The organism is Planomonospora sp. ID82291 (assembly GCF_015711645.1).
GTDB lineage: Bacteria > Actinomycetota > Actinomycetes > Streptosporangiales > Streptosporangiaceae > Planomonospora.
In genome coordinates this window covers 1-110,681 of the sequence record NZ_JABTEX010000008.1, presented here as the reverse complement: position 1 = coordinate 110,681, position 110,681 = coordinate 1, and the positions used below count along the sequence as shown (strand labels likewise).

Annotated in this window: 132 protein-coding genes and 2 pseudogenes (1 of these 134 running past the window's edge); 56 read left to right on the top strand and 78 right to left on the bottom strand. The window is 70.0% G+C overall.

All coding sequences use genetic code 11. The annotated features are described in order from the left end of the window. The 9 genes from HS045_RS32020 to HS045_RS31980 form a co-directional block, all read left to right on the top strand. Window positions 1-766: the 3' end of a hypothetical protein gene (locus HS045_RS32020; RefSeq protein WP_196455361.1), read on the top strand. 2,681 nt of this gene lie to the left of the window's left edge; only the last 766 of its 3,447 coding nucleotides appear in the window; the start codon falls outside the window, past its left edge; it ends in the stop codon at window positions 764-766. Window positions 767-838: 72 nt separating this feature from the next. After that, entirely contained in the window at window positions 839-1,006 is a 168-nt protein-coding gene (locus HS045_RS32015) for a hypothetical protein (RefSeq protein WP_196455360.1), read from the top strand. Further along, complete coding sequence (locus HS045_RS32010; protein ID WP_196455359.1) at window positions 1,003-1,470, top strand: IPT/TIG domain-containing protein; 468 nt, start codon at window positions 1,003-1,005, stop codon at window positions 1,468-1,470. Before HS045_RS32015 ends, HS045_RS32010 begins: the two co-directional genes overlap by 4 nt. A gap of 10 nt (window positions 1,471-1,480) precedes the next feature. After that, window positions 1,481-2,665 (top strand): hypothetical protein, encoded by a 1,185-nt coding sequence (locus HS045_RS32005; RefSeq protein ID WP_196455358.1) that lies wholly within the window; start codon window positions 1,481-1,483, stop codon window positions 2,663-2,665. Continuing rightward, on the top strand, window positions 2,662-2,826 hold the full coding sequence (locus HS045_RS32000) for a hypothetical protein (protein ID WP_196455357.1): 165 nt from the start codon (window positions 2,662-2,664) through the stop codon (window positions 2,824-2,826). The genes HS045_RS32005 and HS045_RS32000 overlap by 4 nt, the downstream gene beginning before the upstream one ends. A gap of 180 nt (window positions 2,827-3,006) precedes the next feature. Beyond that, entirely contained in the window at window positions 3,007-5,097 is a 2,091-nt protein-coding gene (locus HS045_RS36340; RefSeq protein ID WP_196455356.1) for a 2'-5' RNA ligase family protein, read from the top strand. Further along, window positions 5,094-5,546, top strand: coding sequence for an XF1762 family protein (locus HS045_RS31990; protein WP_196455355.1), 453 nt, complete (start codon window positions 5,094-5,096; stop codon window positions 5,544-5,546). Before HS045_RS36340 ends, HS045_RS31990 begins: the two co-directional genes overlap by 4 nt. Next, window positions 5,543-7,177 (top strand): DNA (cytosine-5-)-methyltransferase, encoded by a 1,635-nt coding sequence (gene dcm, locus HS045_RS31985; protein WP_196455354.1) that lies wholly within the window; start codon window positions 5,543-5,545, stop codon window positions 7,175-7,177. Before HS045_RS31990 ends, dcm begins: the two co-directional genes overlap by 4 nt. A 117-nt stretch (window positions 7,178-7,294) precedes the next feature. Further along, a complete protein-coding gene (locus HS045_RS31980) occupies window positions 7,295-8,407 on the top strand; it encodes an alpha/beta hydrolase (protein ID WP_196455353.1) in 1,113 nt (370 codons plus the stop codon). 55 nt (window positions 8,408-8,462) lie between these two features. Here the strand turns inward: HS045_RS31980 and HS045_RS31975 are convergent, their stop codons facing one another. Continuing rightward, window positions 8,463-9,008, bottom strand: coding sequence for a DUF6624 domain-containing protein (locus HS045_RS31975; protein WP_196455352.1), 546 nt, complete (start codon window positions 9,006-9,008; stop codon window positions 8,463-8,465). Window positions 9,009-9,324: 316 nt separating this feature from the next. Here HS045_RS31975 and HS045_RS31970 point away from each other — a divergent pair, with 316 nt between their 5' ends. The 7 genes from HS045_RS31970 (at window position 9,325) to HS045_RS36335 (ending at window position 15,494) form a co-directional block, all read left to right on the top strand. After that, window positions 9,325-10,650, top strand: a complete 1,326-nt coding sequence (locus HS045_RS31970; RefSeq protein WP_196455351.1) for a phage major capsid protein — start codon at window positions 9,325-9,327, stop codon at window positions 10,648-10,650. 114 nt (window positions 10,651-10,764) lie between these two features. Beyond that, window positions 10,765-11,448, top strand: coding sequence for a hypothetical protein (locus HS045_RS31965; RefSeq protein WP_196455350.1), 684 nt, complete (start codon window positions 10,765-10,767; stop codon window positions 11,446-11,448). Between the two features lie 197 nt (window positions 11,449-11,645). Continuing rightward, window positions 11,646-11,963: a thermonuclease family protein gene (locus HS045_RS31960; protein WP_196455349.1), complete on the top strand. Its 318-nt coding sequence runs from the start codon at window positions 11,646-11,648 to the stop codon at window positions 11,961-11,963. Further along, window positions 11,960-12,880: an alpha/beta hydrolase gene (locus tag HS045_RS31955; protein ID WP_196455348.1), complete on the top strand. Its 921-nt coding sequence runs from the start codon at window positions 11,960-11,962 to the stop codon at window positions 12,878-12,880. Before HS045_RS31960 ends, HS045_RS31955 begins: the two co-directional genes overlap by 4 nt. Window positions 12,881-13,166: 286 nt before the next feature. Beyond that, a complete protein-coding gene (locus HS045_RS31950) occupies window positions 13,167-13,871 on the top strand; it encodes a hypothetical protein (protein WP_196455347.1) in 705 nt (234 codons plus the stop codon). Between the two features lie 46 nt (window positions 13,872-13,917). Next, a complete protein-coding gene (locus HS045_RS31945) occupies window positions 13,918-14,130 on the top strand; it encodes a hypothetical protein (protein WP_196455346.1) in 213 nt (70 codons plus the stop codon). 83 nt (window positions 14,131-14,213) lie between these two features. Next, window positions 14,214-15,494: a helix-turn-helix domain-containing protein gene (locus HS045_RS36335; RefSeq protein ID WP_196455345.1), complete on the top strand. Its 1,281-nt coding sequence runs from the start codon at window positions 14,214-14,216 to the stop codon at window positions 15,492-15,494. Between the two features lie 42 nt (window positions 15,495-15,536). Here HS045_RS36335 and HS045_RS31935 read toward each other — a convergent pair whose 3' ends face one another. The 8 genes from HS045_RS31935 to HS045_RS31900 all read right to left on the bottom strand — a co-directional run bounded on the left by HS045_RS31935 (window position 15,537) and on the right by HS045_RS31900 (window position 21,411). Beyond that, complete coding sequence (locus HS045_RS31935; protein ID WP_196455344.1) at window positions 15,537-15,956, bottom strand: hypothetical protein; 420 nt, start codon at window positions 15,954-15,956, stop codon at window positions 15,537-15,539. Between the two features lie 69 nt (window positions 15,957-16,025). Next, window positions 16,026-16,370 carry a hypothetical protein gene (locus HS045_RS31930; protein WP_196455343.1) on the bottom strand — a complete coding sequence of 115 codons (345 nt, stop codon included), beginning with the start codon at window positions 16,368-16,370 and terminating at the stop codon, window positions 16,026-16,028. Window positions 16,371-16,599: 229 nt separating this feature from the next. Beyond that, on the bottom strand, window positions 16,600-16,956 hold the full coding sequence (locus tag HS045_RS31925; protein ID WP_196455342.1) for a hypothetical protein: 357 nt from the start codon (window positions 16,954-16,956) through the stop codon (window positions 16,600-16,602). Then, window positions 16,953-17,288 (bottom strand): hypothetical protein, encoded by a 336-nt coding sequence (locus HS045_RS31920; protein WP_196455341.1) that lies wholly within the window; start codon window positions 17,286-17,288, stop codon window positions 16,953-16,955. Before HS045_RS31920 ends, HS045_RS31925 begins: the two co-directional genes overlap by 4 nt. Window positions 17,289-17,533: 245 nt before the next feature. Continuing rightward, window positions 17,534-18,439, bottom strand: coding sequence for an AAA family ATPase (locus tag HS045_RS31915; protein WP_196455340.1), 906 nt, complete (start codon window positions 18,437-18,439; stop codon window positions 17,534-17,536). Between the two features lie 3 nt (window positions 18,440-18,442). Continuing rightward, on the bottom strand, window positions 18,443-19,135 hold the full coding sequence (locus HS045_RS31910; protein ID WP_196455339.1) for a DNA polymerase beta superfamily protein: 693 nt from the start codon (window positions 19,133-19,135) through the stop codon (window positions 18,443-18,445). Continuing rightward, entirely contained in the window at window positions 19,135-20,322 is a 1,188-nt protein-coding gene (locus HS045_RS31905) for an RNA ligase (protein ID WP_196455338.1), read from the bottom strand. The genes HS045_RS31910 and HS045_RS31905 overlap by 1 nt, the downstream gene beginning before the upstream one ends. A gap of 237 nt (window positions 20,323-20,559) precedes the next feature. Next, a complete protein-coding gene (locus HS045_RS31900) occupies window positions 20,560-21,411 on the bottom strand; it encodes a DNA adenine methylase (RefSeq protein WP_307827819.1) in 852 nt (283 codons plus the stop codon). Window positions 21,412-21,762: 351 nt separating this feature from the next. Between HS045_RS31900 and HS045_RS31895 the strand changes: the two genes are divergently transcribed. From HS045_RS31895 to HS045_RS31885, 3 genes are all read left to right on the top strand, one after another. Next, window positions 21,763-22,053, top strand: coding sequence for a hypothetical protein (locus HS045_RS31895; RefSeq protein ID WP_196455337.1), 291 nt, complete (start codon window positions 21,763-21,765; stop codon window positions 22,051-22,053). A gap of 239 nt (window positions 22,054-22,292) precedes the next feature. Further along, window positions 22,293-22,910: a hypothetical protein gene (locus HS045_RS31890; RefSeq protein ID WP_196455336.1), complete on the top strand. Its 618-nt coding sequence runs from the start codon at window positions 22,293-22,295 to the stop codon at window positions 22,908-22,910. After that, window positions 22,898-23,245, top strand: coding sequence for a hypothetical protein (locus HS045_RS31885; protein ID WP_196455335.1), 348 nt, complete (start codon window positions 22,898-22,900; stop codon window positions 23,243-23,245). Before HS045_RS31890 ends, HS045_RS31885 begins: the two co-directional genes overlap by 13 nt. A 172-nt stretch (window positions 23,246-23,417) precedes the next feature. On the opposite strand, the gene HS045_RS31880 is transcribed toward HS045_RS31885, so the two are convergent. The 3 genes from HS045_RS31880 to HS045_RS31870 all read right to left on the bottom strand — a co-directional run bounded on the left by HS045_RS31880 (window position 23,418) and on the right by HS045_RS31870 (window position 26,861). After that, the gene (locus HS045_RS31880) at window positions 23,418-24,338 is read right to left on the bottom strand and encodes a ParA family protein (protein WP_196455334.1); all 921 of its coding nucleotides are present in this window, start codon (window positions 24,336-24,338) and stop codon (window positions 23,418-23,420) included. Continuing rightward, window positions 24,335-25,843 carry a hypothetical protein gene (locus tag HS045_RS31875; protein WP_196455333.1) on the bottom strand — a complete coding sequence of 503 codons (1,509 nt, stop codon included), beginning with the start codon at window positions 25,841-25,843 and terminating at the stop codon, window positions 24,335-24,337. Before HS045_RS31875 ends, HS045_RS31880 begins: the two co-directional genes overlap by 4 nt. A gap of 229 nt (window positions 25,844-26,072) precedes the next feature. Further along, complete coding sequence (locus tag HS045_RS31870; RefSeq protein ID WP_196455332.1) at window positions 26,073-26,861, bottom strand: hypothetical protein; 789 nt, start codon at window positions 26,859-26,861, stop codon at window positions 26,073-26,075. 538 nt (window positions 26,862-27,399) lie between these two features. On the opposite strand from HS045_RS31870, the gene HS045_RS31865 reads away from it, so the two are divergent. Then, window positions 27,400-28,116: a hypothetical protein gene (locus HS045_RS31865; RefSeq protein ID WP_196455331.1), complete on the top strand. Its 717-nt coding sequence runs from the start codon at window positions 27,400-27,402 to the stop codon at window positions 28,114-28,116. A 75-nt stretch (window positions 28,117-28,191) separates the two neighbouring features. Here HS045_RS31865 and HS045_RS31860 read toward each other — a convergent pair whose 3' ends face one another. From HS045_RS31860 to HS045_RS31850, 3 genes are read right to left on the bottom strand one after another with little or no spacing between them, the layout of a single operon-like run. Continuing rightward, window positions 28,192-28,614, bottom strand: a complete 423-nt coding sequence (locus HS045_RS31860; RefSeq protein WP_196455330.1) for a hypothetical protein — start codon at window positions 28,612-28,614, stop codon at window positions 28,192-28,194. Between the two features lie 16 nt (window positions 28,615-28,630). Continuing rightward, on the bottom strand, window positions 28,631-28,897 hold the full coding sequence (locus HS045_RS31855) for a hypothetical protein (RefSeq protein ID WP_196455329.1): 267 nt from the start codon (window positions 28,895-28,897) through the stop codon (window positions 28,631-28,633). Between the two features lie 58 nt (window positions 28,898-28,955). Then, on the bottom strand, window positions 28,956-29,519 hold the full coding sequence (locus tag HS045_RS31850; RefSeq protein ID WP_196455328.1) for a hypothetical protein: 564 nt from the start codon (window positions 29,517-29,519) through the stop codon (window positions 28,956-28,958). 129 nt (window positions 29,520-29,648) lie between these two features. On the opposite strand from HS045_RS31850, the gene HS045_RS31845 reads away from it, so the two are divergent. After that, window positions 29,649-30,269, top strand: coding sequence for a helix-turn-helix domain-containing protein (locus tag HS045_RS31845; RefSeq protein WP_196455327.1), 621 nt, complete (start codon window positions 29,649-29,651; stop codon window positions 30,267-30,269). Between the two features lie 171 nt (window positions 30,270-30,440). Continuing rightward, window positions 30,441-31,154, top strand: a complete 714-nt coding sequence (locus tag HS045_RS31840; RefSeq protein WP_196455326.1) for a DUF4352 domain-containing protein — start codon at window positions 30,441-30,443, stop codon at window positions 31,152-31,154. 119 nt (window positions 31,155-31,273) lie between these two features. Here HS045_RS31840 and HS045_RS31835 read toward each other — a convergent pair whose 3' ends face one another. The 7 genes from HS045_RS31835 to HS045_RS31805 form a co-directional block, all read right to left on the bottom strand. Beyond that, window positions 31,274-31,675, bottom strand: a complete 402-nt coding sequence (locus HS045_RS31835) for a DUF3307 domain-containing protein (RefSeq protein WP_196455325.1) — start codon at window positions 31,673-31,675, stop codon at window positions 31,274-31,276. 198 nt (window positions 31,676-31,873) lie between these two features. Next, window positions 31,874-33,667: a hypothetical protein gene (locus HS045_RS31830; RefSeq protein ID WP_196455324.1), complete on the bottom strand. Its 1,794-nt coding sequence runs from the start codon at window positions 33,665-33,667 to the stop codon at window positions 31,874-31,876. A 250-nt stretch (window positions 33,668-33,917) separates the two neighbouring features. Continuing rightward, complete coding sequence (locus tag HS045_RS31825) at window positions 33,918-35,966, bottom strand: hypothetical protein (protein WP_196455323.1); 2,049 nt, start codon at window positions 35,964-35,966, stop codon at window positions 33,918-33,920. Between the two features lie 43 nt (window positions 35,967-36,009). Next, complete coding sequence (locus tag HS045_RS31820; protein WP_196455322.1) at window positions 36,010-36,264, bottom strand: hypothetical protein; 255 nt, start codon at window positions 36,262-36,264, stop codon at window positions 36,010-36,012. Next, entirely contained in the window at window positions 36,261-36,527 is a 267-nt protein-coding gene (locus HS045_RS31815) for a hypothetical protein (protein WP_196455321.1), read from the bottom strand. The genes HS045_RS31820 and HS045_RS31815 overlap by 4 nt, the downstream gene beginning before the upstream one ends. Beyond that, a complete protein-coding gene (locus tag HS045_RS31810; RefSeq protein WP_196455320.1) occupies window positions 36,524-36,808 on the bottom strand; it encodes a hypothetical protein in 285 nt (94 codons plus the stop codon). The genes HS045_RS31815 and HS045_RS31810 overlap by 4 nt, the downstream gene beginning before the upstream one ends. 19 nt (window positions 36,809-36,827) lie before the next feature. Beyond that, complete coding sequence (locus tag HS045_RS31805; protein WP_196455319.1) at window positions 36,828-37,247, bottom strand: hypothetical protein; 420 nt, start codon at window positions 37,245-37,247, stop codon at window positions 36,828-36,830. 94 nt (window positions 37,248-37,341) lie between these two features. Here HS045_RS31805 and HS045_RS31800 point away from each other — a divergent pair, with 94 nt between their 5' ends. From HS045_RS31800 to HS045_RS31790, 3 genes are all read left to right on the top strand, one after another. Continuing rightward, on the top strand, window positions 37,342-38,097 hold the full coding sequence (locus HS045_RS31800; RefSeq protein ID WP_196455318.1) for a GntR family transcriptional regulator: 756 nt from the start codon (window positions 37,342-37,344) through the stop codon (window positions 38,095-38,097). 191 nt (window positions 38,098-38,288) lie between these two features. Next, on the top strand, window positions 38,289-38,465 hold the full coding sequence (locus HS045_RS31795) for a hypothetical protein (RefSeq protein ID WP_196455317.1): 177 nt from the start codon (window positions 38,289-38,291) through the stop codon (window positions 38,463-38,465). Then, a complete protein-coding gene (locus HS045_RS31790; RefSeq protein WP_196455316.1) occupies window positions 38,462-38,881 on the top strand; it encodes a hypothetical protein in 420 nt (139 codons plus the stop codon). The genes HS045_RS31795 and HS045_RS31790 overlap by 4 nt, the downstream gene beginning before the upstream one ends. 4 nt (window positions 38,882-38,885) lie before the next feature. Here HS045_RS31790 and HS045_RS31785 read toward each other — a convergent pair whose 3' ends face one another. From HS045_RS31785 to HS045_RS31700, 18 genes are all read right to left on the bottom strand, one after another. Continuing rightward, window positions 38,886-40,253: a DNA cytosine methyltransferase gene (locus HS045_RS31785; RefSeq protein ID WP_196455315.1), complete on the bottom strand. Its 1,368-nt coding sequence runs from the start codon at window positions 40,251-40,253 to the stop codon at window positions 38,886-38,888. 294 nt (window positions 40,254-40,547) lie between these two features. Then, window positions 40,548-41,267 (bottom strand): hypothetical protein, encoded by a 720-nt coding sequence (locus tag HS045_RS31780; protein WP_196455314.1) that lies wholly within the window; start codon window positions 41,265-41,267, stop codon window positions 40,548-40,550. 271 nt (window positions 41,268-41,538) lie between these two features. Then, entirely contained in the window at window positions 41,539-41,919 is a 381-nt protein-coding gene (locus HS045_RS31775; protein WP_196455313.1) for a hypothetical protein, read from the bottom strand. Beyond that, window positions 41,912-42,268, bottom strand: coding sequence for a hypothetical protein (locus tag HS045_RS31770; protein WP_196455312.1), 357 nt, complete (start codon window positions 42,266-42,268; stop codon window positions 41,912-41,914). The genes HS045_RS31775 and HS045_RS31770 overlap by 8 nt, the downstream gene beginning before the upstream one ends. Further along, on the bottom strand, window positions 42,255-42,692 hold the full coding sequence (locus HS045_RS31765) for a DUF2493 domain-containing protein (RefSeq protein WP_196455311.1): 438 nt from the start codon (window positions 42,690-42,692) through the stop codon (window positions 42,255-42,257). The genes HS045_RS31770 and HS045_RS31765 overlap by 14 nt, the downstream gene beginning before the upstream one ends. Beyond that, window positions 42,689-43,411 carry a helix-turn-helix domain-containing protein gene (locus HS045_RS31760; protein ID WP_196455310.1) on the bottom strand — a complete coding sequence of 241 codons (723 nt, stop codon included), beginning with the start codon at window positions 43,409-43,411 and terminating at the stop codon, window positions 42,689-42,691. Before HS045_RS31760 ends, HS045_RS31765 begins: the two co-directional genes overlap by 4 nt. A 112-nt stretch (window positions 43,412-43,523) precedes the next feature. Next, complete coding sequence (locus HS045_RS31755) at window positions 43,524-45,023, bottom strand: hypothetical protein (RefSeq protein ID WP_196455309.1); 1,500 nt, start codon at window positions 45,021-45,023, stop codon at window positions 43,524-43,526. Then, a complete protein-coding gene (locus HS045_RS31750) occupies window positions 45,020-45,487 on the bottom strand; it encodes a hypothetical protein (protein ID WP_196455308.1) in 468 nt (155 codons plus the stop codon). The genes HS045_RS31755 and HS045_RS31750 overlap by 4 nt, the downstream gene beginning before the upstream one ends. Window positions 45,488-45,812: 325 nt before the next feature. Next, entirely contained in the window at window positions 45,813-46,169 is a 357-nt protein-coding gene (locus HS045_RS31745) for a hypothetical protein (RefSeq protein WP_196455307.1), read from the bottom strand. Continuing rightward, the gene (locus HS045_RS31740) at window positions 46,166-46,552 is read right to left on the bottom strand and encodes a hypothetical protein (protein ID WP_196455306.1); all 387 of its coding nucleotides are present in this window, start codon (window positions 46,550-46,552) and stop codon (window positions 46,166-46,168) included. The genes HS045_RS31745 and HS045_RS31740 overlap by 4 nt, the downstream gene beginning before the upstream one ends. Then, window positions 46,549-46,746 carry a hypothetical protein gene (locus HS045_RS31735; RefSeq protein ID WP_196455305.1) on the bottom strand — a complete coding sequence of 66 codons (198 nt, stop codon included), beginning with the start codon at window positions 46,744-46,746 and terminating at the stop codon, window positions 46,549-46,551. The genes HS045_RS31740 and HS045_RS31735 overlap by 4 nt, the downstream gene beginning before the upstream one ends. Before the next feature lie 229 nt (window positions 46,747-46,975). After that, window positions 46,976-47,797: a phosphoadenosine phosphosulfate reductase gene (locus HS045_RS31730; RefSeq protein WP_196455304.1), complete on the bottom strand. Its 822-nt coding sequence runs from the start codon at window positions 47,795-47,797 to the stop codon at window positions 46,976-46,978. An 11-nt stretch (window positions 47,798-47,808) separates the two neighbouring features. Next, a complete protein-coding gene (locus HS045_RS31725; RefSeq protein WP_196455303.1) occupies window positions 47,809-48,435 on the bottom strand; it encodes a hypothetical protein in 627 nt (208 codons plus the stop codon). Between the two features lie 24 nt (window positions 48,436-48,459). Further along, window positions 48,460-49,047: a VUT family protein gene (locus tag HS045_RS31720; RefSeq protein WP_196455302.1), complete on the bottom strand. Its 588-nt coding sequence runs from the start codon at window positions 49,045-49,047 to the stop codon at window positions 48,460-48,462. Window positions 49,048-49,243: 196 nt separating this feature from the next. Next, on the bottom strand, window positions 49,244-49,624 hold the full coding sequence (locus HS045_RS31715; RefSeq protein WP_196455301.1) for a hypothetical protein: 381 nt from the start codon (window positions 49,622-49,624) through the stop codon (window positions 49,244-49,246). Beyond that, window positions 49,621-50,205 carry a hypothetical protein gene (locus HS045_RS31710; RefSeq protein ID WP_196455300.1) on the bottom strand — a complete coding sequence of 195 codons (585 nt, stop codon included), beginning with the start codon at window positions 50,203-50,205 and terminating at the stop codon, window positions 49,621-49,623. Before HS045_RS31710 ends, HS045_RS31715 begins: the two co-directional genes overlap by 4 nt. A gap of 41 nt (window positions 50,206-50,246) precedes the next feature. Next, window positions 50,247-50,726, bottom strand: a complete 480-nt coding sequence (locus HS045_RS31705; protein ID WP_196455299.1) for a hypothetical protein — start codon at window positions 50,724-50,726, stop codon at window positions 50,247-50,249. A 202-nt stretch (window positions 50,727-50,928) separates the two neighbouring features. Further along, window positions 50,929-52,083 (bottom strand): hypothetical protein, encoded by a 1,155-nt coding sequence (locus HS045_RS31700; protein WP_196455298.1) that lies wholly within the window; start codon window positions 52,081-52,083, stop codon window positions 50,929-50,931. A 531-nt stretch (window positions 52,084-52,614) separates the two neighbouring features. Between HS045_RS31700 and HS045_RS31695 the strand changes: the two genes are divergently transcribed. Further along, entirely contained in the window at window positions 52,615-53,127 is a 513-nt protein-coding gene (locus tag HS045_RS31695) for a hypothetical protein (protein ID WP_196455297.1), read from the top strand. Between the two features lie 86 nt (window positions 53,128-53,213). Then, window positions 53,214-53,471: a hypothetical protein gene (locus HS045_RS31690; protein ID WP_196455296.1), complete on the top strand. Its 258-nt coding sequence runs from the start codon at window positions 53,214-53,216 to the stop codon at window positions 53,469-53,471. Between the two features lie 228 nt (window positions 53,472-53,699). Here the strand turns inward: HS045_RS31690 and HS045_RS31685 are convergent, their stop codons facing one another. The 3 genes from HS045_RS31685 to HS045_RS31675 form a co-directional block, all read right to left on the bottom strand. After that, a complete protein-coding gene (locus HS045_RS31685; RefSeq protein WP_196455295.1) occupies window positions 53,700-54,149 on the bottom strand; it encodes a hypothetical protein in 450 nt (149 codons plus the stop codon). Window positions 54,150-54,237: 88 nt separating this feature from the next. Beyond that, window positions 54,238-54,579 (bottom strand): hypothetical protein, encoded by a 342-nt coding sequence (locus tag HS045_RS31680; RefSeq protein WP_196455294.1) that lies wholly within the window; start codon window positions 54,577-54,579, stop codon window positions 54,238-54,240. 157 nt (window positions 54,580-54,736) lie between these two features. Continuing rightward, on the bottom strand, window positions 54,737-55,201 hold the full coding sequence (locus tag HS045_RS31675; protein ID WP_307827818.1) for a kinase: 465 nt from the start codon (window positions 55,199-55,201) through the stop codon (window positions 54,737-54,739). A 177-nt stretch (window positions 55,202-55,378) separates the two neighbouring features. On the opposite strand from HS045_RS31675, the gene HS045_RS31670 reads away from it, so the two are divergent. Further along, complete coding sequence (locus HS045_RS31670; protein ID WP_196455293.1) at window positions 55,379-57,112, top strand: IS1634 family transposase; 1,734 nt, start codon at window positions 55,379-55,381, stop codon at window positions 57,110-57,112. A 240-nt stretch (window positions 57,113-57,352) separates the two neighbouring features. Here the strand turns inward: HS045_RS31670 and HS045_RS31665 are convergent, their stop codons facing one another. The 3 genes from HS045_RS31665 to HS045_RS31655 all read right to left on the bottom strand — a co-directional run bounded on the left by HS045_RS31665 (window position 57,353) and on the right by HS045_RS31655 (window position 60,201). Next, the gene (locus HS045_RS31665) at window positions 57,353-58,441 is read right to left on the bottom strand and encodes an SIS domain-containing protein (protein WP_196455292.1); all 1,089 of its coding nucleotides are present in this window, start codon (window positions 58,439-58,441) and stop codon (window positions 57,353-57,355) included. 67 nt (window positions 58,442-58,508) lie between these two features. Further along, complete coding sequence (locus HS045_RS31660; protein WP_196455291.1) at window positions 58,509-59,315, bottom strand: BtpA/SgcQ family protein; 807 nt, start codon at window positions 59,313-59,315, stop codon at window positions 58,509-58,511. A 154-nt stretch (window positions 59,316-59,469) separates the two neighbouring features. Further along, on the bottom strand, window positions 59,470-60,201 hold the full coding sequence (locus HS045_RS31655; RefSeq protein ID WP_196455290.1) for a phosphotransferase family protein: 732 nt from the start codon (window positions 60,199-60,201) through the stop codon (window positions 59,470-59,472). A 59-nt stretch (window positions 60,202-60,260) separates the two neighbouring features. On the opposite strand from HS045_RS31655, the gene HS045_RS31650 reads away from it, so the two are divergent. After that, the gene (locus HS045_RS31650; RefSeq protein ID WP_196455378.1) at window positions 60,261-60,554 is read left to right on the top strand and encodes a hypothetical protein; all 294 of its coding nucleotides are present in this window, start codon (window positions 60,261-60,263) and stop codon (window positions 60,552-60,554) included. Between the two features lie 230 nt (window positions 60,555-60,784). Further along, on the top strand, window positions 60,785-61,669 hold the full coding sequence (locus HS045_RS31645) for a glycosyltransferase family 2 protein (protein ID WP_196455289.1): 885 nt from the start codon (window positions 60,785-60,787) through the stop codon (window positions 61,667-61,669). A 43-nt stretch (window positions 61,670-61,712) separates the two neighbouring features. On the opposite strand, the gene HS045_RS31640 is transcribed toward HS045_RS31645, so the two are convergent. Next, window positions 61,713-62,213 carry an NUDIX hydrolase gene (locus HS045_RS31640; RefSeq protein ID WP_196455288.1) on the bottom strand — a complete coding sequence of 167 codons (501 nt, stop codon included), beginning with the start codon at window positions 62,211-62,213 and terminating at the stop codon, window positions 61,713-61,715. A 312-nt stretch (window positions 62,214-62,525) separates the two neighbouring features. Here HS045_RS31640 and HS045_RS31635 point away from each other — a divergent pair, with 312 nt between their 5' ends. Then, entirely contained in the window at window positions 62,526-63,329 is an 804-nt protein-coding gene (locus HS045_RS31635) for a C39 family peptidase (protein ID WP_196455287.1), read from the top strand. 348 nt (window positions 63,330-63,677) lie between these two features. After that, on the top strand, window positions 63,678-64,088 hold the full coding sequence (locus HS045_RS31630) for an NUDIX hydrolase (protein ID WP_196455286.1): 411 nt from the start codon (window positions 63,678-63,680) through the stop codon (window positions 64,086-64,088). Window positions 64,089-64,176: 88 nt separating this feature from the next. Here HS045_RS31630 and HS045_RS35675 read toward each other — a convergent pair whose 3' ends face one another. Continuing rightward, a complete protein-coding gene (locus HS045_RS35675) occupies window positions 64,177-64,953 on the bottom strand; it encodes an NUDIX domain-containing protein (protein WP_196455285.1) in 777 nt (258 codons plus the stop codon). 4 nt (window positions 64,954-64,957) lie between these two features. Then, window positions 64,958-65,746, bottom strand: a complete 789-nt coding sequence (locus tag HS045_RS31620; protein ID WP_196455284.1) for a methyltransferase — start codon at window positions 65,744-65,746, stop codon at window positions 64,958-64,960. Window positions 65,747-65,877: 131 nt separating this feature from the next. Between HS045_RS31620 and HS045_RS31615 the strand changes: the two genes are divergently transcribed. Then, window positions 65,878-66,849 (top strand): phosphotransferase family protein, encoded by a 972-nt coding sequence (locus tag HS045_RS31615; RefSeq protein ID WP_196455283.1) that lies wholly within the window; start codon window positions 65,878-65,880, stop codon window positions 66,847-66,849. Between the two features lie 35 nt (window positions 66,850-66,884). On the opposite strand, the gene HS045_RS31610 is transcribed toward HS045_RS31615, so the two are convergent. The 4 genes from HS045_RS31610 to HS045_RS31595 all read right to left on the bottom strand — a co-directional run bounded on the left by HS045_RS31610 (window position 66,885) and on the right by HS045_RS31595 (window position 68,857). Continuing rightward, window positions 66,885-67,334, bottom strand: a complete 450-nt coding sequence (locus HS045_RS31610; RefSeq protein ID WP_196455282.1) for an NUDIX domain-containing protein — start codon at window positions 67,332-67,334, stop codon at window positions 66,885-66,887. Between the two features lie 46 nt (window positions 67,335-67,380). Beyond that, window positions 67,381-67,869 carry a 2-C-methyl-D-erythritol 2,4-cyclodiphosphate synthase gene (ispF, locus tag HS045_RS31605; protein ID WP_196455377.1) on the bottom strand — a complete coding sequence of 163 codons (489 nt, stop codon included), beginning with the start codon at window positions 67,867-67,869 and terminating at the stop codon, window positions 67,381-67,383. A 364-nt stretch (window positions 67,870-68,233) separates the two neighbouring features. Beyond that, a complete protein-coding gene (locus HS045_RS31600) occupies window positions 68,234-68,578 on the bottom strand; it encodes a hypothetical protein (protein ID WP_196455281.1) in 345 nt (114 codons plus the stop codon). Window positions 68,579-68,593: 15 nt separating this feature from the next. Beyond that, on the bottom strand, window positions 68,594-68,857 hold the full coding sequence (locus HS045_RS31595) for a hypothetical protein (RefSeq protein WP_196455280.1): 264 nt from the start codon (window positions 68,855-68,857) through the stop codon (window positions 68,594-68,596). 187 nt (window positions 68,858-69,044) lie between these two features. On the opposite strand from HS045_RS31595, the gene gltX reads away from it, so the two are divergent. Further along, window positions 69,045-70,466, top strand: coding sequence for a glutamate--tRNA ligase (gltX, locus tag HS045_RS31590; protein WP_196455279.1), 1,422 nt, complete (start codon window positions 69,045-69,047; stop codon window positions 70,464-70,466). A 121-nt stretch (window positions 70,467-70,587) separates the two neighbouring features. Here gltX and HS045_RS31585 read toward each other — a convergent pair whose 3' ends face one another. The 9 genes from HS045_RS31585 to HS045_RS31545 form a co-directional block, all read right to left on the bottom strand. Continuing rightward, the gene (locus HS045_RS31585; protein ID WP_196455278.1) at window positions 70,588-71,196 is read right to left on the bottom strand and encodes an HD domain-containing protein; all 609 of its coding nucleotides are present in this window, start codon (window positions 71,194-71,196) and stop codon (window positions 70,588-70,590) included. Further along, window positions 71,183-72,922, bottom strand: a complete 1,740-nt coding sequence (locus HS045_RS31580; RefSeq protein ID WP_196455277.1) for a carbamoyltransferase C-terminal domain-containing protein — start codon at window positions 72,920-72,922, stop codon at window positions 71,183-71,185. Before HS045_RS31580 ends, HS045_RS31585 begins: the two co-directional genes overlap by 14 nt. Window positions 72,923-72,944: 22 nt before the next feature. Continuing rightward, window positions 72,945-73,754: a radical SAM protein gene (locus HS045_RS31575; RefSeq protein WP_196455276.1), complete on the bottom strand. Its 810-nt coding sequence runs from the start codon at window positions 73,752-73,754 to the stop codon at window positions 72,945-72,947. A 34-nt stretch (window positions 73,755-73,788) separates the two neighbouring features. Further along, window positions 73,789-74,916: a hypothetical protein gene (locus HS045_RS31570; protein ID WP_196455275.1), complete on the bottom strand. Its 1,128-nt coding sequence runs from the start codon at window positions 74,914-74,916 to the stop codon at window positions 73,789-73,791. Then, window positions 74,913-76,028, bottom strand: a complete 1,116-nt coding sequence (locus HS045_RS31565; protein ID WP_196455274.1) for a radical SAM protein — start codon at window positions 76,026-76,028, stop codon at window positions 74,913-74,915. Before HS045_RS31565 ends, HS045_RS31570 begins: the two co-directional genes overlap by 4 nt. A 4-nt stretch (window positions 76,029-76,032) precedes the next feature. Further along, window positions 76,033-77,031, bottom strand: coding sequence for a D-2-hydroxyacid dehydrogenase (locus HS045_RS31560; RefSeq protein ID WP_196455273.1), 999 nt, complete (start codon window positions 77,029-77,031; stop codon window positions 76,033-76,035). 765 nt (window positions 77,032-77,796) lie between these two features. Continuing rightward, window positions 77,797-78,450 (bottom strand): ATP-binding protein, encoded by a 654-nt coding sequence (locus HS045_RS31555; RefSeq protein WP_374191430.1) that lies wholly within the window; start codon window positions 78,448-78,450, stop codon window positions 77,797-77,799. 227 nt (window positions 78,451-78,677) lie between these two features. After that, window positions 78,678-78,893, bottom strand: coding sequence for a DUF397 domain-containing protein (locus tag HS045_RS31550; protein ID WP_196455271.1), 216 nt, complete (start codon window positions 78,891-78,893; stop codon window positions 78,678-78,680). Window positions 78,894-78,906: 13 nt separating this feature from the next. Then, window positions 78,907-79,773 carry a helix-turn-helix transcriptional regulator gene (locus HS045_RS31545; protein ID WP_196455270.1) on the bottom strand — a complete coding sequence of 289 codons (867 nt, stop codon included), beginning with the start codon at window positions 79,771-79,773 and terminating at the stop codon, window positions 78,907-78,909. Window positions 79,774-80,412: 639 nt separating this feature from the next. Between HS045_RS31545 and HS045_RS31540 the strand changes: the two genes are divergently transcribed. From HS045_RS31540 to HS045_RS31530, 3 genes are all read left to right on the top strand, one after another. Continuing rightward, window positions 80,413-80,973 (top strand): ATP-binding protein, encoded by a 561-nt coding sequence (locus tag HS045_RS31540; protein ID WP_196455269.1) that lies wholly within the window; start codon window positions 80,413-80,415, stop codon window positions 80,971-80,973. 116 nt (window positions 80,974-81,089) lie between these two features. After that, entirely contained in the window at window positions 81,090-81,287 is a 198-nt protein-coding gene (locus tag HS045_RS31535) for a hypothetical protein (protein WP_196455268.1), read from the top strand. Then, window positions 81,284-82,488 (top strand): IS3 family transposase gene (locus HS045_RS31530; protein WP_374191429.1). Its coding sequence is split into 2 segments (ribosomal slippage): window positions 81,284-81,571 and window positions 81,574-82,488, totalling 1,203 coding nucleotides; the frame shifts between segments, so codons are not numbered across the junction. Before HS045_RS31535 ends, HS045_RS31530 begins: the two co-directional genes overlap by 4 nt. Before the next feature lie 182 nt (window positions 82,489-82,670). Here the strand turns inward: HS045_RS31530 and HS045_RS31525 are convergent. Continuing rightward, window positions 82,671-83,717: a hypothetical protein gene (locus tag HS045_RS31525; RefSeq protein WP_196455267.1), complete on the bottom strand. Its 1,047-nt coding sequence runs from the start codon at window positions 83,715-83,717 to the stop codon at window positions 82,671-82,673. 112 nt (window positions 83,718-83,829) lie between these two features. Between HS045_RS31525 and HS045_RS31520 the strand changes: the two genes are divergently transcribed. Beyond that, a complete protein-coding gene (locus tag HS045_RS31520; RefSeq protein ID WP_307827816.1) occupies window positions 83,830-84,483 on the top strand; it encodes an HAD family hydrolase in 654 nt (217 codons plus the stop codon). Here the strand turns inward: HS045_RS31520 and HS045_RS31515 are convergent. After that, a complete protein-coding gene (locus tag HS045_RS31515; RefSeq protein ID WP_196455265.1) occupies window positions 84,480-85,835 on the bottom strand; it encodes a helix-turn-helix transcriptional regulator in 1,356 nt (451 codons plus the stop codon). The genes HS045_RS31520 and HS045_RS31515 overlap by 4 nt on opposite strands. A 202-nt stretch (window positions 85,836-86,037) precedes the next feature. On the opposite strand from HS045_RS31515, the gene HS045_RS31510 reads away from it, so the two are divergent. The 11 genes and pseudogenes from HS045_RS31510 (at window position 86,038) to HS045_RS36480 (ending at window position 95,727) form a co-directional block, all read left to right on the top strand. After that, window positions 86,038-86,649, top strand: coding sequence for a hypothetical protein (locus tag HS045_RS31510; RefSeq protein WP_196455264.1), 612 nt, complete (start codon window positions 86,038-86,040; stop codon window positions 86,647-86,649). Window positions 86,650-86,728: 79 nt separating this feature from the next. Then, window positions 86,729-87,049 carry a hypothetical protein gene (locus HS045_RS31505; protein ID WP_196455263.1) on the top strand — a complete coding sequence of 107 codons (321 nt, stop codon included), beginning with the start codon at window positions 86,729-86,731 and terminating at the stop codon, window positions 87,047-87,049. Between the two features lie 173 nt (window positions 87,050-87,222). Next, a complete protein-coding gene (locus HS045_RS31500; protein ID WP_196455262.1) occupies window positions 87,223-88,200 on the top strand; it encodes a thymidylate synthase in 978 nt (325 codons plus the stop codon). After that, window positions 88,197-89,924, top strand: coding sequence for a carbamoyltransferase C-terminal domain-containing protein (locus HS045_RS31495; protein ID WP_230885175.1), 1,728 nt, complete (start codon window positions 88,197-88,199; stop codon window positions 89,922-89,924). The genes HS045_RS31500 and HS045_RS31495 overlap by 4 nt, the downstream gene beginning before the upstream one ends. Next, the gene (locus tag HS045_RS31490) at window positions 89,921-90,979 is read left to right on the top strand and encodes a hypothetical protein (protein ID WP_196455261.1); all 1,059 of its coding nucleotides are present in this window, start codon (window positions 89,921-89,923) and stop codon (window positions 90,977-90,979) included. Before HS045_RS31495 ends, HS045_RS31490 begins: the two co-directional genes overlap by 4 nt. Before the next feature lie 108 nt (window positions 90,980-91,087). Next, on the top strand, window positions 91,088-91,594 hold the full coding sequence (locus tag HS045_RS31485; RefSeq protein WP_196455375.1) for a topology modulation protein: 507 nt from the start codon (window positions 91,088-91,090) through the stop codon (window positions 91,592-91,594). A gap of 43 nt (window positions 91,595-91,637) precedes the next feature. Then, window positions 91,638-92,471, top strand: a complete 834-nt coding sequence (locus tag HS045_RS31480; RefSeq protein WP_196455260.1) for a class I SAM-dependent methyltransferase — start codon at window positions 91,638-91,640, stop codon at window positions 92,469-92,471. After that, window positions 92,468-93,223, top strand: a complete 756-nt coding sequence (locus HS045_RS31475) for a phosphotransferase (RefSeq protein WP_196455259.1) — start codon at window positions 92,468-92,470, stop codon at window positions 93,221-93,223. The genes HS045_RS31480 and HS045_RS31475 overlap by 4 nt, the downstream gene beginning before the upstream one ends. Beyond that, a complete protein-coding gene (locus HS045_RS31470; RefSeq protein ID WP_196455258.1) occupies window positions 93,220-93,867 on the top strand; it encodes a histidine phosphatase family protein in 648 nt (215 codons plus the stop codon). The genes HS045_RS31475 and HS045_RS31470 overlap by 4 nt, the downstream gene beginning before the upstream one ends. Then, on the top strand, window positions 93,864-94,703 hold the full coding sequence (locus HS045_RS31465) for an aminoglycoside phosphotransferase family protein (protein ID WP_196455257.1): 840 nt from the start codon (window positions 93,864-93,866) through the stop codon (window positions 94,701-94,703). The genes HS045_RS31470 and HS045_RS31465 overlap by 4 nt, the downstream gene beginning before the upstream one ends. Window positions 94,704-94,723: 20 nt before the next feature. Further along, window positions 94,724-95,727 (top strand): annotated as a pseudogene (locus HS045_RS36480) (NAD-dependent epimerase/dehydratase family protein). Between the two features lie 164 nt (window positions 95,728-95,891). Here HS045_RS36480 and HS045_RS31450 read toward each other — a convergent pair. The 6 genes and pseudogenes from HS045_RS31450 to HS045_RS31425 all read right to left on the bottom strand — a co-directional run bounded on the left by HS045_RS31450 (window position 95,892) and on the right by HS045_RS31425 (window position 100,670). Beyond that, the gene (locus HS045_RS31450; protein WP_307827814.1) at window positions 95,892-96,392 is read right to left on the bottom strand and encodes an NUDIX hydrolase; all 501 of its coding nucleotides are present in this window, start codon (window positions 96,390-96,392) and stop codon (window positions 95,892-95,894) included. A gap of 76 nt (window positions 96,393-96,468) precedes the next feature. Beyond that, window positions 96,469-97,074: an NUDIX domain-containing protein gene (locus HS045_RS31445; protein WP_196455255.1), complete on the bottom strand. Its 606-nt coding sequence runs from the start codon at window positions 97,072-97,074 to the stop codon at window positions 96,469-96,471. Between the two features lie 28 nt (window positions 97,075-97,102). Beyond that, window positions 97,103-98,044, bottom strand: coding sequence for a phosphotransferase (locus HS045_RS31440; RefSeq protein WP_196455254.1), 942 nt, complete (start codon window positions 98,042-98,044; stop codon window positions 97,103-97,105). 190 nt (window positions 98,045-98,234) lie between these two features. Then, window positions 98,235-99,038: pseudogene (locus HS045_RS31435) on the bottom strand (sugar nucleotide-binding protein); the annotation flags it as partial. Window positions 99,039-99,176: 138 nt separating this feature from the next. Further along, window positions 99,177-100,214 carry a phosphotransferase gene (locus HS045_RS31430; protein WP_196455252.1) on the bottom strand — a complete coding sequence of 346 codons (1,038 nt, stop codon included), beginning with the start codon at window positions 100,212-100,214 and terminating at the stop codon, window positions 99,177-99,179. A 3-nt stretch (window positions 100,215-100,217) separates the two neighbouring features. After that, window positions 100,218-100,670 carry an NUDIX hydrolase gene (locus tag HS045_RS31425; protein WP_196455251.1) on the bottom strand — a complete coding sequence of 151 codons (453 nt, stop codon included), beginning with the start codon at window positions 100,668-100,670 and terminating at the stop codon, window positions 100,218-100,220. A gap of 203 nt (window positions 100,671-100,873) precedes the next feature. Between HS045_RS31425 and HS045_RS31420 the strand changes: the two genes are divergently transcribed. Beyond that, window positions 100,874-101,935, top strand: coding sequence for a phosphotransferase (locus tag HS045_RS31420; protein WP_196455250.1), 1,062 nt, complete (start codon window positions 100,874-100,876; stop codon window positions 101,933-101,935). Window positions 101,936-101,969: 34 nt separating this feature from the next. On the opposite strand, the gene HS045_RS31415 is transcribed toward HS045_RS31420, so the two are convergent. The 5 genes from HS045_RS31415 to fxlM (HS045_RS31400) form a co-directional block, all read right to left on the bottom strand. Next, window positions 101,970-102,353 (bottom strand): hypothetical protein, encoded by a 384-nt coding sequence (locus HS045_RS31415; protein WP_196455249.1) that lies wholly within the window; start codon window positions 102,351-102,353, stop codon window positions 101,970-101,972. Window positions 102,354-102,429: 76 nt separating this feature from the next. Next, window positions 102,430-102,612, bottom strand: coding sequence for a hypothetical protein (locus HS045_RS31410; protein ID WP_196455248.1), 183 nt, complete (start codon window positions 102,610-102,612; stop codon window positions 102,430-102,432). A gap of 285 nt (window positions 102,613-102,897) precedes the next feature. After that, window positions 102,898-103,086, bottom strand: coding sequence for an FxLD family lanthipeptide (locus tag HS045_RS35160; protein WP_230885174.1), 189 nt, complete (start codon window positions 103,084-103,086; stop codon window positions 102,898-102,900). An 11-nt stretch (window positions 103,087-103,097) separates the two neighbouring features. Then, window positions 103,098-103,280, bottom strand: a complete 183-nt coding sequence (locus tag HS045_RS35155) for a hypothetical protein (RefSeq protein ID WP_230885173.1) — start codon at window positions 103,278-103,280, stop codon at window positions 103,098-103,100. Between the two features lie 24 nt (window positions 103,281-103,304). Next, complete coding sequence (fxlM, locus tag HS045_RS31400) at window positions 103,305-104,474, bottom strand: methyltransferase, FxLD system (protein WP_196455246.1); 1,170 nt, start codon at window positions 104,472-104,474, stop codon at window positions 103,305-103,307. A 331-nt stretch (window positions 104,475-104,805) separates the two neighbouring features. On the opposite strand from fxlM (HS045_RS31400), the gene HS045_RS31395 reads away from it, so the two are divergent. From HS045_RS31395 to HS045_RS31380, 4 genes are all read left to right on the top strand, one after another. Next, the gene (locus HS045_RS31395) at window positions 104,806-105,147 is read left to right on the top strand and encodes a hypothetical protein (RefSeq protein ID WP_196455245.1); all 342 of its coding nucleotides are present in this window, start codon (window positions 104,806-104,808) and stop codon (window positions 105,145-105,147) included. Beyond that, the gene (locus HS045_RS31390; protein WP_196455244.1) at window positions 105,147-105,683 is read left to right on the top strand and encodes a hypothetical protein; all 537 of its coding nucleotides are present in this window, start codon (window positions 105,147-105,149) and stop codon (window positions 105,681-105,683) included. Before HS045_RS31395 ends, HS045_RS31390 begins: the two co-directional genes overlap by 1 nt. A 12-nt stretch (window positions 105,684-105,695) precedes the next feature. Beyond that, complete coding sequence (locus HS045_RS31385) at window positions 105,696-106,175, top strand: hypothetical protein (RefSeq protein WP_196455243.1); 480 nt, start codon at window positions 105,696-105,698, stop codon at window positions 106,173-106,175. 357 nt (window positions 106,176-106,532) lie between these two features. Beyond that, window positions 106,533-106,748 carry a hypothetical protein gene (locus tag HS045_RS31380; protein ID WP_196455242.1) on the top strand — a complete coding sequence of 72 codons (216 nt, stop codon included), beginning with the start codon at window positions 106,533-106,535 and terminating at the stop codon, window positions 106,746-106,748. 124 nt (window positions 106,749-106,872) lie between these two features. Here HS045_RS31380 and fxlM (HS045_RS31375) read toward each other — a convergent pair whose 3' ends face one another. Further along, window positions 106,873-108,126 (bottom strand): methyltransferase, FxLD system, encoded by a 1,254-nt coding sequence (gene fxlM, locus HS045_RS31375; RefSeq protein ID WP_196455241.1) that lies wholly within the window; start codon window positions 108,124-108,126, stop codon window positions 106,873-106,875. A 330-nt stretch (window positions 108,127-108,456) separates the two neighbouring features. Between fxlM (HS045_RS31375) and HS045_RS31370 the strand changes: the two genes are divergently transcribed. Next, window positions 108,457-108,951: a hypothetical protein gene (locus HS045_RS31370; protein ID WP_196455240.1), complete on the top strand. Its 495-nt coding sequence runs from the start codon at window positions 108,457-108,459 to the stop codon at window positions 108,949-108,951. Continuing rightward, window positions 108,952-109,506 carry a uridine kinase gene (locus HS045_RS31365; RefSeq protein WP_196455239.1) on the top strand — a complete coding sequence of 185 codons (555 nt, stop codon included), beginning with the start codon at window positions 108,952-108,954 and terminating at the stop codon, window positions 109,504-109,506. A 28-nt stretch (window positions 109,507-109,534) separates the two neighbouring features. Here HS045_RS31365 and HS045_RS31360 read toward each other — a convergent pair whose 3' ends face one another. Together HS045_RS31360 and HS045_RS31355 are read right to left on the bottom strand one after the other, a co-directional pair. Beyond that, window positions 109,535-110,053: a hypothetical protein gene (locus HS045_RS31360; RefSeq protein ID WP_196455238.1), complete on the bottom strand. Its 519-nt coding sequence runs from the start codon at window positions 110,051-110,053 to the stop codon at window positions 109,535-109,537. A gap of 15 nt (window positions 110,054-110,068) precedes the next feature. Continuing rightward, window positions 110,069-110,617 (bottom strand): hypothetical protein, encoded by a 549-nt coding sequence (locus tag HS045_RS31355; protein WP_196455237.1) that lies wholly within the window; start codon window positions 110,615-110,617, stop codon window positions 110,069-110,071. Window positions 110,618-110,681 lie beyond the last annotated feature (64 nt).

The window sequence follows — 110,681 nt, the reverse complement described above, 5'->3', positions numbered from 1 at the left end:
CGTACCCGCCCCGAACACCGCCTCCGCGCCCCGCCAGCCCGCCCACATCCCCGACCTGCCGTACGGGCTGCACGCCGGCGACCTCATCCCCTACGACGACGACTACGACGAAGACGACATCAGCGCCCGACTCGAAGATCTCGTCGACGGACGCTCCTTCAACGGCTTCACCGTCCGCATCGACAACGTCGACGCCGGACATTGGGACGGCTACGGCGAAGTCAGGTTCACCGCCCGCATCTACGACGCCGACGGCGCGTACGCCGGCGAAACCGAACGCACCTGGACCCGGGAACGCGACGGCACCCTGCACGCCTACAACAACCTGCTGGAGCTCCACGAAGAAGCCCGCGGCGGCGGCTTCGCCCCCGTGTGGGGCATGTACCTGGAGCAGCTCTACTGGGACTCCGGGTTCGACCACATCAAGGTGCACGCCGCCCTCGCCGACGGCGGCTACGTGTGGGCGTCCGCCGGATTCGACTTCGCCTACCCGCAGTACGCCACCCACGCGCTGGAGCGGCTGCAGGAACTCCTCGACCGCAACACCCCGCCGCTGTCAGCCGCCGACCGGGCCGCCGCGCAAGCACTGCTGCAGCGCGCCCGAACCCACGCCTTCGGCGAACCCGGGTACCCGTCCGCGCGGGAAATCTCCCAGCTGGGCCGCCGCCCCGGCCAGAACCTCCGCGAACACTCCTGGATTGGCTCGCGCGTCATGCGCGGCACCAGCTGGAGAGGCATCAAACGCCGCCCCGCCCGCAGCGAATAACCCCCGCCGCCTCCGGCCTGGCTGATCATGGGGCCGCGACGTTAGCCGCCGAATCGGCCACCATGCGCCGCTGTGGAAGACAGCAGAGTGTGGTGGCCGATCGGTCTGGTGATCGGCGTCCTGATCGCGTTGATGGCGCTGGCTGCGATATGGCCCGACTTCACGATCGAGGACCCCGGCCCGGACGTCGGAGTGGACGCCCCTCTGCTGCAAGCAGCAGCACGTTCGGGGGACTCATGACGCTGTACGCCGCAAACGGCACCCGCCTCACCAAGACGACCGCCCAGGCCAAGAAGACGGCCGTACCCGTCCTCGACCCGATCGTGGAGGTGACGGAGAACCTGTATGAGGGCGTACGGCTGGACGGCACGAACTTCCCCGAAAGCGGCCGAAGGCTGAAGTTCCCCGCCGGGGCCCACATCCGCCAGTCCCAACTGGACGCCTGCTTTCCCGCAGGGACCGTCGCCGCCCTCAGCCCGGCCGCAGGGGCCGCGGCCGGCGGCGACACCGTCACGATCACCGGCACGAACTTCACCCCCGGCACCACCGTCACCTTCGGCGGCACCGCCGCCACCGCGATCATCGTCATCAACGACAAGACGTTGACGTGCAAGACACCAGCGAAGACCGAAGGCGCAGTCGACGTCGTCGTCACCACCGACGCGGGCGCCGTCACCAAGACCGGCGCCTTCACCTACGCATAAGCCGCCCCAGATGACGACGCAGTGGTCCCGGTGGGGGATGCGGTTCGCCGCCTTCCCCACCGGAACGGACACCAAGATCTTCGGGCGTCTGCGCACCCGCGGAAGCCGGGCACCCGGCGGCGCATGGCAGGCCCGCGACTGGCAGGGCCGCTGGATCACCATGGGCGAACGCGTCCAACTGGTCGGCTACGCCCGCACCGGCGTCGTCCAAGGCGGTGACGCGCGCGGGCGCGTCACCGTCCGCTGGGACGACGGCGCCACCACGATCGTGCCCGGCCGATCGCTACGCCCTCAGCACGCCCCCGCACGCCACCAGCCGACGCCCAGCAGGCAGACGCCGCCGGCCGCTCCCGTATGGCGGCCCACCGGCGTCACCCCACCACCACCACCACGACCGGCGGCTCCTGCGGTTGCCCCACCGGTACGCCCACCCCAGCCCCACCAGCCACCATCACGCCTGGACGACCTCATTCCCCGCCACGGCGAACCCAACCCAGACGAAGCCACCCTCAAAGCCGCGCTCGCTCACCTGCTCGAAGGCCGCACCTACGGCAACGGATACACGGTGCGTGTCTACGAAGCCCTCGCCGGCACGCACACCCCGCATAGCGGCGGCGGCCGCTACGTGCGCTTCACCGTCGCGGTCAAAGCACCCGACGGCGGCCCCGCTGGAATCTCCACCCGCAAACTCGTCCGCGAACCCGACGGCACCCTCGTCGCCGACCACGAACTACAGCGGCTCCTGCCTGAGCACCGCGGCAACGGGTTCGGTTCCGCGTGGGGCCACCACATGGAAACCCTGTACCGCGACTCCGGGTTCGACCGCGTCGAACTGTTCGCCGCCGACGACGACGGCGGCTACATGTGGGCGTCCGCCGGTTACGACTTCAACAGCGAATGGAGCGCCACCGCCATCCTCGACGAGCTCGCGGACGAACTCACCCGCCTGGAGCACGCCCGCGACACCTGGCCCGGCCCGCCGGACGATCCGATGCTGCAGCAGATCATCGACGACATCGCCGCCGCCCGCGCCCTCCTGGCCGATGCCGCCGCCGGGTACGGCCAGCCCGGTTTCCCGAGCGCCTACCGCATCAGCCAGGCAGGCCGACGGCCAGGGATGAAGTATCGTCGCGACGAGTGGCTCGGCTCCCGCGTCATGGCCGGATCCGAATGGGAAGGAGTGCTGAAGCTGTGAGCACCGACGAGCAGCGGCGCGCCCTGTCGCGGCTGGTGTTCCAATGGCGAACCGCCCACCCCGACGGGCCCGACGACCCAGGCGACGACCCCGAGTTCCTCCGCCAGGCACGCATCCTGCAAGGCCTCGACCCCGAAACCGGTGCCCGCCTGACCCCGTAGCGGCTATCAGGCAACAACGATGCCTTCCCCGGCGAGGGTTCCCCCGCCCGGCGGAAGCACCGCCTTCGCTGCCCCACCTCCCCCGCCAGCAGGGGCAACAACACCCGATGTCGCCTATGCGACGTAAGCCCGTTTTCTTGCCACTCTTCCGCGCGGTTGACGACGCGGGAGGGGGCCCCGGTGGCGACAGGCTGGATGCAGCAGCTGGAACACAAGGCGGTGACGGCCGCGCCCAGGACGGCAGAGATCGCTGTCGACGGCAGCGGAGACGGCACCGTCGAAGCGCTCGTCGCGGTCACCGGCGTCCTGGACGGCGTCGGAGACATCATCGTCCCGGGCGCGTTCGCTCGCACGCTGGCCGAACGCAAACCGAAAGGGATCTTCTCCCACGACACGAAGATCTGGACGGCTCGCACCGAGGTCGTGGAGGAGTGGCTGCCGGGCGATGCGCGGCTGCCGTCCCACACCAAGGACGGCAAGCCGTGGCCGCGTGAAGCCGGCGCTTTGTACGTGCGCTGCCGTTTCAACCTCAAGTCCGACGATGGCCGCAACGCCTACGAAAACGTCCGGTTCTTCTCCGAGACCGACGAGTGCGAGTGGAGCATCGGCTACCAGGTGCCCGCCGGCAAGGCCCGCCAGGACACCAAGACCGGGATCCGCCGCATCTACGACCTCGACCTGTACGAATACTCGCCGGTGCTGTTCGGCGCGGCGTCGCAGTCAGCGACCCTGTCGGTCAAAACGATCATCTCTGAGCCTGCGCCGGGCGTGGACGTGGCGGCGCTGACGGCCAGCGCCGCCCGCAAGCTCGGCATGACCAGCCGCCGTACCGCTGGCGGCGACACCAAGGACAACAGCCACGGCAACGCCCGGAACCTGGCCGCCTGGTACGTGCGCGGCGAAGGCGCGGCCCGCATCGGCTGGAACACCGAAGGCGCGTTCGGCCGGTGCGTCGCACTCGCCAGCGAGCACATGACGCTCGAGCAGGCCAAGGGGTACTGCGCCGAACGCCACCACGAAGCGACCGGCCGCTGGCCCGGCGCCCGCCACGAGAAGAAAGCCGCCGGAGTCGGCGCCGAATGGGCTGACGTCATCCCCAGCCCGGTGCCGGCGGATGAGGACGGGCCGCGCGCCATGGTGGCGCTGATCGTGCCCTCCCCCGTCGCCGCGCACCTCGCCCAGCCCGACGGCTTGGACGCCACCAGCCTGCACGTGACGCTCGCCTACCTCGGCCAGGGCGTCGATGCCGAGACCATCGCCGCCGCTGAACAAGCCGTCGCTGAGGCGGCCGCGACGATGCCGCCGCTGACCGGCAGCATCGGCGGCCTCGGCATGTTCCCCGACCGCGGCGACGGCATCCCCGTGTGGGCGCCCGTGGACGTGCCCGGCCTGGAGGTCGCCCGGCAGCGCATCATCGACGCCCTGGACGCCACCGGCGTGCCGTACTCCACCGAGCACGGCTACACCCCGCACGTCACCCTCACCTACCTTCAGCCCGGCCAGGAACCGCCCGCGCCGCTTCCCGCAGTCGACGTCACCTTCAGCGCGGTGACCATCGCCATCGAGGACGACCACCGCGACTTCCCCCTCGCCGCCACCGGCGTGGAAGTGAAAGACGCCCGCCTGGATGTGCTGCGCGCCGCCGGGCTGCCGATCCCGCTGGCGTTCGAGGAGGTCCGCGACAAGGTGCGCCTGGCCGTCACCGACTGGATGGCCGCCCGTGGCCAGCGCGGCTGGGTGTGCGTCGACGCCACGTTCGCCGACATGGCGATCATCACCGTCCGCGGCGACGACGCCAGCACCGGACGGGAAGTCGCCTACCAGGTGCCGTACACGGTCACGGCCACCGCCGACGTGGTCATCGACACCCCGATCCCGGTGCAGGTGTCGGCGTACGGGTCCGCGGACCCGATGCTCGCCCTGGCCGCAGTGGAGGACGCCGCCTACACCGTCAAGCACGCCACCCGCGCGTGGGCCGACCGGTACGGCACCGGGTGGGAAACGAAAGCCGGGCGGGTGCTGTCGGACAACAACGCCCGCCGGCTGCGGCAAGCGATGGCGATCCTCGCTGAAGTCCTCACCTCCGCCGGCATCGACCACGAACCGATCCGCGACCCGGAACCGCACAAGCAGCAGGAGATGCCGCCCGAACCGGCTGTCTACCCGGACTCCACCGCGCCGTCCGCGCTGCCGGACGAGCTCAAGCACCTGTCGGCTGAGCAGTGGCGCGCCGGGGAGAAACTGCTCGACTTCGCCGCCGCCCTCACGTGAGCGGCGCTCTGAAAGTCGTGCCGGTCTCCTTCGCCCAGGCCCGCCAGTTCATCGCCGACCACCACCGCCACCACCAGCCGCCGCAAGGCCACAAGTACTCCGTGGGCGTCGCCGACGCTCACGGCCTGGCGGGGGTGGCGACCGTGGGGCGGCCCGTCAACCGGCACCTGGACAACGGCACCACGTTGGAAGTGACACGCGTCGCCACCACCGGTACCGCCAACGCCTGCTCGATGTTGTACGGCGCCGCCTGGCGGGCCGCTCGCGCTCTCGGCTGGCAGCGGCTCATCACCTACACCCAAGCCGGTGAACCCGGCACGTCGCTGCGCGCAGCCGGGTGGCGCAAAGTCGCCGACCGGCCGCCGCGGGCGAGCTGGTCGTGCCCGTCCCGGCCTCGTACCACCAGCGCCCCCCACATGGTGGCGCGCACTCTCTGGGAGGTTCCGTGACATCCACGCCCGTGCTCGCCCCGCCCGCCACCGGGCAGCCGATGACAGCGGTGTCGCTGTTCGCCGGCATCGGAGGGTTCGAGCTGGCTTTGCATGACGCCGGGGTGCGCACCGTCGCCTCCGTGGAGATCGATGCCGCCGCCCGCGGTGTCATCGCCCACCGCTTCCCTGATTCCGCCCTGTTCGACGACGTAAGGACCGTCACTGGTGAACAGCTACTCGCAGCAGGTTTTGATCCCTCCAACGGCATCCTCACCGGAGGATTCCCCTGCCAGGACCTGTCCGTCGCCGGGCTCCGCGCCGGCCTCGACGGCGGACGCTCCGGCCTGTTCTTCGAGATCGTCCGCCTCGCCCGCGAGCTCCAACCCCGCTGGCTTCTGCTCGAAAACGTGCCCGGACTCCTGTCATCGAACCGCGGTCGCGACATGGGGATCGTGGTCCAAGAGCTGGCCGAGCTCGGGTACGGCGTGTCGTGGCGGGTTCTCGATGCGCAGCACTTCGGAGTTCCCCAGCGGCGCCGTCGCGTCTTCATTGTCGGATGTCTTGGAGACCTCGCCAGTGCCGAGCAAGTACTTCTTGAGCCAGACAGCCGCGGTGGGCATCCTGCGCCGCGCCGCGCGACGCGGCAAGAAGCTACCGCCCGCGCTCGAGGTGGCGCTCCGACAGGTAGCCGGGGTTGGGGAACCGCCGCAGCCACACCTGACATTGCCGGACCTCTAGCGGCAAACCAGGGCGGCCACCGCACCGACCTGGACGGATCCGGCGCGTACGTGACGACGATCGGCACGGTGACGCACACGCTGCGGTGCAGCTACCTCATGTCAGCCGAAGACGGCACCGGGCGCGGCACTCCGATCGTCGCCTACGACCCCGACGGGCGCAGCACCCGGCCCGCGACACCCAATGGTGAGACGGTCACCGCCGGGAGGGAAATGCCCGCCGTGGCGTCAGCCACCGCTGCCGCTGAGCACGCGCCGACGCCGGTGGTGACGACGCTCGGCCGCGTCACCCACACCCTCACGTGCGAAGGGCATGACGCCATGGAGGACGGCACCGGGCGCGGCACCCCGATCATCGCCTACGACCTGGCGCAGATCACCAGCCCCGACAACCGGTCCAACCCGGCGCCGGGTGACCCGTGCCCGCCGCTGTGCGCCACCGGCCGGCCGTCGGTCACCGCGATCCCGGTGGCGTTGCGGGGCCGCGCGGGAGAGAACACGCTCGAGCACGGCCAGCCGGGCGACCCGGCGTACGCGCTGCGTGCCGCTGGCGGCGGCTCATCCATGCCGATGGTCGCCACCACCCCCGCGGAAGGCGTGTCGGCGACGGTGACCGCGAAATGGGCCAAGGGCACCGGCGGGCCCGCCGGAGATGAGACGCAGAACCTGCTGCCGGTGGCCGCAGAATCCGACGGCGACGTCGGTGACCTGACCGCCGGTGGGGTGCGGCGGCTCACTCCGCGCGAATGCGAACGCCTCCAGGGCTACCCCGACGACTGGACGATCACGTCCAGGGAGAAGCTGCAGGCCGACTCGCCTCGGTACCGGCAGCTCGGCAACAGCGTCGCCGTCCCCGTCGTGAGGTGGATCAGCTACCGCCTGGCCGCCGCCCACGCCCGCCTGCGGCACTGAGAGCCGCAGGCGCGCCAACCGTACAGGCCGCCTCTGCGCAACGCGCCTGATCGAGTTTCACCGCCTGAGCCCGGCGGGGTCGTCCACCCCATGCGTCAACTCTGGAAGGAACCCGACATGTTCACAGCAGCATCGGCACCCGGCGCCCGCCGTGCCACCCCAGCAAGGACCGTGCGCTGGCGGCTGCCGCGCGCCGTCACCGCCATCGCCGCGGCCGTCACTGTGACGCTTCTGAGCGGCCTGGCCGCCGCCCCGTCCTCAGCGGCGACCGCGTCAGCGGCGGGCCGCGACGTCACCGTCCACAAGGACATCGCGTACGCGCCCGCGCAGCTCGCCGGCAGCCGCGGCCACCTGCTGGACCTGTACGTGCCGGAGCAGCGCGGCAGGGCGCGCCGCCCTGTGCTCATCGTGACCGGCGGCAGCGCCTGGCGCCGTGACAACGGCAAGGACTTCGCCGCTCAGATCGCCCCGCATTTCACCGCGGCGGGCTACGTGGTGGCGGGAGTGTCCGTCCGCTCCACCTCCCAGGCCCAGTTCCCCGCTCAGCTGCATGACGCCAAGGCGGCCGTCAGGTGGCTGCGCGCGCACGCGGCCCGGTACCGCATCGACCCCCACCGCTTCGCCATGATGGGCGACTCCTCTGGCGGGTGGGCCACGACGATGGTCGCCGTCACCGGTGACGTGCCCGCTCTGGAAGGCGCCGTGGGCGTCACCGGCGTGTCCAGCAAGGTGCAGGCGGCCGTCAATCTGTACGGGCCGACGAACTTCCTGAGGATGGACCGCCACATGCTGCCCGGCGCGTGCGCGGCGTTCAACAAGATGATGGGCACCACCGACTGCCACAACGACGAGGGCTCACCCGAGTCGCAGCTCGTCGGTTGCGCCATCAAGACGTGCCCGGAGAAGGTTCGCGAAGCCAACCCGATCACGTACGTCTCCCGTAACGACCCGCCGTTCCTCATCGCGCACGGCCAGGACGACCAGCTCGTCCCGCACAACCAGAGCCAGGCGCTGTACTGGGCGCTGAAGCGGGCGTGTGCGACGGCCACGTTCTACTCGGTTCCCGGCGTCGGCCACTCCACCGGCATCCTGTCGCCGGACGTCACCAGGCCGCAGGTGACCTCGACGTCCCGATGCCGGAACACGCCGGTCCCGTATCGGGCGAGCCGGCCGACGCTGCGCACCATCCAGTCGTTCCTGGAGGCCAGCTGGAGCCGCGCCCGGCACTGACCGCGCACGCCCCGCCCGGCGGGCGGTTCTCCCCCGCCGGGCGTGAGGTGCTGCCTCACTCGTACAGTTCGCGCATCGTGCGGTCGTAGTCAGCGTGCGGTTCCAGACCGACGCTGGCGCGTCGTTCGTCGAGATGCTCAGGGTCTTCAACCGGTTGCGGCCCAAGCACGCCCTCGCGAACCCCGTACTGGGTGCCGTACAACTGCGGGCGTCCTTCGGCGACGTGGACACGGTCGATCAGATACGCCAGGTGAGACGGCTGAGCGTGCCCGGCCTCAACCGCAGCGTGCAGCAAGGGAAGGCAGCTGCGTTGAAAGTCTGGATCCAGGTCGGCGTGCTGGACCAGCAGCCACGCGGCCTGGGCGGCGCGCTCACCGACCATGTCGGCGCCCGGCCAGCCGCGTTCGGCGATCACGCTCTTGAGGAACGCGGTGTTGTCGATATCAACGGTGCGCCACTCCTCCAAGAGCTCCGCCGGCCATGCGCTGCCCGGCGGGGCCGCGGTCCGCACGGCCTGGTCGCGGTCCATGCGGCGCAGCAACTCGTCGCGAAGCCCGGCGTCCGCCGCAGGAGGTCCGTCTGGTACGGGCTCAGCTTCCATGAACGCATCACATCACCAGCAGGTGGGCGTAGCCACTCATCCCGCGGCCCGCCCAGCTGGCGGGGAGATCGCCAGCAGTGCGCAGCACCAGAGCGTGCGAAGCACCCGCCGCTCCTCGCCGCGAACCGTGCGCGCGGCCTCCGCTGGCGCCAACACCCGCTCGTGAACTGCGGAAACCGTCAACGGGCTGACCAGCGCGACGCGACCTAAGCGCCACCAACGCCTACATGCCACCCCAGATCTGGAGGCTGTCCCGGTGCTGACCGGGCGGACGGATCGCCATCCGCAACGCACGTCAGCACGGGGGGTACGGCAGATGACTGCCACCGCATCCAAGGCGCACCTGAAGGACCTGGAGGCTCGACTCCAGACCAAGGCGGCCGACATCGAGCGCATCCGCGACAGCATCACCGACGAGACCGGCCGCGGCCACCTGGTCATGACCAAGGAGCAGCACGCCGACTACCTCAAGGCCGTCGACTCCGCCACCGAGATCCAGGCGCTCATCATCGCGGAGAAGAAGGCCCTCGGCATCGCCGAGTACCTGGAGGCGCCGTCCACCAGCCCGGTCGCCGGCCACCTGGCCGCCGCGAGCGGCCGCGGCAACGCGAGCCGGTCTTTCGCTCAGGCGTGGCTGGAGTCGCCGGAGTTCCTGCAGATGAAGTCCAGCGGCTTCCGTGAGATCCGCGGCATCACGACCTTCGAGCAGGGCCTGTACTCCTTCGAGACGAAGGACATCTTCTCCCTGTCGGCCGGCACCGTCACCCACCCGGGTTTCGGTATGCCTGAGCACGTCGGCCTCACCGAGCGGGTCCGCCGCCCCAGCCGGGTGCGTGACCTGTTCCCGGCCGAAAGCACGCAGGCCAACGTGCTGTACGGCGTCCGCCAGGTCGGGTTCGTGAACAACGCGGGCTTCATTCCGGAGAGGACCGCGGCCGGCGGCGGCGCCGCCACCGGCGGCCCTACCGACATCTGGGGCAAGTCGCCGCGATCCGGCTTCACTTACGAGTCCTACACCGCGCCCATCGCGGAGATCGGCCACCACGAGGTCGTCCACAAGAACACCCTCGCCGATGAGAGCAGGCTGCGCGGCATCCTCGAGCGTGACCTGATCGACGGGGTCAAGCTGAAGGAAGACGAAGCGATTCTCTTCGGCAACGGCGCCGGGGAGAGCATCCTCGGCATCACCCAGACGCCGGGTGTGCAGATGTACACCGGTCTGGCCAGCGACAAGCGGACGGCGCAGATCCGCCGGGCGATGACGCTGGCGATCCTGTCGTACTACGACCCCAACGGCATCATCCTGCACCCGCTGGACTTCGAGGGCGTCGAGCTGGAGGAGGACAAGCAGGGCGCGTTCCGTGTCGCGGTGTCCGTGGCGATCGGCGCCGAGAAGCGTGTGTGGCGCCTGAACGTCATCGACACCCCGGCGATGCAGTCGGGCAAGTTCCTGCTCGGCAGCTTCGGGCAGGGCGCCAAGCTCTACGACCGGGAGACCGTGGTCGTGCAGGCCTCCACGGAAACGGGCAACAGCTTCCTCGAGGGAACCGTGGTGATCAAGGCGAGCGAGCGGGTCGGCCTCGCAGTGGACCGCCCCGAGTCATTCGTGTATGGCTCTTTCACTCCTTACACCGGTGCCTGATCGGCGGTGATGCGGCCGCGCGTGAACCGGAGGAAGGGCGTCTCCTTTCCTGGTTCACGCGCGGTCGCGTGATGCGACCGCGCGTCTCGGTCGCGCACACGTGGGGAGCCGGTGATGGCTAAACGCAGCAACTCCTTCAACGGCGGCACCAGCGGCGCCGCCATCACGCTGGACAACTCCGGTGGGGCGTCCGGTGACGCGCTCGACACCTACAGCGAAGGAACCGCGCCGGTCTTCTCCGCGGTGCGTTCCTACTCGGGGAGCCTGTCGGCCTACTGCGCTGACGAGTACACCTCCATGAAGTGGTCATTCACCGGCGGCACCACCATCTACACCCGCCAGCACCTGTACCTGACGGCCTACCCGGGCGACTCGGAGCTCTTCTCCATCGGCACCGCCTCCAACACGGTACGCGGCCTGCGGTTGAGCAGCAGCGGCCAGCTGTCGCTGTGGAACTACCTCACCTCCTTCACACCCGTCGTCACCCTGACGTCCGCCGTGGTGCCGCTCAACCGGTGGGTGCGAGTCGAGACCCGCACTGGCATCAACGTCGCCAGCCCCGCTCATGAGATTCGGCTCGCGCTCAATCCGGCGCTTGCCGATTACCAGTCGGCCAGCGCCACCGGCACGCAGACCACGCAAACACCCACCAGTTACTCCTTCATGCCACCCGCCTTGTCCTGGTGCGACGACCTGTCCGTCTCCGACGAAGGCTGGATCGGCATGCTGGCGGTCGCGAACGAGCCCCGGCCCGCCGTGCTGACTGCCGCCGCCGTCCAGCGCTCCACCTGCTGGTAGGGGCCTGTCCTACCGGATTGCGGCCCGATGCGACGTTAGCCCCCGACACGGCCATCCTCCGCGGCATGACTTCCGCACCTGACACACCCGCGGCGCCGCCGGCCGATGTTCCCGACCGGGAGCAGACGCCGGCCCACACGCATTCGGCGCGCTGCCGCTGCAAGAAGACCACAGCCCCGGCGCCACCCGATCGGTACGTGTACACCGCCACCGTGGCCAAGGTCGTCGACGCCGACACCGTGGACCTGGTCGTCGACGTCGGCTTCGGCATCTCCCACACGATCCGTGCACGCCTGGCCGGCGTGTACGCTCCCGAGCTCGGCACCGCCGGGGGGGAGGCGGCCCGCGAGTTCACCGCGGCGTGGCTCGACCAGCACGGCCCGCAGTTCTGGGTGCGGACGTTCCGCGACCGCAAGGAACGGTACGGCCGGTACCTGGTGACGATCACCACGGCGACTGACCCGGACGGGCTCGGTGCCGCGCTGGTCGCCGCCGGACACGCGAGCACCGCATGAGGGCCGCCAGCAGACAGCGGCGGGCGGACACGTGGTCGTCGGTACGGCTGGCCGTGGCGGTCACGGTTGCGCTGATGGTCGGGCTCGCCGCTCTCCCCCCGCACCCGTCCGCCCGGTCCGCCACCCGCAGTGCGGCAGCGCCCGTCGAGGTGGCCTACGGCCGTGACCCGGCTCAACGCATGGATGTCACCGCCGGCCGCGGCGTCAAGCCGGGTGTCTTCATCGTGCACGGCGGCTGGTGGTCCGGCGGAGACAAGAGCGACCTGCGGTCGGGCGCCGCGACGTTCGCCGCCGCTGGATACGCCGTCTTCAACGTCAACTACCGCCTGACCGGGGTGGCGCACTGGCCCGCGCAACGCGACGACGTCGCCGCGGCGATCACCTACGCCCGCGCTCACGCGGCCAGCTACGGGTTCGACCCCTCCCGCTGGCTGCTGGTCGGTTTCTCCGCCGGCGGGCACCTGGCGGCCTCCATCGGCTCCTGGCCGGAGCGCCCGCCGGGGCTGCGGGGCGTCGTGGGGATGTCGCCGCCGGTCTCCCCCACCGCCGCCTACACCGCCGGTGCCCAGGCGGGCGCCTCCGACCTGGTGCGCAAACTGCGGACCTCAGCGGTGGCGCTGGCCGGATGCCAGCCGACGACGGCGACGTGCAAGGCCCAGTGGCGCAGCATGGAAGCCGCCGCAGGGGTGGGGCCGCGTTCGGCGGCGCTGCTGGCGTTCCACTCCCGCGACGAGTTCGTTCCTCCCGCTCCCACGCAGGAGCTGGCCGCGCGGCTGCGCGAGGCGGGCGTGACCGCGGTGGTGCGGGTGCTGGCCGGGTCGGGGCACAGCACGGCCCTGTGGAAGATGCCCGCTGTGTCGCAGGAAGTGCTGAAGTGGGCGGACACGCGGCTGGTGGCCAAGTGCCCTCCGCCGTGACGGATTCCGGCCGCGTCGCCCTGCCGGAGCTGGCAGCTTCGGCAGGGCGACGCGGCGTCCCAGTGCCGCGGCCCGCATGCCCGAGCCGGGGGACGGTGCCGGATGTCGGCGCCGTGGTGTAGCGTGCCGGTACGGCTAGCGCAAAGCCTGCTCTGAGCCCTCCCGCCCACGCTGGGAGCATGCGCCGACGAGCGAAGGCCCCCTGGATCGCGACGTCAGCTCACTGCGGTTCCCCACCTGCGGGCTGCTTTGTGCGTGGGACGACAGCCCCGGAAGAGACGTCACGGTGACTCAAGACGCCGCGAAGAAGAAGCACGTCCGCGCCTACGCCGCTGAGCACGGCCTCAGCTACCAGCAGGCACTGCAGCGGCTCAGCTCCGACGGAAGCCTCCGAGGGGTGAACGCCACCGAGTCGGCGGCGGGATGCATGGGCGATCACGACATGCTCGTCTGCCCGTGCGAGGGCTGCGAGCCGGAGAAGTTCACCCAGTGGCTCCACGAGCGCGCGCCGCTGCTGGCCGCGGCCCGCGAGGCCGGCGACACGACCGTGTTCGACATGTCACGGGAACAGGTAGACGACCTGGTGGAGCAGATGCCCGAGTTCGGACAGCTGGGGGCGGCGCTGTCGGGTCCGGCCCAGAAGCGTCTCCGCTACGAGTGGGAACTGGCGCGAGACGGTGAGTGGCCTGATGCGTGGGAGTTCGCCATGCGGGTGCGTGAGCGCTGGCAGGACCTGGTGCTGCCGCTGGAGCGCGACACGGTGCGCGCCGTCATCGCCGACATGGTCCACGGGAGCGAATACCCGCTGGCCGCGCAGATGGAAAGCGGCTACGAGGTCGACCTCGACTTCAACGAGCCCGCCGACCCCGACGTCCTCCTGGACGAGGCCGATGAGCTGGCCGCCCTGGCCGCGAACCTGAAGGCGTTGGAACAGATGATCCGCGGCCACCTTCAGGGCGGCACCCAGAGCGCCGCTGATGCCTTGACGTGAGGCCACCGGTGATCTTCCTGGACGGCGCGGCTGGTAGCGTCCTGGCATGACCAGCGCCACCACCGAAGAACACACGTGGGTTGTCCCCGCGGAACTGCCGCTCGCGTCCAGTGAGGAGGCCAGGAAGATGCTGGCCGGCGGTGTGGAGATCCCCGCGGGAACCGAGGTCGCCGTGGCCGGGGACCCCTACTGCCTCAAGTGCCGGCGGCCGTTCCCCGAAGCGTACGGAAGTGTCTGCCCCGGCGAGCCCGCCCCCTGACGAATGCCCCGCCACGGCGGGGCATTTTCGCAGGTGAGAGCGTCGTAAGACGTTAACGTCGAAGTCGTGTACGGTCCACCGCCGTGACGACCCCCAAGGCACAGAACACCAAGTCCAAGACCGGCAAGCCGTCCCCGGCGTGGAGCCCTGCCAAGGCGATCAAGCTGCGGGCGAAGGGGTGGACGTATGCGGCGATCAGCCGCCACTTCAACGTCTCGGTGACCGTGGTTCGCAACGCGGTCGACCCGATGCCACCCCGGCCGGCCGACCGCGGCCCGTTCGACGTCGAGGCCGCGGCCGAGTCGTACAGGTCCGGGAAGACGCTTCGGCAGATCAGCATCGACACCGGGTACTCGCGGCAGTACGTGCACACGCATCTGAAGGCGGCCGGTGTGCAGATGCGGCCCATGACGGCGCCGCGCGCTTCCCGGGTCAGCGACGCCAAACGGGAGGCGATTCTGGCCGGGTGGGAGGCCGGCCAGACGCAGGAGCGGATCGCGACCGAGGTGGGCGCCAGCACCGAAACCATTCGCAAGGTGCTGGTCGCGGCAGGCATCGACCCGGCGTCGCGGCGCCACCGCATCGACCGGGAGCGGGCCCGTGAGCTTCGCCTGCAGGGGTGGACGCTGCCGCAGATCGCCGCCGAGGTGGGCACCTCGCCGCAGTACGTGTGGCATCTGACGAACGACCTGGAGGGCATCCCCGACTGGCGGGACCGCAGCCGCATCTCCGAACGGGAGGTCGTGGCGATGTACGAGGGCGGGGCGACGATCGCGCAGATCGCTGACCACTTCAAGGTGGGGCGGTACGCGGTGCGTGCCGCGCTGGAGAACACCAGCGTCCGGTTGCGGGTGGGTGGACCGCGGCGCGTGCGGCTGGATATGGACAGAGTGCGGCGCCTGCGCGCCGAAGGCCTCAGCGTCCAGAAGATCGCCGAGCAGATGGGGTGCAGTCACGCGACGGTGTCCAAGCGGCTGCGCGGTATGGTGCCGAACCCGGAGCGGCCGCATCAGGTGCAGTTCGTGAGCCTGGCGACGGAACGAGCTGTCACCCGGGCGTGGAACTCCGGTAAGACGATCTCCTGGATCCGGCGGGAGCTGCACGTGTCGTACTGGACGGTGATGCGGGTGGTGCGGAAGCTAGGCGATGACCCGACGCGGGCGTTGCGCCGCCCGCGGGGGCCGCGGCCGCAGGCGCGGCAACTGGATCGTCAGCGGATGGTACGGCTGCGGGCGGCGGGCTGGACATTGGGAGCGATCGCGCGTGATCAAGGCACGACGGCGGCGTATGCGTCGCAGGTGCTGCGGCAGGAGCAGTGGCGTGCCCAGGTGGCCGGGGTGGCGGAGGCTGCGGTGGCGAGCTGAGGCGCACGGCCGGCGGGGCTTTGCGGTCCCCGCCGGCGGCGTCTACTCCCCCAGGTCGTCCTCTTCCTCCTCCTCGTCTTCGCCCTCCTCTTCTTCCTCCTCGTCTTCTTCGATGACTTCCCTGCCGAGCACGCTCACGGTCGTCACCGCCCCGGCTTCGTCGCCGCACATGGTGATGCTGCCGCTGATTGGGTGCTCGGCCCCGTAGGCGTCGAGTAGGGCGCGGACCTCTGTGGCGATGTTGGGGAACTTGACGGGTTCGCGGTGGCCGGGTACCAGGGCGATGGCGGTCACCTCGCCGGTGTCGGGGTCGGTCTCCAGGTCGAACAGCAGGTCGACGGGGAACAGGAGGGTGTCGTCGGGGTAGAGGGTGGGCAGGTGGGGGCTGTCGGAGGGGATCTTCGACAGGGGCAGCGGAATGTCGAAGGTGAAGTAGCCCTCGAAGGTGTAGTACACGCCCATGGGGTTCCTGTTCGGCTCGTGGGTGAGCCGCCCCCGCGCGGTGAGGTGCGGAGGCGGGGCGGAGGTAGGTCAGAGGACCCAGTCGCCGACGGCTCGCCCGTTGTCGGTGATGGTCACGCGGTAGATGTCGTCGCCGTGCATGTCGCCCTCCTGGGTGAGGTCGAGCGTCCCGACGAAGGTGTGGCGGTGGCCGTAGGCCAAGATCAGGGCGTTGATTTCGCTTTCGGGGTCGCCCACGTTGCCGAGGACGGGGCTGGATGGAACGAGTCCGGTCGCGGCCTGGTGGCCGTCTACGGGTTCAACGTGGAAGAACAGGTCGACGGTGACGAGACAGCCGGGTGCGTGGCTGGTGCTGAGGTTGGGGTGGGCGCCGGGCAGGTCCCGGATGGGCAGCGGTGGCGTGATGGTGATCATCGCGGGCCTTTCATGTGGGGGTGCGTCACCCCGAACCGGGGATCTCTCCGGCCAACACATAAAATAATACAAGACAGTTAATAAGGTGGACAAGTGGACGGCCCTCGGACACGACGAAGCCCCGTCGCCTTCCCTGCGGGGAAGGGGCGGGGCTTCGTCGTGTCCGAGACGGACCCATCCGAGGTCCGCACTGGTCATCCTAGGACAAGTGCAGACCAGCGTAGATCGCCTATGAACCCTCGCCTGTCTCGGCCGCCGCGTCTCGGCCGCCGGGATCGAGCAGGAAACGCGCCACCGCGAAAGCGTCGTCGAAGCACTCGCAACTGCCCGCCGGCCCGTCCAGCCGGTCGCCGCAACCGTCATCGTGGACCAGGCGCCCGCCGTGCTCACCGCGCGCGGACGCATCGACGATGACCTCGTTGTCGAACCGGTGGGCGGCCTTGGCCAGCATGGCCGTGAGGATCTCGCCCAGGCGCGGGTCGGGGAAGGCGGTCGGGCCGCTGGTGCGCGCTCGGGTGGCGGCCGCCCGCAGCACACCGGCCGGTCCCGTTTCCGGCGAGGCGGGCACCTCCTGGGTGAGCGTCACCGGTCGCCCTCTTCGGCCGGCGCGGCGGACTCCCAGCCGGACGCGACCGCCTCGCGGCGGCGCTTGCCACTGATCGGGAAGCCCAGCGCCTTGTCGAGCTGGTAGCGGGCCGCGAGCGCTGCCTGCGCTAGCTGGGCGCGGTCGGCATTCCCGTTCGCGTCGGCCTGGCGGGATCGCTCGGCGGCGTGCTCCCACACCTGGAAGGCGGCGCGCGCCCCCGCCAGGAGGGCCTCACGGGTCTCGGTGGTGGGCGGGGCGGGGTGCCGCTTCGAGCGCGCGGACGGGTTCATCCTGAAGACGGGCGGGTCGACGATCTCGGCGATGGCCGGCATGGAGGTGTTTCCTTCGCGTTGGTGACAGGACGGGAGACGGCCCGTGATGCGGGCCGTCTCCCATGGGCGGGGAAGGGGTTGGGGCTACACCGGAGGGGAGGAGGGATCCCCGACGGAGGGCCGGTGGTCTGGGCTGGGCTGCATGGCGGTCCTCTCCGGTGAACCGAACAAGAAGATCATTGATCCTTATTAACATTATTATAGTGCAACACAGTTAATACTGTGAGTAGATGGGACGCCAACCGTCAGAAGTCACCTGGGGCGACCTGGAAAACCGTCAACCCCATGCGCCGCCACGCCGCCACAACGCGATCCCGGTCATCAAGGACGTACAGCACGTCGAACACATCACGCACGTGCTCGTCGAACATCTCCGCCTTCACCGTGGCGTCGGGGCGGCGGTCACCTTCACGCCGCATGAACGGCCCCTGAAACGGCACCCCCAGGTGCTCCTCCAGCCAGGCGACCGTCGCCTGGCGGCAGACGTCGCTGCGCGCCGACATGACCACGATCTCCGCGCCGGCCGCATACGCGGCCCGCACGGCCGCGACGACCGGCACGTTCGGCACGTCCTCGTGCACCCGCGAGGCGTCGTACGGCGAGCGCCCCGTCATCAGCGCGAGCGTGCCGTCCATGTCGGCCAGTACCGCCCGCCGCCCGCCCGGAGGCGGCGTGTAGGGCCGCACCAGCGTCGCGTCCTGCGTCTCGTCCGGCCACGGAAGCGGCAGCGTCTTCCCGGCGAGGAACCGCCGGTGCTGGTCGCGGATCACCTGCTCGCCGACCGGGTTCGAGCGCAGCGCGTCGCGGCGCAGGCACTCCTGCAGCGGTACGTGGGTCAGGTCGTGCACGTCGAAGCCGGCACCCGCGCGAGCCGCCAGGCGGGCCAGGTCGCGGGCGGTGCGCTGCGACAGGTTGGTGTCGTCGCACACCACGTCGGCGCCCTGCTTCAGCAGCACGGTGATGGTGGCGTCGCGGGCGGCGATGATCTGCTGTTCGGTCACACCCTTGATGAAGGTCCCGTCGTGGATCATCAGGCGCAGGGTGTCGCGGTTGACGCGGGCCCGCAGCCCGGGGTCCTGAGCGACCCACTCCTTGGCCCAGGTCGTCTTCCCCGACGCCGACAAGCCGCGGGTGATGGTGAGCGTGGACATGATCTATGCCTCCCAGTGGGCGATGCGCACCGACCGCAGCCACGCCTCAGCGGCGGCCCGGTCAGGCTGGTCAGGTAGAGGGGAACGGGCGGCGTCGAACGCCGCCTCGGTGCGCGCCAGCAGCTCACGCGCTGCATCCACGTCGCCGTCGGCGACCTGGTCGCCGAAGTCGTGCAGCGCCTGCGGGTCGGCCACCCGCACCTGCAGGTGACCGCTTCGGTACAGCTCCAAGCCCTGGTGCAGCAGACGCGCCAGGTGGCGGGCGTGCTTGGCGGTGCGCCGACAGGTGTCGGATGAGAAGGACCCGTCGCCGCGGTCGCTGAGGCGCTGGAACTGCTGGACGGCGTAACCGAGGTAGGCCGATCGCACGCGCGGCGCGCACAGGAACGCCGAGCGGATCGCAATCAGGTCCTCGCCCAGCCGGGTCCGCACCTCATACAGGTCATCGGGCAGCCACAGGATCTCCGTCGCCGTCGGGTTGCCCGACAGCAGCAGCCGTACCGCCTTGGCCGCCTCGTGCAGCGTCCGGTCGGGTGCGGTCGTCACCACCGACTCGGTAGGCCGCTCCAGGCCGACCAGGTCGATCGTGGGCGCAGCGAACACGCCGAGCCGGTCGATGTCGGAGCCGGGCCGGGTGAGGCCGTAGGCGGTCGAGCCGACGACGCCCAGCAGCAGCGTGTGAGGCGCGGCCGCCATCAGGCGTCCTCGCTGCCGGAAACCCACGGCGCGCCCGGCTCGGGGTAGACGTGCCGCCAGAAGTAGGTGGTGAGGTCCTTGCCGTCGAGCAGATGGAAGATCGCTCCGCAGTGCTCGTGGGTGAGCAGCTCGGCAGCCATCGCTTTGCGGTCACTGCCGTAGACGAAGCGGGCGAGCTCGGCGAGTTCGGTCAGCTCTGCGAGCAGCTCCTGCACGCGGGCGTGCAGCCCGTCGATGGTGGAGCGCAGCCAGGCGTGGAACTCGTCGGGAACGCCGTCGACGAGGGTGGCCAGCCAGTCGGGGCCGAGGTCGAGGATCTGCTCGGCGCGCGCCGGGTCCATTCCCAGCAGCGACCCCCACCACTTGGGCCGGTCGATCAGGTGCTTGCAAGCGGAGACGGCGCAGAACTCCCACACGGTGCGCGCCGTCACCTGCGTGAGGATCCGGTGCAGGGCGATGTAGTCGGCCTGCTTGATCTTCACGGTGACATGGTCGGCGTCGGGCAGCCGCACCACGAACCCCTCAGCGCCAGGCCTGGGGGGCGCGCTCAGCGCCTCGCGCAGCGTCGCATACGCGAACGTCGTGACCTTCGGGCCGGGCCAGTCGATGGTCTCGGCGTCGATCGGGGTGCCGGTAGCGATCTCGACGCCGCCGAGCAGCACCAGGTCGTCGAGACCGTTGTAGTCGACGACGATGCGGTTGCCCGGGTAGATGATCTCGAACAGGTAGGTGATGCCGGGCGCGGGAGCGAACCGGTGGGCGTAGCGCTCACGCCACACGCGGGTGGCGTGCCGAGCCTGCTCGCTAGCGAAAGAGCCGCGCGTGGCGATCGCGTAGCCGTCGCCGTCGGGGTAGAGGATGCCGAGACTGCCGTCGAGCTTGTCGGTGACGAGCGCGGGCGCGTCCAGGTGGATCACCAGACCCCGGGCTTCGCCGTAGTTGAAGAACTTGGCGTAAGGGCGGGCCACGACGCGGCCGGAGGCGTCGGTGATCAGACCGCGGCAGGTGAGCGTCACGTCCGTCCAGTGGCGCTGGTACTGCGTGACGTCGGTGTAGTTCCAGATCGTCAGCCCCAGCGCGGGGTCGGGGTGGTGCTGGCGGCGGACGAAGCCGTCGTCGACGGCGCGCGTGAGATCGCCCATGTCGAACAGGTCGGTCAGGTGCAGATCAGTGAGGGTGGAACTCATGGGAGGCGCCTTCAGAGGGAGGGGAGCCGCGTGGCTCCCGTGCGTGGACGGGGAGTGCTCAGGCATCGCGGCCGGTGCCGCGCACGCCTCGGGGAGGACGAGGCGGGCGGAAAGCAGAACCAACCACCGAATTCCCGATAGCTTGATTAATAAAGTACAAGATAGTTATCAGAGTGTCGAATCTTCATCCCGAGCGGCCTGGCGGATGCGCTCTTCCCGTGCGGGCACGGCAGCCCTTCACGCGCTCATCGCCTCGAACAGCGTCGGCGTGCTCACAGGAAAAGGCCGGTTAGACCACAAGACCTCGGTGCGCGCGTGATAGCCGGTGCTTTGCCCCGTCGCCGACGCAATCTCCGCGCGGTGCCAGCCGCCGTACAGCTCGCGGTACAACGGCGAGTCATACCCCGACAGCACCACCATCGCCTTGCACCCCTGCAGGCGCTCGGCGAGCTGCCGGTGCTCCTCCTCGCCGGCCATCTCGACCTTGTAGTTCCGCGCCCGGGTGCTGCCCAGATACGGCGGATCCAGATACAGCAGCACGCCCTTGTGCCCGCCGTAGGCGTCGATCACCTCCAGCGCCGGACGGCATTCCAGACTCACCCGGGCCAGCCGCTCGGCTACCGGCCGCATGCGGCCGACGTAGCCAGCCAAGTAGTCCGGCATGGAAGAACTCGACCCCGCCGGGTCGCAGTAGTGCCGCCACCCCGTCTTCCGCAGCGTCCCCGCCCGGCCCTGCGACAGCAGCACCCACACGCGGCGGGCCCGTTCCAGCTCGGTGAGTCCTTCGGCCTCCCCCAGCCGGTAGGCCTGGGCGTGCTCGGCGCGCCCGTGCGGGGTCAGCGCGCACACTTCGGCCAGTTCCGCAGGCTGGTCCCGAAGCACTCGCCAGAACGTCATCAGGTCGCCGTCGAGGTCGTTGACCGTCTCCATCCGGCTCGGCTGCTTGGCCAGCAACACCGCCAATGACCCGGCGAACGGCTCCACGTAGTGATCATGCGCTGCGAGCCGCTGCACGATCTCGCGTGCGATCGTGACCTTGGCGCCGTAGTAGGAGAAGGGCGGCCTCATCGCATCACCGGCCTGCGCCACGAAGGAACGAGCGGGCACGCAGCCTGCGCCGCGGAGTGTCTGGGAGGGGTCAAGAGCACGCCGCGACGTAAGCACAAAGGTGTGCTTAGGTCTGGTCGGCAACAGGGGGACCGACCCGGGGACGGTGCAGCAGTGGCTCCACGCACACGTAAGACCAGCGAACAGCCGGCCGACGCGCCGGGTAGCGCCGCGCCCGGCGCACCCGAAGCCGAAACGCCGGCCGCGCCGCTGACACCGCCCGCCGCAGATCCGGTACCGGTTGCGACGGTGGACACCCCGGCCGCGCCGCTGACGCCCTCCGCTCCCCCGGCTGCGCCCGCCGCGCCGCCGGTGCGGGCCGATAGCCCGCACGTGCGCCAGCTCGCCACCCCGGGCACTGAGTTCGTCGACCTGGTGTGGGGCGATAACGAGCCGGGCCAGGAGATGGAGCCCGCCGACCCCGCCGAGCTGTTCGCCGACCCGGGCGAGCACTTCTCCTACGTCGTCGTCGCCCGGCCGCTCGTGGCCTGCATCTACCTGCCCGGCACCGTCCGCACCAGCCACCGGCTGTTCGCCACCGCGGGCCGGCGGATCGGCCGGCACGCCGCGCAGAAGATCACCGACGACCTGACGAAGGCCCGCGCCGTGCAGGCGGCGACCTAAGACTTCGCGGCCTGCCGAGCTCCTGGGCTCGGCCGCCGCCGGGTGCTCTACGTGGGGGGCGAGCATCCGACGGCGGTCACGGAGACGGCAGGCCGCGAACACCCGGCTGTGGGCGGGCCGGTGCGTCCCACGGGATGTGTGCCGCGCGCTTGGTGGGGACCCTGCGTGCACGCGCCCCGTGAGGCGCACCCGCCCGCCCACAGCCGTTCTGTTCCGTTCGACAGAAGGGAGCCGCCCAGATGCCCGACAGCGACACCGCGCTCGTCACCCCTGAGCAGGTCGCCGCCCGCGCTGGGCTGCCGCTCCCTCTGGATGCCGCCGCCCGCGCCACTATCGAAGAGGCCCTCGAGGACGCCTACGCCGAAGCGGCCGTCCACCTGGGGCGGCCTGCGACCCCCGAAACCTTCACGCAGCGCGGCGTCCTGGCCGACGGCTACGGCGGCTGGCTCCTCGACAACAGCCCCGTCCTGGAGATCATCTCCGTGCAGGTGGAGAACGGCGCGACCGCCCCAGTGTGGGGGCCGACCGCGGCCGGAACCCACACCGTCACCTACCGGGCGGGCCTGGACCCGGCCGCCGACCGCCGCTACGGCCGGGCGCTGGCCCGCTTCCTGAAGTGGTCGGCGGCCGGCAACCCGATGGTACGCCGCCTGGCGCAGAACGTTCCCGGTGCCCGTCTGCAGGCGTCGGTCAACGTGGAAGGCCAGGGTGTCGTCTGGGAGGCCACCGCCGCAGCGGACGCCGCTGGCGCACCGGCCACGCTGTCGTCACTGGATGAGTGGGTGAAGCCTGTCGTCTACCAGGCACCCGGCATCGCCCCTCACCCGATCGAGACCGGTGCCGCATGGCTGTCCTAGCCGCCGACCGGAATCTGGGGGTCCGGCGCCGCACACGAGGCGTCGACGGGTACGGCACGCCGACCGCCGGCACGCTGGGACCGCTGACGGCGCCCAAGCCGGGCCGGATCGTCTCCCACCCCGACATCGACGGCGACCTGGAAACCGGCCCGGGCACATGGGTTCTGGCGCTCGACCCTGGCCTGTGGCCCATCGGTTACGGCGACCAGGTCGTCGAAGGCGGCCAGCAGCGCACCTGGACAGTGACGAGAGCATCGCTGCGGGCCTCGCAGTTCGATTCGGCCATCGACTACGTGCGAGTAGAAGCGTCCGAAGACGGCCCGGCGGATGGATGACGAAACACCGTAGGGCTTGGCCCTCGTGGTTTCGCTGGCGAAACCACGGAGGGCTTACGTGAGTAGGTCAGCGTGGTTTCGCCAGCGAAACCACGAGGGCCTCACGCGAGTGGGTCGGCGTGGTTTCGCTGGCGAAACCACGCCGACCCACTTTCCTTTGCCCGCGTGCGGATCAGGCCGCCCAGACCTCCTTGATGGCGCGGGCCGCCGCGTCGAACTCCTTCGTCGGCTTCTCGTTAGGGCCGAGCCAGAAGTACACCGGCTCCTGCGCCTTGTAGGACTCCCCGATGGACACCGCTTCGGCGATCGGCGGCAGCATCATGCTGCCGTAGAACTCGGTGATCTCCCTGGCCTGCTCGATGTAGTAGTTGCCCCGGTTACCGGACACGCCGTTGAGGAGCACGTACCGCAGGTCGGCGGCGCCGTCGCTGAACTCATACGCCTCCTGGGCGTGCGCGAGGTTGCTGCGCAACGTCGTGAGAGTGTCGTCGTCCTTGGCTTCCGGCTTGAGCGCGCCGATCACGAAGTCCGCTCCGCCGAGCAGCGTAGTCTCCCACGTGTCGTAGGAGCCGCGGAAGTCGAGGATCAGCACATCCAGCATGCCTTCGGGCAGGCTGGCAATCGCGCGACGCACCCACGTGTCATTGGCCTTCGGGTAACGCGAGTCGCGGATGTCGTGGGAGGCGAAGGCGATCTCCCGTGAGCCGAGCACCAGCCACAGGTTTTCGATCACCTTGAAGGAGTCGTCGCCGTCTCCCTCAGAGGCGATCCGCGTGCGCGCCGGAACCATCGCCTCGGCCAGGGTGGCGGTCCCGTGCAGCACGTGGTGAATGCTCGTCATCTGCGCCAGGCGGGCGTGCACCGCCTCGGCCCGCTCGGGATGCTTCTTCTTGTCGGTGACGCCGTATCCCAGGTAGCAGGAGGCGTTCATGGTGGAGTCGCAGTCCATGACGGCGACCTTCTTGCCGGCGACCGCCATCGCGACCGCCAGGTTGACCGACGCGGTGGTCTTGCGGGTGCCGCCGCCCTCGTTGGCGACGGCGATGACCAGCGGTCCCTTGGGGTAACGGCGGCCTCGGTGTGGTGTAGTCATGATGTGCTCTCCGTGGGGGTCGGAAGTGCCGACGATGATTCGGTGAGGAACTCCGTCTCATCGGCGGACGGGCCGTACCCGGCTTCGGTGAGCTGCCGGAGGTAGACGGCCTCGTGGTGGCCCCACGCCTGCCGGGGGCGGCTGCGGAGGCGAAGTTCGGCGCCCGCCAACCCTGCGGCGTCACCCAGGCGAACCAGCGTGACGGCGTCAGCGTCAGCGAGCCGGGCAGGGGCTGCTGTGGCGGGGTCGATTCCTGCGGCGGTTGCCGCGATCTGAAGCTGCTGGGCGGAAGCTGCCGTGATGACCGCGGTCGCCAGGCCGACGGTGATCGGGTGAGGCGTGGTGTAGTCCCGCGTCTCCAGCAGTTTCCTGAGCGTGGTCAGGCGCGCTGCGGCCTGCGCGGTGGACTGGCGTGGTTTCGCTGGCGAAACCTGCCCGTCCGCGGAGGCGCCGTTGCCGTTGCCGGTCGCGTCCGCTGCGGGGGAGGTGGGCAGTGCCGCGACGGCGTCGCCAAGTTCCCCGGCCGAAGTCGCATCGGACGGTCCACCCTCGTGATCGCTGCTCACCTCCCCGGGCTGAGACGCTTCCGCCGTGGCGCTGCCGTTGCCGGTGTGCCTGGCAGGCTCCGCAGCGATCGGAGCGGGCGGCGGCTCCTCCACGGCTCCCGTCAGCCGCCGGACCGCCTTCTGCGCGGTCAGGCTTTCGCTGACCATCAGCGCATACCCCTGCTCGATCAGCACCGGGTCGGCCAGCTTGGTCAACAGATGGTAGGCCGCCTCCGCAGGCAGGAGGCCCTTGCGGATCGCCTCACGTGCGTCCCCGTGGGGGAAGTCATCGAACAGGCGGATGAGCTTGGACACGCGGGCCTTACCGCCAGGCAGGCCGCCCTTCCTGGCGATCTGCTCGAACGTGAGCCCTTCCTCACGGTGGATGCGTGCGCACAGTTCCCCTTCCTGCAGCGGGTTCAGGGCGCGACGGCGGCCGTTCTCGGACATGAACGCGAAGTCGCCCTGCGCCAGCAGCTGGTTGCGCAGCACGACCGTCATGTCCGACCGCTGAAGCTTCACGTGCGCCCGGTAGCGGCGCTCGCCAGCGAGCAGCACCCACTCCACCTCGGGACCGTGCTCGGCCAGCTTGTCGGCGTACTGCGGGTACTTCTCCAGGAAGGCGCCCTTGCTGACGACGACAGCGTCCTGGATGACGCCCACCTCGTCGAGGTTGCCGACGAAGTCGGCGAACTCCTCCTCGTCCCACTCGTCGTCGTCTCGGACGTTGCGCGGGTTCGGCGCGATCGTCGCCAGCGGCGCACGGAAGCGGGAGCCTTCCGTGCGCAGCCCTCGGGCGGGGATGCCGATCGCTCCCCCGCCGGCGGCGGGCCGCTCCGAGGCAAAAGTCGGCGACGGTACGGCCGGGGCAGCGGAGCTCTGACCGTCGGCCGAAGCCTCCGCAGGCTGCTGCGTCGGCGTCGAAGGCTTCTTGCTCTTCCTGTAGTCAGCGCGAGGCATGGGTGTTCCTCCCCTCAGATGCACGGCGGTCCATGGTTTCGCTAGCGAAACCATGGAGGAGGAGGTTGGTGGTGCCCGCGCGGTGTGGCGGGTATGGCATTCGCATGGGCCTTTCGTGAAAGGTTGGTCATCTGAGACACGATGATGGCAGGAGATCCCCTCAGTGATGGGACCGCCGGGGCCACTATTTGCCGATCGCGGAGGGGCACGGGCACGGCCCGCGAGACGTCTACCCGTCATCCAGGACCGTGCCGTGAGCCGTGGCCAGAGACGAAAGCCGAGGTAGTAGCGCTCCCAGTTCCTGTCGTAGGGCGCTGTACTGAGGCTGCTGGAGCTCAGGCAGCAGCAGCCGGACGCGGGCACCGATACTGCGCATCGTTGAGAAATTCGCCGCGTCGAGCGGCCAGTTGACCGCCGCTACGTCCTGCTGCAGGTGGGCGAGGTCTTCGGCCAGCTCCTCATCGATCAGATGCGAATGCGTCCTGCGGTAGCGGGTGAGCCGCTCGGCGCTGTCCCATAGCGACACGGCATGCCGGTCGTACCACGCGGCCTCTGGGCTTTTCCGCTTCTGGCGGGGCCGCAGCCGTGCGTCGCGTTCGGCGCTGGCCAGCCGCGGCAGACCCAGGCGGGCCGCCCGCTCCCGCTTGTGCCGCTCATCGACAGCCTGAGCTGTCCGCAAGCCCAGGGGGGAGGCCATGGCGAGATTGGTGACCTTCAGGCGGTAGCCCATGGCGACGAGGTCGTACTCCAAATCGTCGAGTACGGAAGGGATGGCGGGCACGTGGAGGCGGACGTAGCCCAGAACCCACAAACCATCGACGACATCCTCGACGAGAGCCCAGGCGGGGACCCGCTGGTGGTTCAGGACGTAGCGCAGCAGCTCGACGGGCTGCTCGTCACCGATGACCTCCAGGCGCTCAAGGTCGGGGTCATCGCATTTCTGGCGGCGCTCAATGATCCGCTCAACAGCCCTCTGACCTGCGGCTACATCAACCTTCGGTAGTTTCTTCGGTGGCACGATCAATAGGATATTGAAAGATCATCTTGTGTGGTGAAGGAACCCGTGGTTTCGCTAGCGAAACCACGGATGTCGCCAGGAAAAAGAACCCTGGTGGATGCGCTGGCCACTCGTGCAGCGGACGAGCCCGCCCCCAGACACGTCGGGGAATACCGGAGCCCGGTGGAGTCAAGGCTGCTTCGCCCGGAGTGAGCGAACCGAAGCTGCTCGGGGCGGGCGGCCGGACCAGACGCCAGGCATTCACGATAACGCCGCACCGGCAACAGGAGACAGGGAAACCGGCCTCAAAAGGTGCAGCCGGTCCTGGTCGCGCACTGAGGTTTCGCCAGCGAAACCAGAAGTCCTTCGATCCGCGGAAGCGTTTCCTGGAACGTCGAAGAGCGCTGCATCCAAGGAGGACGGTTTCGCTAGCGAAACCTCAGCGGCCCTGTGGAGCCGACCTGTTCACCTGGCGATGTCCGTGTCACCATCACCGGAAAGGGGCCAGTGAGTGAGCCACTCCAGCCGCTGGCCTTCCCCTCGGTGAAGGTGGGCCAGCGTGACCGATGAGCGCAAGAAGATCCACCCCGCCACTCAGGCAGCGCTGTGGGTGTTGAGCAACGGAAGGTGTTACTTCCCGGGCTGCCCCACCCCTGTGGTGATCGAAGTCCGGCCAGGGGTCTACCGGAAGAACGCACAGATCTCTCACATCTACGGGGTCAGGCGTGGCGCAGCACGCCATCGGGAGGGCATGGACGGCAAGATCCGTGATTCCTTCGCCAATCTCCTGCTGTTCTGCCTTGCGCACCACGCTGAAGTCGACGACGAGGAGGCCGGTGAGGAACTCTACCCACCGGACCTGCTACGCAAGTGGAAACGCAGACACGAAGGTTCCAGTGGCGCACAGTTGGCCGGCCTCGGCCCGATCACCGAGGAGAAACTCACCGAACTGCTCACCAGCGTCTTCACCCCGCCGATCGAAAGACTTCAGGAGATCGCCGACCAGCTCGCCGACACGGGGACGCTGACCGCGGCGACCGTCGCCGAACTACAGCAGATCGTCGCCATCATGGCGGAGGCTCCCGCAGTTCCTGATAGCGCCTCCATGCGCTCGCTCGCCTGGGCGGCCGAGGTCTACAGCCGGGCGTCATTTCGCGACAGCGCCAAGCACCTGAGCTTCGCGGCCGAGAGTCTGCCCGCAGTGGAGCGGATGCTGGAGGAGAAGATCAACAAACTGTACGGCGCGATCGATGAGCTGAGACGCCTCCGAAGGTAGTGTGGACGCGTCGTCGACTGTCTGGTCGGCCGCAGCCTGCAAGAGGCATGGTTTCGCTAGCGAAACCATGCGGGCTCAGCCCGGATGGGCGGCGATCTGCACAGTGCTCACCCACCGGCTGCGACCATCAGCTTCAGGAACGGGGCCGCCTCCCCCGTTGGAGCTGACGTCGGTGATGATCGGTTCGCCAGGTGCCGTCGGCATTTCGGGAAGTGCCGTCAGGCGCGCCAGCGCGAGGTAGAGGATGCGGCGCAGTCGCTCCTCCCCCACGGGTGTCTTGACGCTGTCGAGGGCCTCCAGGCGCAACGCCACCCCCACGCGGTGGGTGCGCAGATCGTCGAAGCCACCCGCTGCCGGCCGTACCCGCAACCGCGGGTACGGCGGTACATGGTCGGCACCGACCCGCCCCGGCCCGCCGAGTGCCGCTGTGAGCGCCGGGTCGGCGGACAGGCGGGCGATGGCGGCCGGGATCGGGTCGGCGTCGGCAATACTGGTCACGGTGATAGTTCCGGCCTTACTTGCCAGCGGAAGAGGCTCGAGCGGGCTTGGCCTCACCAGCCGGGGCGGACGCCTCGATGCGAGTCAGCGCGGCGGTGACGGTTTCAGGCTTTTGCGGGTTGGCGCCCTGGACGAACCCGGCGGCCACCAGCCGCATGGCCTGGCCGTGGGGGAGGATGACCTCCTCTCTGACGGCGTAGCTGCGAATGGGCAGGCCAAGGTTCTCGGCGTCCAGGGAACGCAGCGGGTTCGCCAGGATGAGCTTCACGAGATGGTCGGACATGCGGCTGCCTCCTGCGCGGTTGGTCGGTGTACGCCGGTCATGGTGGCCCGGAGACGGGTTAACGTCGCGCCGCCCGGGACCGGGTGGCGGCCCGGAGAGCGGCCTCGGTCAGCCAGCCGCCTCCCTGCTCGGCGTACTCGGACTCGGCGATGCGGGCGAAGCGCGCGGTCACGGTCGCTGACACGCGGGTCGCTGACACGCGAACGGGCCCGGCAGCGATTCCTCCGGCAATCGCGCCAGGCAGATCCACCGACGTGCACTCGCAGCCGGCGACCTGGTCGGCGGGCAAGCCCGGGTCGCGGGGCTCCATCGCCAGCTCCCAGCCGTCTGCGGTTTTCCATCCGCCGGCCGAGTTGATCGCCTTACCGTCGAGGCCGCGCCCCTTGCGGACGTAGACCTGCCGCTGCAGGCGGAACGGCAGGTTCGCCGGAACAGTCTGCCCGTGCGCAGCGGCGTGCGCGGGACGGTGGTTATCGCCGGGGGCGATCTGCCAGGTTTTCGCGGGCGGTGCGGTGTCGCGGGCGGCGGCAGCCACGTCTTCGGCGACGCGCTCCACCGCCCGGCGAGCGGGGCCGGCGGCGATGCGGGCGGCCAGGTCGACGCGGATGCGGGTACGGGTCATGGCGATGCACGGTAGCCCGAGGCGGTGCTTACCTCTCGTGCGCGGCCACACTTGCACACGGACAAGCCACGCACCTGCCGGGGAAGATCGGCGCGACGCAAGCTCGGAAATCATGCAGAGTCCGTGCCCGTGAGCAGCACCTCTTCCTCGCGAAGCATCGACGCGGCCTTGGTGGCCCGCCTCTACGCCGTTGAGCAGCTAACGGTGCGGCAGATCGCCGCCCGGGTCGGCCGGTCGCATACCGCGGTCCACCGCGCGCTCATCCGCTCGGGCATCCCGCGGCGCGGCCGCGGGTCTACCGATCGGCGTATCCCAGCTGATGTGCGGGAGCGCGTGCTGAACGCCTACCTCGACGGTGCGGCGATGGCCGACATCTGCACCGACCACGGCATCTCCTCGCAGTCGGTACGCAACATCGTCGCTGACGCCGGCTACGACCTACGCCCGGCCGGCGGCCGCCAGCATCTGGACCTGTCGGCGATCGACAAGCTCGGCAGCCAGGGCTGGCCGCCCGCTGCGGTCGCGATGCTCACAGGCTTCTCCGAGGGGCACGTGCGCCGGCAGATGCGCAAGCTCGGGTACATCCGCCAGCCTCTGCCGGAGACGCAAGTGCTGGCCGAGATGCTGAAGCGGCATGGGTCGTTGAGGGCCGTGGCACGCCAGTTGGGATGCAGCGCCAAGCGGGTCAAGACCGCATTGGAGAAGGAAGGCGTTCAGGTCCCGACCCGGCCGCACCGCCGGGCCGCATGAAGGACGGCCGCGTCCCTGGGCCGGGTGGTTTCGCCAGCGAAACCACCCGGCCCAGGTTTTGAGCGTTCTGGACCTACCGGGACAGTTGCGTGCGGATTGCAGACCTACTCTGTGAAGGGCCGTGTGGCTGTCAGGGCGAGCCGGATACGTCCTCGTTCGTAGGGTCTTGGTATGAGCATCCGTGGAAGCGGGTTCCTGGCCGCGGTTGCGACCAGCGCGCTGGTGGCGCTGACGGCCTGCGGTAGCGAACCGAGCGGTGAACCCGGTGCCGCTCCCGCCGATCCAAGCAGAGCCTCCCCGACCGCAGTCAGCCCAAGCCCCAGCCCTACCCCCAGCCTCATCGCGGGCGTTCCGCCGGGGGCGGAAGTGCTCGGCAAGCCGAGCAAGGGTGAGCCGTTCACGCTCACCATCACCTACACAGACAACCCCGAACCGGCGAAGCTTCAGCTCACCGTCAACAGCGTCACCTGCGGCAAACCTCTGGACCAGCGCATCATCGCCGCGGCCGCCGAATCCATTGGCGAACCCACGCCCACGCCGACCCCCGAAGGCGGCAAGCAGTACTGCGTGGTCGTCATCGAGGTAATGAACACCGGCAACAGCGAGACCATCTGGGACACCAATGACACCGTGACCCTCAACGTCGATGCCGTCCGCTACTCCCAGACCCAAGAAGACACCCATCACGTGAACGACTATCAGCAGTACTGGGCCAGCAAGGGCGAACGCGGGCCGGCGTTCGGCCTCAACCCGGGCAGCAAGGGCCCTGCAGCTGGCATCTTCCAGATTCCCGTTGGGGCCACTCCAACCAGCATGTGGGTCACCTCGGGTACCGCGATCGAGAACCTCAACGGCGTCCAGCCCGGGTACCTCGTCCAGTTGTAATCGGGCCGGGGCGGCGGATGGTTTCGCTAGCGAAACCATCCGCAGAGCGAGAAAACGCCCTGACGGAAGCCCGAAACGTTTCTGCTGGGACCGGGGTGGTTGCCCAGCGAAGAAGAAGATCAGACCAGCCAGGTCAGCGCGGCGGTGTTGATGAGGAGGTGAATGGTGTTGTCCACAACGATCAGCATCGCGAACGCCAGGCCGCCGGGCACCGAGGCGGGAAACCCGTGGTTGCTGGCCGCCTCCTTCCACGTGGGGCGCGAGGCAGCGGGGCCGAGCTGGTTCTTCAACCAGATCACGTACTTGGCGGCCCGGTAGTGATCCAGCACGATGTGTGTGCCTCCGATCACGAGCAAAGCCTCAGGGGAGCGGGTGAGGACGAGGAAAGGGACCATGTAGGTCGCGCCGTGGGCGATGGCGGGCCACCACCGTTCGGTCTTGTGGGAGGCCATCCAGTCGGACTGGAAGATGTAGTCGCCGATCATGTGCGCGAGGAAACCGTAGAAGACGAGGTCGGTCACAGAGAACTCCAGAGTGTGGGGTTGAGGTGGCGCTCGGAGACGGGGTGGTAAGGGAAGGCAAGCGGCAGAGGGATCGGCTCCGTGCCCTGGGTCGGCGGGTGGTGGACGGGTCGGCGGGTCAGTCTCGACGGGTCGGCGGGTACAGACGACGGATGAGGAGCACGTGTCGGGGCCGCTCACCGGCGGCCTCGACACGGGTCACACGAGCGCTGGTTCGCGATCGCTGTCATCGGATGCGGCGCTGACAGCGCTCATCGCGTCAGCGCTGGAAGGAGCGCTGGGGGCGCCGTTGGCAGCGCCCGTTTCCGCATCACCAGCGTTGAGAGTGCGCGCTGCGAACTCTTCCGGTGTCTCCTCCGGCACGTCGGCGGCGCCGACATCCAGCGCTGCGGCCTCCGGCTCCTTGATCCAGGCGGCACGCCAGTTCCGCGCTGTGGACGGCGCGGCACCCGACACCTCCATGAGATCAGCGGTGGTCAGCAGCGGCCCGCCAGCGGTGATCGCCGCCTCCCACGCAGCACGCGCTGCCTTCTGCTTGGCGAGCCTTCCACGAGGCAATTCGTCGCTCCCAGCGCTCTTGCCAGCGCCTGCTGACGAACCGCTGCCAGCGGTGCTCGCGCTGGAACCGCCGCCGCTCGCAGCGCCGCTGGGAACCGGCGCCGGCGCCGAAGCGGAGCCAGCGGGCGGTACCTGACCGCCGCTGCCAGCGCCTGCTCCCAGCGGGGCATGCGGCGCTGGAAGCGTGCTTCCAGCGGGCGTACCGGGCGCTGCGAGCGGTACCTCACCCGCGCTCCCAGCGCCCGTCGCTTCCGCTCGCAGCGCTGGGTCGGCGGCGGGAACCAGCGTCGGTAGCGGCCGGCGCAGCGCTGCCAGCGCCTCCTCCGACGGCGCCACCATCAGGTTGGCGACGAACAGCGCGGCTTCGCTCGGGTTGGTGTAGTCGAGCGTCGCGAGCCGACGCGCCTGTGTCAGCACCTGCATCTCGCGGACCACGGCCACCATGACGTCGGGGTCGGTGACGCCGGCGTGGATGAGCGCCGCCTGCGCTTTGCGCTCAGCGGCGATGGCCGCTTTGCGCCGGTTCCTTTCCGCCCACCGGCCGGTGGCCTGCTCCAGCCGCACCAGCGCCTGGTGCAGGGCGTACAGGTGACGGGCGGCAGCCAGGACACGCACACGCAGGGTCGCCGCCGCTGCGGTGAGCTGCTCGTCGGTGGCGAGTATCAGCTCGACGCGGATGCGCTCGACGGGGTGCAGCCACCGCGACCAGTCCAGCTTGCGGTCGGGGCGGGCGTGCTTGCCGCGCCGAGTCTCGGCCAGCACGAACTCGAACAGCACCGCGCCGACGATCGGCAGCAGCGCGTACGCCGCGGCCGCGCCCGGCTTGTCTGGGGCGTGGGTGGCGTTGAAGTACGCCGACGCCAGGATCAGGCCCCACACCGCCAGGCGCGGCCCGCCGGCGGCCTCGTTACGGGCCACCCGCCGCGTCTGCAACACCGCGCACAGGGCGGCTGCGCCGTCCAGGGCGAAGAACAGCAGGTACGGCCACGGCCCGGTGAGCCCCATGTTGTCGGCGCCGAACCCGGTCAGGCCGGTCGCGGACAGGCCCGCGATGACTGCGAGGAAGTACACCAGCAGGAGACCGGGGGCGGTCTTGATCGCGGCGGTCTTCGCTGCCGCCCACCGGCTGGGCGTGGAGTCACCGCTGGTCGCGGGTGCGGCATCGGAGGCGGGGTGCAGCGGGCCCGGATCGGCGTTCACCTCTGAGGGGATGAACCGGCGCCGCCACGGCGACCACGTCATGGTGCCGCGGGGGCCGCGTCCGGCGTCCCACTCGGCGACCAGGCGGGCGTGGGCGCGCCGGTAGGCGCGCCGCTCCCCTACCCGCCACAGCAGTACGAGCACGGCAAGGAGCGCGCTGGTGGCGGCGATGCCGAGCAGCCACGGAAACGGCACCTGATCAGCAGCAGGCAGGAACGGCAGATCGTCAGTCACAGCAGGTCACTTTCAGTACGGCACGCGGTCGTGGGCGGCGGGTAGGCGGGTCGCAGGGGAGGGCCGCGTAAAGGGGTTCAATGGGCGTTTACGGCAAGGCGGCACCGATCCGCCGATCCGTCGGATCCGGTTGTTTACGCAGGTCAAATGGTCTTTGGATGTGTCGGGGGGATCTGCCGGGGTGGCAGATCGGATGCGTCGCCCCGACGGGTCGGCGGCACGTCGGGCGACGCATCCGGAGGCGGGCGCATCAGGCGGCACGGCGCACCTTGACCTCGACGTCTCCGCCGGCGGTGATCCGGCGGACGGCGGCCCGCAGATCGTCGGCTTCCGGGCCTCGCACCTCACGCCCGGCGATCTGCTGCTTGCCGACGGGGCAGCCCCACGAGGCCAGCAGCCCGCCGAGCGCCTTGGGTGTCATCTCCAGGGCCAGCTTGTCGATGATCGCCGTGGTGGACAGCCGCGGCGCGCCTTCGGCATCGGCCAGAGCGACGATGTCGGCGAGCAGAGCCGGGACCCGCTGCGCCGGATCGGCCGGCGCCCCAGCGGAGGCGGAAGCCGGTGCGGGCCGCTGCCCGGGCAGCGTGCCGGCTTCCTCCCGCAGGGCGGTCGCCCGCTCGACGACCCGGCGGGCGTCGCGGATGTCCACGTAGTCGGTGTGCACGACGAGGACGTCGCCGCCGAGTTCGACGTCCTCGGCGCCGCGCAGCAGACCCCACCCCTTGTGGTGGCGCTCGAAGTCGGCGGCGTTGTAGCCCGCCTTGTAGGTGTTGCTGCCCAGGCCCGCCTCGGATGCCTGCCACGTCATGACGCGCAGCACGAACCGGGTGCCGAGCTGATCGCGCAGCGACGACGGGATGGCCTCGGCGTCGGACTTCTGCGTGGCGATGACGACGACGAACCCGAGCGCGGGCCCGACCTTGGCCAGGTCGACCAGCTTCTCGAGGATGAGCGGCCCCCAAGCGGGATCTTCCAGGTAGCGCTGCGCCTCGTCGATAACGATCAGCTTGAGGTCGATGCCGGACGCGGGGTCTGCGAGGATCTCCGGCGTGATCTTCCCGTCGGGGCAGATGTTGTCATCGAGTTCGTCGAGCCGCTCGTAGACGTCGTTCATCTCGGCGACCAGGTCGCACAGGGCGCGGTAGAGCCTCTCGACGGTGTCGCCGCGGACGCCGCGCCCGAACCCGTGCGCGATGCCCTGGAATGGGGAGAAATCCTTGCCGCCCTTGCCGTCCCACAGGTACAGCCGGGTGCGCGCGTCCAGAGCGGCGGCCATGGCGAGCATGCGCAGCACGACGGTCTTGCCCATGCGTGGCATGGACGACACCAGCACGCTGGTGAAGATCAGCGGCAGGCTGACGCGGCGGCCCCGCTTGTCGGTGCCGAACGGGATGGCCTGCCACAGGTCCCAGGAGGAGGCGCTCGTCAGCGGTGAGGAATGCGCCGGCCGGTCGTAGGGGTCGCTGTCGGCCAGCCACAGCGACACCTGGCGGCCGCTGCCGGGCACCCGCTCGATGTCGAGCCAGCGCTCGTCGATGTCGAGCGCGGAGGCCAGGGCGGCCTTGGCCGCCATGACGTGCTTGTAGGTGCGGCCAGGCGGAAGGTGAACGGTGAGAGTCAGCGCGATGCCGTCGTGGTGCGGCATGCGGACGCCGTCCAGGCAGACTTCCTGGTCCGCCTTGATGATGCCGGCGGAGGCGAATGCCTCGGTCAACTGCTCGCTGGAGACGCTGGCGTCGATGATCTGGCTTTCCAGCGCGTACTGCGTGGAGGCGTTCAGCGCCTGCAGGTCGGCGGTGGTGCGGCGGCCGGCGATGGCGGCGGTGAGCAGTCCGGTGGCGCCTAGCCCGATGAGCAGCGGCCAGGTCTGGGTGAGAGCGAGCAGTCCGCCGGCGGTGACGACGGCCAGTGCGGCCTTGGCGGAGATGAGGCGCCGCTGCTCCTTGATCAGCTCCAGTCCTGCCGCGTCGGCGGTGCTGAATTTGCCCTTGTCGAGGAGCTGGGCGGTGGCGTGGGTGGCGTTGACCCAGTTCCACCAGTTCACGCCGAGGACACCGGTGCCGCGGACGGCGGCGGCCAGGAGGCGGCCGGGCGTGCGGACGGCAACGCGGACGCCGTAACGGCCCACGAGCTTGGGGTCGCGGACGATGAGTGGAGCCCGCAGCGGGGTGGTCCACATGGCGGAGGAGGACTTGTGCCCGTTCAGGAGCGTGCCGCGCTTGATCACCTGGCCGTTGAGAACGAACTCGTCGTTGGCGGCGTCGCCGGAGCGGGGCTGCGTTGCGGGCGGGTGAACCACGGAGGCTCCTTACGGGCTGTGCGGGTAGGGCAGGTGGGGCTGGTCAAGGGGTGGGGCGGTGGCGTTCGCCGTTGAGGAGGCGGGCCAGCTGCTCGGGGGTGAGATTGGTGCGGGTAATGCGGTCGCGGCGTCGGCAGGTGATGACGGTGGCGGCCAGCACGCCGAGAATGACGACGCCGATGTACAGGCCGCAGGCGAGCCGGGCATGAGCTGTGGAGGCGGGGTGGATGATCACGGCGACAGCCAGCGGCAGCGTCGCGGCGAAGGGTGCGGTGCGAAGCGACACGGTCGGCTTCATCGGATGGTCCTCCGGTTCCTGCGGATGGGCCGGTAGGGGCCCAGGAAGGTGCGCTTGGGCTGCTTGGCGGCGAAGTGGGAGTGGGCGGCGCGGTCGGAGGTGATGATCCGGACAGCGCAGAGGATCAGGGCCGTGATGACGGTGACGGCCATGACCGCGGCGGCGATCAGTGCGACGGCGGCGGCCGTCGGGGTGAAGAGCAGAGCGAGCACGATGCAGACGGCGATGACCGCCACGGCGGGTGCCTCACGCGGGGGGTTCATCGCACCGCCCAAGACAGGGACAGGAGGTTGTTCAGGTCGGCCAGGACGGGCAGGCCGGCGGCCACGGCGGCGAGAAGGGCGAGGAGGATCACCATGACCAGGGCGGCGGCGAAGTTGAGCACGGCGGTGGTGCGGGCGCTCCAGTCGCGGTAGCTGCCGTGCCCCTTGCAGGTCCAGCAGGTGAGGGTGAAGGAGTCGTCGTCGGGGAGGACGGCGTAGGCGTGCTGGCCGGCGCCGTCGCAGCTGGAGCAACGCTGAGGTGGGGCGATCAGGGTGGGCATGGGGCGGGTCTCCGGAGGTTCAGACGAAGGCGGGCGCGGAAGCGGGAGCGGGTGAGGGGCGGTCGGTGGCCGCAGGCCGGAAGGCCGGGCCGAACTGCCGGGCGAGGTCGATGAGCGGGCCGCTGATCTGAGCGGGGCTGGGCAAGATGAGGCCGAGCAGAGCCAGGACCCGCCAGGCGGTGACGATGAGCAGGGCCGCCGCGGCTGCGCACGCCATGCCGACCAGGAACAAGGTCAGGCGGCCGAGGCGCTCGGCCAGGGCCAGGAGCATGCCGCCGAGCCCGTACAGAACGCCGCCGATGACCGCGATGCGCCCGGCCCAGGGAAGCCGCTTGAAGGTCTGCACCATCTCGCCGACGGAGATGTCGTCGTCGCTCGCAGGTCGGCTGGTGAGGACAGTGATGACGACTGCCAACCAGATGATCATGCTCCAGAACATCAGGACCTCCTCAGAACGCCCTCTTGGCTAACTTCATTAATGAAGTTAACTTCATTGAGTATGTTGCGCAAGATGAGGAAGAAAGTTGACGTTGATGGCTCTGACCGATACCGCTGTCCTGAACAGAGCTGTCACCCTGGGTGTCGCACATGAGCAACACGGGCTGAGAATGGCGGAACGAATGACGACAGCGGGCGAGCCACCGTACGCGGGGATCGCCAGGGCTCTCCTGGTCGAGATCGAAAAGGGCGTGTACGACAGTGAGGATCTGCCGTCAGAGAAAGAGCTCGCCGCCCGCTTCAACGTCGCTCACAACACGGCCCGCAGCGCGCTGAAGGCTCTGGTCAACCAGGGCATCTTGGTTTCCGAGCGCGGCAAGGGGTATTCCCTTCGCGTCTACCGTCGCGCCGACATCGACGTCGCCTTCCACGGCGTGGGGGAGCAAGCCGGTGACGCCATCGAGGTCGCCAAGCTGGCACCCCCGAAAGCCGTCGCCGACCTACTGCCCGGCGCCACCGCCGTGGTGCGCCGGCGAACCCTCGGCGCGGAACCGAAAGCGGCCTACTACCTGGCCGACCTGATCGCGCTGGTGCCCGAGCTGGATGACCCGGCGCCGATCGCAGACCCACCGCTGCTGGACCTGCTCGCCGAGCGGGGCGTGGCCGTCACCCGGCTGGAGACCCGCGTGATCAGCCGGATGGCCACCTCATGGGAGAACCTGCCGCCGGCCACCACGGTCCTGGAGAGCGTCACCGCGCTGATCGACGACAGCGACACGGTAAGGGCTGTGTGCGTGACAGCCCTGCCCGGCGACAGCTACATCCTGAAATTCACCCAGGCGCGCAGGTGAGGCTTCACACCTGTCGGCGGCGGATACTACGGCCGGCGGCGACTTCCGAATCCGGCCACCGGGTTCGGCTCCACCGCGGTACCGCGGTTCGGTAACCGAGCAGTCTCCCGCTCCTGGTTGCCCACCGGGAGCGGCTCCATCCGGACCTGACCTCTGGTGACTAACGATGTCCGGCGGGTACTCTGAACGGCATGGACGCCGAGCAGGGGATCACCGAGCAGGAACGCATGCCCTACTCCGATGAGCAGCGCGAGAGAACCCTCGCCCAGCTCCGGGAGCTCATGGGCGGCGAGCCGCCCGCCGACATGCTCGCGCTCGCCCGTCAGCGCGACGAGGAGTTCGCCCGGCGTCGTTCCCACGCCGCGTGATCGGTCGCGTTCTGGACAGCAGCTCCCTGGTTCATTGGGCGCGCCGTTCATCCCCCTACGTTTCCGCGGTCATCTTCTCCCGGGCTGAGCACGAGGGCTACATCGTTCCCGTCGTCACCACCGCGCCCGCGGTCACTGCGGCGCTCGCGCAGATCCCCGATGCGGCCGTTGCCGTCCTCGACGCCCTCGTACGCATGGAGATCTGCGTCGTCGACGACCTCACACCAGGCAGCGCGCCCGGCGTGGCGGAGGTCCTGCGCGCCGCCGGCCCCTACGCTGCCGAGCAGCTCACCGCCGCCAGCGTCGTTCACGCCGCCCGGCGCCGGGACATCCCCGTGGTGACCTCGAACCCGCATCCGCTCGTCACACTGGCCGACCGGATGGGGATCGAGTTGGAGATCGACCTGATCCCCTGACCGCTCACTCTGCCTGGGCGGCGCCGTACAGGGCGGCCAGGTGGGCGTGGACGGCCGGACGCCAGTCGAGTCCCAGGACGTAGCCGAGCAGCGCGGCGGCGACCATCGGCGAGACGATGTCGGCGATCTGCAGGAACTGTTTGCTGCGGGAACCCTGCCACGGGTAGAAGCGGGGGAAGCCGTTGAGCAGGCCCGCCTCGGCCGCCTCCAGGCGCCGCCCGTCGGCCTCGCGCGTCCAGCCGCGCGCCTTCTCCGTCAGGCACCACGACGGCGTCCGGTCGGCGGAGAACAGGTTGCCGCCGGAGGTGCGCCGGTTGCCGCGGGTGCGCATCTGGTGGCCGGGCTCCCAGCCGAGCGCCGCGGCCATGCTGAGGGCGGGGAACTCGCCGGGTTCGGGCAGCAGGTCGCGCTGGCGCAGGAAGCGGGTGCGGTGGGCGACGAGGAAGACGCGACGGCGACTGGAGGGGGAGCCGTAGTCGGCGGCGTCCAGCTCGATGACCTCCTGGTAGGCCCAGCCCATGTCCACGAGCGGGCCGCCGTCGTAGAGCTCCTCGGCGAAGGCCTCCCACAGGGGGCGGGTGGCCGGGGTGAGTTCGGCGATCAGCCACTCCAGGTTCGGCAGCTCGGCCGCCCATCGGATGGGTTCGATGGCCAGCGCGGTGCGCGGGTCGCTGACCTGCTCGCGCAGGGTCTGCCAGACGCAGCCGCACCGGTAGGAGTGCAGGCACATGGCGGCCTCGAACAGCAGCTCCAGGTCGGTGGCGGCGGTGCGCTTGCCGGAGGCGCTCCAGGAGGGGCACGGCGGGGTCAGCAGCGCGCCGGTCGTGTGCGTGAACTTCGGCGGGTGCAGGGTGCGCACGTCGGCCTGCACGCGGTGGAAACCGGCGGCGCGGCCGGTGGCGACCGCGTCGCGGTCGAGGTCGTATCCGGCGATCAGCTCCTCGACGCCGAGCAGGGCGGCGCCGACGTCGAAGCCGCCGGGGCCGGCGAATGGCGCCACGATCGGCCGGGTGCGGTCCGGTTCGGAGGTGGTGTCGAACAGGCCCGCTTGCTGGGCGTCGTCCAGGGTGGGGACGCGCATGGGGTGGCGGCGGCAGTCCCAGTGGTGGCCGGTGCCTTCGGGGTAGGCGCATTGATCGCAGTGCGGGTGCTGGCGCTCGCGCAGCACCATGATGATCTCTGTCTGGTGCAGGTCGGCGTCTTCGATCGCGCGCTCGAGGTCCAGATGGCCGGTGCCGGGGGCACGCCACAGGAGTTCGTGGGCGGCGTGTTCGGCCCGGGCATGGTCGGCGAATAGGGCTAGCAGGTCGGGAACGGACAGGTTGCGGTAGGGAGAGGAGGACAGGGCGGCAAGAGCGCTGGAGGCGTGCACGAGAGGGCTCCATGACAAACAGAGCGTTCGCCGCAGGCGGCGTACGCGGATGGGGGAGGGCGGCGGCGTTCCCCGGGGTGCGGCGTTGTCGGCCCGCTACGGATGCGATGCGCTGGCGGGCGACGACCGGCGGGGCGGAGCCGGTGCGCTGGGCGCCGCGGCAGAGGGCGGCGCGAAAGGGCACGGGGGAGCGTGCGATGCGGAAGGCAGGCGTCAGTCTGCGGGTGGTGCATGCCCTCCCGGCTGGTCGCAGCCGGGAGGGCTGGAGGTGGTCAGGGGTTTACGTGGGGCGGGTCAGTACTCTTCGTCGCGGTTGTACCGTGACAGTTCGTATCGCAGCTGCCATACGGCGCGGGCGGCGTCGGGTTCCAGGACGCGCACACCGTTGGTGATCTCGCCGGGGCGGATTCTGTGGCGGGCGATCTTGCCCCAGTGGATGGCGCCGCTGCTCAGTACCGGGGCGCCGTACAGGATCGAGCCGTCGGCGCCATCGAGGGTGCCGGGGTCGTCCCAGCACCAGGCGGCGAGCCGGTGCTGGGGCAGTAGCGCCAGTTTGTCGCCCTGCCACGGGGCGTCTGGCGGGGGGAGGAGGTGGCGGGCGCGGGGGCGCTTCGTGAGGTCGGCGATGTAGGGCGGGAAGAGCACTTCCTGGATGACGTCGGGGTGGTTGAGCATCGCGAACGCCCATGCCGCTTCGGGGTCGAAGCACTCGGGGGAGTAGTAGTCCTTTACCTTCTCGAAGGTGACCAGGTGGTTGGTCGCGGGGGCCTTCAGCAGGTGGCGGCCGGGGCCTTCCAGGGCGACGGTGTAGCTGGTGGGTGTCTGGTGCAGGCGGGCGTGCCGGTCGCCCAGCCAGTAGACGGCGTCGAAGCGGGGGGAGACGACGACCATGCGGCCGTACGCTGGCCACTCTTCGACTTCAAGGGCTCGCATGTACATCAGGTGGTTGTGCTCCAGGGTGGGGGCTGGCGGGTGGGACAGAGCCGACGGGTGCATCTGATCAGCCGCACCCATCGGCCCCGCTTACTCATCACTAAAAGTACAAGATAGTTAATAGAGGAGTCCATTCGTGGGTGAAGGGCTCCTGCCGGGCGCTGCGATAGGGTCATGATCGTCTCGCTCCTTTGCCTGTACGCGCAGAGGGGAAAGCGAGGCTGTGCCTGTCGCGAGGCGGCACTCCAGGCGGCCGGGCCCGGGTAAAGTCGGCCGCCCAGGACATGGGGCCGGGGGCGCCCCCGCGGGGGCGCGCCCGGCCTTCCCGGTTTCGCGCATCGTGCGGCCTTGATCAGGTGACCGGCGCGTTCAAGACGATGACCTTGGCCACGCGCAGGCGCATGCGTTCGCTGGCCGCGCCGGCGGCCTGCTGCCAGAAAGCCAGGTCCTGGCCGGCCTGGTCGGCGTCGGCGCGCAGCCGCGGCGTCATCGCTGAGCCGATGCCGTCCCCGGCCGTGGCGGCGGCGTCGACCACCACGTACCCGGCCACGGTCTCCCGACTGGCGGGCTCGCCCACCGGCCACCGTTTTCCGCACCGCTCGCACAGCAGCGCAACCGGATCATGAGGCTGCAGGGTGTTTGCGGTCACCGTCGTGAGGTCGTGCCCGGTTCGGCACTCGCGGCGCACGAGCTCGGCGCGCGCCTCCTCCAGTGTCCACAGCCGCTCAGTCACCGGCCACCGCCGACGGGTGGGCGGTGAGCGCCGGGTCGGCCGCTGCGGCGGCCTTGCGCTCGGCCACCATCAGGAGGGCGCGGTCGCGGGGGAAGCCGGGCGGCAGCACCTGCCAAAAACCGGGCCTGCGGTCGGCGGCTACCAGCTCGCCTGCTTCATGGTCGGCGGCCACGACGCGCGTACGGGGCGCGGCGGCGTCCGGCTCGATGGCCTCCTGCAGCAGCCAGCCGGGCAGGGGCGCGATGCGGTAGCCGTCGTCGCGGGAGTCGTCCATGTACAGCAGCCACCAGTCGGCCGACGCTGGGTGAAAGGCCGTCGTACGCCACAGGGGGTGTTCAGGTGCGGGCAAGGACTCTCCTCGGAGTTCGCGGGCGAGCGGGGCGGAAGGGGCGGGTCGGGATGCCCGCATTGTGGGCCTGGAGCGCGCAGCCGAGCGACCCGCGGGAGCCGGCGTGCAGGAAAGCGACGCATTCGTCGGCGCCGAGCTTGACCATGTGCCGGTTACGGATGGGGCCGGCGGCCCGCCCGTGGGTATCCCAGTCGGCCGGGTGCGGCTCTTCGGGGACGCCGCGTTCCTGGCACCACAGGTGCGCCAGCCAGTCGGCGGAGCGTTCGGGCCGCTGCCCGCGCTTGCCGGGCGACGGGTAGCAGGCGCCGTGCACCACGACCATGTCGGGGTGGACGGCCAGGATGGCGTCGAGCACCCGCCACAGGAGCTGCTTGTCGGTCCACCAGCGTGAACCGGTCAGCAGCACCCGCCAGCAGCCGATCATTCGGCCACCGTCAGGCGGCCGCGATATGTCGCCGGGTGGCGGCGGGCCGCATCGGCGCGCTCACCGCCCGGGCCCGTTGGGGGAGCGTCCACCGGCTGGCCGCCCTGCCCGCCGGCATAACCGACCTCGAGGAGCGCCACCGGCGCGAAGGCGGGGCCGAGCCGGCGGGGCGGCAGCGGCACCTCGTCGTAGGCGACCGGTATGGCGCACAGCACCGGCTCCCAGGTCTCCAGCCACTGCTTCCACGCTTTTCGCTGCTTGGCGTAGCGGGCCACCCACCAGCAGCACACCAGGAGGGCGGCGCGGTCCATCTCGTGCCGGCCGTACAGGTCCTCGAGGCGTTCACCGGCCAGGTAGCCGCTGATGACGGCCGCGACCGGCACGTTGGCGGCGGTGATCGTCGGTTTGCCGGAGTTGACCGCCGGGTCGACGACGATACGCGGCCGCGTCACCTGCTCGGGCGCGGCCACCTGGCCGTCGCCGGGCAGGTCCGGCTGTTGCGGGCCGATGGCCAGACCGGCCAGGTGGTCGATGGAGATCCCCAGCACCGGCGCCAGCCGTACCAGCGTCGGCAGCGTCGGATAGGCGCGGCCTTCCTCCAGCCGCCACAGCCGGGCCGTATCCATGCCCGCCCGCGCCGCGGCCTCCTGCTCCGTGAGGCCTGCGGCCTGGCGGGCTCGGCGCAGCCGCGCCCCGACCTGGAACGTCGTCAACGGCATCACAGGTGCACCTCCTGGGCGACGCGGCCAGCGGTGATCGGTACGGACATGGTCTTGACCGGTCGCCTCGCGCCCGCCGTGGCCGGGCCGGTCGGGTGCGTTCGCGTGGTGGTCATGCGCTGCCCTCCGGCTGCGGGGCGTCGCCGGCGGCGGTGCCCGTCGCGGCCACCTCGTCGTCGAGGGTGCCGGCCAGGCGCCGCTGCCGGGCTTCGATCACGCGGGCGCCGTGCGTGTGACGCAGCAGCAGTTCCACGCCGTCGCGGCTGACGCACAGCGCACCCTCGTCGGCGCCGCACAGCGCTAGCGGGCACATGATCTTCATCGCGTCCTGCAGCTCTCGGTCCCGTGCGGTGAGCGGCCGGTGTCCCACGGCCTGCCGAGCCGCCTGCAGCGCCTGCGCCTTGGCGGGCCGCTCCGGGGCTGGCGGCGTCAGGTGGAACACCTCCTGCGGCTCCGGTTCCGGCTTCGGGCGAAAGGCCAGCACCTCGGCCACCGGAGGAAACGTCGGCGCCTGCGTGACCACGCGCTGCCCGGCCCCGTTCGCGCCGCGGAGCGGCACCACTGGTGCGGGACCCGCCTCGCCGCCAGGTGCGGTACGGCGCGGCCCGCGGCCGGAGCAGGCCGTACACCTGGTGCCGCTGTCGAGGTCCAGGCCGTCCTCGCAGCGGGCGTTCGCGCAGTGGCGGCGCTCGACGAGCGTCAACGCCACCGCGAGCGGGTTGGAGATCCGGCTGTGCGGGTTCATCCGCTGCCAGCCCTCCCACCGGCGCCCGACGCGCTCGACCATCTCCGCCATCGTCCGGCCGTGCACGCCGATCTCGCGGGCGATCGCGCTCAGCACCTTGCCCTTGGCGTCGGCGCCGATGCGCCGGCGCAGTGCCTGCGGCAGGGCGGCGAACACCGTCAACGTCGGCGGCGGCGGCGGCACGGCGGGGGCCGCCGCGGCCGCCAGCTGCCCGCTGGCCGTCATGCCCGTCGTCGATGCCTGGTTGTCCTTCCCGGCCGGAACGGCCGCGGCGCGCGCCTTACGGCGCGTCAGATCGCCTACGGCGGGAAGGGGGTTTTCTTTCTCTTGATCTTCCTTTCCCTTAGGTTCCTTTCTCTTTTGGTGCGCACTTTTCTGCGCGGGGCCCGTGCAATCCGTTGCGCCACCCCCCGTGCAGTTTTCTGCGCCCCCTGCCTCGGGCACCTCCGTGTCGGACCCCCGTGCAATTTTTTGCGCCGGGGGTCCGACCTGCGGGTCCACCGCGGCACTGGAGGCGCGGCGAACCTGCCGCTGCTCGGGAGGAAGCGAGTGGAAGTGCAGCCGGTACAGGTTGCGGTCCTGGCCGCCGTCGTCGTTGTAGCGGGCGTGGATGGTCAGGTAACCCTCCGCCTGGAGCCGCTCGAAGGCGGCGTCGATGGTGCGCACGCTCTTCTTGTCGAGCTCCTGAGCCAAGACCTTGCGGCCCGGGAAGATGCCGTGGCCACCACGCCCATGCCACAACAGCACCCCGTACAGCCGTACGTCGAGGTCGTTGATGCGGATGTTGAACAGCATGGTGTCCGGGATCATCCGGAAGCCGTCGGGACCGTCCACCTCGATGCGGCCGCCGTCGGAGTAGGTGCTCACCACTCACCCCGCTCACCGGGGGTCGCGCTGAGGTGGGAGCGGGAACGAAACGCGCCGTTCGGGCTGCGGCCGGTCTCGACCGCGTAGTAGCCGCAATCCTTCAGTTCGGCCAGGGCCTTGCGGACGGCCTGCTGGCCTTCGGTTCCGCAGTCGGCGAGCTCGGCCAGTAGCGGCAGCCGCGCCCGCGGGTCGGGCAGCAGCGCCAGCAGGAAGACGAGCACGCCGCGGGCGCGGAAGGACACGGCGGTGTCGCATGCGGCCTCCCTGGCGACCGCGATGGTGCCGTCGTCACCGGGCAGGGCTACGCCCGGACGGGCGTGCACCTCGGCGAGCGCCACGGCGATCTCGGCCCGCCGCTCGGTGCCGTGGTCGACCAGGTCGTCGGCCGTCCAGGCGCGATCGGGACGGGCCAGCAGGAACGCGAGCACGCCGCGGGCGCGGAAGGACATCGTTGCGTCACGCACCTCCGCAAGCGGCAGCGCGACCACGCCAGGGCGCGCGGTACTGTTCAGACTTCGGGCAGCGTTCGATACGCTCACCGCAGCCTCCTCATGATCTCTAGCGGGAGATGAGTCGAGGCACAGCCGGGCAGAGGTGTTCCCGCACCTTCCCGGCCGCGACGGCGGTCCCTGATGGGACCGCCGTTGTCGCTTCTATGTTCGAGATCGAAATCTAGCGTGGGATGCCCTGTCCCAGCGAGCGTTCTTTCCCGGCGCGGGGGCACGCCGGGGCGGTCGTGCCCGAGATGGCGGGTGGCACCGCCGCCGGTCTGGTGGCCGGCGGGCAGGATCACTGCGCGCCCCTGGCGGCCGCCGCGGTCATCTGCCGGAAGCCGCACGCCGAATCCAAGCTGTTCAGGGCCTGCGGCCAGGCCGGGTGCGCCGCGGTGCGCGGATCGTCACCGGGACTCCACCAGACGACGAACAGCCCGTCGTCGGCCGCCGAGGTGATCGTCGCGGGGGTCACCTCGGCGCGGGCCAGCTCGACGGCCCGGTCCAGCAGCGGAAGGTCCTGGCGCTGGTGGCGGTAGCCGAACCGGTCGCCGCCGCGCAGCGTGCGGATGATCGCGGCGGCGAGCAGCACCTCGAGCGGCAGGTGCAGCACGGCCCGGATCCCGGCGGCGGGGACGTCGTGGGTGGTGGTCATGGTCGGGCTCCGCAGGGGTCGTGGGTCGCAAGGTGAATCGTTCGGGATGCGCCGCCGCGGCGGCGCTGGCTGCGTGCGCGCGCCGACAGTTCGGCGAAGGTGATGTTGGCGCGGTGGGCCGCCTGGCGGCCGCTCGTGCCGTTGTCGTCGAGCCAGACGGCCAGGACGCCGCCGCCCGAGCGCACATGCATCGGCGTGGCGATGTCGCGGCGCACGAAACCGGCCGCGCGCTGAAGGGCGCGCCGCTCGCCGGCGGTGGTGTACGTCGTGACGTAGACGCCGCGCCGGCGCAGGCGGCCGGCGATGGTGGCGGCCAGAGCGTCGAGGCTGTCGGCCGCCGCGGGAAGATGCTCGGGCGGCCGCCGGGGGGCGTGGGCGCTCATCGGCGGCTCCAGACGACGACGTCGGCGGCCGGGTACGGCTGGCGGTGGCCGGGGACCTCGGGGTCAGGGGCCGATAGGAAGGCGACCCACTGCTCGAGTTCCTCCTCCGAATGCGGGGCGAGGTCGTGCGTCCCGGCTGTCGCGGGGGAGTGGGCGCCGCGGCGGCGGGTGGGGGAGGGGAACGCGAAACTCAACGCAGGAGATCCTTCTGTTCGGCGGGGACCGGGTTGGAGGATGAGAGCACAGATGCGAGTTAACGTCCAATCGCCAAGATCTTTTAGAGATTGCGCAGGTAGAAGCGCCTGTTATGTGATCGTCTTGAACTGTGGTTAACTGTGTCCATGAACGGAAAGCCGTGCCCGTTTATCAATTTGTTGCCGAACCGATTCGGGTCCGCTTCCGGCTGCCCAGGGAGCGAATCGCTCAGGTAAAGCAATGACCCGAGTCACACGAGCCGTCCCCCGGATCGTCGCCGAACGGCAGCGTCTCCACCCCCTCGGGCACGACGTCACGCAGCGGCTTGCCGAACCGGGTGAAGAACACGTGATCCTTGCCGAGCTCCTCGCGCCGCTCGTTCAGCAGGTCCTCGATGCGGGCCGCCCGCTCGAACAGCTCCGGCTCCTCCCGGCGCATGTCCAGCCAGGTGCCCGGCCGGTGCATGGGACAGAAGAAACACGCCGAACGCGGAGGCCTCGGCAGGCCGGCGTCAGCGATGATGCGCAGGCAATCGGTGCGGCGCAGCTTCAGATCCAGCAGCGGGTAGACGATCCGCTCGTACGGCTCCACCCGGCGGGCGTTGGCCCGGTGGATCTCATCCAGGCTGATGCCGATGCCGACGGTCGCCGGGTCGTCCGCGCTCGCCCCGTGCTCCTTCAGCCACTTGCCGATCACCCTGATCTTGAAATCGGCCGTACACGACCTCGTCCCCGGCGCCCCCGTGTCCCCCATCCGCACCGGGATCGGCAGCGACCTCGACCCAGGCTTCGTCAGCCGGCCGTACAACGTCTCGGTGCTGCCGTCGCGCCGCCGCCGAAACACCGTGCGCAAGTCGATGCCGTGCGCCTTGGCGAACGGCTGGGCCACCTCCCGCACGTACCGCAGCGTCTCCGGATGCTCGGAATCGTCACCGACGTTGGAAAACAGGAAGTGGTCGAACCCGCCGTCGGGCAGCTTGCCTTGCGCCTGAAGGACCAGAACGGCGTTCGACTGGACGCCGCCACCGTACGAGAACGTGCGAAGACCCACGAGCGTGGCTCCTAAAAATCGAGGGGAAACAGGGCGTCCTGGCTGGTCACGTCACGCACCCAGCCGAGAAGAACGGGAAGGTTCCGGTCAGGGCCGAAGGTCAGGAAGGTGCCGTCGGCTGAGGCGCAGCCGATCGCCGTCGCGTATCGCAGCCGCATCAGGGAGTTCACCCGGCCCATGTGGACCGGCACACCGCGCCGCACGGCCTCGGCAGTGATCGCCCGCGCGGCCGCGCCGAGCTTCCAGGCGGTGGTCCCGCCCAGGAACAGCGCATCGAAGGCCGGCCACGGGATCGCCAGCTCCTCCAGGCCGTCCTGGGCGACCAGCGCGGCCCGATACCCGGCGGCGCGGATGGCCGGCAGCAGCGGCGCCGAACGCGCCAGCGTCTGCGCCGCATCCCCGACCACGTCCGGCGCGGTGGCGAACAGGCACTCGCGCGCCCACCGGTGCCGCGAGGCCAGCCACGCCAGGTAGGCGCCGTCGCCCGGGTACCCGGCGCCGAAGCAGCCGTTGTCGGCCGCCCACACCGCGCCGTCGACGTGATGGTTGCCTTGTGCCGGGGTGGCGATGAGCCCGATCCGCCGCTGGCGCATCGCCGCCCGGGCCGCCTCCGTGGACGGGTTCGCCAGGTACCACACGGCAGCGCCGCACCCGCCCGACGCTCATACGTCGCCGTCGATCACCCGGGCCGCGCGCCGCCACCTCGCGACGATCGACACCACCAGCGGCGGCACCACCGTCAGCCACGCCTTGCCGGCCAGCTGGCCCGCCAGCGCCGACTCCACATCGAACCCGGCCAGCTGCAAGAACAGCACCGAGTCGATGACGGCGCCGACCAGACCGGAGACGGTGACGGCCAGCGCCCAGCCGCGCCGGCGCAGCGGCGTGTACACCGCCATGTCGGCCAGCTCCGACACCGTGAACGCCACCACCGAAGCCAGCGCCAGCGCCCACGACGCACACAGGCCCGACAGCAGCGCGCCGGCGGCCACCGCGGCCAGCGCCCCGCCCCGGCCGAGCAGATCGTGAATGACATCGCGCAGCAGCAGCACCAGGCCCGCCAGGTAGGTGCCGGCGGTCGCGGCCAGGCCGAAGCCCACCGCCACCATGCCGAAGTTGGCGGTCGCGACGTTGGCGCCCAGGATCGTCAGAACGTAGGCGATGAACGCGGCCACCCCCTCCCAGCCGACGTGGAGGTTGTGGTACGGCGCGGCAGGACCCGTGGGCGGAAGCGGATGCGAAACGTGCACGAAGTGCCCCTTCTCGGCGAGGTGGGAGAAGCGGGCGAAGCGAATCGAAGCGGCGAGTTAAGGTCCAACCGGGCGCAACGGCCCGCACGACCCCGCCCTCGGACACGAAAAGGGAGGGGCGGAACCGTACGGCTCCGCCCCTCCCTTTTCGTGTCCGCCGCCTCCCGGGCGAAGAACACCCGCCCGCGCGCAGGGATCACCCGCCCGCGCGCACCTCCTCCCGCGGCTGCGCCGCAGGCCACGTCACCGGGTCGGAGACCACCAGCTCCGCGTCCGCGCCGAACGACTCAAACAACGCCACCCGCCGCTCGGCCGCCCGCTTGGACAGGAAGTGACGCTCCTTCGGCCAGCGGAAACGCCCATCCTCGTCAACGCGGTCATAGTCCGAGCCGAAGTTGCCCGCCGTCTCCTTGACCTCGGCGTTGCACCGCTGGGCTTGCCCATCCCACACGCATCCAGAGAAGTCGATCCACAACGTGTGCCGGTCATGCCAGCCCGGCGGCCGCCAGCCCGGCCGGTCACTGCCCTCGGGGTAGGTCACGGCCACGCCGTAGATGCGCATCCTGCGGCCGCTCACCGCTCACCGTCCTCGCTGTCGTCATCGTCACCCGCCGGCACGGCGGGCATGGCCACCACGCGGCCGAACAGAGCCGCCAGCGCCCCGCGCTGATGCGCCTCCGCCAGCACCTGCTCGGCATCGGCAGCCGGGGTGAACGTCGGCGTGGACGCCGCGACACTCACCTGCACCCCCGGCACCTCGATCAGGGCACCCGTACGCGGATGGACCAGCTTCAAGTCGGCCCGCGCCGCCCCCGACGTCTCCGCGACCTTCTTCAACGCGTTGAAGAACCCCGGCCGCACCCGCTGCACCGTCTCCACCTCGGTGGCGAACCCCTCCGCCAGCGCCCACGCGGCGAACCGGTCCGGGTCGATGATCGTGATCGACAGCCGCGGTGAAGGGATCGACACATCACCGAACTTCCGTCCCCCGGCATAGGCGCCCATCCGGTCACCCACCCCCATGACCGGCCGCCCGTCCGGACGGGTCGCCACCAGCGCCGCCTTGGTCATCTGGTCGCGGCGGGTGACAGGACCCTGCTTGCTGGTGAGCCAGCGGACGAAACCGAACTCGTCGACCGCCTGGGCCGGATCGGTCACAGCGCCCTGACCGGTCCCGCGCTCCGGTCCCGCGCCACCGGTCACCGCACACCCCCGCCCAAACGGATCACGTTCACCGGATAGCGCTGCTCACCCAGCAGCACCAGGCGGCCCTCACGCTCGTCCCAGCGGATCTCCCGAGTAACCTCGACCGGTTCGGCATGGCTGGGATGCCACGAACGCGTGACGCGCGCGTAGGTGACCCGCCGCAGCAGCCGCAGCAGGTCCGCGAGCGCAGCCTGCTCGCTGGCGCCGTGGCCGGCGAGCTGATCCGCTCCGCTGTCGGGGTCATCGTCCGGCAGGTCGTCAGGGCGGCTGTGGTCGAACTCGGCGACGTCCACATCGACCAGATGGGCCCGCCACCGCGACGCCGCGCCCTTCCGCAGCGGCACCGTCTCCCAGACGGTCAACGTGGTGAGCTCCTCCAGCACTTGCCCGACGGCGGCCAGCACGGCGGCACGCGCCCGCTGGGTCGTGCCGTCCAAGATGTCCGGTGTGCTTGGCGCGAGTGCTCGGGTCATCGCTGTCGAACCTTTCTGCGGCGGGCGGTCGTGATCGGTGAAGCAGGCACACGCATCGCGCATGCCGGACGGGACTGCTCAACGAGCCGGAGGCCGGGAAACCGAAACGGCCGCCCCCGGCGGGCCCTGCCCTCGGGCGGCCCGCGCCGCCGCGCGCAGTTCACCCGCCGCCGGCGGGTGAACTGCCCGGGTGGCCAGGACGTCAAGAACCGACCTCTTCGGCCTCACGCTGCCGCGCCACCTCGTCCTCGAGGACCTGCAGCTCCCGCATGCGGTCGCCGTAACTCACCTGCAGGCGGCGGCGGTCGGCCACCGACACCTGGCCGAGGCGGATGGCCGCCATGATCTGATCGGGCAGCTGCTTCAACGCGGGCACCGAGGAGGCCACGCCGATGCTGGTGTGCAGGTCGGCGACGACGCGCGGGTCGCTGACCGCCCGCTCCTCAGCCAGTCGCGCCAGCAGCGGGCCGAGTTGCTCCTCACGTCGCTCGTGGGTGACCACCAGCGCGTGGACGGGCTGCGCCTCCCGGTACAGCTCCGCCATCCTCGCCCAGGTGGTGGTCTTGTCCACCGCCTCGGCGAGGATCGCCTCCGGGCTGCGGTCAGGGCGCGGCGCCACCACCTCGGGAACGGCCGCCGCCGCCGGGTCCAGGCCGAGCACATCGAACGCCAGCGCCTCCAGCGACCAGTCCTCCGTCAGCGGAGGCAACGCACTGGGGTGCGGCGCCCGCCAGGAATTGACGGCGACGATCTGCGGCACGGTGCCTCCTGCCAGCCGCAGCCACATCGTGGCGATCGACCCCAGCCCCCAATGGGTGTCCAGGACGTACTCAGGCGGGCCGCCGGTGGGCTGGCCCGACTTGTCCGTGGGGTGGACCCAGTGGCCGCGCCCGGTCATCACCACGATGCCCGGGATGCGGCGCAACGCCGCCACCAGGGAAGTGTGCACGTCGTAGGAGTCGTTGCGGTGGTGGCGGGTCACCTCGATGTCGGCGTCAGGGTCCTCGTGCCGCTTGAGCCTGGCCGCCTTGTTGTGGACGGAGCGGGCACGCGCCCAGTCCGACAGCAGCCGCCACACGCCGACCATGGTGATGATGAGCACCACGGGCGGCTCACCGTCGGCGTTAGCCTGCTCGGCGACCTGCTGGACGCCCTCCAGCGCCGCCATGATCGAGCGCACCGACCCGTCGTGGACGACCACCTCGTAGTCGGCGCCCTCGATGACGGCCGCCTCGTCCTGGCGGCCCTCGCCGACGTCGAGCCAGAACGCCCTGCCGGTCCGAGGACTGGCCGTCAGCCGGGCGCAGGCGTGAATGATCGCACCGCCGTCCTCCATGCCGCCCTCCACGAAGAACACCGGCCATGACGGTCTGCCGCTGGGGAGGCGCGTGGCCAGACCGTGCGGGCGCCAAGGCCCGTCTGTGGTCTCCGGGCTGGGTGCGGTCATCATCGGGGGCTCCGTTCCGAAAAGGGGGCACCGGGGATTGCGCGCCACCGCGAAGCCCCACCACCGGCGTCGGCGGCGGGGCGCGGCAAACCCTAGAAAATCCCCGAGCTTGCAACTGTTTAGGTGCAAGATGGTTAGCAGTGGAACCGTAGCTCGGTGTCGTTCGCGAGGTCAACTGCCGTACCCGCCGCCGCCTCGCCCCCGGCCGCACCGGGGCCGGAAGGGGTTTCAGCGCCTGAATGCGAGTGCAACTCACCATTCGGTAAGCAGGAGTTTCCGACTCATCGGGTCTTACGAATGGCTTCGAACGTCTCTACCCTGGTGATCAGCTACCAACAAGTACCAGTACAAACACCACTACCACCTAACCGCACCGCCGAGAGAACACCCGGCTCTGCTGGCGCCACTTCCCCGCCGACGCCACAAGGAGACCAGCCCTTCATGCATACGCCAGACGACCACGACTGGTTCGAGCTTTCCGCCACCGACGCCGGCCTCGCCGCTGATGACCTCACCGGAGCCCAGGTGGCACGGATCGGCTACTCCGCCGCCCTTGCCAACACGATCGACGAGGGCCTGCTGAACGTCTCCACCACTGGTGACGCCCGCCGCCAGCCGGGAGACTTCACCCGGCAGGCCATGGCGCTCCAGCGCCTGGTCAACCGGACCATCCAGGCGGCGATGGTCGCCGATCTCATGCGCGGCGACGACTGGGAGACCATCGCTGAGGCGCTCGGCAACGGCTGGGACGCCGAAAGCGCCGCCTACGAGTTCGGCGAGTTCGACCTCAAACACCTGGCGAGCGACCCGAAGGCGCTCTGGCGCCGCGTCCGCCCCTCCTGGTCGGCAGCCGACCCGGCAGTCGCAGCGACGGAACTGGACCAGTGGGCCAGCCGGCACGCCGACCCCCGTGAAGCCGTCCGCACCGACCGGCCCGTCACCGCCGGCCTATGAGGCACGACTTGCCCAAAATAATTACCCTGGACTAAATTCTCAGTGAAGCCGGGGGGAGCGGTCCCCCGTTCACCAGAGGAGTCCCCATGAACGCCACCCAGGTCAGAAAGCACCGGCTCGACACCATCGCCCGCGCGATCCACCACCTGGACACCGCGCCCCGCACCGCCGTGCTCATCCAGCTGACCCACACAAGCTTCGCGAACCTACGCCCCCACCTGCGCGGCAACCCCGACGCAATGGCGCAGCTCCTGCGCACCATCACCGCCGACACCGCGCCCCTGTTCAGCGCCTGGAAACTCGCTCAGAAGATCCTTCTGTCCGCCGGCCTACCCCACAACTGAAACCGGCCGACCCCCACACGTCATGAGGGCCTCCCCCACAACGTGGGGGAGGCCCTCATGACGTCTCCTGCGGTGTGCGCGGGCCGCTGTCAGATCATCGGGGGGAACAACCTCGAGAGGTTGAACTGCGATCCCCTACCTTCAGAGCCCGCGCACTGCCCATGCCAGTCCAGGAAGGACCCGCGACTCAAGTTCGCGATGGATGTGCACGCCCAGTATAGGTACCGTTCACGCCGCAGCGGAATTGCTACCCTCCCCGCCGGCGGGCTTGAGCGGCCGCACCACGTTGTACAGACCGGAGAACACCGCCGCCAGCGCCGCCTGCGCCGCCAGCGTCCCCAGCACCTTCAGGTCAACCGACCCCGCAGACGCCACCGCCGCGCCTCCGGCCACGACGGCCGCCGACACCAGGTTCTGCCCCAGCGACCGGTCGGCCCGCAGCCGAACCTGCCCCACCTCACCCGCACCAGCCGGCCGGACCAGGTTGTGGACGTAGGCCAGCACCGCCGCCAGCGCGGCACTGCCGCCCGACAGACTCAGCGTCTTGAAATCCGCGCCGTCACCCGCAGCCGCCAGCGCGGGCCCACCGGCGACGACAGCGACGGACACGACGTTCTGCAGCAGCGACCGGCCAGCCCGCAGCCACGCCTCCGGAATCACCGGACTACGGTGAACCATGACGATTCCCCCTTGAAGATCGGATGTCGCGACCGGGGAAGAGTGGCGTGAAACGGCCCTAACGTCGCATCCGCCGTCTGGTGCCCCGTCAGGTACGGCCGAGGTACTGCAACACCCACCCGACGACCGCCACCGCGACACCGATCCCCATGGAGATCCACACCGCCTTGCGCTTGGACCACTCCACCAGCGCCGCGGCGGCGGCCCGCTCCCTCTCCCCGTCGGCGATCCGCAGGTCGTGCTTCTCCAACTCGGCCCGGACCTCCCGGAACTGCTCGGCCGTCGAGGCGGCCAGCTCGGCGTGACGCTGCTCCCCGGTCTCCGTCCTCAACAGCAGCAACGCCAACTGGCCCTTGGTCTCGGTGAAACCGACTTCCAGCAGGCGCCGCACTTCGGCGATCTGCTCCGCCAGGTTGCTACCATCGCTCACGAACGCCCCCAGCGTCGCACCCTTCTCGGACAGCGCCGCATCGTGGCTGGGGGCGGCGCTAAGGTCCAGGGCACTCCGGCCAGGATGCGCCGCAGCACGCTCGCGGTGGCCGCGATATCCGGCATCGCCCGCCGGGCAGCTGACCGCGCCGCAGCGGTCATCGCTGCGCTGGTGCCGACATCAGCCCGCTGTCGTCGAGCACCCGCTGCACGGTCGCCTCCAGGGAGCTGTCTTGGCCGATGATCGTCTCCCACCCGCCCGGCAGCAGGTCGCGCTCCCGGTACCACTCGCGCAGCTCGCTCTCGCCGTAGTCGGCGGCCTGCGGTTTGGTGGCGTGCCGTCGCAGCGTCTCGGCGAACGCGACATCGAAGTAGTAGCCGTAGGTGGCGCCGCGGTGGTCGTCGCGCAGGGACTGCAGCATGTCCCCGTAGCGGTCGGCGTACAAGATCCCCTCAAGCAGGACGTGGTAGCCGTGATCGAGTGAGTACCGGACGATCGTGTCAATCAATCCGATGTTCACCCCGCCCGGCCGATCACGCTCGCGCAGCACCTCCCGCCGGATCACGTCCTGGCCGACCAGGGCCAGACCGCGGCCGTAGGCCTGGCGCACCGCGCGGGCCACGCTGCTCTTTCCCCCGGGTTCCGCAGTTCGTAGACACACAAGCGTGATCGCTGGAGCGTAACGGCTGGTCAGAGCTCCACGAGGACTACTTCCTGGACTTCCGGGCCCGAAAGTGTAGTAACACGACTGGTTCGCATTCTCCTGCGAGAACAGGGCTGCATGTGGTTCGGTGTGGTCATGTACTTGCGGTTCACGCAGCGGACCAACGCCGACGGCACGACCGTCCGCTACGCCGCTCTGGCACACAACCGCCGGGTGAACGGCAAGGTCAAGCCGGACGTGCTGATGAACCTGGGCCGCATCGACCGGCTGGACGTCGACGGACTGCGCCGCCTGGCCGCCTCGATCACCAAGCACTTCGGCCAGGACGCAACCGCCCTCAGCGACGACACCGAGGCCGCTCTGACGGCGGGAGCGGCCCCGATGGAAGTGATCGACTCCCGGCCGATCGGGACATCATGGCTGCTGGACGCGCTATGGAAGCGCCTGGACATCGCCGCGGCGATCACCAAGGCCACCGACGGGCGGCGCTTCACCACGAACATGGAACGCGTACTGTTCGCGCTGGTCGCCAACCGGGCGATCGAGCCGATGAGCAAGCTGTCGGCGGCCGAGTGGGCCAGCGAGGACGCGATCATCTGCGGCCTGACCACGATGGACGAGGACCAGGCGTATCGGGCGATGGACCTGCTGGCCGAGGCCGACACCACCGGCCAGGTCCAGCAAGCGGTGTTCTTCGCCGTCGCGAACCTGCTCAACCTCGAGGTCGACCTGCTGTTCTTCGACACCACCAGCACCTACTTCGAACGCGACGAGGAAGAAGACAACACGCCCGAGCAGCGCGCCTTCCGCCGCTACGGCAAGTCCAAGGACCACCGCGACGACCTGCCGCAGATCGTGATCGGCCTGGCCGTCACCAAGGAGGGCATCCCGGTGCGGGTGTGGTGCTGGCCCGGCAACACCAGCGACCAGCAGGTCCTGGCCGAGGTCAAAGACGACATGCGGGACTGGAAGCTCGGCCGCGTCATCACCGTGGTCGACCGCGGCTTCTCCAGCACCGACAACCTCGCCTACCTGCGCCGGGCGGGCGGGCACTTCATCGCCGGGATGCGCATGCGCGACGGAGGCACCCTGGCCGATCAGGCGCTGTCGCGGCAGGGCCGCTACCAGAACGTCCGCGACAACCTGCGGGTCAAGGAAGTGCGCCTCGACGGTGCCGGCGACGTCCGGTTCATCATCTGCCACAACCCCGACCAGGCCGAACGGGACCGGCACCAGCGCGAGCAGGCCATCGCCCGGATCGAAGCCGAACTGGAGCGGATCGCCGCCCAGCGGGAACGCGACCGGGCCCGGACCCGGAAGGGGAGCCTGTCGGCTGCGGCCGCCCGCGCCGAAGCTGCGCACGTTCGGGCCGAGTGCGCGCTGCGCGACCACCCCACCCTCAAGCGGTGGATCCGCCAGCACAAGAACGGCCGGCTCGTCATCGACCGCGCCAAGGTCAAGGCCGAGGCCAACCTCGACGGCAAGTACCTGCTGGCCACCTCCGACCCCGACATCACCGCCGAAGAGACCGCCCTGGGCTACAAGAGCCTCCTGGAAGCCGAACGCGGGTTTCGCGACCTGAAGTCCGAGCTGCTGCTGCGGCCGGTCTTCCACCGGCTCGAACACCGCATCCGCGCCCACGTGCTGATCTGCTGGCTCGCCCTGCTCCTCACCCGTGTCGCGGAGCGTTCCGTCGGGCAAAGCTGGCGCCATATCCGCCGGGAGACCGCCCGGCTCAAGCAGGTCACCCTTGCCGGGGAGGCCGGGACGATCACTCAGACCACTCCGCTGCGGCCCGGTCACAAGGCCATCTACCAGGCGCTTTCCATCGCTCCGCCGCCCCGGGTGACAGCCTTCGATCCCGCTTGAGCAAGATCCGGGCAGGCCGGGAGAGCGTGGGCACACGCCTTCTCCCGGCCTTGTCGGCGTTTCCGCAGCTCACACACCAGATTCGGCATCATGTGTGACCACCAACTGCGGAACCCGGGTTTCCCTCCGCAGAGTTCCCGCGAAAAATGATCAAGGAAGTTGAGGTCGACCCGATGCGCACCGCGCCAGCCTACTGACGCACATCACCGACCAGCCCAGCTTTCACGGCACCGCCGCCTGTCACCGGCGGTTGGTCGCAAACGGCAGCCGCCCCAGCCGCCCGGCCACGAAACAGGCCAGGTACCCGGCGAACACATGAAACAGCAGCGGGCTCCACTCCTCGCGCACCCTGCCGCACACCGGCAGCACGACCTCGGCCGCCTCGGCGAGCTCCTGGTCGCCGGCCTCGGCCACGGCGATGACCCTCCGGCCGAAGGAACGCGCCGCAGTGGCCACCGCGTGCGCCCGGTCGTGGCAGCGGCCCGGGGGAGCGATCACGACGGTGGGCATGTCCCGGGGATAGGCCAGAGCCTCGACCTGCTCCCACTCCTCCAGGTCCTGGCCGACGGCCAGCACGCCGGCGGCTTCGACGAGTTTGGCGGCGGCGAAGCAGGCGGTGCCGAAGCCGGGCCCGCTCCCCAGCATGATCATGACAGGGGTGTGGGCGATGCGGGCGGCGAGCTCGGCGCACGGGTCTTTGACCGCCGCGGCGGTGGCCTCGATGGCGTCGGCGAGGGCCCGGATCTCCGCGTGCAGCAGGTCAGCGTGCGCCGCCGGATACCGGCCGCGCCGCCGGCCCAGGCCGATGGCCAGCAGCGCCAGGCCCAGCAGGCTCGCCTGGTAGGTGCGGATGCCGGGTGATCGTCCGGCGCCCGCCGGCGTCAGCACGAGCGCCTGACCGGCGGCGCGGGTGAGCGCGCTGTGCGGGGTGGCGGTCAGCGCCACGGTCAGCGCCCCGTGCTCGCGGGCCCGCTCCAGCGCCTGCACGACCCGCTCGGTCCGGCCGGAGGCGGAGATGCCGATGACCACGCTGCCCGGGGCCAGGGCGGGCGGCCGCTCCCAGGAGGCGCCGTAGCGCAGGAACCGCAGCGCGCTCAACGGCTCGCACGTGACACCGGCCAGGGACTCAAACGCCAGCTCGGCGGCGAGCGCGGCGTGGAAGGAGTCGCCGTCGCCGGTGAGGTAGACCTGCGAGGCCTGCGCCCAGCCGGGAGCGCCCAGCAGCGCCTCGACCTGCTCGGCGGCCGGGCCCGCCAGCGCGCGCACGTCGGCGGCCAGCGCACCGACCTGGGCGAGCATCTCCTGCAGGGTGTAGGGGGAGTTCTCCACCGGCCTGTTCCTCCCATCTCGTCTCTCCCGCCGCTGCCCGGGTCCGGGTCCGGTCGTGGGGGGGCGGTCATGACTCCAGGCCGCGCACGATCTCCATGTACGCCGTGACCTTGCCCGCGTCGATCTGCCCGCCCCAGCCGCCGCGCTCCAGGCAGGTGCCGACGAACGCGCCGTCGGCGGCCGCCAGCAACCGGGCGGCGTTGCCGTGGTGGGTGTGGCCGGCCAGGATGATCGGCAAGCCCGGGGCGGCGGCGCGCACCGCAGCGATCATCTCCAGCATCCTGGTCTCGTCCTCATGGCACAGCGACACCGCGTCCGCGCCCACCTGCCGGGCCGCCTGAGCGACCTGGGCGACGGTCTTGCCGCCGCCGAACCACGTGAAGTGCATCGACTCCACCTCAGCGATGATCTTGACGTCCCAGGCGTCGATCTTCTTGCGGTAGTCCATCACCGCCAGCGGATCGGCCTCGACCATGCCATGCGAGGTCAGCGTCGCCCCGACGATCGCGCCCGCCCGCACGAAGGTGCCGCCGGCGACCTTGGCCACCGCCAGCGACGCCTGTACCGCGTTACGCATCAGCTGCACCCCGACCTGAAACGCCGGGCCCGTGGCCTCGGTCACGGCGCGGGTGATCAGGCTGATCGCGGCGATACGCGCCGGGTCGCACTCCTCACCCGTGCCGTACACCCGGTCCACGGTCTGGATCAGGCAGCCGTCCGCGCCGCCGTCCTCCAGCGCGCGGGCCGAGGCGACGGCGGTGTGGAGGATCTGCTCGAAACTGCCCTCCCGGTGAAAGGGGGTGCCCGGCAACGGCTGCAGATGGATCATCCCCAGAACGGCCTTGCGCCGCCCCAGCGTCTCGAAGGACCGCACGCCCACCTCCCACCGCGATGCCTCGCCGCCGATCTGCGGTGACCGCCGCGCGCACCGGCGTCAAGATCAGTACAGGGACCTCTCCACCATGTCACCTCCGGCGCGGCCGGTACAGATCCTGATCGGCCCGCGTGCGATCACAGGAAGGAGCGGCTCAGGCCAGCGCGCGGTCGACGACCTCGCGATGCGCGTGGGTGAAGGCATGCTCGCGCCGGCTCCAGGCGATGCGCTCGGCGACGACCTCAGGGACGGCCGGCGCGGTACCGGCGGCCAGCAGTTCGGCCCAGAAACGCACGTTGCGCACCTGGCGTTCGAGCATCGCATCGACCAGGGCGCCGCGCTGTGGTCCGTGCAGGCCGTAGGCGTCGGCCAGGATGCGCACCTGCTCGGCCTGCCGTTTCACGGGCACCACCTGCTTGGCCGAGACGCACCAGGTCCAGGCGGCATACCCGAGATCCTCCAGCGGACTGCCGGGCGCGGCCAGGTCGAAGTCGATGAACGCGCTCGGCACACCGTCGAGGAAAACCACGTTGTTCGGCCCCGGGTCATGGTGGCAGATCACCGGCCAGCGGCCCGCCAGTTCGCTGCCGCGGGTGGCCTCATGCAGGGCGCGCAGCAACGCCCCAGCATCCGCCACCTGCTCATCGGACCAGACCTGGAGGCGCGCCGGGACCTCACCGGGCAGATAGGTGAAGACGTCCATGCCGTCGGATTGCCCGAGATAGCGCGGCGCGCCGTCGAAGCCCCGCCGCTCCACGAGCCGGAGCAGATCGGCGACGAACGCCGACGATGCGCTCACCGGCCGGTGCACGCGGGTGCCCACTCGCACGACGCCCGGGGTCATGCGTCCCCCGGTAAGTGCCTTTTCGTTCGGTTCCTTGCTCACCGTAGCCTCTCTGTCCTGGTCCGGATTGTCCTCCGTGTACCGCGGAGGGCGGCACGGGGCTGGGCGAGGTCGACCGCGCCCTGACCCAGCTGACCCGCCCCGACGCCCTTGACGGGATGGGCGGGATCGCACTGGGCCAGTTCATCGACTTCGAACGTGACGCAGACGACGCGACACTGGGCGGATGGGGAATCGTCGACGTGCTGCACGACCGGCTGACCCGACTCGGCATACCGATCCTCGGCGGGCTCCCCGCCGGGCACGGCGACAACCCTCCGACCATCCCCTTGGGCACGCAGGCGACGATCGACACCGCCGCGGGATCCCTCGTCATCCAGCCCACCGTCACATGATCACGGTGTGACGGGCTGAGCAATCCCGCCCGGCCTGTCCGCAGACTGGAGTCCTCCCAGTTCGCAGACGTGCACTGTCCCAGCGCTGGTTTACCCGGTGACCGGCTGATGCGGCGCTAAGGTGAGCCACAACACGACGACGACCACGTGACGGTACGGCAACCAGCGCATGACCAGACCGCCTCGCCCGTCCCTGCACACCGAGCGCTTCACCCTGCCCAGGAGACGTGATGACCAGCCCGAAGGCCACCATCGACGTGGTGGTCCTCACCATGAACGACCGGCCTGCCGCGTTCCCCCAGGCGATGGCCTCCGTTCTCGCCCAGCAGGACGTCGAACTGCGGGTGGTCATCGTGGGCAACGGAGTCGAGCCCGACCACGTGCCCGCCGGCGTGCGCACCGTCACCCTGCCCGTCAACGAAGGCATCCCCCAGGGCCGCAACGCCGGCGCCGACGCGCTGGCCGGACCGGACTGCGGCGAGTTCGTGTTCTTCTTCGACAACGACGCCGTCCTGCCCACCTCCGACGTGCTCGCCCGGCTCGTCGCCGAAGCCCGCCGCCACCCCGAAGCCGCCTACATCCAGCCCCGCATCGCCGACCCCGACACCGGCATCACCCTGCGCCGCTGGGTACCGCGCTTGCGCGCCGGCGACGCCACCCGGCCCGGCACCGTCACCGTCATGGCCGAGGGCGTGGTCCTCGTGCGCCGAACCGACTACGAGCAGGTCGGCGGCTGGCCCGGCCGATTCTTCCTCTTCCACGAGGGCATCGACTTGGCGTGGAAATTGTGGGATCTCGGGCGTACCGGATGGTATGCACCCGACATCGTCATTCACCACCCCGCGACCGACCCCTCCCGGCACGCCGCCTTCTACCGTCTCGTCGCCCGCAACCGCGTCTGGCTCGCCTACCGCCGCCTGCCCGTCCCCTTGATCCCCGTCTACCTGGCGGCCTGGACGGTGCTCAGCGTCGCCCGGATCCGCTCCCGCGCCAACCTCGCCGTCTGGTTCGCCGGCCTGCGCGAAGGCATCAAGGGCGGACACGGACACCGCCGGCCGATGTCCTGGACCACCGTGCTGCGGCTGACCCGCGCCGGCCGCCCTCCGATCGTGTGAGCGTCTGATCAGCGAAGACGTACGAGCTTCCCGACGCGCCCGATCACCGAGCCGGATGGCCGTGCTCCAACGACGCCACCGTCCCGGCTTCCAGAGCGCTCAGGCACGCGGTGACCCGCCGGACCATATGCTCGGGCAAGAGCGCCGACAGCTGATCCGGTGCCGCGAACACCCACCCGGCCAGCTCCTCCGGCGGCAACCGGATCGCGGTGATCTCAGCGTCGGTGAGCACCCCGCCGTCGTACAGCAGGATCATCCCGTCCGGCCAGCCGGGCTTCGGCGGCACCCAGTCCATCCCCAGCAGCCGCCCCACCGGCCGGTCGAACCCGAGCTCTTCCCGGACCTCTCTGCGAGCGGCGGCCCGCGGCGGCTCGTTCTCGTCGATGGCTCCGCCGGGCAGCTCGAACAGCGGCTTGTACGTCGGGTCGACCAGCAGCACCTCCCCGGCCGCGTTGCGCAGCAGGACGGTCGCGGCCATCCATTTGCGGGCCAGCGTCGCCGCGTACGGGTCGAGGGGAACAGCTGAGGACTCGTCCATCGTCATGTCTGTGACCGTAACCGGACGGCGCCGCCCGCGGCCGATGAAACGCACGTCCCGGTCGAGAGGTGGGTAGGCGAGCCGGGGGGTTTCCTTCCCGTCACGCGTTTCCCCTCCGGCCGCGTGGCCGTCCGTCATGCCGGGCGGAGGAAACCCCCGGCGTATCACTCCCGGCGCAGGCACGATGGGTGTCGCCGCTTCCGACGGGGAACATCGCCGGGGCGGTGCTTCGGTCGCTGAGCAGTGATGCGGGGGGTAATGGTGGGATGCCGGGCGTGCACGCGGCCAGACGGCTGCAGGCCGACGTGTCATGACCAGGTGGCGATCTACACCCAGTACATGAGCCCGGAGCGGATCGCGGCCATCACCTACCACGGTGCCGAGGCGGCCGACGATCCGCTCTGGCGAGCCTCCGGCGCCCGCTCGCGGGAAGAGTACGGGCACTGGTGCCGGCACTGCTGCGGCATGGCCTGCCTGCAGATGGTCCTGCAGCCCGACGAAACCTCCAAGGCAGCGCAACACGCCGGCCTGTTCACCGATCTGACCACCGGGAGTGAGATGTTCCGCGTCCGAGTCCATGATGTGCCCATGTGCCGCCAGCTCGTCGATCCCGCCGAATGGGACCTGCACGGAGGGTGGGTGCTGGGCGACCGGATGGAGTGGTCCGACCGAGCGTGCGGCATGGCAGCCCTGCGGATGATCCTGCTCTCCTACGGCCGCGAGGCCCCCTCGGTCACCGAGCTGCTGAAGCTCGGCGTCAAGCAGAACGCTCTCACCGAGCGGGGCTGGCTGCACGCCGGCATCGCCGAGATGGCCACCGGCTTCGGAGTCCCAGGCCGCGCCGAACCCGTCGCGGCCGATGCCCTGACCGGCGTACTCGACGACGCCCCGCTGATCATCTCCATCACCGAGCGGTTCCCCGACGACGGCCGCAGAGGCGGCCACCTCGTCATCGCCCGCGGCTACACCGACGACGGCCCTGACCCGGACATCCTCATCCGCGACCCATCCGCCTGGGGACAGACCCATAACCGGGTGCCGCTGCGCCGCCTCGCCGCCTCCTACACCGGGCGAGCCATCACCTTCGCCCCCCTGCCGGCGGCAAGGACGAGCACATGTTAGCCGCGTCTTTCGCTGAGGATCACCGAAGCAACCAGCGGACGCTGATCCGGTACCGATATGCCACCTGATCCGGCGGCCACCGCAGCCCCTCTTCTGCCGTGATCCGGCTTCTCCTTCGCGCCGGCTGCGGAACTCTTCCCGCACAGCACGCCGGATTGCCTCTGGCCGGTGGTTCGGCCCGTCACGTCTGTAGGGTGGCGTGTGCCTTCTTCCCATGATCATGTCCAGCGGTGGACACTGCTGGGTCAACGCAGCGAACCGGCCGGGTACCTGAAGGTCCGGCGCCACCGATACCGATACCCGGACGGCCGGGAAGACGACTGGGACATCTTGTACGGCGGACCGACAGTGGCGATCGTCGCCCTCACCGCTGACGATCAGGCGGTGCTGGTACGCCAGTACCGTCCCGGACCGGACAAGGTCCTGCTGGAGCTGCCCGGAGGCCTCGTCGAGGCGAACGAACCGGTGACGGTCGCGGCCGCGAGAGAACTGCTGGAAGAGACCGGTTATCAGGCCGGCTCGCTTGAGGTCGTCATGCAGACCTACCTGGCCGCCTACGCCACGCACGTGCGCCACGCGGTGCTGGCCCGCGGCTGCCGCAAGGTAGCCGAGCCGGGTCCGGACGAAGCAGAGTTCATCGAGCCGGTCACGCTGCCGGTGGGTCACTACATTCAGCATGTGCTCGGCGGTCAGCTGACGGACGCGGACATGGCCCTGGCCGGGCTCGTGGCCGCGGGACTGCTCACATCAGCGTGCTGAGCCGATCTTCGGGACCGTGATAGAGCGGGCGGTGCGCGGGCTGCCCTCAACGGGTGGAGGCCCGCGCTGACCGGAGCTTTGATCGCGGTCAGCGCATGGCCGGCGGATCTCCTGCGCCGCACCCCGGCAACTGCTCGGTGTAGCAGCGCACGACCGGCTCCAGATAGTCCGCGTGCGGACCGCTCAAGTTCGCGAGCTCAGCGGCCGAGCCCACCACCGCGATCCGGTCCAGCTCGGATTCACGCCCTGCGGCCTGCCCGGCGGTCACCAGCGCCGCGAAGCGCTCTCCCAGCACCGATACCCGCCGGGGCGGGGCCAGGAAGACCAGGCCGACGCTGCGATGCTCGCCGCGCGTAACGGCCCACAAGGTCAACTCCTCAGGCGCCGTATCGAGACCGGTCTCTTCGGTCAGCTCACGCGCGGCATGCCGACGCAGCGCCGCCTCATCCAGCACCTCATGGTCTTGGGGTGGCTCCACCGATCCGCCCGGCAACTGCCAGCGGCCCGGAGCGGCCGTTGACGATGACATCCGCGCCACCAGCACCCGCCCGTCATCCGTCGGCTGCACGGCGTTCACGAACAGCGACGGCAGCCAGCCGGTGGCTCCCGGGACTTGGCGCAGGGCGTAGTGCCGGTAGGTCACCCGCGCCCAGGTCAGGACGAGACTGCGTGGGCCCTCCCGCTCCAGCCCGGCGCACGCCACGACCGGCCCGTCGAAGAGATTCGGGTTGGCCTGAACCGCCGCATCCCACACCCGGTCTCTGGCCAGCTCGTCTTCGGGTGACAACCGCGGGGCGGCGACCTCCGTCAGCCGGAGCCGGTGAACGCCGAAGAGCTCAACACCTACCGGCGGCGTCTCGGTCACCGGTTCATACCACGACGGCACGGTGGGCGATCAGGTGGATCATCCGCGCGATGCGCCGGTACGGATCGCGGCACCCGGCCTGCCACTCGGCCTCCAGGATCCGATCGAACTCCTCCTGCTCGGGTACGGGGGCGTCGCCGAGGTGGTCGGTGAAGATGCGCACGCCGTACCAGGCGGACACCGCGGCCCCGAGACCGTCGAGCACCTCAGACAGCTCGTCCACGCTGCGGGCGTAGGTGGCCGCGCGGAGGTTGCCGACCTCGGCGGTGGCGTCCAGGAGCTCCAGCGCGCGCTCCCACTGACCGCTCAGGCCCGGCCGCATGGCCAGTGCGGGCTGCTTGGTCGCCACCGAGAGCATGCCGCCGGGCCGGACCGCGTCGACGAGCGCCGCCAGCAGCGGCAGTGGATCGGCCGTATACATGAGCACGCCGTGACAGGACGCCGCGTCGAAGCCGCCGCCGACCAGGTCAGCGGCCCGCTCGCCGGTGCCCGCCACGAGCACGACCCGGTTGCGGACGTGCTCGGGTTCGGCGGCCAGGCGGGCCTCGGCCTGCTGGAGCATCCGCGGGTCCGGATCCAGCACGGTGACGTGGTGGCCGGCTCGCGCCAGCGCGAGAGCCTGCTGGGCGCCGCCACCCCCGACGTCCAGCACCCTCTGCGGAGCCAGCGGCAGATGGGCGCGCACCACGCGGGCGATCAGCGCATGTCGCAGTGCGCCGCGCAGCGTGCCGCCGTGGCGGTCGTAGGAGTCGGCCAGCTCCCCACCCGAAGCCGTCCACGTGTTACCGGTCACGGCCGGAGCCTCCTTTCGTTGACGGGCAGAGCAGCCGATCACAGCGGAAGATCCCCGCGCGGTGCAGGCCGCAGCGGATCGCTGGCGCGTTCCGCTGCGGCCACGGACGTTCATCGGGGAGTCTGGCAGCCATGAATAATCCCGTTGACGGTTTTCTCGAACCCGGTACCCGGGAGGTGCTGAGCCGACAGGTGCTCTCCGGCGCGCGGGTGGTCGGCGCGCGCTGGCTGACCGGCGGGTTCAGCGGCGACACGGTGCTGTTGCACACCGACCGCGGACAGGAGTTCGTCCTGCGGCGCTATCCGCGCCGCAACACGTGCGCGGTGGAAGCGGCGGTGCTGGGCCTGCTCGCCGATCGGGTGCCGGTGCCGGACGTCGTGCACGCCAACGCCGACGGGACGCTCCTTGGCGAGCCGTTCCTGCTGACGCGGTTCGTTTCCGGCATCCCGCTGAACGAGACCTTCGCCAACGCCGACGAACAGGCCGGAGCCCAGCTGGGGCAGAGCGTGGGCCAGGCCCTGGCCGCGGTCAGCTCGATACGGTTCGACCGCCCCGGGTTCTTCTCCGGCGACGACCTCCAGCCTGATGCTCGGCCCCCGGACCACCACGATGACCTACCGGCCTTCATCGAGGCGTGCCTGGCCCGCGCAGGCGCCGGCGTGGCGCTGTCCGGGAGCGAACGCAAGGCCCTGGTGCGGCTCGCCGCCGACAATGCCCCGCTGACGGCGGCGGTGGCCGGTGTCGCTCGCCTGGTGCATGCCGACTTCAACGCCAAGAACATCATGGTTCGCCCGGACTCCGACGGCTGGCAAGTGGCGGCGATCCTGGACTGGGAGTACGCCTTCTCCGGGTCCCCGCTGTTCGACGTCGGCAACATGCTGCGCTACCCGGGCGAACTCCCGCCCGGGTTCCAGCACGGCTTCCTCGCCGCCTACCACGACAGCGGCGGAGCCCTGCCGCAGCACTGGGAAGAGATCAGCTGCGCACTGGACCTGTTCGCCCTATCCGAGCTGCTGACGCGTCCTGCTGGCCACCCGATGGCCGCCAAGGCCCTCGCCGTCCTGCGGGAGCGGATCAAGGACCGGCCGTCCCGGGGGTCGTGACCGGCAGGACGGGAAGCCGCCGACGTGCGGCCGGGTCAGGCCGGCCGAACGAGTTCCCGGTGGGCTTCAGGCATCGCCTCGGGCAGCGCGTCCGGCGCGAACAGCCGGGCCTCGATCACTTCCTTGCCGTCCAGGGCGAGGGTGTCGAGGCCTCCGACGAGGACGGCCTCGTAGAAGATCTCGATGCGGAGCTTGTAGCCGCTGTTCACTTTGAGCAGGCGGCCGGCCTTCACGGTCAGGCCGGTCTCCTCGCGGACTTCCCGGGCGATGGTGTCCTCGTGCGTCTCGCCTTTGTTGGCGTATCCGGTGGGAAACCCCCATTGCCGGTCAGCGGGCCACAGGCGGTGCCGCAGCAGCAGGACCTGGCCGTCGTCGGTGCGGACGACGGCGGTGATGCCGCACATGAACTTGGCGTGGATCAGCCACAGCAGTCGCCACTGCAGGGGCTTGATCATCCGCCACAGCCTGGTCAGCAGCTTGTTCACGTCGTGCCTCCACCGGTGCGGATGTCATCGAAGGGTCAGGCGCCGCTCAGCGCCAGCGCGAGCCGGTCGGCTCTACAAGCAGCGCATTAGCGATCGCCATCAGACCATCGCCTCGGCCCAGGGAGCCAAGTCCCTCAGGTGTAGCGGCGCCGAGAAATACCGGGGCGCCGAGCGCGGCGGCCAGGACCTTCTGCGCCTCTTGCCTGCGGGGCCCCAGTTTGGGCCACTCGCCAATCAACTGAACAGAGACGTTGCCGACCTCGAAACCGGTTGAGCGGACCAGATGGGCGGTTTCGGCCAGCAACAGGGTCGGGGGAACGCCTTCCCACTCCGGCGTGGACGTGTCGAAGTGAGCTCCGAGATCACCGAGGTCCGCCGCAGTCAGGAGCGCGTTGCACGCGGCATGGACCACGACGTCACCGTCCGGCTCACCGGCCAGTCCTACGGGTTCGTCTGGCCAATCGAGTCCGGCCAGCTTCATCGGCCGGTCTTTCGTGAATGGATGGATGTCCACTCCCGTCCCAATTCGCGGCATCCGAAATGAGTTGTTCGGGAAATCGGCAGGTGATGACACCTAAAAGCCCTTCTCGCACGGAGGCGGTTGGCTGGAGCGCAGAGATTACACCACCTACATGATCATGGTTATATGAATGGGAAGTAGCGGCAGGGAACGGACTCGGCTCGGCGGGCCTCCTGCGTCATGAGGGAGCGTCTTGTCCACATTCCCGGTTCGGCGGCTACCGCGCCAGGGCGCACCGCTGGTCCGCCTGCGCTCGGTCGTGCGCCCGTCAGCGTGATCGGTGCCCGAGAGGCTGCGTTCTGTGCGGGCTCGTGTCTGCCGGGTCCGGCCCGGCGATGGCGGATGGTCGGCATCGGTTCCTCATCAGTGGTGCGAGTTTTCACAAAGAGTCGTGGTAGATGCCGGCAATGAGGTCGGTGGTGACCTCCGGGTGAGGATCGTTGTCGACGTTTCCTGTGATGTGCGCGATGAAGCCGGAGATGTCGTGCGGCTGGTACCCGACGCGGCCCAGGGTGGAGTGCAGGCCGATCGTGGTGAGGAGATGCGTTATCTCCTGACAGGTGTCGGTTCCTCCGAGGAGGACGGCCACCTGCTCGAGCGCCTGGCGTTGGACGATGGCCGAGGGGGTGATGACGACGTCAGCGCGCTCCAGCGCCGGCTGCAGGTCTTCGTCGTGGCCCAGGACGTGCGCGGCCAGCACCTTGCGCGCCCGGTGGTCGGCCATCGCCCGTCCGAGCCCCTACAGGGCGTCGGTGTAGACGACCGCCTCGGCGCGGTAGTGCTCCAGCAGTTCGGTGATCTCCTCGCGGACCGATGAGGCGTCGATGGCGGCGCGCAGTGTCCGGTCATCGGTGGGGAAGTCGACTTCCAGCGAGCGCAGCCGGACGATGCCCGGGCCGTCGTGGCCGGTGGCGGTGAACACCACCGTCTCGTGGCCGCGCTTGCGCAACCCCACCGCCAGCGCGGCGGTGGCGCGTTCGATCCCGGCGGGGGTGTTGGGCACATACGAATCCCGATGATGGCCGCTTGGCGGTGACGAAGGATAGCTCCGACGCCGACCATGCTGGGAGAGAAGCGGTACGCAGGAAGCCAAGAGGTATGGACGGCAGGCGGATCGGATTACTGAAGATCAGGTACAGATTAGCGTTGATCGCGGCAAACGCGCCTGTGCCCTCGATAAGCTGTGCGACATGTCTGCCGCCCCGGTTCGTGTTCGTTTCGCTCCCTCCCCGACTGGTATGTTCCACGTCGGTGGTGCCCGGACTGCCCTCTACAACTGGGCGGTGGCACGCAATTCCGGCGGCACGTTCGTCCTGAGGATTGAGGACACCGACGCGGCCCGCAACAAGCCGGAGTGGATCGAGGGCATCGTCAACGCCCTAGCCGCGATCGGTATCAACGACAGCGATCCGACCTTCGAGGGCCCGTACTTTCAGTCCCATAACGCCGACCGGCACCGCAAGGCCGCGCAGCAGCTGTACTCCGCCGGTCGGGCGTACTACTGCGACTGCACCCGTGAGCAGGTCAAGGAACGCACCGGGTCGGAGCATCTCGGTTACGACGGGTTCTGCCGGGATCGTGGCCTAGCGTCCAAGGAGGGGCGGGCGTTGCGGTTCCGCACGCCGGACCAAGGCGAAACCGTGGTCGTGGACTTGATCCGCGGAACACCGGCTTTCCCTAACGACGCGATCGAGGACTTCGTGATCGCCCGCGGGGACGGCTCGCCGGTCTTCCTGATCGCCAACGTCGTCGATGACCTGGACGAGGGCATCACGCAGGTCATCCGTGGCGAGGAGCATCTGTCGAACACACCGAAGCAGCAGTTGCTGTGGGAGGCGCTCGGGGCCGAACCTCCGGTGTGGGCGCACCTGCCGGTGATCGTGAACGACAAGCGGCAGAAGCTGTCCAAGCGCCGGGACAAGGTGGCCTTAGAGGACTACCTCTCCGAGGGTTTCCTGCCCGAGGCGATGGTGAACTACCTGATGCTCCTGGGATGGGGACCAGGAGGAGACCAGGAGATCCTGCCGCGTGCGGAACTGGAGCGCCTGTTCCGCATTGAGGACGTCAACGCCTCTCCGGCGTTCTTCGACGTGAAGAAACTGACGGCGTTCAACGGCGAGTACATCCGGGCGCTGACCCCCGAACGGTTTATCACGGCGTGCGCGCCGTGGCTGACCACCCCATATGCGCCGTGGAGACCAGAGGCGTTCAACCAGGCGGTCTTCGAGTCGGTGGCGTCGCTGGCCCAGACGCGCCTGGCGGTCCTGTCAGAGATCACAAGCTATGTCGACTTCCTGTTCCTGGATGAGCCCGTCAACGACGAGGATTCCTGGAACAAGGCGATGAAAGCGGGTGCCGCCGATGTCCTGCGCGATGCCCGTGCCGAGTACGCCACCGCAGAGTGGGAGGTTGAGAACCTCAAGGCCGTGCTCGTCCGGGCCGGTGAGAAGCACGGCTTGAAGCTGGGCAAGGCGCAAGCTCCTATCCGGGTCGCCGTCACAGGGCGTACGGTCGGGCTGCCGCTGTTCGAGTCCATGGAGGTGCTCGGCCGCGACCGGGTACTGACCCGTCTGGACACCGCCCTCGAGCGGTTGATCACCCAGCAGCGATAAAGCAGGGCCATTCGGCCGACGGCTCGCTCCAAGCGCCGATGAAGCGAGCCGGACCAAGCCCCGGACTCGTGGCTCCAGGCGTCGCTTCACCGGTGCCTGGAGCGCAGGACCTGTCTCACGATCAGGTCTTCGGTCGGTGACGCTCGTACTCTGCGTGGAGCAACCGGTAGGCCGCGTCCACCTCCAGGCTGGATGCGCGGGCGCTTTCGGCTAGCGGCAGGTAGAACCCTGCCAGTGCGGAGAGGAACTTCTCGCGACGCCCAATGCTTGGAGAACGGACCAAGTCGCGTAGGTTGTGGATGCGGTCGGCGAGCCGGACCACGAGCTCTTCCGCACCCAGACGGGCGGTCTTGGCTCTCCAGGCAGCCTCGTCACCCGGTTCTTTGGAGCGCTGCTCCAAGCGGTGATCAGGAGTCATCGTGCGGAGCCGCTCGGTGAACTCCTCTCCTAGCCGTGCGGTGATCAGCGGGCCCGACGAGGGAGAGACTTCCAAGGCGTCGTGCAGCAGACCGAGCAGGAGCGTGCCTGTGACGGTGACGGTGAGCTCGTCCCGCAGTATCGCAACGACGGCGAGAGGATGCTCAAGGTAGGGCGTTCCCTGGTCACGGGTGTGGCCCGCGTAGATGGTGAGGGCCAAGAAGGCGGCGCTGCGCCCGCGGAGACGATCTGCTGGAGCCCATGCGGCGACGCCGAGAGCGGTGAGAATCGCGTCGAAGTCACCTGATGCCATAGTGGTCACCTCCGCCTGCGCCGGTCAGGAGATGCTCGTTTGGATCGGGAATGTGGTCGGCGAGCAGGAGCGTGTCGCCGACGGCGACGGCGTCTAGACCGAGATCAGCCGCCGCGAGTACGGCCTGCTCGGCGGTCCGCAGGATCGGAGTGCCTTTGCGGTTGAAGGAGGTGTTCAGCACAAGCGGCAGACCGGTGCGGCGGTGGAAGGCCTCCAGCAGGGGGCGCAGGCCATAGTGGTCAGTGGCGACGAGCTGCACGCGGGCGGTGCCGTCGCGGTGCACTACTGCGGCGATGCGTCCAGCGCGGTCCGGCCGGACCCGGGCCACGCGATTCATGAACGGATCGCCGGGCGTCTCAAACCAGTCGGCGGCGTGCTCGATGAGTACAGCCGGCGCGAACGGCCGGTAGGCCGCCCGCTGCTTGATCGCGTTGAGGCGGTCACGGGTGTCAGCGTGACCCGGATGGGCGAGGATCGAGCGGTGGCCGAGGGCTCGAGGGCCGAATTCCAGCGGCCCGCTGACCCAGCCGACGATCCGATGATCAGCCAGCAGAGTAGCCACGGCTGGGACCAGTGCCTCCTCAAGGCCGGTCACGACGCGGAATCCGGCAGGCGGGACAGCGGGGATAGGGCCGGGTTCCGGTCCCCACGCCGCATCGAACGGAACCGAAAGCCGATCTTGACCCAGTTGGTAGTGCCAGGCGTACAGCGCGGCCCCCACCGCCGTCCCGGCATCGTGTGGAGCCGGGGCCACGAACAGGGTATCGAAGCCGCCGTCGTCCGCCAGATGGCCGTTGAGGTGGGAGTTCAGGGCGCATCCACCGGAGAAGACCAAAGCGTCGGCTCTGGTGAGCCGCCGCAGATGCCGGGCCACGTGGATGACGGCGTCAGCGAAGACCCGCTGGACGGCGGCAGCCAGGTCTGCCCGTTCATCCTGCGGTGCCTCACCTGAGTTTCCGGCCGTCCAGACGCGGCCTCCGATCACCAACGGGCTGTCCGTATCAGCGGAACCCATCGGATGGCTGATGCGGATCTCGCCGTCGTCACCGAGGCGGACCAGTTCTCTGACCTGATCGTGGTAGCGCTCGGGGTCGCCGAAGGCCGCCAAGGCCATCATGCTTCCTTCGGGTTCGTCTCCCGGCGGGATCACGCGCAGCGCGAAGTTCCGGTAGAAGTGGCCGAGCGAGGAGTGGATCCGGCGCGGGCCCGAAACCCCGGGGACGATGAGCGGCATGGCCTGGTGTACTCGGTCGACCCGGTCGCAGCGCAGGTCGTAACCGGTGATGCGTTCGCGGCCGGGCCCGAAATCGGCGCCGAGGGCCGAACCGCCGGCGTCGATGACCAAGCCCGCGGCGTGGTCATGACCCGAAAGCAGGTAGCCGGCCAGTACGTGGGCGGTGTGGTGGGAGATCAGCCGCAGGCGTTCCCCGAGCGGGGAGGGCAGCAGAGCAGAGAGTTCCTCGTGCTCCTTGGCCAGCCACCAGCCGGCAGCCGGGTTGGGCCTCATGGATGCCGCCCAGACCGCGTTCACGTCCTGAGGGACGATGCCTGCAGCTTCCAGACACCAGGCCAGAGAACGAGTGGGGGCGGTGAGAATGCCTTTACGGGTGCGCCGATGGTGTTTGATGCCGCTCCAGCGTTCTTCCTCGGCGGCGTACAGATGGCCGTCGACGATCAGGGCGGCGGAGGTGTCGTGATGGAAGTTCAGGCCGAGAACTGCGGGCACAGGTACCTCCGTAGAAGAGGGGTCAGCCCACGCTGGCGGGCGCGAGGTGAACGGCAGGGACGGCGGGAGATCCGGAGTCGGTGTACTCATGACACTTGCCGCAGAAGCGGTAATGGTGGCGGCGGGGGGCGAACACCTTGGCGGCGAAATCCTCATCCCAGACGCTGAACTCGCTGTCTTCTTTGGCCATCGCGTTGAAGCAGCGGTAGCAGGACCCGTCGAGCTCGATCATCAGGTGCTGGTCGAGGTAGCGGGCACACAAGCCGTGCAGGTCGTTGGCCGGCTGTCCGACGTCGATGTGATGAACGTGGTTGGTGACGTGGACCGCCCCGTGAGCGGTGCACAGGTCAGCGAGTCCTGCGAGCCGCTCTTCGCTGATGCCTTCCAGGACGCTGTTGACGACGACGGTCTTGCCTGCCGCACGCAGGACGGGGACGACGGCGTGGACCTCGGCGTAGTTGCCGTGCTCGTCGTCACAGCCGATGAGGATCTGGTCATAGGAGTGGAGTGTCGCGTTCATCAGCCGCTGGTTGCGGGCCAGCGTGATGGCGTTGGTGCCCAGGACCATGACCTTGTCCGGCAGTCTGGTGCGGGCCAGGCGGCTGAGCGCGGGGAAGCCACGGTGGACGGTGGGCTCACCGCCGTTGATGTGCAGCTGCCGGAAGGGGATGCTCTCCAGACGGTCCAGAATGGTGGAGAACACCTCCGGTGTCATGTTCTCGCCTTGCGCTCCGTTAGCGAAGATGCAGAAGTCGCAGGAGCGGTTGCACTTCGTCGTGATCTTGACCTTGGCGGTTTTCAAGACCCTGGTGAGGGGAATTCCGGCGGGCATGGTCGTGACTCCCTGGATGCATACGGTGGGGGTGTCATGTCGCGTGGAGGGTGAGGAAGTCCTGCACCACCGTCCGGTGGCGCTGCCACGCGGCGAGCGTGTCTCGCAGGACCTCGGCCGTGGTGGGGCCCGGGGGGAGCAGGGCGGCCATTCGGGCGGCTAGCCGTTGCGCGGCGGTGGCCTCGTCACCGGCAAGCGCGCGCAGGACCTCGGCTGCGGCTCGTAGCTCCTTGGCTTCGCGGGTAATCAGGTAGCCGGTGGCGGTGCCGGGTGGCGGGTCCAGGTAGTAGAGCCATCGAGCGACTCGGACCCGCAGCATCGCGGCGGTCATCGTCCATGATGTGGCGGACGAGCTCCCGGCCTCTCCCGGTCCGGTGCTTATGATCGGCGTGGGCACCTGCCGCATGGCCGCCCTCAGCGTGGCGTGGGCTGTGCTCAGCAGATTCTGAGCCGCCACAGTTCGTCTCGCGTCATCCGGTTCCGTGGCGCGTGCGTGCCTCAGGAACATCTCCGCCTGCCGTTCCAGTCCGTTCGGCCGCCACTGGGTGAGGGCCGCGGACTTTCCTGGGAAGCGGGTGCGGGTGGCCAGCGCCGCCGCAGCGAACCAGCATGGGGCCAGGTAGTGCCAGACCACGCAGTGCCGCCGGTAGCCGGACAAGTCAAGGTAAACGTTGTCGGTGCTGTCAGCGGAAAGCTGGTAGCGGCCCCCAAGGCGGGAAGCGAGGATGCCCCGGTAGAAGTTCTCATCCTGGTGGCTCCAGGGAGATGTTCGGGCGTGCCCCTTCCAGTGACGGAGGGCCCGAGCGTCTCCACGGAGCAGGCTCCAGGTCGCCAGCTCGGGCGGGGAGACGCGGCGGCGATCAACCTCGGAGACGGTGAATGCGAAGCCGGGCGGGTGCTCCAGCAGCCGCCGGTTGGCGATGTCCCGGATCACCGCGGCGGTGTGTGCGGCGGCAAGCCGGCCGTTCCACTCCTGCCAGTCCTCCGGTGCCCGCATGAGCACGACTCGTATGTCGAGGTCGGAGTGCGGAGCCACCAGATCATCGCGCCGCCACTTGTGAATGAGCATTGCCGCATTCGTGCCGTAGGCGTTCAGTTCGCTCTCGTACAGCGCACCGAGCGCGGCGTACAGCGGTGCCGCCTCGGCAGGGGCGGCGGTCACTGCCCTTTCCCGGGGGCAGGCCGACGGGCGCACGACGAAACGGTGAGGCCGGTCTGCACTATCGGCAGGAGGGAGCGGACGGGGGCGCCTTCCGGACGCTCCATGCGGTCCCAGCGCAGGTCGTAGTCGACGTAGTGAAAACCCTGCCAGGCGTCATTGCTGTTGCGCTCCAGCATGGCGCGGAACAGGTGGGCGAAGGCGTCAGGAAGCGTGCCTGCGGCCAGATGCGGCTTGAGGAGGATGTCACGGTTGTGGAGGATGCACGGTCGCGCCACACCGCTCGGCGTAACCTTGATGCGGTTGGCGTCCGAGCAGGTCGCACAGCTGGAGTTGGAGATGAAGCCGATCGATCCGGCCCACCCTTCAGGCTTGAGGTAGCGGCCGGGACTTCGGACACCGAGGCCCTCCCTGGATACCTCACCGGCGCCGGCGAACCAGTCCTGCAGACGCTCGCGGATTTCGGCCTCGGCGATGAACTCGGCGCCGAACAGCGCCTGAGCCGGTCCGATGTTCTGCAGCTCGATGAGGCGAACCGCGATGGGAAGATCCTTGGCCAGCGCGGCGACCGCGAAGGCGTCGTCCAGGTACGTCCGCTGGAGAACACAGTTAATCTTCACTTTCAGGCCGCGGGCGAGGGCTTCGTCGATCGTGTCCCGCGCCTGCCGGGGATCTCCGCCCCCCATGATCTCGGCGGATCGTTCCGGATGAAGGCTGTGCAGGCTGACGTTGAGATAGGTCAGTCCGGCCTGCTGGAACTGCTCCACGCTCAGGCCGCGGCGGAGGTTGCCGTGGCTGGTCATGCCGATCGCCGCACCCACTCCGAGACCGTCCGCCAGGCCGGCGATCACGTCCAGGATGTCGGCTCTGATGGTGGGCTCACCACCGGAACAGTGGGCCTTCTTCACCTGCCAGGCGCCGGCCTCGGCTGCGATGGCCGCGTAGTCGGCGGCGGTCAAGGGCCGGTCCTTGTGCCCGTAGTCGGTCATGCATCGGGGCTTGCAGAAGACGCAGTCCAGGTTGCACAGGGAGTTCACGGTGAACGCCAGGTAGGGATGGTTACGGCCGGTGGCGGTGAATCCCGCGATCAAGTCACGGTGGTCGGTGGTGGGCATCGGGTCATCCTCCGATCGGGGTGCGAACGGCAGGTGCGGTGGCTAGGCCGTTCAACGGCTGGCCGGTGAGATGGCGGTGCAGGTTGTCGGCGAAGAACGAAACCGCTTCGTCCATGTAGGTCCGGGAGAACGTCGCGCTCTTCGGGGTGAGAACGACACGCGGGTGGTGCCGGAGCGGATGGTCCAGGGGCAGCGGGCGCGGGTCGGTCACGTCGAGCGCGGCGCCGAGCAGCTGCCCGGCGTCCAAAGCGGTCAGCAGCGCGGTGTGGTCCACAGTTGAGGCCCGGCCCAGATTGAGAAAAAGCGCCCCAGGCTTGCAGGCGGCGAAGACCTCTCGGCTGAAGAAGCCTTTCGTGTCGTCGGCGGCGGGCAATAAGTCGACCACCACGTCGGCGTCGGCGACCGCCTGATGGATCTCTATGGGCCGCATCCAGGTGATGCCGTCTTCCGGGCGGGGGTTCGGGGTGCGGCGCACGCCGATGACGCTCATGCCGAAGGGGCGTGCCGCTCTGGAAAGGTGGCCGCCGATGCTGCCGCAGCCGACGATGGTCATCGTGGCTCCGGCCAGGTCGAAGAACTCCTCCGCAAGATCGTCCTTCCACCACAGGCGAGCCTGCTGGAGGCGTTGACAGGTGAACAAGCCCCGGGAGAAACCGAGGATCAGGCCTATGGCGTGTTCGGCCATGGGGCGGCCGTGGAACCCGTAGGAGCGCGTTAAGACGACGTCTGAGGCCTGGGCTTGAACGAGCGGCAGATGATCGGTGCCGGCTGCGGGGGAAGCGATCCACTTCAGATGCGGGGCCAGGGCGAACCAGTCGGAGGCGAAGCGCCAGCCGAAGTACACGTGGGCGTCCGGCAGGTGGTCCAGCACAGTGGCAGAGGTGGCGATGCGGAAGTCGACGTCAGGGAACCTGGTGCGCAGAACGTCCTCATGCGCTAGGGACAGATGCCAGAAAGCGTGCGGGGACTCCAGACAGACCATAACCACGGGACGGTTCGTCATGTTGCTCTCCCAGCCGAGCCTGTACGACGGGGGTGGACATGGGTGAGGTGTAGCAAGGTCCGAAGCGGTAGCGGCGGCATGGCTTCCCCTCTTTCCGGCGTGGGCGAGGTGAGTGGCGTGGTGCCCCTGGCGGTAAGACGGGCCCACAGAGGCACCACGCGGCACGGCCGGGATGCTGCGGAGCATGTCCCGCAGCGCCATACGGCCGTGTTCGGCCTCTCGCAGGCAGCACGGGAACCGGCGAGCTGCCACCCGCGAGAGGAGGAATCCGGCGCGACGGCGCGGCGAGAACAAGAGATGGCTGCTCTACCGTGCCGCCGCGCCAGGGTCATGAGGTCGGCCCGGAAGCGGTGTCGGACTTAGGCTCACGAGAAGGTGCTCGGTCAGCCATGCCGCGAGCCCAGTGCCCACGTAGGTGAGCCGGGAACAGGCCACCGAGGAAGCTGCGGCGCGTGATCTCCCAGCGAGCGGGATCCAGGCTGTGAAGCATCGCGTCAATGGCGAGGTCCGCGATCCCGCCGACGTTCGCGGGGATTATGAAGCCTTCTCGGCCCATGAGTGTGTCGTACTGAGCATGGCCAGGCCGTGCCGGGTGATCGCTGGACCTGCCGGGCATACTGGGCGCGCGGAGTGGGCGGGTCAGAGGGAGTCCGCAGAGGTGGGGGCAGGCATCGGACGGCAGTTCAGCGAGTACCGGACCGGTGGAAGGAACGATCACGGAGGTCTCTTTCCGAGGCAGTGCCAACGAGGACTGGTCACGTGGAGTTACGCCGCTGGTCCAATAACTGAGCTAGGGCGGGAGCCGAGGGGGGCGGTCAGCAGGCAGTCGGCTCCGGGGCGGCGGGCAAGTGCCCACCACTGCTGGGTGGCGAGACCGAACCAGGTGACGACGCCGGAGAAGCGGCGGGTGAGCTCGGCCTGAGTTCCGGCGATGGCTGCGGTGTCGGGCGGATGATGATCTGCTGGCGCGATGCCGGGACCGTCCCAGGCGATCTCGGCCCACACCGTTCGCCCGCGGGTGTCCCCGCTCATCCCCATCTGTCTGGAGATGGCCTTGACCAGGCACAGGCCGCGGCCGTGCTCGGCCATCGGATCGTCCACCAGATGAGGTTCGCCGCTTGCTCCGCCATCGGTGACGGCGACGCGTACCAGTGTCCCGGACCAGGTGATCTCGGTGGCGAACCGGCCGTCGTTGCCGCTGGCGGTGTGCCGAACGGCGTTAGCGGCGAGCTCATCAGCGACGAGAAGCAGATCGTCACGGGCCGGGCAGGCCGGAAGCAGGGATTCCAACCAGCGACGAACGCGGCACAGTTGGCTTGCATGTCCAGGAAAGTGCTGGCTCCACTGGGTTGGGACCGTCCGCGCCGCCGTATCGGTGGGGGAGTCTGCCTGGGCTGTGGGGTCGTTCGTGCTGGGCATGGCACGTCACCTTTGAGGCTCTCGTCAGCACAGAGCAAGTCCCTGTTCCGCTCGTTGCTCTGTACGGTGCAGAATTTGTAAACGTCCTCAGTATCGTGCTGCACGCGAGGGCTTGCAAGGGAATCCCTACTTTCGGTCACGTTACGTTCACACTGGACGCACAAAAAGAGGCCGGAGCCAGCCCGAAAAGGCTGACTCCGGCCCTGTGCCCGTGAAGGCTGGAAAGGTTACGACTGGTCGAACTCGCCGTCCTTCACCCCGCTGATGAACGCTCGCCACTCGGACGGAGTGAACTCCAGGTGCGGCCCAGAGCGGTCCTTGGAGTCCCGGACGCCGACGGCGCCGTCGGCGGCGAAGGCGACCTCGACGCAGTTGCTGTCGCTACCACTGCGTGCCGACTTGCGCCAGTTGGTGAACTTGTCGCTGTTGTGAGAGAGAGTCATGACGCGCTTCCTGTTATTCGTCTTGCAGCCGGTGGGCTGCCTCAGTGAGCAATTGCAAGCCGTCGGCCTCGGGTAGCGCCGCGGCGCGCAGGCGGTCGTACATCTGCAGATACGGTGTGACCTCGTCGGGATCGGTGAGAACCACGTCGGAAGTGACCGCCTCCACACCGACTACGATCGGGTCGCCTGGGTCGGGGTAGCGGTAGATCGAGAAGGTACACGGCACCAGGGTGTAGCCCTCGATGGCAGCCTCGATCGGCAGTACCCGGACGGTGATCTTCTCCTCACTGGCTTTTTCCGCCAGGTGCAGCAGCTGGGCGCGCACCACCGCGGGCGGAGCCAGCCGCCGCCGGATGACGACCTCGTCCACGATGACCTCATAGGTGGGCCCGCCGGGACGGGCCAGCAGCCGCTGCCGCCCGGCGCGTCCCTGGGCCAACCCTTCTGCCTGTGCCGCTGTGACGGAAGAGCGCTGGAACCAATCGGAGTCAACTCGAACGCGGGTGAACTCCGGCGTCTGCAACAGGCCAGGGAAGAAGGTCTGCTGGTACTCACAGATCGAGGCCGCGCCCGCCTCCAGATTGGCGAACAGCGCTTGGCGCTCACCCATCGCCTTGTTGGACTCCCACCAGCCTCGCTCGGCGGCCTCTCGGGCGATGGTGAGGATCTGCGTCCACTGGTCGCCTTCGACGCCGAGTACGTCGAGGATCTTGATGATGTCGTCCTGGTCTGGAGGAACGTGGCCGTTCTCCAGGCGGGAGATCTGCGCACGCGAGGCGCCAAGCTTCTTGGCGAGCTGCTCGTGCGTGAGCCCGGCCTCGGTGCGTAACTTGTGCAGTTCGGTGGCCAGCCGCAGCCGACGTACGTAAGGGCTAATCATCCATGATCTCCCACAAGGGCCATCGACGGACTGTGCGGAAATTCGTACCGTCTAGGAAAGACTATCGGCCCTACCTCGCGGTGCGCACCCGGACCTTTCGGCTCTATCAGGGCTGTGGCTGGACCTCCCCGTCTTTGTATCGGCAGCCATGTCCGGGACAGCGGGACCGTCGGCCGTCGCCCAACATGACGAGAGGTGTGATCACGAAGGCGGCTTCCCTTGATGCACCACGGCATCGTGATCGACATTCCCGCCTTGATCCGCGCTGCCGCTGGCTGTCATCGGCGGGTGGTATTCGACCGCGGGCAGCTCAGATGCCCGGTATACGCGCGGATACGGGGCCTGTCCTGCGGAAGGCACCCTGCCACATCCACGCCGCAGGCTGATGGCTTTTCTGCAGATGCGGCACCGATCGACTTTCTGCGGCCCGCACATCGACGCCGACGTGCACCTTCTGCCAGGCCAGGCCACGACCATGTACCCCGCCCACTCCCGGGCAGGTGGAACTCGAACTGCATCGCCTGGGGGGCAGTCGCCGCCGGGGAGTTCGCTGTCGCATTGACTCGAACGTGTCTCGCCACCCTGCCGGTGCCTGCGATGCTGACACGACCGGACCCACTCACTGCGAAGAGAATCCGCATGATCGTTTTCATTAACGGCCCGTTCGGCGGCGGCAAGACCTCCGTCGCCCAAGAGCTCCTCTCTCGCATCCCGGACAGCACGCTCTTCGACCCCGAGGAGGTTGGGTTCGTGCTCCGCACGATCCTGCCCGGCCGGGAAAAGGACTTCCAGGACCTTCCTCCGTGGCGGCCCCTGGTGGCGGCCACGACCGCCGAAATCCTCGCCTACACCGGCGGCGCGCTCATCGCCCCCATGTCCATCCTGCGCCGCGACTACGCCACGGAGATCTTCTCCGAACTCGACAAGCGGGGCATCACCGTCTGCCACATCGTCCTGCACGCCGACACCACGACCGTCACCAACCGCATCACCGGCCACCAGATGTTCCCCGACGACCCGGCCCGCTCCCAGAAGGTGATCGATTTCCGGCTCCGGAACCTGGCCCGCTACCAAGACGCGTACCGAGAGTGGCTCGCCGGCGACGCCCACGTGATCGACACCACCGCTCTCACCCCGGCCTGGGCCGCCGACCTCGCCGCAGCGATCATCCGCCGGATGTCCGATGGCGTCCCTGCCTGACCGCGCCGCCTGGTGTCCTCGCAGCACGAATCGAACTCGTCGATCCCGCCGAATGGGACCTGCACGGAGGATGGGTGCTGGGCGACCGGATGGAGTGGTCCGACCGAGCGTGCGGCATGGCAGCGCTACGGATGATCCTGCTCTCCTACGGCCGCGAGGCCCCCTCGGTCACCGAGCTGCTGAAGCTCGGCGTCAAGCAGAACGCTCTCACCGAGCGGGGCTGGCTGCACGCCGGCATCGCCGAGATGGCCACCGGCTTCGGTGAGGCTCCCCCTCCGGTGTGGACACCCCTGACAATGGATCTTGTTCCATGAAGGGAGTGTCCGAGGTGGCACGTCCGTCGAAGTACGGCGAGGAGTTCAAGAAGGACGCCGTGCGCCTGGTCCGCCAATCACACCGAACCTGCGCCGATGTCGCGCGGGAACTCGGAATGAACCGCGAGACGCTGCGGGTGTGGGTGCGCGAGGCCGAGAACGCCGAGGCCGACACCGGGATCGGCCTGGCCCGCAGCGAGCGTGAAGAGCTGATGCGGCTGCGCAGGCGGGTGGCCGAGCTGGAGACCGAAAAGGAGATCCTCCGCAAGGCGGCCGCCTATTTTGCCAAGGAGATGGATCGTTGATCGGCCGCTTCGGGTTCATCTCCGCCCACCGCCTCGTCTACGGGGTCAAGCGGCTGTGCCGGGTCCTGAACGTGCGCCGCGGCGCCTTCTACTCCTGGCTCGCCCGGGAGCCGGCCCGTCAGGCGAGAGTCGCCGAGGAAGCGCGGATCGTGGAGAAGATCCGGCGCCTGCACGCCGCCTCCGGCGGCACGAACGGCTCCCCGCGGATCACCGCCGACCTGCGCGAGGCCGGCGAGCACATCAACGAAAAGCGGGTCGCCCGGCTGATGCGCGAGCACGGCATCGTCGGGCTGCACCTGCGCAAGGGGCGGCGGACCACGATCCCCGACGAGGGTGCCCCGCCGGTCGCCGACCTGCTGGAGCGCGACTTCACGCCCGGTGATGTCGACCGGCGCTGGTGCGGGGACATCACCTATCTCCCGGTCGGTGACTCGTGGCTGTATCTCGCCACGGTGATCGACATCGGGTCACGGCGCCTGATCGGCTGGTCGATCGCCAACCACCTGCGCACCGGGTTGGTCAGCGACGCGCTGAAGGCGGCGGTGCGTGCTCGCGGCGGCCGCACAGACGGGGTGATCTTCCACGCCGACCGGGGCTGTCAGTACATGTCGGCCGCGTTCGCCAGGCTCTGCGATCGCTACGGCATCTGCCGATCGAGCGGCAGGACCGGGACGTGTCTGGACAGCGCCCTGGCCGAGGCGTTCAACGCCACCCTCAAGCGTGAGCTGCTGCACGGCAGGAAGAAACGCCGCTGGAGCGACGAGGCCGAGGCCCGGACCGAGATCTTCCGCTGGATCGCCTGGTACAACAACCGGCGCAGACACTCGGCGATCGGGAACCTTCCTCCTGTCGTCTACGAAGATCGGCTCGCTAGGATGGCCGTATTGGCTGCATGAAACCGGGTGTCCACGCCCCGGGGGGAACGCCACGGAGTCCCAGGCCGCGCCGAACCCGTCGCGGCCGATGCCCTGACCGGCGTGCTCGACGACGCCCCGCTGATCATCTCCATCACCGAGCGGTTCCCCGACGACGGCCGCAGAGGCGCCGGGGTGAGGTCCGGATGGAAGAAGGCTCTGGGTCACGTGACGGGTAACTTGCGGTCGAGGTCGGCGAGTAGATCCTTCACCGCCGTACGGCCGACATGCGGCCGAAGGTCATCGCGCAGACGGCGCAGCAGGCCGACGCAACGCGTAGAAGTGACCGCGGGCAGCCGGGCAAGAGAGCGCCGTCCCATCGACACAGCTTGCTCCAGGTCTCCAGCATGGGTGTAGGCCAGACCGAGCCAGGCCCCGTGGCGTAGAGCCGACCGCTGGTACGGGCTGGCGGCATCGACCAGTGCCCGGTCGCGGAGCAGGTCTTCGGCTTCGCGTAGAAGTTTTTCCCAGCGTGCGGGGATGCGCTGGGCCAGGGCGACCAGGCTCCGTCCGGCGATGGCGTCGCACTCGGTGCGGCTGACGTAGCCCGCCCAGCGGGGAGTGCGATCGCTCTGCTGCTGGGCTCGGTCCAGCATGGTCAGGGCGTGCTCGCGCGCGCGGCGGAAGCTGGTCAGGTCACCCGCGGCGGCAAATGCCAGCCCGCTGCGGGCCGCGATGAGCGCCCGCACGGCGGCCGGAGCGTCGGTGCAGGCCTCCTGTGCGGCCGAGGCGAGCTGTAGAGCATCGTTGACCTTTCCGAGCGTGGTGGCCTGATTGCTCATCAACCCCAGGATGCTGGCGGCCAGGGCCCGGTCTCCGGCGGCGTGCGCGGCGTGCAGGCCGGCCAGATACCAGCGCTGCGCCTCGCCGTCACGCTCGCTGTCGTGGGCCATGAAGCCGGCGGTCTGGGCGAGCTGGGCCGCCGCGGCGCACAGCCGCCTGCCGGTCTTCGTGTCGTAGCTTTCGGTGCGCAGCAGACGGCCGACGCAGTTGAACTGGTCGGCGACGAAAGCGGAAGCGGCGCCGCCTTGCTGGTCGTCGAGCTGCTGGGCTTTGGTCACGATGTCTTCAATCAGCGTCACCACCGCCTCGGGCACTTTTCCCGGCCCGCGAGCTGATGCCATGGCGGGCAGGGAGTGCTCCAGCCACTGCCAGGCGGGCTGGGTCAGCAGGGCGCCGGAGATGACGGTGAATCTGCGCCGGGTCAGCATGCCGTGTGACCACTCCCTCAGCAGGTGTAGCAGTCCTGCGCCATCCCAGGCTACGTCGAGCCGGTGATCGGCGTCTAACCTGGTCCAGGTCGTCCGATAGATGGAGGTATGCGTGAAGATCGAGGCTGTCTTCTTCGACGTCGGGGAGACGATCGTCGACGAGACCCGCGAGTACGGCACCTGGGCCGACTGGCTCGGTGTTCCCCGGCACACCTTCTCGGCCGTCTTCGGCGCCGTCATCGCCCGGGGCGGCGACTACCGCGAGACCTTCCAGTACTTCCGGCCCGGCTTCGACCTGCACGCGGAGCGGGAACGGCGGGCCGAGGCCGGGGAGCCGGAGAGCTTCTCCGAGGAGAACCTCTACGCCGACGCCCGCCCCTGCCTGGCCGCGCTGCGCGAGCAGGGACTACGGGTGGGCCTGGCCGGCAACCAGACCGCCCGGGCGGAGAAGATCCTGCGCGCCCTCGACCTGCCGGTGGACCTGATCGGGACCTCTGACAGCTGGGGCGTGGACAAGCCCTCCGCCGCCTTCTTCGAGCGGGTCGTCGCGGAGGCCGGCTGCCCGGCCGGGGCCGTGCTGTACGTGGGCGACCGGCTGGACAACGACGTCAAGCCCGCGCAGGCCGCGGGCATCCCGACGGCGCTCATCCGGCGGGGCCCCTGGGGCTACATCCTCCAGGACCCGGAGGCGGCCGAGCGGTGCCTGTTCCGGCTCGACTCCCTGGCCGAGCTGCCGGAGCTGGTCCGCAAGCACAACGAGGGTTAGGCCGACAGCTCGGGACGGTGCAGCCGGTCCAGCGCGTGCAGCCGCTCCCTGACCGTCTGCATCTCGCGCCCGTCCGGCAGCGCCCGCTGGACCCGGTCGATCCGCTCGTAGCCGGTGGCGTACCACGCGCCCGTCAGGGCCTCCACGGCCTCGTCGAGCCGCGCGATCGCCAGGTCCGCGTCGCTCCCGGCGTGGGCGGCGGCCAGGTCGGCCAGGAGCACCGACCGCTGCTTGCCCTCGCCGTCGCCGAGGGCGCCGAGCGCGCGGTCCAGGCGGCGCGCAGCCTCGGCGGTCTCGCCCGCAGCCAGCGCGCTGTACCCGGCGAAGCCGTCCAGCCGCGCCCGCCCGAAGAAGTCGAGCCAGGCGGGGTCGTCCCCGGTGCCGTCGATCGCGCGGTCCGCGCGGTCGATGTGCCGCAGGCAGCCCTTGGCGTCCCCGCAGCGCGCCCGGATCTCCGAGGCCACGCAGTGCAGCCAGGCGCGGGTGAGCGGGCCGACGCCGTGCCAGGCGTGCGCGAACGCGGCCTCGATCAGACCCTGAGCCGCCGCTTCGTCCCGTGCGAAACCCGGGACGAAGGCCGCGTGCGCCAGTACGGCCGCCGCCAGGGCGTGGTCGCCGCACTCGCGCGTGGCGAGGATCGCCGTCTGGAAGAGCCGCTGGGCGGTGACGGGCTGCTGCAGGTCGAAGAAGGCGATCCGCCCGGTGAGCAGGGCCGAACGGGCCGCCGCACCGGCCAGGCGCTCACGGAGGTCGGTGCTCGACGACGTGCGGAGCAGCCGGACGCCGAGCTGGGTGTGGGCGGCGGAGGCCTCGAAGAGCTCCGCGGCCGGGGTGGACCAGTAGAGCGCGCTCTGCCGGGTGACGACGTCCGCGTAGGCGTCCACGGAGTCGGCGTCCAGGTTGCCCCGGCCGTCCAGCACGGACTCCAGGCGCTTCCACGCCGGTGAGTCGGGCCCCTCGGTGAGGAGCGGGCCGAACAGACCCACACCGAGCAGGGCGCGCAGGAAGGTGCCGCGGTCGATGCCCTCGTCCCCGATCATGCTGAGCAACCTCCGTATTTCCCGCACCACGTCGGAGACCGGCCGCATGGCCAACTCCTCGGGGGTGAGCAGTCCCAGTTCACTCGCCGGCTTGTTGAAGATCGCCACCAGATGCTTACGGTAACGCGGTTCCGGCCACCGCTCACCTGTCTCCCACCGCCGCACCGTGTTGGCCGTCAGGCCGGTGAAGGTCTCCCCTGCGCGCTCCATGGAGACGCGGATCCGTTCGGCGAGCTCCTCGTAGGACCAGCCTCGCTGCAGCCGCTCCCAGGAGAGCTGTCGGTTCGGCGGATGGCGATGGGCCGTAGGCATCTCACACCCCCGGTGCTGGGCGTCGCGTGACAACTCGACAGTACGGACAACCCATGCCACGCGTCAGCCACTGGCTGTGACTGGATGTGCTCTGGCTGATACTCCGCGCCGGACGACCGCGATTTGCTTTCGGCACACCAAACGGGGCCGCTCCTCAAAGGAGCGGGACGGTAGCCCACTGCGGATCACCGGGAGGTACGGATTGTCCCCGCAGCAGACGCTCGACGTCGTCTCCCGGCCGGACGCGGGCAACCGGTCCGGCGGACACCGCATCCTGGTGCGGCTGCTCCGGCCCGGTACGGCGGCGCGGCGCGCCCGTGCCGTGATCCGCGAGGTGCTGCTGTGGAGCGGGATCGACGCCGGGAGCATCGGTGACGCGGAGAGCGCGGTGGCCGAGCTGGCCGCCAACGCCGAAGCGTACGCCCGCTGCCCCTACGAGCTGCGCGTCGTCTTCGACGGCGGCAGACCGGCCTGGTGCGAGGTCGTCGACGGCGACCCCGACCTCGGCGGTATCCCCGCCGTCCTCGACCGGCTCCGCACCGGCGGCGACGAGCCTGCGCTGGGCCTGTTCGGGGAGCGCGGGCGGGGGTTGCTCCTGGTGCACCTGCTCTCGGAAGGCCGCTGCCGGGCCTACCCCACCAGGACGTGCGCGACCGGGACTTCCGGAAAGGCCGTCGCCTTCGCCCTGCCCACCGAGACCGGTCCGCGTCCGCGTTCACCCGTGCCGGATGCCGGACCGCCCGGCCGGGCCGGTGCCCGCCATCCCACATCCCCGTGGGCACCGGCCCTCGCCGGTCACCTGTCCTTCCCCTGACCCAGGACCGGCGGCGGTGTTCCGGGACTCCCGCCGCCGGTCCTGGCCCCACCCCCCGAGTCCCCGTGGAGGGCCACTCATGAGTGACGACCCCCAACCAGCCGGCCGCGCCACCGTGACGATCGAACCGGAGAAAGCCGCCACCGCCCTCCGGCAGCTCGCCGCGGAACTGGAGGGCCGCCGATTCTCGGCGCGGCTGCGCACTAAAGAAGGAACTCCTCCCTGCCTCACCGTGATCAACCTCGCCGCCCCGGCGCTGGCGGACAGCGTGCTCGTCGCCGCCGGCGCGGACGACGAGTGGTGCTTCTTCTTCCCCTGGCCGGAACGGATCGCCCCCGTCGGCGACGTCATGGCCGCGGCCGACCGCATCGAGCGTGTCCTCGCCGAGATCGGCCGGTAGCCCGGCGCGCGGTGCCCAGGCCGGGGGAACGCCCCGGCGGTGTGGCGATGCGCGACGACATGCGTGCCCCGCATGTCGTCGCTCGGCCTGGGCTCCTGCCGGTGGAGGTCCACCGCGTCCACGACCGGTTCCACCCCGTTCATCCCCGACCAGTCCAACCGTGAGGAGTGCCCATGACGACCACCGGCATGGAAACCCCCGTGTCCCGAGCCGACACCACGCTCGAGGCCGACAGCGTCACCGAGCTGTTCACCAGCGCGGTCGCCCTGACCCTGCGCGGGCGGAGGGTCAGCCCGCGCGGCATGGGCACACGGGAGGTGCTGGACGTGCGGCTCATCCTGCGCCGGCCCAGGGCGCGGCTGCTGCACCTGCCGCCTGCCCGCGTGCTCAACACGGCGTTCGCCGTCGCCGAGACCGTGTGGATCCTGTCCGGCTCCGACGATGCGTGGATCTACACGTTCAACGACCGGCTCAGGCAGTACGCCGACGACGGCGTACTGCGCGGCGCTTACGGGCCGAGGATGCGCCGCTGGCACGACCGCACCGATCAGCTGGCCAGGGTCCTGACCACACTCCGGCACGACCCCGACTCCCGCCGGGCGGTCGTCCAACTGTACGACCCGGCACGGGACGCCGACGGGCACAGCGACGTGCCCTGCACCCTCGGATACCGCTTCCACCTGCGCAGCGGCAGGCTCCACATGTCCACCACGATGCGCAGCCAGGACCTGTGGACCGGCCTGCCGTACGACATGTTCGCCGCCACCGTCCTGCACGAGCTGATGGCCGGGTGGCTGGGAGCCGGCCTCGGCGACTACCACCACCACGTCGACTCCCTCCACCTGTACGACACGGACCAGGAGAAGGCCGAGGCCGTACCGGACGGCGCGGTGAGGGGTCCCGAGCTGTGTGACCTCACCGTCCCGTGGGAGGGGTTCGACGGCCTGCTCTCCCGCGTCCAGGCCGGGCAGCCGGTCGGCCACCCCGGCTGGGACACGCTGGCCGCCGCACTGGCCGGCTACCGGCTGTGGAAGGGCGGCGACCGGGACGCCGCGGTCGACCACGCCGGGCGCATCCCCGGACCGATCGGCGAGGGCATGCGCACCTGGTACGCCGAGCTGGCCACGCGTACGCGGGCGGTGGCCGGATGAGCGCGGACGGACGCCCGCACGTGGTGCTGGGCCTGTGCTCCTTCACCCACGACTCGGCCGCCGCGCTCCTCGTCGACGGCGCCTTGGCCGGCTTCGTCGAGGAGGAGCGGCTCTCGGCGGTCAAGCACACCCGCGCCTACCCCGCCCGGGCCGTCGAATGGCTGCTGGGGCGCGCCGGGATCACCGCCGACGAGGTCACCGAGGTCGCCTACAACTTCCACCCCCTCCGCTACCTGGACGCGCTCCCCTCCGTGCTGCCGCTGCTGGCCTCCGCTGAGGGGCGGCAGCGGGCACTGCCCCGCGCCGCCGGCTTCGCCAAGGTCGCCGCCCGCACCCTGCGCCGCACGATCGGCCTGGGGATGATGTTCCCGTACGCCCGCGTGCGGTCGTTCCAGCACCACCGCACCCACCAGATGTACGCGTTCGCCGCATCCGGATGGGACAGGGCGGCCCTCCTCGTCGTCGACAGCCTCGGCGAGACGCAGACCACCACCGTCGCCGTCGGCCGTCAGGACGACCCCGGCCGCCCTGGCGTGCGGACTCTGCGGGCACTGCACGACCCGGCGTCCCTCGGCTACGTCTACGGTGCGGTCACCGAGCACCTCGGCTGGCGGCGCGGAGACGAGGAGGGCACGGTGATGGCGCTGGCGGCCTTCGGGGACCCGGCGCGCTTCCGGTCCCTGTTCACCTGTGCCGTCCCCGTCACGGCGACGGGATTCACGCTGGATTCGGCCTACTTCCTGCCGAGGGTGCTGTCGTCGACGTACGCGCGGCTCTCCGCACGGTTCGCCGCCGAGACCTGCCCGCCCCGGGACCCCCGGGAACCGGTCGAGCAGGTCCACCGGGACCTGGCCGCCGCCCTGCAGGAACGCACCGAGACCGTCATGCTGCACCTGGCCCGGCTGGCGGTCGCCCGGACCGGAATCCGGAGGCTCTGCCTCGGCGGAGGCGTGGCCACGAACTGCGTCGCCGTCGGCAGGATCATCGAGGCGGGTATCGCCGACGAGGTGTTCGTCCCGCCCGCCCCGGGGGACGCCGGAACCGCCATCGGCGCGGCGCTGATCGCGCACGTGGAGGCGGGCGCACGGCCGGTGACCGGCGTCGCCGGGACCTGCTACCTCGGGCCGAGCTTCCCCGACCCGGCGCTGGACCTGTCCGCCTGGCCCGGCCTCACCGAACTGCCGATCCCCGGGGATCCAGCCGGGTTCCTGGCCGAGCAACTCGCCTCCGGGCGCATCGTCGGCCTCTTCCAGGGCGGGGTCGAAGCGGGGCCCCGCGCGCTGGGCAACCGCTCCATCCTCGCCTCCCCGCTCAACCCGGGCGTCGTCGAACGGCTGAACGCGACCGTGAAGTTCCGCGAGCCGTTCCGCCCGTTCGCCCCGATGATCCCCGCCGAACTGGCCGGGGAGTACTTCACGCTCGGACAGGCGGCGCCGTACATGTCGATGGCCTCCAAGGTCACCGACCTGGCCCGAGAGCGGATCGGTGCCGTCGTCCACGCCAACGGCACGGCCCGTCTCCAGACGGTCACCAAGGACGCCAACCCGTTCGTGCACACGTTGCTGCACGCCTTCGCCGCCCGCACCGGCGTCCCCGTCCTGATCAACACCAGCCTCAACGTCAAGGGCAGACCGATCTGCGGCACCCCCGCGATGGCGCTGGAGTGCCTGGCCTCCTCCGGCCTGGACGCCCTGCTGCTCGAAGGCAGGTGGATCACCAAATGATCATCGGCTACAGCTTCTGGGGCTTCCTCGGCCCCGGCGTCACCGACACACCCGACGGCGGGCGCAGTCACCGCCGCACTCTGATCGACGCCCTCGGCGGCGACGGTCACCGGGTCGTTTTCCTCCAGCCCGATCGCGACCTGTACGAGGCCGGGGACGACCTCGGCGGACGGTACGTCTTCGATCCCGGTCTCCCCGACATCGACGTGCTGTTCCTGGAGTGGCGCTGGCCCATCCCCGGCCGCAACACCACCCCCTGCGGGGAACCGGGCCACACCTGCGATCTGCACCGCCAGCGGCAGCTGCTGGACCACTACGCCTTCGCCCTGGGCACTCCCACGCTCATCTGGGACAAGGACCGGCGTCTGGCCGCCGACGATCCGCTGCGCCGCCGACCCGGCGTGATCGTGTGCGAGGCCGCGCTCAGCCCCACCCCGGGAGCGCGGCGGCTGCTCTTCCCCGTCCGCGACACCGATGTGGACGCGGCCGACCCGGCCGAGCTCGCCGCCCGCCCGAGACCCGTACCGCTGGCCTACGTCGGCAACCAGTACGACCGCGACAACGTGTTCGACCGGTTCTTCGCCCCGGCCGCCGCCCGGTTCCGCCACGTCGTCGCCGGCAAATGGACCAGCACCGGCCGATGGCCGCACGTCGCCTTCACCGGCCGCATCCCCTTCCCCCGGGTGAGCGAGCTGTACGGCGAGGCACTGGCCACCGTCCTGCTGCTGCCCGACCGGTACGCGGCAGCCGGTCAGATGACCCAGCGGATCTTCGAAGCGGTGCTCTCCGGCTGCGTGCCGCTGGCCCCGGCGACCATCCGCCACGCCGACATGTTCGTCCCGCCCCAGCTGATCGTGAACGACGGGAGCGACACGATCCGCACCCTCCACTGGCTCCGCAGCGTCAGGGGCAGCCGGGCGCACGCGGATCTCATCGCGGAATGCCTGCGCCGCCTGGAGGTGTTCCGGCTCAGCCTCCAGCTCCAGGCGCTCCGCACGGTCCTCACCGAGCTGTCGGCGGCCGGCGCCGTACGGCAGGCGGGGAGGCGGAGATGACGGCCCCCGAAGGGCGGTCCCGCCCTGCTGGGGACCGGTCGCGCGACCGCAGCGCCGTGCCTCCATCAATGATCTTCATCTCGACTATCGTGGAGCATCGTGCAGCGGATGAACCGGGTCGCCGTCGTCGGCTCCGGAGGGAGCGGCAAGTCCTACGTCGCCCGCGAACTGGGCCGGCTGCTCGACGCACCGGTGACCCACCTGGACGCCGTCTTCTTCGACGACGACTGGAACCCGCTGCCGCAGGACAAGTTCGAGGCCGCGCAGCGCGAGCTGGTGGCGGCGCCGCGGTGGGTCATCGACGGCAACTACAACTCGACCCTGCACGTACGGCTGGAAGCCTGCGACACCGTGGTCATGATGGACGTCCCCACATGGGCCGCCCTCTGGGGGATCTTCTCCCGGCAGATCCGCCACGGTGCGGGCCAGCACGGTGCGGGCGTCTACAACCGCATCCACCGGGGTGTGGTCACCTACGTCGCCACCTACCGCCGGCGGATGCGGCCTCAGGTGCTCGACAAGATCCATCGGTTCGCGGGGGACAAGCAGGTGGTCTTCCTGCGCGGACGGCGTCAGACCCGCCGCTGGCTGGAGCAGGTCGCCGCCCGGCGCTGAGCCGCCGCTCACCGGCACTCGCCTGGACGACCGGGCGGCGGCCATGAGCACGGCCAACGCCTTCACCCGCTCCACCGCCCAGCGGGAGCTGTACGGGAGCGGAGCCCGGCTGGCGACCCGCACGAGGGCCCTGCACCGAGCCAAGACGAGCGGCCGTCCCGTGGCCGACGTCATCGCCGAGCTGGCCGCCGCTCACCTACCTACAGCCTCCGGGACGGTGGTCGCCGACATCGGCTGCGGGCGCGGCACCACCAGCCGTGTCCTGACCGAACGGCTCCGGCCCCGGTGTCTGCTGGCCGTCGACGCCTCCGCCGCGATGATCACCGACGCCCGTGCCCGGATCACCGGCGATGCTCCGATCGTCTACCTGCAAGCGGACTTCCACCGCCTGCCCCTGACCGGTGCGGCGTGCGATCTCGTGGTGGCCGCGTTCTGCCTCTACCACTCTCGTGATCCGCGCTCCGTCGTGGCCGAGCTCGCCCGCGTCCTGCGGCCCGGCGGTCTCGCCGCCCTGGTCACCAAGAGCGCCGACAGCTATCAGGCGCTGGACCACCTGGTGGCCGGGGCAGGGCTCGACCCGGACGCGCTGGAACGGCCGAGCCTGTACTCCACGGCGCACAGCGGCAACCTGCCCACCCTGCTGCCGCCGTCCCTGCGGACCGTCCACCTCGAACACGAACGGCACACGTTCGACTTCACCGACCTCGGCCACGTCGCGGCATACCTGGCCACGACCCCCAAGTACGAACTGCCGCCAGGACTGGCCGGTGATCCGGACGCGATCACCTCACGGCTGCGGGCCAGGCTCCCCGACGGCCCCGTCCACGCCGCCTCCACCGTGACCTACCTGCTGGCCCGAAGGGAGGACACCACGTGAACAGGAAGGTGTTCAGCAAGCCGTACGGCTCGCCGGGCGCCGCTCTCCGGGCCGCCGCGCACCACGCCTGGCTGGCCGGGCACACCCCGCTCCGGCAGCCGGAACTGCTGGCCGTGCACCCGGAGCGGCTCGACTTCGAGCACATCGACGGCCGTCACGCAGGAGTCGAGGACCTGCCGACCGTGGCGGCCGTACTCGGCGAGGCGCACGCCTCCGCCTGGTGCGGTGACCTGCGCCGGGCCTCGCTGAACGCCCCGCACCCTCTGCCGCGGGGGCACACCCTGCCCGGCTTCGCGGTCCTCCGACGGGCAGTCCTCGACCGGCACCACCGGGACGGCCTCATCACCGATGAGGAGCTGGAGGACGCCGTCGACCTGCTACGCACCGATCCGGACGAGCCGACGACCTTCTACAAGGACAGCAACCCCCGCAACATCCTCATCACCCCGGCCGGGCCGGCCATCGTGGACACCGACGACCTCACGCTCGCCCCGTTCGGCTACGACCTGGCCAAGCTCGTCGTCACCCTCGCCATGACGCACGGCCCGATTCCCCCGGCAGCCGTCACGGCCGCCCTGACCGCCTACAACGAGGGCGTCGCCTCCCGCACCGACGCGCCGGCCGAGGTCACGCCGTCCCGGCTGCTCGACCACGCGTGGCTCCACCATCTGCTCACCCGCCCCTACCTGGGCCGCGGAGGCTACCGGTACCCGTGGCCACAGGTACGGCCCGCACCGGAGGACCTCACATGATCGTCTCCCAACTGGTTCTCATCCGGCACGGGCAGGCCCACTGCAACGTGGCGGGCGTCGTCGGCGGCCCGCGGACCTGTACCGGCCTGACCGGCCTGGGACGCCGCCAGGTCGTCCTCACCGCCCAGCGACTCGCCGCCGAGCACTCCCACGACCCGTTCCACGCCCTGTACGCGGGACCGCGCAGACGGCTCCAGCAGACCGGGCGGATCCTCGCCGAGGTCGTCGGCCTACCTCTGGCCGTCGAACCCGGACTGGAAGGACCCCGCCACGGCGACGCCGACGGCCGGCCCTGGCACGAGGTGAAGTCCGACTTCGGCGGTGGCCCGCACACCAGGCCCGACCTGCCGTGGGCCACCGGCTCCGACACCTGGAACGGCTACCTGCGACGAGCCGGCGAGTTCCTCACCCAGCTGATCGGCCGGCACGAGGGCGAGCGCGTCCTGCTCGCCGCTCACGGGGAGACCGTGCTCGCCGTCCACACGCTGCTGCTGGGAATCCCCGCAGGCACGCAGAGCGGGTTCACCGTCGACCACGGGTCCATCACCCGCTGGCAGCTCCACCGCAACCGGTTCGGCGACGACCGGTGGATGCTGGACCGCCACAACGACACCGCTCACCTGGCCGGGAGCTCCGAGGCATGAGCACGGCCACGGAGGCCCTGCTGGCCGTCGCCCAGGACGCGCTCGGTCCCGTCACGGTGAAGCGCGCGCCAGACCTTCCCGCGCACCTCACGCTCCTCGCCGACGCCGCGGGCGACCGCTACCTGCTCAAGCGGCACACCGACCCGGAGCGGTTCCACGCTGAGCTCCACGCCTACACCGCGTGGAGACCGCACCTCGAAGCTCGCGCCCCGCATCTGGTCGCATTCGACGAGGGAAGCTGCTCGTTACTGGTCACCTACGTGCCCGGCCGCCGGGCCGACCGGCTGCGGCCCGGATCCACAGCGGAGGAACGCGCCCACCGAGGCGCGGGGGAGACCCTCCGCCTTCTGCACGCGGTCCCCCTCGAACAGCCGGCGGTCGACGTCGCCGCCTTCCTGGCAGGGCGGATGCTCCACTGGGCGGTCCGTGCCCATGCCGCCGCGCTGATCGACCAGGCCGAGCTGCGCACCCTGCACCGGCACGCCGAGGAACTGGCCGCCACCCCCATGGACGGCGTCATCTGTCATCTCGACTACCAGCCGCGCAACTGGATCGTCCAGCCGGACGGCGGCATCGCCGTCATCGACTTCGAGCACACCCGCCCCGACGCGCTCGTCCGGGACCTCGCGCGCCTGGCCTTCCGCCGCTGGCCGCACCGCCCCCGGCTGCGGGAGGAGTTCCTCACCGGCTACGGCCGTGACCTGTCCGACGAGGAGGAGCGCCTGCTGTCCCGCTTCGCCGCCGTCGAAGCCCTCACCTCGATGGTGCGGGGTGACGAACGGGGGGACCCTCGTCTCTTCGCCTACGGCAAGGCCCTGCTCGCAGCCATCCTTTGAAGACTCCCCTGGAGGACCTCATGATCGACTCTCTGCGGACCGCCGACAGCTCCCCGCGGGTGATCCGCCGAGCCGTGGTCACCGGAGCCGCGGGCTTCATCGGCTCCCACCTGTGCCGCGCCCTGCTCCAGCAGGGCGCGACCGTGATCGGCGTCGACCGCCGCGACCCCGACACCGACACGGTCGCCGCCGCCAACCTCGCCGACGTGTCCGGGGATCCCGCGTTCTTCCCCGTCACCGCGGACCTGCGCACCTGCGCGATCGAACCCCTGATTCTGGACGCCGACGCCGTTTTCCACCTGGCGGGCATCCCCGGCGTACGCCCGTCCTGGGGAGCCGGTTTCGACGACTACGTCGCCTGCAACATCACGGCGACCCAGCGGCTCATGCACGCCATGATCCGTCTGCGTGTGCCCCGCCTCGTGGTCGCCTCCTCCTCCAGTGTCTACGGCGGCACTCCCGGCCGGCCGAGCGCGGAGACCGACCACCCCGTCCGGCGTCGCCGTACGCCGTCACGAAGCTGGCCGAAGAGCAGCTGTGCCTGGCCCACGCCGCGCGGCCGGGCTGTCCCACCACCGTGGTCGCCCTGCGGTACTTCACCGTGTACGGGCCCCGCCAGCGCGACGACATGTTCATCCAGCGGCTCCTGACCGCCGCCGCAACCGACCGGCCCATCCAGATCTACGGGGACGGCACCCAGCGCCGCGACTTCACCTACGTCGACGACGCGGTCGCCGCGACCATCGCCGCGGCGACCGTGCCTCTCTCCAACAGCGTGCTCAACGTCGGATCCGGCCGCAGCGTCCGTCTCACCGAGGTGGTGGACCAAGCCCGACGGCTCGTCGACCACCCCATCGTGATGGAGACGCTTCCCGCGGCCAACGGCGACGTCCACGCCACCTGGGCGAATCTCTCCGCTGCCCGACGGATGCTTAACTGGGCACCCACCATGAATCTTTCCGAGGGCGTAGCTGCTCAGTTGGCATGGCTTCAGACGCACAAACCAGCGCTACAAGTGATGTAGAGGCGGCAGCGCAGCCTGGACGACATCGTCTCAGCCGTGGTACCCGCCGCCCCCCACGGCGCCCCCCGAAGAGGGCATCTACGTCCACTACGGCTTCACCGGCACCGGCATGTGGACCTCCCCAAACAGGAACGCTGGACCATCCTGCTCACCGACAAGCTCTACTACGGTCGTGACCGCGACCCGCTCATGGCCGCCCGCGTAATCACCTTCGACTGACGTGGCAGTGCGTACGGGATCCACGCCGCGGGCTGATGGGGTTCAGCGGTCAGCGGAAGCGAGCGGTCGATGACCGCGACGTAGGACAGTCCGAGCGTAGGCGCCCAATCGGACCGGTAGGAGCGGACAGTCACCGCCGCCGGCACCTCCAGCACCTCGGCGACGACGCCGGTCTCCTCGGTCAGTTCCCGGCAGGCCGCCTCGCGGCGCGTTTCCCCGGGCTCCACCCTGCCGCCCGGCGGGACCCAGCCGCGCCAGCGGTGCTTCACCAGTAGAACGTGCTCGAAGGCGTCGTCGAACACCCAGACGTCGGCGGCGATCGGGTGCAGCGGCCCCTCCACCACCTCCTGTAGCCAGGCGCGCGCATCGTCAAACTCGGCATGCGCCCGGCGGGCATCGGCCACGGCCGCGCGCAGCGTGCGCTGGCCAGGATCGCTCGGAGTCACCCAGGCAGGTTAGCGGCGGGGCGGGCACCATCGGCCGACGTCCGATGAAGAGCATTCGCCCCGACGCCGAGCTCCATCAGCCCACAACGGCAGGCGTACGGCCGAGGCGGGTGCGCAACTTGTCGAGGAACCGCTCAAGACCGGGATCGAAGACCCCGTGCGGCCACCCCTGACGGCCGTCAATCGGCACCCACCGCACCTGAGCGAACTCGCGCTCATCCGGGACGATCGCCGCATCCCGGTCGGCTTGGAAGGCGAACCAGAGCGTGACGTCGGTGTGGCTGTCGACCCCGCGGGTCTGAGTGACGGTCAAAAAGCAGGGGGCGTCACCGAAAGCCGGGTGGAAGCCGGGAGCGATCCGCAGTTCCTCCGCCAGTTCACGAACCGCTGAAGCACGGGGATCCTCCTGATCATCGACATGACCGCCCGGCATCAGCCAAGCCTGGGCGAGCCGATGATCGACGATCATGATCGAGCGGGTCGGATCGTCGATCAAGATGGCGTACACGGCCAGGTGCTGCGGTGGGGTGGCGGGCTTGGCCGTCCGGAACAGCGGGGCCCCGGAATCGATCCAGGCCAGCATCCACTCCTGGTCGGCGGCCTCTTGCCGGTCATGCGGGGTGACCGCGGTGACCAGCTCCCGTACCACGCAGCGGGCCTCGTCTTCCGTCAGCACCTTCACGGTCCTCCTTCTCGGTCCTCGCGATGGGTCATAGGCGAGCGGTGGCCAGCAGCCGGAGGAGGCGCTCCCGTTGCGCGGTGAACTCCTGCACGCGCGTGGCCCGCTGCCGCCACAGGACCGCCAGCCACCGCAGGGCACAGGTGCGCTGCGCGGCGCGGAACCGCGGCATCAGCGCATCGGTGATGCCGAGGCCGGCCGCCAGGTTCTCCCAGACCTCGTCGGGGACGTCGCGAGCGCTGATGTGCTCGGTAAGGTCGGCGGCGTCGAACGCGACGTCGGAGTGGCCGGCGAACTCGAAATCGACGCAGCGGATCCGCCGGCCGTCCCATAACCAGTTCAGCAGGTTGGCATCGCCGCGGCTGAACACCGGCGGCACCGGGGCCAGCAGGACCTGCCGGTCACCGGAGTCGTCCCAGCGACGCAACAGGGCGAGCATCTCGGCGGTGAGCCGATCGTCGGCGGCGTCGACGAGTTGGCGGGGCCACAGCGTGGTGATGCGGTGCAGGTAGTGCGAGGTGGAGTCGATGCGGGGCAGACGGGCCAAGAGGCCGGTCAACGGGATCTCGTGCAGGCGGGCGTGCAGGGCGGCCAGCGCCTTCAGCGCCGTCTCCTGGGCGGCGGGCGGGCCGATGTCCACGACGGGGCGGCCGGGCAGCAGCGTCATGCCGATGACCGGGTACGGCTTGGCGGGGTCCTGCCACAGCAGGACCGGGACGTCATCGACGCCGGATGCGGCCACGACGGCCAGGGCGTGGCTCTCGCGGTCGAAGCGGCGGCGCTCGTCGATCTTGTAGAGCTTGACGCAGATCTCGGTTCCGGCCCTGGGGTCGTGCCAGGCGTAGACGAGGTTGTTGCGGCCGCCGCTGAGCGGATGCAGTCCTGCCTCGGCGAGCAGGCGGAGGTCAGGGCCGGCCGGGGTGTGGGCTGCGCGCAGGTGGGCCAGCAGATCGGCGGGCGGACGGGCACGCATCACGGCTCCTGGAGAACACAGTGGGCGCGGACGGGAGGCAGGGCGCGGGGCACAGACTACGGGGCGCCGCCGACGGCGCGGGGCGTTTCGGGTGCGGACGCCGGAGACGGGCTGAGGTGGTGAGGCGGCGTCGCGGGAAGCCCGACGGTGGGGGCTTGATCGGCGCTCGGTGAAGGCCGTTACCCGCGCCCTATCCAGCGTCCCGGTCGGTACGATGGCGTTCTCCCAGGAACTGCCGCGCGCCGCGCAGCCTGGTCCGCAGCCGCCTCTGGGTCATGTCGTACTCCAGGCGCACGTCGATCGGGCCGAGCACGCCGGTGTCCGCCCGCCGGCCCGACGGCAGCTGGTCCGCATTGAGTCCGTCGCGTCGGGCGATGAGCAGCCCCAGCTCGTACCGGCTCACCGCGTCGGCTCCGGCGACGTGGTGGATGCCGTGATGCTCGGAGGCGGCGAGTTCGAGGAGCGCCGTAGCGAGATCGGCGACGTGCACCGGGCATCGCATGTCGTCGGTGAACAGCGTTCCTCTCGCCTCGCCGGTGGCGAGGGAGTGCACCAGCGCCTCGTGAGGGGAACCACCATCGCCGATGATCAGGGATGTCCGGGCTGTCACTGCGGTCGGCGCGATCGCGGTCACCGCGGTCTCGGCGGCGGCCTTGGCCGCGCCGTATGGGATGGTCGGGTCGGGGAGACATGCCTCGTCATAGCGGATCGCGGCACCGGAGAAGACCGCGTCGCTGGACACGTGGACCAGGCGCGCACCCGCCGTGGCGGTGGCCAGAGCCACGTTCGCGGCTCCGATCGCTGTGGTCGTCCAGTCCGCCTTTCGGTACGCGACGTTGATGACCGCCTCTGGCCGGAATGCGCCGATCAGCGCGCCGACGTCCTCTCGCCGGCGCACATCGAGCGGCAACCACTCAACGCCTGCGGTCTGTCCCGGCCGGGTCAGGCAGGTCGCGGCCACCTCATGCCCGGCCATCAGGCACTGCCGGGCGAGTTCGCCGCCGAGGGGCGTTTCGCATGGACGCCGGAGGCCGCCGCAGCGTGGCGTGCGCGCTGGGGACGTGCCGCGGCGTGCCCCGGGGGACGGCTGCCGAGACGGCCATCTGCGGGCGGCCCGGTGAGAGGGTGCCGATCAGTGGGTGGTGAAGGCCTGCTCCACCCGATCGAGGTGGTGGCTCCACCACTTCAGCAGGGCGCCGGAGGGGGCCAGTAGGTGATCACATGAGGAGTCGGAGCGCAGGTAGTGCCGCCGCAGATGCCATAGGTCACCCATCTGGTCCCACCACAGGCTGCGCACCGCGCTCAGAACCTGCTCGTCGGTGATGGTGACGGCCGTCCGGTAGGCGGCGGCGAAGGCCGCCACCCGCGCCGTATCCAGGACGCCGGATGGCGCGGCGAACATCAGTATGGCCGCGCGCGCCAGCTCATAGGCATAAGCGCGGCGCCCGAGGCGGTCCCAGTCCACGACCGCCACCACCTGCCCGCCGTCGTCCCACAGCAGGTTCAGATCATGGAAGTCGCCGTGGACGTATCCGGCCGGCTCCAGGTCGGCGTTGTCATCGGGCCGCAGATGCCCGAGGCGCTCCAGCAGCGCGCGCCGGGCATCGAGCTGGGCGCAGGCGAGCCGGTCGAAGGCGTCACCCGGCCTGAGGTCACCGATCAGGGCCTGGTAGCGGTCGATGTCGGCCTGGGCGTCGGCGACCTGGGGGAGCCGGTGGCGGACCGGGCCGAGCCCGTCGGGCAGGATCACGGCCAGGGCTCTGTGGCTGCGGCCCAGCAGAACCCCGGCATCCTGGCACTGCCCCCGGCTCCAGGCCCGGCTGGGCAGGTGCTGGCCGTCCACCCATGCCACGACGGAAAACAGCCGTCCATCGAGGGCCAGCACGCTGCGCCCGTCGGCGGTGCGCCGCGGGCGGGGGACCGGGAGCCCGGCATCGGCCAGCGCCGCGGTGACGCGGTGCTGGAAGACGGTCTGCCCGGCGTCGGCGTCGGTGATCTCCTTGACGGCGACGCTCCCGGCTGCGGTCTCCAGGTGCCAGTTGCGGTTCATCAGCCCCGTGGTGATCGGGACCAGGCGCCGGGCCGTCCCGAGGCCGAAGCGCTCGCAGAGCTCCGCCACGGGCAGGGCGGCGTCGGCGCGTCCGGCGGGCGGCGGTTGTACGTTCGTCACGGCTCAGCGGGACAGGGCGGCGGCGTAGCGGGCCGCGGCGGCGATCAGGTCCGGTAGTTCCTCCGGCATGGGCAAGTCGGCGACGTCGTCGAGCGGCACCCACCGATAGCCGCGGGCCTCGGCGTTGAGGACGACCTCGCCGGAGCGGGGCCGGGCGGCGTAGACGGCGTCAAGGTGCCGGTGCGGGCCGATCCTGGCGTCCTGAACGGCAACATCCAAGATCGCAAACGGTGTCGGGATGACACCGACCGCCGGGTGGGCGAAGCGCTGCTCGGCCAGGAGCTCGATCTCGAGCCCGGCTTCTTCGCGCACCTCCCGCACCACGGCTTGGGCGGGATCTTCCCCCGGCTCCAGATGCCCTCCGGGATAGATCCATCCGGGCCCCTTGGCGCTGTCGAGCAGGAGGACGCGATCACCGTCGAGGACGACGGCCGAGGCGGTGAAATGACGGATCACAAGATCTCCTCACAGCGCTGGGGGAAGCGTGCACATTGTCGGTCGTGCTCCTGATGGGATGCCTCAACCTCGTCAACGGAGCATGAGCAGAGGGTACGTCGATCCGCTCCGAGCGGAGCTGGTCATGGATGGGCCGTGTCTGTTCTGTCGCCTCTCATGTGTTTCGTGTGCGGGCTCGGGCTGAGCTCACTACCGTCGGTGCCGTGATCACCGATGGGACTTCAGAGGTGCAAGGTGCTTTCCCTGAGGGGCCGTACGCGGGGGACTTGAGGCGGATCGGGGAGGAGTTCGGTCTGGGAGAGGTTCAGGACACCGCCTTTCTCGCCGAAGGACTCATGAACCGCAACTGGCGGATCGCCACGTCCACGGGGGTGTACGCGCTCAAGCTCCTGTGTGACGTCCCTGTTGAGATCGTGCGCCGCAACGCGGAAGTGCTGAACGCGCTGGCGTCCGCCGGGTTGCCGGTCCGCGCCCCGGTGAACACCCGCGACGGCGGCACGGTGCTGGAGATCGACTCGCGCAACTATCTGGTCTCACCGTGGGAGCAGGGCGCCCACGTCGAAGGGACCGACCTGCCGCTCACCGAGGTCGCCGACCTCGGGGCGCTGGTCGCCACCATCCACCAGGTTTTAGGCGATCAGGACCGCGTCCCTCTGCCCCGGGCGCAGACCCGGCCTCATGTGAAGGTGACCAGCCCGGGCCAGGCCATCGATAAGGCCGACCGGCTCTTGGGCGTGATCGACGCGATCGCCGAGCCGAGCGAGTTCGACATCCTTGCCCGGCACCTGCTGGAGGAACGCAAGGTCCTCATCGACAAGCACCGCGCCTGCCCGCCGGCCGAAGGCCAGACTCCCGGACCGTTCGGCTGGACGCACGGCGACCTGCAGTACCGCAACATCCTGCGCCGCGACGGGAAGGTCACCGCGGTGCTGGATTGGGACCGCATCGCGGTCAAACCGCTCGGCGAGGAGATCGCACGGACCGCGCAGGTCCAGTTCGGCGGTGAGCGGGGCCAGTTCGACCTCGAGCGCGTCGCCGCGTTCGTGACCGGTTACCGCACCGTGATGCCGGTCTCTCGTGCTGATCTCGTGGACGCGGTGGACCGGTTGTGGTGGAAACGCATGTCCGACTACTGGATTTTGGAGTTCCACTACGACCGTGATGATCACGGCCCTGACTCGCTGATGGAGCCCAGCGAGCGGCTTTTGACCTGGTGGACCGATCGCCGCGGGGAAGTCGAGCAGGCGTTCGCCGCAGGGGCCTGACCTCAGCGGCCAGCCCCCTTACGGCACGGCCGACTCAGAACTCGATCATCGTGCGGACGCTGCGCCGGGCACCGGCGTGCTCGAACGCGTCGTTGACCTTCTCCAGCGGCCACCGCGCGGTGGCCAGCTCGTCGGCGATCAGCTGGCCGGCGACGACCATCCGCATGTGGGCGGGGATGTCGTGAAGGGAGCGGACTGCGCTCATCGGCGACCCGGTCATGCTTCGGCCGTGGCGCAGGAGCGCCGCGGGGACGCTGATCTGGCTGCCGGATGGCATCGTCCCGGCGATGATCGCCTGTCCGTCCGGGACGAGCGCCGCGAACGCGACCTCGGCCAGGGGGAGCCTGCCCGGTGAGGGATGGACCGGCTGGGCATGCTGCGGCACCAGTCCCGAGTCCGGTTCAAGCGCCATCTTCACCAACCACGTCCTTGACGCCGCACGTCGATCTCCCTTTCCACCACGAGGAGGAGGACATCGTCGACGCTGTCGGCTGCTACGGCGGGGCGTGTCCGGTCACGGCCGGCGCGGATGGACGCAGGGCCCGCTCGAGTGCTATCTCGCTGGTGTGCGCGGCGGTGAGGAGGTCGGCCATCAGCGGGGCGGGGATGGCGCCGAGTCCGAGCCCGGCGGCCTGCACGGCCGCTTCGAGCGCCTGTTTCTCGGTGCCGGTGAGCATCGCTGTGCACCTGGAGTTCTCGTGCGACGTACCCGTCTGCCGCGGCCATGGCGTCGCTGAGGAGGCGAGCGCAGACCGGGCCGGTCGTGGCGGGGGCGGTAAGGGAGGCGAGATCGACGACGGCCAGACCCAGGCGGGCCTGAAAGACCGCGTGCCCCGGCGGCGCGGGCCTGCTGGCGAGATACCGCTCGATCATCACGTCGGTCTCTTTGCCGGCGGGCCGGTCGCCGGCGCCTGTCAGGGACCAGGCGCCGGCAGCCGGGGGTCACCGCGCCGTCGACCGCGTCAGAACGGGTCGGCCATGGCGATGGCGCAGGAGCTGGAGCACGAGGGGTTGCAGCCGTCGTCGGTTGAGCACGCCAGGATGGGCATCGGCATGCTCGCCTCGATCACGCGCATGTCGAGTTCGAACTCCTCCTCAGGGATCTCGCCGGTGGACGGCCCGAGGGGGGTCTGGATGGTGTCGATGGACAAGGCTTCCTCCTTCACGGGGTGGGTGGTGCAACCTGCCTCCGGGCAGAGATGTCGGGCCAGGAGATTGTGATCAGCGAGTGGCGTTTGCGGATGACCATCGCGTTCTCGGGAAGGTCCTTCTCGGGTGTGCCGAGCGGCCATACGGCGAAGTCCGGGCTGGGGCCGTTGCGGTAGTCGCGGTCCCACACCCGCACCTGGGCCACGATGGCCTCGGCGATCTAGGATGCGTGAGGCCCATAGCCGTGCGCACCCATCTCCACGAAGCCCTCTGCGGCCGGGCGGATCGACAGGTAGGCGATGGAGTCGCCGTCGTCGTTGACCGCGGCGAACGGGAACTGGCGGCCACCCGGCTCGACCGCGATGTCGGGACCGGCCTGACTGGCGTCCACGTGCAGGTGGCCGAAGCCGGGCAGGGTGCTGGCCATCCACAGCGCCAGGTCCGGGAACGGCTCCGACCGGCCCACGGTCACGCCGGACCAGGCCGCGACGGGCTCGCCCGCCAGGACGCCATCCAGGGCGTTGGGCTGCTCCAGGGTGCCGTCATCGATGCGCAGCCCGACCTTCTTTCCGGCCAGCAGCCACAGGTGGCCGTCGTTGGCGCCGTCGCCCCGCATCCAGACGAAGCCGGAGACCGCAGCCGAGACGGCGACGAGGCGGTTCCCGTCGGGTTCCAGGGCCAGTGAGCGGCTGATCCCCTTCATCCGCAGCGGGACGACGATCCGGCCATCGGGTTCGAGTTGGTCCTGCCACGCTGGGGGGATGTCCGGCGCGCCGACCGTGACCATGATCCGGTCGTAGGGGGCGTCGGCCTGCCATCCGTATTCGCCATCGGCGACGGCTGCCTGCACGCGCTCATACCCGGCGGCGTTCAGGCACTCGCGTGCCTGATGGATGACGTCGGCGTCGATGTCCATGGTCGTGACGTGACCGGTCGGGCCAACCAGCTCCGCCAGGAGCGCAGCGGAGTATCCTCCGCTTCCGATCTCCAAGATCCGCATGCCGGGCCTGATGTCGGCCTGCGCGAGCTGTACGGCCTGGGTGTCCGGGGCGGACATGGTGGAGACCAGCACGCCGTGCTCGCTGCGCTTGACCTCGACGATATCCAACGCATACGCCTTCTCCGGGCTCACCGCGGGAGCGAACACGTGCCGAGGCACCGTGAGGAACGCGGCCTGGATCCGCTCCGAGAGCGGGAAGCCCCACTGCGCGCAGCGGGCCGCCACCTCGGCGGTCATGGCCTCGCGCAACACGGCGGCATCCTGGACGTCGTTGTCGATAGTCACGAAGGAGTCCCTCTTGTCGGTCGTGATGGGCAACTGGTCGATGGTGGCCGGTGACGGGCCGGCCAGGCCGACCGCCACGCCGTCCTGGCGCACCTGGACGCCCAACGGCGAAGGGCGATCGCACCGTCAGGGCCATGGCGTCTGCGGTGCGGGCAGGCCGAGGTGCAGCAGATTCGCCAGCCTCTCTACCCGAGGTCGGCGTAGAGAGGCCGCCGCTCCACCACCAGGTTGACCCGGTCGGGTCGCACCAGACGATGAGACCGCGCCCCACCGACATCAGCGCGTCGCCATCACCAGGGTTGACGCCGGCATCAATCCCGTGCGCGTCCTCAAGGGACGGGCGCTCACCGTGGACCAGGTCCGCGACATATGCCGCCGAGTCGGAGTGCCCCTGAATCGTCTTCGTCTCGGCTTTCGAGAAGGTGACGACGCCACCGTGGCCACGCTCACCGCCGTAACCGGCCTGCAACGCCGACTGGAGGCCACCACCCCATCGCGGGAACTCGTCCCCGGAGCGGTCGCCCATCTAGGTGTAGCCCGCAACGCTCTGACCCGCGCCAACGCCAAACCGGTGCGCGACAGGCTGCTGGGCACCATCGCCGAAGCGGCAGGCTTCGCCGCGTGGCTGCACGCCGACATGGCCGACGCAGGAACCGCACGCACCTACTACAAGATCGGCATCGACGCCGCACGCCGAGCCGAACACGGCCTGCTGACCGCCTACCTGACCGGCAGCCTGGCCCAGTTCGAGCTCGACGAGACCCCCGTCTCGCGCTGATGCTGCTCGGCCGCGCCCGTACGGCCATCGACACCCGGCCGCCGCCGACCGCAGCCGCGTGGCTGGCGTGCCTTGAGGCCCTCGCCCACGCCAGCGCCCGCGATGAACGCTCCTGCCAGATCGCTCTGGCCGAAGCCGAGCACGCGGTGACCGCGAGCGAGCGGGCGACGGCACCGCCCTGGCCGTGGGTGTTTCCGTTCACGGGCGAGAAGCTGGCCGGCTATCGGGCCTTGTGCGCGGTACGGCTCGCGCACCCGGCCGAGGCATTGGCCGCCTTCGCTCAGTCCTCCAGCATGACCCAGCCAGCCGACAAGCAACGCGCTGTACTCATGCTGGAGATCGCCGCGACCAAACAGATGGAAGCCGAATTCGATGAGGCGTTCGCCCTGGCAGAGGCAGCTTTGGCCATGGGGATGCGACACCGCTCGGAGCGCGTCATCCAAGCCGCGCGGCGCTTCCGCACCTCCTACACCGGCCCCCTTCTGCCCGGCGTGGCCGCTTTCGATGATCGGCTGCTGACCGCCACGATCGGCTGACAGAATCCGCCCATGACCATGCGTATCGCCATCAGCGGCCACCGGGGCCTCCCGGCCGCCGTCGAGCAGCAGGTTGATCGCCTCATTCGCGACGCGCTCGCTGAACTCGGTGACCAGCAGGTCACCGGCCTGTCGTGCATCGCAGATGGGGCCGATACCCTGTTCGCCCGCGCCGTCGTGGATATGGGCGGGGACCTGGAAGTGGTCGTGCCCGCGCAGATGTACCGCGACGGGCTCCCCGCCGAACACTGGCCCGCCTACGACTCGCTGTTCAGCGCGGCCACTCTGGTCCACGAGATGGACTTCATCGACTCCACCAGCGAAGCTCACCAGGCCGCCTCCGAGCGCATGCTCGAACTCGCCGAGGAACTGTGGGCGGTCTGGGACGGACTGCCCGCCCGCGGCTTCGGAGGCACCGCCGACGTCGTCGCCGCCGCCCGCAGCCGAGGACTCCCGGTCCGCATCTTCTGGCCTGACGGTGCCACGCGCTGATCGACACCCCGGCGCCGAACGACGGGCAGGAGCGGGCACGGAGCCCCGCCTGGCCGAGAAGCGGCCACGGCCTGGGATGCCCTCTCGATGGGTCAGCGCCCGGTAGGGATCATGCAACCCGGAGGCGGCCAGCGCCGCCTCCGGCAGGATGTGCCAGTGGTAGTCGGCGCGCCTGGCGGACCAACGGCCCTCGACGGTGGCGAAGAAGTTGTCCATGACGTATCTCTCCTAACCCACCAATCGCAACATGACCATGGTCAGGCCATAAACCAGCAGAGTCGTCTGCCATGATCAACCATCGCTCAGGCGCCGGAACTTCTCCTTGCACTCCTTCACCGGCATGGGTTCTGCGCCGCGATGACGGCTGATCAACGCCGCGCCCTGGCCGAGCTCACCCGCGCCTGCGGCCTCGGCACCGAGGCGATCCCCGAGCCGCTGCACGACGACCTGATGGCCGCGGTGGCATCGGCTGAAAACCAGCTCCATGCCCTCCTGAACCACCAGGGCACGCTCACCAGCCGCCCGCTTCACGCCGCGGCGAACCCACCCGCCGAGACCACCAGCGGCAGATGACCGCCTCATCGGCGAAGGCACCCCTGCCAGAGCGGCGCTCGATGATCACCGGCTGTGGGCGATCCCCGCCGGTCCGCGGCAGGTGGGCACGCACATCGATCACCGTCCAGGCCGCGCGCGGCGGTCAGCTCATTCCCGGCCAGGAGATCGTGACCAGGCCATGAGCCTTGGGAAGAACGACCGCGTCCTTCGGGATCCGGGCGGGGTCGCTGCCGTTCGGCCAGAAAGCGAACGTGGGGGCCGGACCGCTACGGGCGCGGCAGTCCCACTCCTGGATCTGCTCGACCATCGCGGCCGCCGCCTCCTGCGCGGCGGCCGGCAGCCCGTACGCACATGCCCCGAACTCCGCGCCGCGGCCCTCCAGCGCCGGACGCACCACCAGGTAGGCGAACGCGTTCTTGCGTACGACCCCGTAGGGGAACCAGGTGCCGCGCTCGCCGGCCAGGTCGGTGCCGTCGTCGGCGGTGACCTGGCAGAAGCCGGGCAGGAAGGACGCGAACCACAGGTGCAGGTCGGCGAACGAGACGCCGTGCTCGGTCGTGACGCCGGACCACACGGTCGTGCGCTCGGTCGCCAGCACCCCGTCCAGCAGACCCGGGTCCTGCGGCGCCCCGCTGTCGAACCGCAGACCGATATGGTGGCCGCGGCCGTCAGGGAGCCGGAAGATGCGGTCGGAATGCTCGCCGTCGCCCTGCATCGCCACGAACCCGCACACTTCCGCGGACGTGCTCACCAGGTGGTCACCCTCGCGGCGGAACCCGATCGAGCGGGTGATCCCGTTCATGCGCAGCGGGACGACCAGCCGGCCATCGGCGGCGAGTTGCTTCAGCCACGCCGGAGGAATGTCCCACGCCCCCACGGTGACCACAAGCGCGTCGAACGGCTCGCAGGCGGGTACGCCGTGCTCAGCGTCGGCCAGCACGACCGTCACCCGGCTGCCGTATCCGGCCGCATCCAGCAGGACACTGGCCCGGTCGGTCACCTCCGGGTCGATGTCCACGCTGACGACGCGACCCTGGGCGCCGACGACCTCGGTCAGAAGCGCGGCGTTGTAACCGCCGCTGCCGATCTCCAGCACGCTCGATCCCGGCCCGATCTCGGCCTGCTCGATCATCTGGGCCTGAATGAACGGAGCACTGATCGAGGAAATGATCACCCCGTCCCCGTCCTGTTTGATCACCACCGTCTCATCAGCGGCGTACACCTGCTCCAGCGGCGTGCCCTCCGGCGCGAACCAGTGCCGCTTCACCGCGGTGAAGGCGTCGGCGACCCGGTCGCTGCGGACGAATCCCTGCTGGCGCAGGCGCTGGACGAGAGCCTCGCGCAACTCAGCGGCGCGGGATTCGACTTCGGTGTTCAACGGCCGGGGTGTCGTCATGAACGAACGTCCTTCGCAGGTCGGCGAGGGCGGCGGGCTGCCACCACGGCGATCGTGGCCCTTTTCGCCACGTGGCGTGGCGTCTTCACGAAACATCGACGTGCGATGGTGCGCAGGCGCCTGATCGCGGCGCCGCCGGTGGAATCCCCGCACCGGCCGGACCCTGGTCATGGCGTCGTGTCGCCGGCGGCAGATGACCGCGCGCCACCGGACATCCCTGCCAGAGCGACGCTCGATAGTCGTCCTCTGCGGGAAATCCCCACCGGCCGACGAGCCGGTGGGGCATGATGCACCGTGCGAATCGATCACCGTCCAGGAGGACCCGAGGATATGACGGCTCCGAGCGCGAACCGGCGCAGCGGTCAGCCCGGCATCACCCGCCGATTCGCCGTCGGCGGCGCCGAGGGCTACCTGACCACCGCCGTGTCTAAGGACGGGACCCTGACCCAGGTGATCGTGCGTGTCGGCAAGCACGGCTCGACGCTCGCGGGACTGACCGACGCCCTCCAGGCCATAATCAACCTCGGGTTGCGGCACGGCATCCCCCTCGCCGAGATCGTCCGCGACCTGGTGGACGTCAGCTACGACCCGAAGGGGGCGACCAACGACCCCGACATCCGCACTGCGGCGTCCATTACCGACTACGTCGGCCGCCGCCTGGCCCTGGATCACCTGTCCCGCGGCGAACGGGTCACCCTGGGAGTGCTGACCCGCGAAGAACACCGCACCCCGGCCGGGAGGCGAACCACCACCGTGGCGTCCCTACCGGCCACGCCGGTCCCGCTGCCTCGCACCTCACCCCTTCAGGGGGCATCGCACAACTGAGTGCCGGACAACGACGGAACCGCAAGCGGCATGCCCGCCCCGGATGATTGTTTCCTCCTGGTGGTCGCCGGCCTCCCCGGCTCCGGCAAGACCACCATCGCCTGGCGTCTCGCCGATCGCCTGGACGTGCCGGTGGTGGAGATGGACCACCACTACCTGCCCGCCCCCACCGGGGGAACGAGCGTGGACTTCAGCGACCCTCGCTCCCTGGACGTCGACGCCATCCTGCAGACGATCGAACGTCATCGGCTGACCGGAGCAAAAACGATCATCATCGAGGGAATCTTCGCGCTGAGCCTGGAAGTTATCCACAGGCGCGCCTCCCTCACCGTGTGGGTGGAGGCCCCGCCGGACGTGGCCCTGGCCCGGAAACTGCTGCGCAAGCTCCAGGAAGGCACCGACGTCCAGCCGAGCATTCACGGTTACCTGGAGCACGCCCGGACCAACTATCTGCGCCACGTCCTGCCAGCCGCCCAGACCGCTGACGTTCACCTCGACGGCACGCAACCCCTCGAGACGCTCGTCGGTTCACTATTGGAAAAGCTTCCCCGGTAAGCAGCAGACCTTCCCCTTCGCTCTCCACTCAGCGCTGCCAGGAGCCGTACACCGCCACCAGGCCGTCCGCGCCGGTCGCCGACACCTCGATCTGGATGCCGCCGATGTCGCCGTAGGCCCACTCATCCGGCAGCGTCAGCGTCAGCAGTCCCGTCACGCTGTCTGCGGGGAAGTTCGGGTCCTGGACGAACCCGGTCGGCGCCGTACCGCCGCGGCTGTAGGCCACGATCGGGCCCCGCGTCATGACCTGGCTGCCCGACATCACCCTTACCGCCGCCAGCCGCGCTTGCACCGTCCCGCCCGCGTCCGCTCCCAGCCGCACCAGCACGCTGATCGTCGAACCCGACCGGGCGATCGCCGCCCGGTGCGAGAAATGAAGCCCCGACGACGTCGACACCGTGAACGTGGACTCGCCGCTGTAGGCGTCCAGGTCGAACGGCCGGTTCTCCGACTGCACCTCCAGCCGGTCGGTGCGTGCCCGCACATCCCCCATGTGATCCACCAGGGTCGGGTCACGCAGGCTCAGCGGATCCCATCGCGCCACCATCCCACCTCCTTGTTCTCAACCGAACTCGGCCGTTTGCACGGTGACTTTCTCACCTTCACCGCCCGAGCCCGGCTGCACCTGAACGGACACGATCTGCATCTCGGTGTCCAACCCCGCCGAACCGTCGGCCCGCGCGGGAAACAGATGATCGGTGATCAGCACCCGCGCCCACTTGCCGAGCTCCCACCCCCACCATTCGGTGGCACCGGAGACGCCCAGGTCGAAGGTGTAAATCTGCTTCGGCCCCGTCGCCGTGGCCAAGATGCGCTGCAGTTGGGCCACCAGGTCGGCGCGCGAGGTCGCCCCGTCGATCTGGAACGACCCCTCGATCAGCGGCCAGCCGATGTTGAGCTTCGGCGAGTCGGCCCGCTCCAGCACCGTCCCCGCCGTCTCGGTCTCCAGCTTGCCGTGCACCCGGGTCAACAGGCCCCGCCGGGTCGCCCGCTGGTAGCCCTCCACGTTGCCCGGGTACTCCAGCACCAGCCCGGCACGCTCGCGGGTCTCCCGCCCCACCCCCTGAAGGGCGAAATGAACCGCCCCGGGTTTGATGGAGACATCGAACACCCGGAAGGATGCCGATCATGGCTGCTCCCCGTAAGTACCCCGACGAGTTGCGCGAACGCGCGAC

Coding starts and splice junctions, on each gene's coding strand:
- HS045_RS32010 (WP_196455359.1), top strand. CDS start 1,003: ATGACGCTGTACGCCGCAAACGGCACCCGCCTCACCAAGACGACCGCC.
- HS045_RS32005 (WP_196455358.1), top strand. CDS start 1,481: ATGACGACGCAGTGGTCCCGGTGGGGGATGCGGTTCGCCGCCTTCCCC.
- HS045_RS31980 (WP_196455353.1), top strand. CDS start 7,295: ATGTTCACAGCAGCATCGGCACCCGGCGCCCGCCGTGCCACCCCAGCA.
- HS045_RS31975 (WP_196455352.1), bottom strand. CDS start 9,008: ATGGAAGCTGAGCCCGTACCAGACGGACCTCCTGCGGCGGACGCCGGG.
- HS045_RS31970 (WP_196455351.1), top strand. CDS start 9,325: ATGACTGCCACCGCATCCAAGGCGCACCTGAAGGACCTGGAGGCTCGA.
- HS045_RS31965 (WP_196455350.1), top strand. CDS start 10,765: ATGGCTAAACGCAGCAACTCCTTCAACGGCGGCACCAGCGGCGCCGCC.
- HS045_RS31955 (WP_196455348.1), top strand. CDS start 11,960: ATGAGGGCCGCCAGCAGACAGCGGCGGGCGGACACGTGGTCGTCGGTA.
- HS045_RS31945 (WP_196455346.1), top strand. CDS start 13,918: ATGACCAGCGCCACCACCGAAGAACACACGTGGGTTGTCCCCGCGGAA.
- HS045_RS31935 (WP_196455344.1), bottom strand. CDS start 15,956: ATGGGCGTGTACTACACCTTCGAGGGCTACTTCACCTTCGACATTCCG.
- HS045_RS31930 (WP_196455343.1), bottom strand. CDS start 16,370: ATGATCACCATCACGCCACCGCTGCCCATCCGGGACCTGCCCGGCGCC.
- HS045_RS31920 (WP_196455341.1), bottom strand. CDS start 17,288: ATGCCGGCCATCGCCGAGATCGTCGACCCGCCCGTCTTCAGGATGAAC.
- HS045_RS31915 (WP_196455340.1), bottom strand. CDS start 18,439: ATGTCCACGCTCACCATCACCCGCGGCTTGTCGGCGTCGGGGAAGACG.
- HS045_RS31910 (WP_196455339.1), bottom strand. CDS start 19,135: ATGGCGGCCGCGCCTCACACGCTGCTGCTGGGCGTCGTCGGCTCGACC.
- HS045_RS31905 (WP_196455338.1), bottom strand. CDS start 20,322: ATGAGTTCCACCCTCACTGATCTGCACCTGACCGACCTGTTCGACATG.
- HS045_RS31890 (WP_196455336.1), top strand. CDS start 22,293: ATGCCCGACAGCGACACCGCGCTCGTCACCCCTGAGCAGGTCGCCGCC.
- HS045_RS31885 (WP_196455335.1), top strand. CDS start 22,898: ATGGCTGTCCTAGCCGCCGACCGGAATCTGGGGGTCCGGCGCCGCACA.
- HS045_RS31880 (WP_196455334.1), bottom strand. CDS start 24,338: ATGACTACACCACACCGAGGCCGCCGTTACCCCAAGGGACCGCTGGTC.
- HS045_RS31875 (WP_196455333.1), bottom strand. CDS start 25,843: ATGCCTCGCGCTGACTACAGGAAGAGCAAGAAGCCTTCGACGCCGACG.
- HS045_RS31855 (WP_196455329.1), bottom strand. CDS start 28,897: ATGTCCGACCATCTCGTGAAGCTCATCCTGGCGAACCCGCTGCGTTCC.
- HS045_RS31850 (WP_196455328.1), bottom strand. CDS start 29,519: ATGACCCGTACCCGCATCCGCGTCGACCTGGCCGCCCGCATCGCCGCC.
- HS045_RS31840 (WP_196455326.1), top strand. CDS start 30,441: ATGAGCATCCGTGGAAGCGGGTTCCTGGCCGCGGTTGCGACCAGCGCG.
- HS045_RS31820 (WP_196455322.1), bottom strand. CDS start 36,264: ATGAAGCCGACCGTGTCGCTTCGCACCGCACCCTTCGCCGCGACGCTG.
- HS045_RS31815 (WP_196455321.1), bottom strand. CDS start 36,527: ATGAACCCCCCGCGTGAGGCACCCGCCGTGGCGGTCATCGCCGTCTGC.
- HS045_RS31810 (WP_196455320.1), bottom strand. CDS start 36,808: ATGCCCACCCTGATCGCCCCACCTCAGCGTTGCTCCAGCTGCGACGGC.
- HS045_RS31805 (WP_196455319.1), bottom strand. CDS start 37,247: ATGTTCTGGAGCATGATCATCTGGTTGGCAGTCGTCATCACTGTCCTC.
- HS045_RS31800 (WP_196455318.1), top strand. CDS start 37,342: ATGGCTCTGACCGATACCGCTGTCCTGAACAGAGCTGTCACCCTGGGT.
- HS045_RS31795 (WP_196455317.1), top strand. CDS start 38,289: ATGGACGCCGAGCAGGGGATCACCGAGCAGGAACGCATGCCCTACTCC.
- HS045_RS31780 (WP_196455314.1), bottom strand. CDS start 41,267: ATGGGTGCGGCTGATCAGATGCACCCGTCGGCTCTGTCCCACCCGCCA.
- HS045_RS31765 (WP_196455311.1), bottom strand. CDS start 42,692: ATGATCGGCTGCTGGCGGGTGCTGCTGACCGGTTCACGCTGGTGGACC.
- HS045_RS31760 (WP_196455310.1), bottom strand. CDS start 43,411: ATGCCGTTGACGACGTTCCAGGTCGGGGCGCGGCTGCGCCGAGCCCGC.
- HS045_RS31745 (WP_196455307.1), bottom strand. CDS start 46,169: ATGACCACCACCCACGACGTCCCCGCCGCCGGGATCCGGGCCGTGCTG.
- HS045_RS31740 (WP_196455306.1), bottom strand. CDS start 46,552: ATGAGCGCCCACGCCCCCCGGCGGCCGCCCGAGCATCTTCCCGCGGCG.
- HS045_RS31705 (WP_196455299.1), bottom strand. CDS start 50,726: ATGACCCGAGCACTCGCGCCAAGCACACCGGACATCTTGGACGGCACG.
- HS045_RS31695 (WP_196455297.1), top strand. CDS start 52,615: ATGCATACGCCAGACGACCACGACTGGTTCGAGCTTTCCGCCACCGAC.
- HS045_RS31690 (WP_196455296.1), top strand. CDS start 53,214: ATGAACGCCACCCAGGTCAGAAAGCACCGGCTCGACACCATCGCCCGC.
- HS045_RS31685 (WP_196455295.1), bottom strand. CDS start 54,149: ATGGTTCACCGTAGTCCGGTGATTCCGGAGGCGTGGCTGCGGGCTGGC.
- HS045_RS31670 (WP_196455293.1), top strand. CDS start 55,379: ATGTACTTGCGGTTCACGCAGCGGACCAACGCCGACGGCACGACCGTC.
- HS045_RS31645 (WP_196455289.1), top strand. CDS start 60,785: ATGACCAGCCCGAAGGCCACCATCGACGTGGTGGTCCTCACCATGAAC.
- HS045_RS31640 (WP_196455288.1), bottom strand. CDS start 62,213: ATGACGATGGACGAGTCCTCAGCTGTTCCCCTCGACCCGTACGCGGCG.
- HS045_RS31615 (WP_196455283.1), top strand. CDS start 65,878: ATGAATAATCCCGTTGACGGTTTTCTCGAACCCGGTACCCGGGAGGTG.
- ispF (WP_196455377.1), bottom strand. CDS start 67,869: ATGCCGCGAATTGGGACGGGAGTGGACATCCATCCATTCACGAAAGAC.
- HS045_RS31600 (WP_196455281.1), bottom strand. CDS start 68,578: ATGGCCGACCACCGGGCGCGCAAGGTGCTGGCCGCGCACGTCCTGGGC.
- gltX (WP_196455279.1), top strand. CDS start 69,045: ATGTCTGCCGCCCCGGTTCGTGTTCGTTTCGCTCCCTCCCCGACTGGT.
- HS045_RS31585 (WP_196455278.1), bottom strand. CDS start 71,196: ATGGCATCAGGTGACTTCGACGCGATTCTCACCGCTCTCGGCGTCGCC.
- HS045_RS31575 (WP_196455276.1), bottom strand. CDS start 73,754: ATGCCCGCCGGAATTCCCCTCACCAGGGTCTTGAAAACCGCCAAGGTC.
- HS045_RS31565 (WP_196455274.1), bottom strand. CDS start 76,028: ATGCCCACCACCGACCACCGTGACTTGATCGCGGGATTCACCGCCACC.
- HS045_RS31560 (WP_196455273.1), bottom strand. CDS start 77,031: ATGACGAACCGTCCCGTGGTTATGGTCTGTCTGGAGTCCCCGCACGCT.
- HS045_RS31555 (WP_374191430.1), bottom strand. CDS start 78,450: ATGCCCAGCACGAACGACCCCACAGCCCAGGCAGACTCCCCCACCGAT.
- HS045_RS31550 (WP_196455271.1), bottom strand. CDS start 78,893: ATGACTCTCTCTCACAACAGCGACAAGTTCACCAACTGGCGCAAGTCG.
- HS045_RS31545 (WP_196455270.1), bottom strand. CDS start 79,773: ATGATTAGCCCTTACGTACGTCGGCTGCGGCTGGCCACCGAACTGCAC.
- HS045_RS31540 (WP_196455269.1), top strand. CDS start 80,413: ATGATCGTTTTCATTAACGGCCCGTTCGGCGGCGGCAAGACCTCCGTC.
- HS045_RS31535 (WP_196455268.1), top strand. CDS start 81,090: ATGGCAGCGCTACGGATGATCCTGCTCTCCTACGGCCGCGAGGCCCCC.
- HS045_RS31525 (WP_196455267.1), bottom strand. CDS start 83,717: ATGCTGACCCGGCGCAGATTCACCGTCATCTCCGGCGCCCTGCTGACC.
- HS045_RS31515 (WP_196455265.1), bottom strand. CDS start 85,835: ATGCCTACGGCCCATCGCCATCCGCCGAACCGACAGCTCTCCTGGGAG.
- HS045_RS31505 (WP_196455263.1), top strand. CDS start 86,729: ATGAGTGACGACCCCCAACCAGCCGGCCGCGCCACCGTGACGATCGAA.
- HS045_RS31500 (WP_196455262.1), top strand. CDS start 87,223: ATGACGACCACCGGCATGGAAACCCCCGTGTCCCGAGCCGACACCACG.
- HS045_RS31495 (WP_230885175.1), top strand. CDS start 88,197: ATGAGCGCGGACGGACGCCCGCACGTGGTGCTGGGCCTGTGCTCCTTC.
- HS045_RS31490 (WP_196455261.1), top strand. CDS start 89,921: ATGATCATCGGCTACAGCTTCTGGGGCTTCCTCGGCCCCGGCGTCACC.
- HS045_RS31485 (WP_196455375.1), top strand. CDS start 91,088: ATGAACCGGGTCGCCGTCGTCGGCTCCGGAGGGAGCGGCAAGTCCTAC.
- HS045_RS31480 (WP_196455260.1), top strand. CDS start 91,638: ATGAGCACGGCCAACGCCTTCACCCGCTCCACCGCCCAGCGGGAGCTG.
- HS045_RS31470 (WP_196455258.1), top strand. CDS start 93,220: ATGATCGTCTCCCAACTGGTTCTCATCCGGCACGGGCAGGCCCACTGC.
- HS045_RS31465 (WP_196455257.1), top strand. CDS start 93,864: ATGAGCACGGCCACGGAGGCCCTGCTGGCCGTCGCCCAGGACGCGCTC.
- HS045_RS31440 (WP_196455254.1), bottom strand. CDS start 98,044: ATGCGTGCCCGTCCGCCCGCCGATCTGCTGGCCCACCTGCGCGCAGCC.
- HS045_RS31410 (WP_196455248.1), bottom strand. CDS start 102,612: ATGCTCACCGGCACCGAGAAACAGGCGCTCGAAGCGGCCGTGCAGGCC.
- HS045_RS31390 (WP_196455244.1), top strand. CDS start 105,147: ATGCTGCTCGGCCGCGCCCGTACGGCCATCGACACCCGGCCGCCGCCG.
- HS045_RS31385 (WP_196455243.1), top strand. CDS start 105,696: ATGACCATGCGTATCGCCATCAGCGGCCACCGGGGCCTCCCGGCCGCC.
- HS045_RS31380 (WP_196455242.1), top strand. CDS start 106,533: ATGACGGCTGATCAACGCCGCGCCCTGGCCGAGCTCACCCGCGCCTGC.
- fxlM (WP_196455241.1), bottom strand. CDS start 108,126: ATGACGACACCCCGGCCGTTGAACACCGAAGTCGAATCCCGCGCCGCT.
- HS045_RS31370 (WP_196455240.1), top strand. CDS start 108,457: ATGACGGCTCCGAGCGCGAACCGGCGCAGCGGTCAGCCCGGCATCACC.
- HS045_RS31360 (WP_196455238.1), bottom strand. CDS start 110,053: ATGGTGGCGCGATGGGATCCGCTGAGCCTGCGTGACCCGACCCTGGTG.